We start from the raw sequence: 115,343 nt of genomic DNA, 5'->3' as shown, positions 1-115,343 counted from the left end.
GTAAACCGCAGTGGCGTGGCCGAGGCAATCGCGTCGAGACTGACCTGGTAACTCTGCCCGGTACCCAGCCCGGCATGCTCTTCGAACCACAGCGTTCGATTGCCGCTGTAGATCAAGCTGTTGGCCAGGTCCACCCGGCCCCAGCCCTGATTGTTGTCCGGGCGCTGGGTCACATCCTGCGTTGCCCCGGCACCGTACTGTCCTGGAGTCATGTCGTAGGCGCCGTTGACCAGCAGACCCTTGACCAGTGCGGCCGTGGGGTCCGTGCCATGGACGGTCTGGAAGTACTCGCGCACGATGGCACTGGCGCCGGCGACCAGCGGTGTGGACATGCTGGTTCCGCCCATGTACAGGTAATAGGTGTCGTAGACGCCCCAGCCGCTGCCGGTGCTCTCGTTTCGGGTTGAAACGATATTGGTTCCGGGGCCAACCACATCAGGCTTGATGCGCCCGCTCAGGGTGGGCCCGCGACTCGAAAAGGCCGCCATGCCGCTGGCGTTATTGGCCACGGCATCCGAATTGATCGGGTTGGCGGGAAAATCACTGGGCCAGGCCGCACCCCAGGTAAACGAGTTGGTGGCCCGGACGTTTTCCGACGCGCCAACGGTAATCACGTTCTTGGCCGTTCCGGGCATCCCGATCGAACCGGGATCGACGACGCCGTTGGAATTGGCGTCCGTGCCGCTGTTGCCGGCCGAATACAGAATGACCATGTCTTCATTGTTACGAACGAAACGGTCGGTCTCGCGGGTGAAGGTGTTGTACTGCCCGAAGCCGCTCGTGTATCCCCAGGAATTGGTGTTGGTGCGCAGTGTCGTATCGACCGCACGCAGAACGCCGTAGTAGTCGTTGTAGGGTGCGCCCGGCAGCCCGCTGAAGTCGTTGCAGAAACTCCAGACGTACAGACCGGCTTCCGGCGCGATACCGGCATTGGAGCCACTGTAGTCCTGGTTGGGGATATCGGCACCGCTGCGAAAGCCGCTGCCGAGCACCGATCCGGCCACGTGCGTGCCGTGCGAGTGGTTATCGGCCCAGGTGCCGCAGCCACCCGGCCCCCAGGTGCCGCCGACCACTCGTCCGGAAAAATCGCTGTGCACGGTCGCGGCGTTGCCGGTGCTCAAGCCGGTATCGCCGACCGCCACGATCTGATTACCACCAAAAAGCCCGAGGTCGGTCTCGACCTGGTCCTTGGCCATGATCGCGTTGCTGCGCGCCACTTCATTGTGATAGGCGGGCTCACGCTCGGGCTCGATCCAGGCCACGCCCCGGATCCGGCCGAGATCGACAACGGCGGTTTGCGGCACGCTCAGGCGAAAGATGACCCCGCCGCCGGTATCGGCATGCCGACGGGCAATCTGCGCGCCCTGCGAGACAAGTTCTCCGGTCAGCTGCTCCACGGGTTCGCCGGGGAACAGGCGCACGACCAGTGCCTCACGGAATCCCGCGCGCGCATCCGGCAGTGCATCGATCAGTTCATTGCTCAGCCGAAACGCCGGCTCGTAGCGACCCACCCAGCGCACTGGCGCCAGCTGGCGAGCCGCGGTGACGGCATTCGGCGCCATGCGCACCAGATAGGCAAAATCCGGGACGTAGTCCATGACCTCGGCACCGATCTGCTCCAGACGCTTGCGCCAGTCCGATCGAATCGGGCCCTCGAACTGCACGATAAAGTAGTCGACGTCCCCGGACGACGGCCCGGTCCAGGTCAGCTGCGGGGGAAGGGCGGGCACTTCGAGCAGGGGATCGAATTCGGCCTGCTGCAGGCGGATCCGGAGCGACTGCCCGGATACCGGTGCATCACGCCCGGCCATCGACCCATCCGGCGTTTGCGCCGACGATTCCCAGGCCGCGCCAAGAGCCAGTGCCGCCAGCGCGGCGGACAGGACGACTGATCGAAATAATTTCATGATCTGGATCCTTCTCGATAAAGTAGATCGAACTCTGCACGGCACGGCGGCAACCTGTGTCGAAACCGGCGGCACTGAGGCTCGCCAAACATAGCCTTTTGGCGCGTCAATGGCAATCTCCGCCCCGAACGCGCCAGGCCCTGGCGGGCCACGCGGTTCATGATAGGCTGAGCGTCGATTGGCGCGACCGACGACCAGAACAGATTAAAGAACCCTGCCTCATGATCCGGCTCCTACCCTTCGCTGCGACTCTGTTCTGCGCCGTATCGGGCCTTGTCGATGCAGCGCCCGGTTCGTTTGCCGGCGATGAATTCCGGATCAACACGCACGAAGCCAACGACCAGCGGGTACCCCTGCTGGCGAGCCATCAGAGCGGCAACACGCTGGTGGTCTGGCAGTCGCGCAACCAGGCCGCAGCTGGCTGGGATATCTTCGCCCGGGCACTGAGCGCGAGCGGGCAGGCCCAGGGTGACGAGTTTCAGGTCAACGTGTTCACCGGCGGGCGCCAGGACGGACAGCATCTTGCGGCCCTGCCCGAGGGTGATTTCGTCGTCGCATGGAACGGTGGCGATCGCAGCGGCGCCAGCCACGGCATTCACGCGCGCCGTTTTACCAGCAGCGGCATGCCGATCAGCGCCGATTTGCCGATTGGCGGTATGTCCGAGGACCTTCAGATTCTGCCGCGCATCGCCGGCGCACCCAACGGAGGCTTTCTCGTCGTCTGGGAGGGGCGCGGTATCTTCGACGACACGCTGAGCATCCACGGCCGGTTCATGTCTTCCGACGGCACGCCCAGCGGCGCGATCGAGCGGATCAGCCAGTACCAGAACACCAACCAGCGCCGCGTCGATCTCGCCCGCAACGCCGACGGGCGCTACATGATCGTCTGGCAAAGCAGCGAGCAGGACGGTGAGAGCTGGGGCATTTTCGGGCGCTGCCTGACGGCCGACGGTGATGGTGGCGGCGAGTTTCAGATTAATCAGTCAATCGACGGTGCGCAGAGCCAGCCGCGCGTGGTCGGCTTGGGCGATCGCGGCTTCGCCGTCGCCTGGCACGACAATGCCGGGCGCAGCTCGTTTGAATACCGCCGGATCATGCTGCGTCATTTCGACCGCCATTGCGATCCTCTCGGTGACGAACTTCAGGTCAACCAGTTCGACGAAGGCATCCAGGATCTGCCCGCCATCGGTGCCGGCCCGGACGGCAGCCATATCGTAGTCTGGCAAAGTCTGCCCGAAGACTTCAAGCTACAGGGCATCTACGCGCGACGGCTCGATGCCAGCGGTGCGTTTCATGGCGACCCATTCCGCGTCAGCCAGGAAGCGGAAGCCTTTCAGGATTTCCCCGACGTCGACATGCTGCCGGACGGAGGATTTTACGTCGTCTGGGAGTCGATCGGCCAGGATGAGTCCGGCTTCGGAATCTACGGGCGGCGGTTTGACGGACCCACTGCCGCAATACTGACGGCGGTCTCAGGCGGCAACCAGGTCACCGAAGTGGGCCGGGCATTCCCCGAACCGCTTGTGGTCCGGGTCAGCGATCAGTGGGGGCAGCCGCTGGGCGGTCAATGGGTGCAGTTCGTCAGCCAGGAAGCCGGTGCTGGCGGTCTGTTTGCCAACGGCCAGCCCGCCGAGTCGGCAACGACCGATGCCGACGGGCTGGCGGTGGTCGAAGTGCAGGCCAATGACGTCGCCGGACAGCACGAAGTGCTCGCCCGGACCGGTGAAGGCGGGATCGAAGTGCGGTTTCAGCTGGAAAACCGCGGCATACCGGCCCTGGCCCCGATCGCCGTTCCGGCCGCGTCGGGCCCGGCCTGGCTGGTGCTTGTGGCCGGTTTGCTGCTGATTGGCCTGATCTGGACAAAGGCTGCTACCGCAGCCGGTAATCGTCCTTTCTGAGCATCAGAACCGTTCCAATGTGAAATCCGCGCCAGTGATTGTCGGGGATATTGGCTTGGCGCAGAACCTCCATACCGAACTGCTCAACCGGATCGAACCTGGCCGGGACGTTTACGATCTTGCCCAGGTGAGATGCAATATCGTCGTTCCCGAATCTGCGAACGTGATCAAACTGCCCAAACCGGACGTGACGCTCTTCGTCGCTCAAGTCCTGGAAGCTTTCGTCGTATTTGCCGCGCATGAAAGGAACGACAAAGACGTGCAGACCATCGTCCTTGAGCATTCGGTGCAAATGAAACAGCGTATAGGCAATATTGCAGGGTGAATGCTCGAGCACATGCGAATGAACAATCAGATCGAACTCGCAGGATGGCCAGTCATCCAGATCGCACAAATCGATGCGCCGGCAGGTTCTGGCGAAGGCGTAGCGCTCCGGATCAATGTCGGCGACCACGTAATTCTCCGCTTTCAACCGCCTGGACAGCGCATCGAATAACCCTCGTTCAGGCGCCAGGTGCAGGACCCTGCTCTCAGCGTCAAGCCGGATATTCTGGAGGTAGAGCCACAGCAGCCGCGTCCGTTCCAGGGAGCCACACTTGCTGCAGCGGACATTCGGTCTCGATTTCATGTCGACAAACTTCTTGCTGCCACAAAGATTGCAGTTCATCCTTCCTCCTGGCTTGGTTTCTGCAGTTTCGTGCGATCTGCGATCCGGATGACCGGGTTACGGATAGCTCTAGGAAGCGCTGATGGTAGCCTGATTTGCAGGCCGAGTCTCGCCCTGGAGCCCGGTTCAGTGGCCCCGGCGGCCCAGCGCTTCGGCCCGCCTGAGCCATTTCCGGTGATGGCCCGCTGCTGCACTGGCTACGCGACCCACGAAACAGGCGCGAACCGGTCGTATTCCGCAGAAATGCAGGATATTGCGCTTGAGATTGCGGTAACCATGCGCCCCGAAATAGCAGCGGTAGACCATGCCCGGCATGCCCATGGTAATGATGACTCGCGCCGACTTCCCCTTGAGAAGACGCTGCCCTATGCCGCTGCGGGCATCGGCGGCAAACGCAAATCCAGGCCGAAGGATCTGTTCCAGGAAGCCCTTGACCCGGGCTGGCGCCGTGCCCAGCCACAATGGAAAGATGATCACCAGATGATCGGCCCGTGTGATCTTCTCCTGAACCGGCCGCAGCACTGACGGCAGCGCTCCCCCGGTCCAGTCCTTTTCACTGGCCAGGAGCGGGAAGTCCAGGCCGGCCAGACGCACATCGTCGATTTGATGCCCGCCCGCCGATGCGCCCCGGCGGTAGGCCTCGGCCAGGGCATGACCGAAATGCCCGCCGGCCGGATCGGGATGACCCTGAATGATCAAAATTCGTCGCTGACGAAGCGCCATTGGTCAAGGATAGCTGACCTCATGAAGGCGGCGATTGACGGGTATCAGTCCGCACCACAACGACACCGGGCCGCCAGCCCGGTGATACGTCGGTGTACCATACGGGACTCTCGATTGAAGACCCGCGCGAAAGGATTGCCATGGTTGCCAAACGCCTGCAGGGAGAGCTCAAGCCCGCCTGTCAACAGGAAGAGTACGAGGTCCGCTGGGAGGATCTGCCGCTGTCGTGCCCGACCCCGGCCATGAAGGTCTGGAACGCCCACCCGCGCGTCTACGTGCCGGTGCATCGTTCGGGCCGCGAAATGTGCGAGTACTGCGGCGCCGTCTACGTGCTCGCCGATCCCGAGCCGGATCAGCCGATGCCGATGTTCGACAACGCCGAGATCGAGGATCGCTTTCGTCGCGCCCAGCAGCGCGTGCGCGACGAACGCAGCCGCGACGTTTGAGTCCACAGCAGCGCTGATCGATCGCGTTTCGGCGCCGGGCTGCCTGCCGAAGCGGGCTTGCAATTGATTCATCATGCCCGAATGTTATGCTGGAATTGACCGTCATCAAGGACGGTCGTCGTTTCAACATGAGGAGAGCCATGATGAGGAACTGGAGCATTGTCGTTCTGCTGGCCGGCCTGCTGGCCGTCGGGACACTGGCGGCCGAAGAGCCGGCAGATCCACCCGCCGACGAACGTGAGAATCAGCTCAGCCTGCTCACCGGCACGCCCGCCGAGGGTTTCGACCTGGCTGTAGAGCTGGCGCGCCGCGCGGTCGTCGCCACTCAGCCGGACAAGGACGTGCTGTTCGAACAGCGGCCCGAGTACTCCGAGGATGCCGGCGACCTGATCGCGGCGTCCCACGTCGTGGCGGTGCATTTCCAGACCATCGCGGCGGCGAACGATTACTGGCGCGATTACGTGACCGAGTGACCGGCCCGCGACGGGCCACGCGCGGCGCGGCCCGTCACGATGATCGCTCGCACAGTTCCTCGATGACCTCGCGCAGCACGACCGCCTGGTTGTGCTCGTCGTCCCTGGCCCCGTAAAGCAGCACCAGCCCGTCCGAGCGGGCCATCTCGGCCAGCTCCCCGAGCTTTTCGCGCTTGTCGTCGTCTTTCAGTTCCTTGCGGTACTTCTGCTTGAACGCGGCCCACAGCTTCGGGTCGTGGCCGAACCATTTGCGCAGCTCGGTCGACGGCGCGATCTCCTTGTACCAGTGGTCGAGATCGGCCTCGTCCTTCGAAATGCCACGCGGCCAGACGCGGTCGACCAGTACGCGGGTGGCGGAGACTTGACCCTTGTCGTCATAGATGCGCTGGATTCCAATCTCTGGTTTGCTCATGCCTGACCTCTCGTGATTTTGTCAGAATGCTTGCCGGAACAGCGCCAGCTTGTATCCGGCGATCGCCGCGCCGGGTTCCAGGGCCCCTGGCGTCGGTGCGGGCCGACGGCCGCAAAACCCGCCAGTCACATGGCTTCGCGAACCGCCAGTCCATCGCGCTCGAGCGCGTCGAGCAGACGACGCTGGTGAGCGCGATCGCGGGTCTCGAGCTCCAGGGTGATCTCGGTCAGCCCGACCTGGACGTGAACCTCACCGCGACGGTGACGAACTTCGCGCACGTTCATGCCCAGCTCAGCCACCCGGTTGATCAGTCCGGCCAGGCTGCCCGGGCGGTCCGGCAGGGTCACGGCGATACTCAGCAGCCGCCCGCTGGCGCTCAGGCCGAAATCGATTGATCGACCGACCAGGGACATGTCGATGTTCCCGCCCGAGATTACGCAGGCAACCCGTTCGTCGCGCCCAATCGCGATCCGGCCTTCGAGCAACGCCGCCAGGGCAACGGCGCCGCCGCCCTCGGCGATGGTGCGGGTGGTCTCGAGCAGCGTGACGATGGCGCGCGCGATGGCGTTGTCGTCGACGGTCACGATCTCGTCGACATATTCGGCAATGACCTGCCGGGTCAGCTGGCCAGGCGCCTTGACGCTGATGCCGTCGGCGATCGTGCGGGCCTGCGGGTCGATCGGCTCGAAGCCGCCATCGTCCAGGAAATGCCGCCAGGGTGCGACGGCCTCGGCCTGCACGCCGATCACGCGCACATCCGGGCGCTGCAGCTTAAGCGCCAGGGCAATGCCCGACAACAACCCGCCGCCGCCCAGTGGCACGACCGCGACGGTCATGTCGGGCATGGCCTCGAGCATTTCCAGGCCGCAGCTGGCCTGGCCGGCGATGATGTTCCAGTCGTCATAGGGCGAAACGAAGACCAGCCGCTCGCGGTCGGCCAGTTGGCGAGCGCGCACGGTGGCTTCTTCCAGGCTGGTGCCAACCTGCTCGATGCGCGCACCCAGCGCCTGACAGGCATCAACCTTGGTCATCGGCGCAGTCTCGGGCATGACCACCACGGCAGGCAGGCCGAAACGCCGGGCCGCAAAAGCCAGTGCCTGGGCGTGGTTGCCGGCCGACGCGGCCACCACGCCCGCCGGTCTTTGGTCCTGCGCATCCAGCAGCGCCAGCTTGTGACTGGCGCCGCGAATCTTGAACGAGCCGGTCAGCTGCAGATTCTCGTGTTTGAGGGCAAGCGATGCGCCGATGCGCTCGGCCAGGCGCTGGCTCTCTGACAACGGCGTGTCGATGATGCGGTCGCGAATACGCTCGCGCGCGGCTTGCAGTACACCGAGATCCAGGGGTATTTCACGATCGTTCATGGGCCATCTCCCCGACTGGCATCCGCCAGACCGGTGCCGTGCTCAGATCGCCAGTCGCTGGCGTCGTTCAAGCCGTTCCAGCAGTTCGGCCGCGCGCTCCTGCAGGGCGCGGTAACCGGCTTCCCACTGCCCGTTGCGTGGCGTCGTTCCCGCCAGGCGCAAGAGTACATCGCGCATGGCGCTGTTGTCCTCGACGACGCGGTCACGCTCTGCAGCCAGTGCCTCGATCTGATCGACTCGCACCAGCTCCACCGGCTGATCCTCGCACACGCCGATGCATGGTTGTGGCGCTTCAATCTTGCCACAGCCGATGCATTCCCAGGCCTGGATTTTCTTGAGCGGCAGAGGCTTCATAGTGGCAGCCCGTTAAAAAAGTATCTAATATCCATATTATGGCAGATTCCCCGTCTACAAGCGATTCGCAAGCCCCCGCGGGGCGGAGGCGACCGACTCGGTACGTCACTGAAACCGTTTTTTTCCCGGCGGCCGCCGCCTACGGAGCCGTGGCCGTGCCGCTGTCCGTGCACGGCATGCTGGGCGGGTCCTGGGCTCCGCCGGGACTGAGCAATCCGTCGGCTCACGCCCACGAGCTGTTGTTTGGCTATGCGCTGGCGGTGGTGACCGGCTTTCTGGTCAATCGTCTGTCGATGCGACGCATGCTGCTGCTCGCCTTGCTGTGGGTCGCTGGCCGTGTGACCTTCCTGGCGCTGCCGGGCAACAGCCTGGCGCTAGCGGCCAATCTCGGCTTTGCGCTGGCGGTCGCGGGCACCGCAGCGCCGCGCTTCATGAAGGCCGCCAAGAAATGGCGCAATCGAGTTATCGCGCCCCTGATTCTCGCCATCTGCGCAACCGCAGCCGTTTCGCAGACCGCCATCTTCGGCGGCGCTGCCATCCTGACCTGGCTGGCGCTGTCCGAGGCAGTGCTGCTGTTCGCGCTGCTGATGCTGTTTTTCGGCGGCCGGCTGATCGCGCCGGCCGCTGCCGGTGCCATCGAGGCCGTCGGTGGTCGTCTGACGGCACGCGTTCAGCCGCGTGTCGAAGGTGCATTGCTAATCCTGATGGGCGCTGCACTGCTGTGCAATCCGTTTCCAGGGCTCCGCGTCCCAACCGGCGCCATCCTGATTGCGGCCGGCGCGCTGGCGTTGGTCCGACTGCTGCGCTGGCGGCTTTGGGCATGCCGCGCGAGGCCGGACCTGCTGTGTCTCGGCGTCGGCTATGCCTGGCTCAGCCTGGGCCTCATTCTGCTGGGCCTGGATCGCACCGTCGGGATCGGCACCGTCGGGGCCGGGACGACGCATGCCATCACGGTCGGCGCCCTGGGGACGCTGACCACCAACGTCATGCTGCGAACCCGTCTGCTGAGGCTGCGCAAACCACCGGTCGCGATCGCAGGGTGGCTGATCGCCATCACGACACTTCTGGCCCTGGCCACGATCGCCCGCATACTGGCTGGCGGCGAAGCAATCGTGCTGGCAATGGCCGCCGGACTTTGGTGTACGGCGCTGACCCTGTGCCTGGCGCTGCTATCGCGCCATCGCTGACCTCCGGCGCCAGAGTCGCACCCGAGACGCGGCGACCTGCATGCACCAAGGCCGCACAGGCCGTCTGCCACAGACCAATGGGTATCCCGGTGCCAGCTTACGCGCCCCAGCCGGGGTGGTCGAAATACTCCGGATAGATATCGATGGCCTGGTGCAGGCGGTGCAGGCCGTCATGCACATCGTCGCTTTCACGCAAAGCAACGGCGGCGCCCATGATGGCGGCCAGCAGCTTGTGCAGCTCGGCGTCGGCGTCGGGCGGCAGCTTGCAGTTGGCGAACATGAACTGGACTCGATCATCGATGGTGTCGGCCAGCTGTTCGGCCTGCTCCCGATCCAGCGCATCACGCTCGAACGCTGAATGGGCCGTCTCGAAAGCGGTCCGCAAGTCGCTCATCCCCTGGCGCAGGGAGGCGTCGGTGGCCCATCGCTGGCCCTCGTCGAGTGTCAGTTCGGGCATACCCGCATCACCATGCTTGCCGGCATGATGCTGCGCATGTCGATCGTGACCGTGCTCCTGGTGGTCATCCAGGGCCCAAAGCGGCGACACCAGCAGCAGGGCAACAACGGCCAGCGCGCAATGGATCTTCCTTGTCATCAAGACTCTTCCTTGGCGTGAGGGGGATTGCATTGTAGCGAAAACCGCGCGCGCTCAGCGCCACTCTGACCGCCCCCGCCGGCCGGCTGCGCTGCATCGAACAACACGGTTGACGTGCGGCCCGAAGGATCATTAGAATCAACCGAACGAACGTTCGATCCAGTATTGGTCGAGCGGCTCAACTGACCACAGGAAACCGGCAAACGATGCAAGCGATTCAAGCCTGGGGCATGTTCGTTACCGCGGCCCAGCAGCCACTGCAGCGGCGGGCGTTCGAGATCGCGCCCCCGGCCCGTGACGAGATTGTGGTGGAGGTGGCCGGCTGCGGGCTTTGCCATACCGACCTGGGCTTTCTTTCCGGAGCAGTTCAGACTCGTCATCAGCTGCCCCTCGTTCTTGGTCACGAGATCAGCGGCCGGGTCATCGCCGCTGGCGAGATGCATCACGATCTGATCGACCGCGCGGTCGTGATCCCCGCCGTGCTGCCCTGCGGCGACTGCGAACTGTGCCGGGCGGGGCGAGACAACATCTGCCAGCGCCAGAGAATGCCCGGCAACGACTTCAACGGCGGTTTCGCCAGCCACGTCAAGGTGCCGGCGCGCTTCGTCTGCCCGCTGCCCGATGATCTGGGCGGTTTTCCGCTGGCCGAGCTGTCTGTGGTCGCCGACGCCATTACCACGCCCTACGAGTCCGTGCTGCGAAGCGGCCTGGCCGAAGGCGAGCTGGCGGTGGTCATCGGCGTCGGCGGGGTCGGGCTCTACCTGGTCCAGCACGCCCGCAACCGCGGCGCCCATGTGGTCGCCATCGACATCGATTCCGACCGTCTGGCCGCAGCCGAGCAGGCCGGCGCCGAGCTGACCGTCAATGCCGCCAACTACGATCCACGCGAGCTGCGCAAGCACCTGCGCCAGTTCGCCAGCGAACACGACTATCCGGACAACCGCTGGCGCGTGTTCGAAACCAGCGGTACGGCCGCCGGGCAAAAAACCGCCTATGGTCTGCTGAGCTTTGCCGGCAGCCTCGGGGTGGTCGGCTTCACCATGGACAAGATCGAGCTCAGACTGTCGAACATCATGGCCTTCGACGCCACCGTGTTCGGCAACTGGGGCTGTTCGCCGCGCCACTACCCGGCGGTGGTCGAGCAGGTGCTCGACGGCCGCATCGAGGTGCGCGCCAATGTCTCGCAGTTCCCGCTGGCCGATATCAACGAGGTCATCGACAAGGCCAATACCCACCAGCTTGACGCCCGCGCGGTGCTGGTGCCCTGAAACGGAATTCACATCAACCCGACAGTCACGCCCTTATGCGAAACCATCATCTGATCGACAGCCAGGAATACCGCGACATCCAGTTCGAAAAGCGCCCGCTCAAAGACGCCGACGGCAACGAAGTGCCCGGCCTCTACAACGCCTGGATCCTGCTCGACAACCCGTCCCAGCTCAACTCCTACACCACCCAGGCCGTCAAGGAACTGATCCTGGCTTTTCGCCAGGCTTCCTGTGACCGCTCAGTGGTGGCGGTGGTCTTTTCGGCCGTCGGCGACCGTGCCTTCTGCACCGGGGGCAACACCAAGGAGTATGCCGAGTACTACGCCGGCAACCCGCAGGAATACAAGCAGTACATGCGGCTGTTCATCGATATGGTCACGGCCATCATGCTGTGCGACAAGCCGGTCATCAACCGCGTCAACGGCATGCGCATCGCCGGCGGCCAGGAAATCGGCATGGCCTGCGATTTCACCATCGCCGCCGACACCGCCCGCTTCGGCCAGGCCGGCCCCAAGCACGGCTCGGCGCCCGACGGCGGCTCGACCGATTTTCTTCACCTGTATGTCGGCATGACCCGGGCAATGGAGTCCTGCACCCTGTGCGAACACTGGTCGGCGCATGCGGCGGTCAATATCGGCCTGATCAACCGCATCGTGCCGGTGCTTAAAGGTCGCGACGGCCAGTTCATTTCCAACCCGATGGTCTCCACCGAACCCTTCGACGCATGGGGCAACCCGGCCTACGGCGCGTTCAAGACCGGCGAGGCCCGCGAGCAGGCCAAGGCCGTGATGGCCGACTGCGAGGTCGACTTCACTCTGCTCGACGCCGAGGTCGAGAAGATGGCCTGCAAGCTGTCGATGACCATGCCCGATTGCCTGGCCAAGACCATGGAGTCGGTGCGCAAGAAGAAGCTCGAGCACTGGCAGCAGAACTGCGAGACCAACCGTTCCTGGCTGGCGTTGAACATGATGACCGAGGCACGGGCGGGCTTTCGTGCCTTCAACGAGGGGCCGAAGCACAACCGCGAGGTCAACTTCCACGAGCTGCGCCGGGCCCTGGCCGAGGCCCATCCCTGGGACGAGGAACTGTTCAAGCGCATCATGCCGGGTCATGACTGATGGCTGATTCACTGCTCAGGATCCGAGAGCGCTTCGACGGCCAGGTGCTGGAGCTCACACTGGCCGATCCACCGGCCAACGTGCTCTCCCGGGCCATGATGGTCGAGCTGCGCGAGCTGTTTGCCGCCGAGCGCAAGCCGTCCGCCCGCAAGGCCGTCGTCATTGGCGGCGAAGGCAAGCATTTCAGCTTTGGCGCCAGCGTGCCCGAACACCAGGCCGATCAGGTCGGCGACATGCTGCCGGTCTTTCACGCCATGGTCGGCGAAATCCTCGACCACCCCGTGCCGGTCATCGCAAAGATCTCCGGGCAATGCCTGGGCGGCGGCTTCGAGCTGGCCCTGGCTGCAAGCCTGATCTTTGCCGACGACAGTGCACGTTGCGCGGTCCCGGAAATCCAGCTGGGCGTGTTCCCGCCGGTCGCAGCCGTGCTCCTGCCGCACATGGCGCCGGCTGCGCTCACATCGCGCATGGTGATCGGCGCCGAGGCGCTGGGCGCGGTCGAGCTCGAGCGTTTCGGTCTTCTGGCTGGTCGCTGCGTGCCGGGCGAGCTGGACAACCTTGTAGCCCGCTGGATCGAGGAAAACCTGCTGCCGCTGTCGGCCGCCAGCCTGCGCATCGCGCATCGCGCATCGCGTGCGGCCACGGTGGCGCACTACCGCGGCCACATCGATGCAGCCGAACGACTGTATCTTGGTGAACTGATGCAATCCCACGACGCCGGCGAGGGCATCACCGCCTTTATCGAGCGCCGAGCGCCGGACTGGAAAGACAGGTAGCCCGCATGAACCAACAAGCCAGACAAATCGACAGCTGCCCCGACGATATTCTTTCGCAATGCGCCGCGCTGATGGCCCGACAGGGCTATAACGGCACCAGCATGCGCGACCTTGCGCGCACCACGGGGCGCAGCCTGTCGGGTCTGTACCACTACTTCAGCAACAAAGAAGAGCTGCTGTTTCTGATCAATCAGCGCGGCTTTTCCTCACTGCTCAACAACGCCGAGCGTCTGCGGGCCGATCATCGCTCCCGCACTCTGGACGCCGCGGATCCGGACTCCAGCGCTGCCCTGCTGCGCGACCTGATCGACGCCCACCTGGACTACTTCGGCTCGCACCTGAACGAAATGCGGGTGCTGATGTTCGGCACCGCGCCCATGAGCTCATCGCACGGCCAGGTGATCCGGCAGCTCAAGCAGCGCTACGGCGAAATCATGGAGTTCGCCGTCTCTCAGTACGTGAAATCGCGCGGACGGGAAATCCGGCAGGTGGAGCTGGAACGCAAGACCTACCTGCTGTTCGGGATGATGAACTGGATTTTCGGCTGGTATTCCTACGACGAGCACGGCTCGGTGAGCGCGCTGGCCGAGGAGGTATTCGCCACCTTTACCCGCGGCTGCCTGGCGCGCGTCGAAGAGGAAAAGCAGCATGAGTGAAAGCCGGCGACAAGCCATCATCGAGCAATGCGACACGCTCTATCGCGACCTGGCGCTGGGCTACGTGCGCGACTGGAAACAGCGCACCGGCGGCAAGGCCGTCGGCCATATGCCGGTCTACGTACCGCGCGAGATCCTGCATGCCGCCGGCGTGCTGCCGGTCGGCATCATGGGTGGTGGCGACAACATCGAGATCATCCGCGGCGACGCCTATTTCCAGTCCTATATCTGTCATCTGCCACGCTCGACCGTGGAAATGGGACTGGCCGGCAAGATCGACTGTCTCGACGGCATGTTATTCCCGGCCATCTGCGACGTGATCCGGAACCTGAGCGGCATGTGGCAGATCCTGTTTCCCGATACCTACGTCCGCTACATGGACTTTCCGCAGACCTTCGGCGACGCCGGTCATCGCTTCTACCGCTTCGAGCTCGAGGATCTGCTCGGCGACCTGCAGAAGCTGTCGGGGATCGAAGCCACGCCAGAGCGTCTCAACCACGCCATCGAGCTCTACAACGACAACCGCCGGGCGCTGGCCGAACTCTACGACCTCAGAGCCGCCGAACCGCACAAGGTTCCCACCGCCGATGTCTACCTGCTGATGCGCGCCGGCAATATCATCGAGGTCGAAGAGCACACCACCATGCTGCGCGAGTACATGGAGGCGGTTCGCGACAGCGAATCCCCGATGCTCGACAACATCCGGGTGGTCATCACCGGCATGTTTTGCGAGCAGCCGCCGCTGACGATGGTCAAGGCGATGGAGAACTCCGGCTGCTACATCGTCGACGACGACTGGATGCTGGGCGCGCGCTATCAGATGGGTCAGACCCCGATCAGCGATGACCCCATGGGCTCAATCGTCGACGCCTATTTCAACGACACGGTCTGCACCGCTACCCGCTACGACGCCGACGGCGGCAACGGCCGCTTTCTGGTCGAACGGGTCAGGGAGCGGGACGCCGAGGGCGTCATTTTCGCCGCCGCCAGTTTCTGCGATCCGGCCCTGCTCGATCGCCCGATGGGCCAGTCGGCGCTGAACCAAGCCGATATTCCCTACACCGCATTCACTTACTCGGAAAACACCGGCCAGGTCCAGGTCATCAAGGAACAGGCCGGAACGTTTGCCGACTCGATCAAACTCTGGGGAGGTGCCTGATGAACGAACAGGTCGCACAGATTCAGAAAGAACAGAGCATGGTCATCCAGAAGAAGATGATCGGCGAACACTTCGAAAAACTGGCCCACGCGGAGGAAAACGGCCAGAAGGTGGTCTATACCTTCGTGCCGGGCAACTTGAACGAGTTGATCCTGGCCTTCGACATGCTGCCGGTGCATCCGGAAGTCAACGCCCTGCAGTCGGGCATGCGCAAGCAATCCGGCGACTATATCCAGGAGGCCGAGAAACAGGGCCATTCCGAGGATGTCTGCACCTACGTCAAGTGCGACATCGGGATGCTCAAGAAGGGCAATATCGGGCCCACCGGCCACAAGATGCCCGAGCCCGACCTGTTGCTGCTGAGCTATACCGGCTGCTTTACCTTCATGAAATGGTTCGAGCTGCTGCGCGAGGAGTACGACTGCCCGATCGTGATGCTGCAGGTGCCCTATCAGGCCAACGGCGAGATCACGCCGAACATGCGCGACTTCGTCGCCCACCAGCTCAAGGATGTGCTGGTGCCCAAGCTCGAAGAGATCTCCGGCAAGAAGCTCGACGAAGACCGGCTCAGTGAGCTGCTGGCCAGCTCCGCGCGGGCCGAAGATGATCTGGTGTGGGTGTGGGAGTCAGCGAAACACAAACCCTCGCCCATCGACGCCTATTTCGGAGGGGTCTACTACATCGGGCCGATCTTCACCGCCTTCCGCGGTGTGCCCGAGTGCGAGGATTACTACAGCTCGCTGAAAGCAGAAGTCGGCCGGCGAATCGCCGAGGGCCTCGGCCCGGTCACGCCCGAGGGCGTGCTGACCGACCAGAAATATCGCGTGGTGGTCGAAGGTCCGCCCAACTGGACCAGCTTCCGGGACTTCTGGAAGATCTTCTACGACGAGGGCGTGGTCATGGTCGCCTCCACCTACACCAAGGTTGGTGGACTCTACGAACAAGGCTTCCGCCACGACCCCGGCAAGCCGTTCGAGACGCTGGCCGAGTACTGCCTGGGCTGCTACACCAACCGCAACCTGCCCTCGCGCATCGACCTGCTGGCCGACTACGTCAATGAATACGAGGCCGACGGCGTGCTGTTCAACTCGATCAAGAGCTGCAACTCGTTCTCGGCCGGACAGCTGATGATGCTGCGCGAACTGGAGCGGCGCACCGGCAGGGCCGGCGCCTTTATCGAAAGCGACCTGGTCGACCCGCGCTATTTCTCCGCGGCCAACATCAAGAACCGGCTCGAATCCTACTTCCAGATGCTGGAAGCCAGGCGGCCGGCCGCCTGAACCATCGGGAGCACACCATGGACTGTTGCTACATTGGAATCGATCTGGGCTCGACCACCACCAAGGCGGTGTTTCTCGACGAGAACGAGCGCATCATGGGCCGCGGCATCACCAACTCGCGCAGCAACTACGAGCTGGCCTGCCAGGTGGCGCGCGAACAGGCCGAGGTCAGCACGCGCTTCGGCCTGCTTCGCCAGCGACTCGAAGGCAGTACCAGCATCGGTGACCGGGCCGCCGACCTGATGGCACTACTGTCGTGCAACTACGCGCTGGCCGAACACCTCAAGCAGCTCGACGAACTCGAGCAACAATGTCTGGGCCTGGTCGATGAGCAGGCGCTCGAACCGGCCGAAGCCAAAGCCTGCCGGAGCGCACTGCCTGAGATCTTCCGGGCCCTGGAGACACGCGCCGGCAAGGATTTCTACCCCGGCAGCGCCGCGGCCAGCGACTTTTTCCGCGACCTGGCCACCAGTCAGTACCTCAAGGAAGCAGAGCGCGTGACGATGGAGCAGAGCATCTCCTTCGACCGATTGGTCGGCCTGTTCGACGCCGCCATCATCCGGGTCGAGAACCAGAGCTTCTCCGGCTACTACCGCGACTATCTGGCGTTCGCGACCGAAAGGGTCAGCGCCGACGAGCGCTTTGCCGAATTCGCCGATGAGATCGAGGCGGCGGTGACCGAAACAGCTGAACGCGAGTTCAACGTGCTCAATACCGTGGGCACCGGCTACGGGCGCCTGACACTGCCGTTTGCGCGCGAGCAGATCCGCTCCGAGATCCTGTGTCATGGCCTGGGTGCACACTACATGTTCCCGAAAACACGAACCGTGCTCGATATCGGCGGCCAGGACACCAAGGCCATCCAGATCGATAAGGAGGGTATCGTCACGGCATTCCAGATGAACGACCGATGCGCGGCCGGCTGTGGCCGCTACCTCGGCTACATCGCCGACGAGATGAGCATCGGCGTGCACGAACTGGGGCCGCTGGCCATGCAGTCGACCAAGGAGCTCAAGATCAACTCTACCTGCACGGTGTTCGCCGGCGCCGAGCTGCGCGAGCTGCTGGCCCTGGGCGAGAAAAAGGAAGACATCCTCGCCGGCCTGCACCGCGCCATCGTGCTGCGCGCCATGTCGCTGCTGGCCCGTTCCGGCGGCGTCACTGAACAATTCACGTTTACCGGCGGTGTCGCGCGCAACGAAGCGGTGACCGAGTCGCTCAAGAAGCTCGTGTTCGAGAACTACGGCGAGATGACCATCAACATCAGCAGCGATTCGATCTATACCGGTGCAGTCGGTGCGGCACTGTTCGCCAAGCGCGACCCCAAGGGCGTGATGGCCGACCTGGAAGTCAGCAAGCTCAAGGTCAAGGTCAAGGCCGGCGACAAGGCTGCTATCGGCGGCGTGCCGGCCTGAAGATTCATTGAGGAGAACGACATGTTTTATACCGTAGGCATCGACGTCGGCTGTGATTCGATCAAGACCGCGCTGTTTTCCTTCGACGATGACGGCAGCAACGAAAAGCTGGTGTTCAAGGATCTCGACAAGATCCGCAAGCGCAACGTCAAGGACGTGGTCCGGACCGCTTTCGAGCGGGTACTGGCGCGCAACGACCTGGGCGAGGATGATATCGCCTATATCGCCACCACCGGCGAGGGCGAAATGGTCGATTTCCGTCGCGGTCACTTCTTTTCCATGACCGCGCACGCGCGCGGCGCGATCTTTCTCGACCCCGAGGTGCGCGCCGTGGTCGACTGCGGGGCCCTGCACGGCAAGGCCATGCTGGTCGACGCAAACTCCAAGGTCATCTCCTACCGCATGACCTCACAATGCGCCTCGGGCTCCGGCCAGTTCCTGGAGAACATCGCCCGCTACCTCGGCGTGGCGCTCGATGATATCGGCAAGATCTCGCTGACCGGCGACACGCCCGAGCAGGTCTCGGGCATCTGCGCGGTGCTGGCCGAAACCGACGTGATCAACATGGTCAGCCGCGGCATCACCACCGCCAACATCCTGCGCGGTGTGCACCTGTCGATGGCCAAACGCCTGGTCAGCCTGATGCGCATGGCCAAGGCCGGCGGCGAGGTGCTGATCACCGGCGGACTGGCCCGCAACCCGGGTTTTATCGCGGCCATGCAGGAGATGGCCGACAAGGACCGGCGCCTCAACGCCACCATCCGCACCCACCCCGACTCGGTGCTGGCCGGCGCCATCGGCGCGGCGCTTTGGGCCGGGTTCCGCCATGTGCAGCTGGAAAATGAGGAACACACGGCCGCCGCCTGAAGCCGGCGGGAGCCAGCCAGACCATGAAGACACTCAAAAGCGACACAGAACTCGGAACGCCGGTGGCCAACATCGGCACGCTGGTGCTCGACAATGCCGCACGCTTTGCCGATATGCCGGCCTTTGCCGAGCGCATCGACGGACCGTACCGCCACTACGCCTGGGCGCGACTGGGGCAGGATGTGCTGGCCTTCGCCGCGGCCCTGGAGGCACTGGAAACGGACAACCCGCGCATTGCCTTCATCGCCGGCAACAGCTATCTGCGTCACGTCTGCGAGCTGGCCGTGATGGCATCCGGCCGGATCAGCGTGCCGATCTTTGCCGGCTATCCGCCCGAGCGCATGGTTCAGCTGCTCGACTTCTCCGATGTTGATGTGCTTATTACCGACCAGCCCGCCAAGGTGCTGGCGCTGGATCCTCGGCACCTGCCCGATCATCTGCTGTTGCTGACCACAGCTGATGACGCGGCGCTGACCGGCTATCGTCATGGCGGCGGTCTCGCCCGGCCGGTGTCCGACATTCTGGATACAGCGGCCCGCTCATCAATCGCTGCCGCCGAGCAGCGGATGCGCGCCGTGGGTGCCGATACGATCTGCCTGATCATGTACACCTCCGGCACCAGCGGCTTTCCCAAGGGCGTGCAGCTGACCCACGGCAACCTGATGAGCCAGCAGAAGGCGCTCGAGATTTGCTGGCAGCCCGAGCCGGGCATGCGCATGCTCTGCTACCTGCCCTGGCACCACAGCTTTGGCGGCCTGTTCGAGCGCTTCTTTGCCGTGTCGTCCGGCGCCTGCCTGGCCCTCGACGACGGCTGCGGAAAGGACGTCGACCGACTGCTGGCCAACTTCGCCGAGATCCGCCCGCAGCTGTTTTTCAGCGTACCCAAGATCTACCAGGAAATCACCGCCCGCGTCCAGGCCGAGGGACAGGTCGAACGCGCTTTTTTCCATCCGGAGCTGAAGTTCGTGTTCACGGCGGCCGCTCCGCTGCCGCTGAGCAGCTCCGAGGTGTTTCGCGCCCACGGGATCCCGGTCATCGAAGGTTGGGGTCTGACCGAGACTTCGCCGTGTTGCACGCTCACCCCTTTCAGCCTTGACCGTACGCCCGGCATCGTCGGCTTCCCGATTCCCGGCGTCGAGGTCGCGCTGGACGATGACGGCGAAATCCTGGTGCGCGGAGCCAACGTCATGCGCGGCTACTTCCGCAATGACCAAGAAACCGACAGAGTCTTTACCCGAGATGGCTGGTTTCGCACCGGCGACATCGGCGAGTTCGGCCCCGAAGGCGTGCGCATCGTCTCGCGCAAAGAGCGCATGTTCAAGCTCAGCAACGGCGAGAAGGTGTTTCCCTCACAGCTGGAATCACGCGTGCATGCCCGCTGCCAGTTCATCAAGTACGCCTACGTATTCGGCTCCGGCCAGCACCAGCCGCACATGCTGGTCTTTCCCAATCGCCAGTCCTTCGAAGGTTGCGGCCGAATCGCCAATTGCGTCAATCCCGACAACCCCGAGCAGCTGGCACGCTGCCTGTCGAGCTGCGTGGCCGAGATCAACCACCAGGAAGCAGCGGGATTCCGCGCCATTCGCAGGGCGCTGGTCATCGGGCGCGAACTTTCGATCGAGGACAATGAACTGACGCCGTCGTTCAAGCTCGTGCCATCCCAGGTTGAGCAACGCTACGCCGACTGCATCCGCGCCATGGAAGACGAGCGCTACGACGAATTGCCCGATGACGTGTTCGTACTGAACCTGGAGGAACCCGAATGAGTTTTCACTACGGCGTCGTCGGCACTGGTCCGGTCGGTCGCATCTTTGCCGGACTGCTGTCCCAGGCGGGTCACCGAGTAACCGTGCTGTGCCATCGCGCCCAGACACGACATTTACTCAGCCATCGCCCGGTGGTCATCAAGGGCAAACTCGAAGCCTATGCCGAACTCGATGATGTGGTGCTGGAAGCAGCGGACTTCGTGCGCGCCGCGCCGGACGTGGTCCTGATCTGCACCAAGAGCGTGGATACCGAGCACGTGCTCAATACGCTGCTCGAGCATGACGCCATGGACAAGACGGTTTTCGTATCCTGTCAGAACGGCATCGGTACCGAGGAGGTGATCGCGGGTATTGCCGGGCCTCAACGCGCCTTGCGCATCGTGCTCAACATGGGCTGCGATGTGTCGTGTGGCAACGAAGTCATCGTCACCTTTCAGACCGAACACGTTCTGTCCAGCCCGGCTGCCGTGGATCCCGCGCGCATCGGGCAGATCGCCTCAGATCTCAAGGAATCGGGCTTTCCACTGCGGGTTAGCCCGCACTGGCGCAATGATGTGTTCATGAAGGCGCTGCTCAATGCCTCGCTCGGCAGCCTGTGCGCCATCACGCGTCACTGCATGGGCTGCGTGATGGACCAGCCCGAATCGCGCAGCATGGTCGAGGACATGGTTCGCGAGGGCATCGCGATATGCCAAGCCGAAGGCATCGAACTGCCTGATGGCTTTCTCGACCAGGCGATGCACTATCTCGACCAGGGCGGTGAGCACCGTCCCTCCATCCTGGTCGATGTCGACAAGGGCAAGGTGACCGAAAACGAGTTTCATGCCGCCGAACTCGCCCGGCTGGCACGCAGGCACCAGGTGGCGGCCCCAACCCTGGAATTCGTTGACAAGGTGCTGCGCTGCACGGAGAACTTCTGATGACCGAGTTTCGCACGGTTGCTGTGATCGGTGCCGGCACCATGGGCTCGGCCATTGCCCAGCACTTCCTGATGAAGGGGCTGGAAGTCCGGCTGGTCGACAACACCGAGGCCGGGCTGGAGCGCGGCCGGGCGCTGATCCGCGACTCGCTCAACGAGGCGATGCAACGCCGTCTGCTCGATCAGGACGGCTTAGACGCCACACTCGAACGGCTCAAGCCGACCCTGGAGATGCGTGACGTCGCCGACTGCGATCTCGTGGTCGAGGCGGTGTTCGAAGATCTCGACCTCAAACGTCGCCTGCTGGCCGGGCTGGAGACGGTGGTGAGTCCCGACTGCATCCTGGCAACCAACACGTCCTCCTATCTCATCGGCGACGTTGCCGCCGGCCTGTCGCGGCCTGAGCGCGTGATTGGCGCCCACTACTTCTACCACGCCGCCAAGAACAAGCTCATCGAGATCGTCGCCGGCGAGCACAGCGACCCGGCCCTGGTTGACGAACTCGAGGGCTTCTACGCCGAGCTGGGCAAGACTCCGATTCGCACGGCCGATGCGCCAGGTTTTGCGGTCAACCGCTTTTTCGTGCCCTGGCTCAACGAGGCCGTCCGCGCGTGGGCAGAAGGCCTGGGTTCGATCGCTGGCATCGACGCGGTCGCCCGCGAGACCTTCGGCGTCGGTATGGGTCCGTTTGCGCTGATGAACGCCACCGGCGTGCCGATCGCCCGGCATTCGGCGCAGGGTCTGGCCGACAAGCTCGGCGAATTCTATGCCCCGGCCGACACTCTGGTCGACCAGGTCGAGGCCGGCAGGGACTGGGACTGCGAAGACCGCAGCATTCCGGGCGGCGGCAGCGAGCAGCCCGGGGCGGTGCGACGGCGCCTGCTCGGGGCCGCCCTGGGCTGCGCCGCCGAGCTGGTCAGCGAAGGCGTATGCGATGCCACCGCCACCGACCTGGGCGCGCGCTCGGGCCTGCGCTGGCCGCGCGGGCCCTTCGAAATGATGCTCGAGCTGGGGCTCGATGAGGCGCACGCGAGCGTGGCCGGGCTGTTCGGCCGCTGGAACCGGCCAGTTCCCAGCGTCCCCTTCAAGACCCGCCCCGAGCCGCTGCTTCAATGGGTGCAGCGCGAGGTCCACGACCACACCGGCGTACTGATCTTCAACCTGCCCGATCGCATGAACGCCCTGGGCGAGACCGTGATCGAGCAGCTCGAGGCCGCCTGGAATGCGCTCGAGCAGGACGAACGGGTCGAGCGTATCTTTATCGTCGGCCGCGGCAAGGCCTTCGTGGCCGGCGCCGACATCAAATTCTTTCTCGACAACATGGCCGCCGGCACCCTCGATCGGATCCAGTCCTTCACCGAGCGCGGCCAGCGCTTGTTGCGCGCGTTCGAAACCTCGCACAAGCCCACGGTGGCCTTTGTCGACGGGCTGGCCCTGGGTGGTGGGCTGGAACTGGCCCTGGCCTGCCGGTATCGCCTGGGCACGCGCGACACCCGGCTTGGTTTTCCCGAAACCGGCATCGGCATCTATCCCGGTCTGGGCGGCACCCAGCGCGCGCCGCGCCTGATCGGCCGCGGGCTGGCCAAGTACCTGGTCGCCAGCGGCGCGCAGCTCGGCGCGCAGCAGGCCCTGGAGCTGGGCCTGATCGATGCCATCGTCGATCCGGTGCGCCATTACGCCGAACTCGCTGGCGTGGACCTGCCCGAAAAACAGTCCGGTCGCCAGCCTCAGGATGAACTCGAGTCGGCCTTTGCCGACTACGACGGCAGCCTCGATCGCGCCACGCTGGAAAGCGGGCCTTTGGCCGCTCATGCCAAGGCGCTCTCGCGCAAGGCACCGATCGCGCTGGCCAGGGCCATGGCGCTGATCGATCGCGGCCATGAACTCGCGCTGGATGAAGCCCTGCATCTCGAGATCCAGGGCCTGCAAGAGATCTTCGCGACCGCCGATGCCGAGGCCGGCCTGAGCGCCGTCATCAGAGGCCTCCGGCCGGAATTCAAGGGAGCCTGAAACCATGTCGGCGAACGTCACCGGATTTAATCAGGACAGGGCCGTCGGCGCCCTGTTCGAGGATGTCTACCTGATCGACGGCCGGCGCACGCCGTTTGGCGCCTACTGCGGCAGCCTGTCGAGCGTCTCGCCCACCGACCTGGCCATCCACGCCGCGCGCGCGGCCATCGAGGCGGCCGGAGTCGAGGCCAGCTCCATCGACCAGACCGTGGTGGCCAATATCGGCCAGGCCAGCGCGGATTCGTTTTTCCTGCCGCGCCATGTCGCGCTCTATGCCGGGGCGCCCGAGACGAGCGCGGCGCTGATGGTCCAGCGCATCTGCGGTTCCGGCCTGGACGTGCTGGGCACGGCCGCCGAGCAGATCGCGCTGGGCAAGGCTTCCCTGGTGCTGGGTGCCGGCACCGACACCATGAGCCGCTTCCCGCTGGTCTCCTATTCCGCCCGCCAGGGCTTTGGGCTCGGCCGGCCCGAGTACGTCGATTTGCTGTGGGAGGCGCTCAACGACACCGCCGCCGTGCCGATGGGCCGCACGGCCGACAACCTGGCCGAGCGCTATGGGCTGTCGCGCGACGACGTCGACGCCTTCGCTCTGGCCAGCCAGGCGCGCTGCGCGGCGGCGCGAGAGGCCGGCTTTTTCGATGCGGAGCTGGCCGCCGTGCCCGACCAGGGCGAGTTTGCCCTCGACGGTCTCGAACCGCGTCGCTTCCGCTGCAAGAGCCGTGACGGGCTGGGCCGGGATGAACACCCGCGCCAGACCACGCTCGAAAAGCTCGCCCAGCTCAAGCCAGTGTTCTCGAAAGAAGGCCCAACCACCGCCGGTTCGGCCTCGGGCATCGTCGACGGCGCAGCTGCCATGATGGTGGCCTCCGGCGAGTTCGTTCGCGCCCACGGCCTTAAGCCCCTGGCGCGCCTGCGCGGGCACTGCTCGGTCGGCGTCGAGCCGGCGTATATGGGCATCGGCCCGGCGCCGGCGATTCGCGCCCTGCTCGACCGGGCCGGGGCCGGGATCGCCGATATCGAGCGCTTCGAGATCAACGAGGCCTTCGGCGCCCAGTGCCTGGCGGTGCAGCGCGAGCTCGGCATCGACCCTGACCGGCTCAACGTCAACGGCGGCGCGATCGCCATCGGCCATCCGCTCGGCGCCACCGGCGTTCGCCTGGCGCTGACGCTTTCGCGCACGCTCGTGCGCGACGACGCCACCCTCGGGATCGCCTCGGCCTGTGTCGGCGGCGGCCAGGGTGTCGCCCTGCTGGTGGAACGATGCTGAGGCGGCTCGACAAGCGCACCGCGCTGGTCACCGGCGCCGGCCGCGGCATCGGCGCGGCCATCGCCGCGCGACTGGCCGAAGAAGGCGCGCGCATCGTCGTGGCCGATCGCGACGGCGAGGCAGCCGCCGCGCTGGCAACAGAGATCCGGAACAAGGGCGCCGAAGCGCTGGCGGTCACGGTGGACGTCGCCGACAGCGGCGAAGTCCGACAGATGATGAATCGCATCCAGGAGCGCTTCGGCGGTCTGGACGTGCTGGTCAACAACGCCGGCATCATCCGCGACGGCTGGCTGGGCAAGCTCAGCGACGAGGACTTCGACCAGGTCATCGCGGTCAACCTCAAGGGCGCTTTTCTTTGCTGTCGCGCCGCGCTGGGGCTGCTCAAGCAAAGCCAATCTGCGCGCATCGTCAACATCGCCTCGCGTTCCTGGCTGGGCAACCCCGGCCAGGCCAACTACGCCGCCAGCAAGGGCGGGGTGGTCAGCCTCACCCGCACCCTGGCGCTGGAGCTGGCGCGCTTTTCCATCAACGTCAACGCCGTCGCGCCGGGCCTGATCGACACGCCGATGGTGCGCTCCATGCCCGAGCAGGCGCGCGAGAAGCTGATCGCCCGGCAGCCGACCGGGCAGATGGGCCGGGTCGAAGACATTGCCGCCGCGGTGGCCTTCCTGGCCGGGCCGGACGCCGACTTCATCAGCGGCCAGGTGCTGCATGTCGACGGCGGCAAGAGCTGCGGGATTCTGGGGCTGTGACCGTGAAGCTGCGCCCAAGCGCCGCCGGCCAGCAGGTCTTGCTGGCCGCGGCGCGGCGCACGCCGTTCGGTCGCGCCCACGCCGACAAGGGCTGGCTGAAAGCCATCCGCGCCGACGAACTGCTGGCCGGACTGATTCGTGAAATGGCGGCTGATCTGCCTGACCCGACCGCCATCGACGATGTGCTGATCGGCTGCGTCGGCCAGCACCTGGAGCAGGGCAAGAACGTTGCCCGACTGGCCGTGCTCCTTGCCGGCCTGCCCGAGAGCGTGCCCGGTGTCACCTTCAACCGCCTGTGCGCCTCCAGCCTCGAGGCCTTCAACACCGCCGCCGTGCGCATCGCCGCCGGCGCCGATGAACTGCTGCTGGCCGGCGGCGTCGAGCACATGCACCATGTGCCGATGGGCGCTGCCATTGACCACCATCCTCAACTGGGTTCGCGCGGCGAGTTCCCGTTCATGAACATGGGCCTGGCCGCCGAGTGGCTGGCCCGGCGCGACGGCATTGATCGGGCCGAGCAGGACACCTGGGCGCTGGAAAGCCATCGCCGCGCGGTCGCCGCGACCGAGCGGGGCGATTACGCCGCCGAACTGGCGCCGGTCGTGGTCGACGAACGCACGATCGAGCGCGACCAGGGCCCGCGTGCCAGCGCCAGCCTCGACGTCCTGGGCGAGCTCAAGCCGGCCTTCGACGACAACGGCACGGTCACCGCCGGCAACGCCTCGCCCTTGAGCGACGGGGCCAGCCTGACGATGCTGGCCTCGGCCGCGGCCTGTGATCGCCACGGTCTCGAGCCCATCGCCGAGGTGCTCGCTCACGCCACTATAGGCCTGGAGCCGCAGGCCATGGCGCGCGGGCCGGTACCGGCGATCGAACGGCTGCTCGAGCGCAGCGGCCTGGCGCTGGCCGATATCGACCGCTTCGAAATCAACGAAGCCTTTGCCGCCCAGATCGTGTCCAATGTTCGAGAGCTCGGCCTCGATCCGGCGCGGGTCAACCCGTCCGGCGGGGCAATCGCCCTGGGCCATCCGCTGGGCGCGACCGGCACCCGGCTGATCACCACCCTGGCCCACGGCCTGGCGCGCGATGGGGGCGAGTTCGGCATCGCCGCCCTGTGCGTCGGCCACGGCCAGGGCGTGGCCACCCTGATTCGGAGAATCGAACCATGACCGAAACGAGCGCCCCGAACATCAAGCAGGTCATGCGTGACTATTTCCTAGACCTCGACGCCGCGGCCAGGGACCCCGGCCGGCGCGTGGCCTGGTGCACCTCGGTCGGACCGGCCGAGGTCCTGCGCGCGATGGGCTTCGAGGTCTACTTCCCGGAAAACCACGGCGCCATGCTCGGCGCTACAAGAGTCGCCGGCGACACCATTCCGGTGGCCAACGCGCGCGGCTACTCGCCTGAGATCTGCAGCTACCTGACCTCGGATGTCGGCGCCTGCATCAAGGGCATCACCCCGCTGACCAAGGCCTACGGCATCGAGTCGGTGCCGAAACCCGACGTGCTGGTCTACTGCACCAACCAGTGCAAGGACGTGATGCACTGGTTCAACTGGTACGCGCGCGAGTGGAAGGTGCCGGTCATCGGCATCCACCCGCCCAACCACCTGCCCGAGGTCGAGCGCGAGCATATCGACGACGTGGTCATCCAGTACCGCAAGATGATCGAGCAACTCGAGGCCATCACCGGCGAGCCGCTCGATGAGCAGGCGCTGAAGGCTGCCGTGGCCGAATCACGCACCGCCACCGACCTGTGGTCGGATGCGCTGAACATGGCGCGGGCCAAGCCGGCGCCGATGAGCTTTTTCGACTCGACCATCTACATGGGCCCGATCGTGGTGCTGCGCGGCGACCGCCGGGCCACCGACTACTACCGCGGCCTGGTCGCCGAACTGAAAGCGAAGGTTGCCGCCGGCGAAGGCGCCGTGGCCGGCGAGCGCCTGCGCGTGTACTGGGAGGGCATGCCGATCTGGGGCCGCCTGCGCCATCTCTCGGAACTGTTTGCCAGCCAGCACGCAGCGGTTGTCGCCTCGACCTACTGCAACAGCTGGATTTTTTCCGACTTCGACGGCGATCGCCCGCTCGAGAGCATGGCCGAGGCCTACCTGAAGATCTTCATCAACCGCGACGACGGCTACAAGGAAAGCTACATCGAGCGCGTGGTCGGGGACTTCGACATCGACGGGGTCGTCTATCACGCCGCGCGCACCTGCCCGAACAACACCAACAGTCACTACAACCTGCCGCAGCGACTGAAGAACAAGGGCATCCCCGGCATCGTCGTCGACGGCGACCTCAACGACCTGCGCTGCTTCTCCGACGAGCAGAGCACGACGCTGGTCGAGGCTTTCCTGGAAACGCTATGACCCGTCATACCGTGCAGGTCCGACCCACCCCGGAACCCGGCACCGAACCGGTATTCTGGGGCGTGGACTGCGGCAGCGCCGAGATCAAGATCGCGGCCATCGATTCGACCGGCCGGATTCTCGAACTGCGCAAGGGTCGCACCCTGTTCCCGCTCGTCGAGCACGTGCACCGGGCGCTGTCGGGCAGCGCCGAGGCGCTTTCCCCGCTGGCCGAAGAGCAGCGCGCGGTCACGCCCGATGAAGGCACGGAGTTGGCCGCACGCGCCGGCCACGTCATCTACGCCACCGGCTACGGGCGCAACCACATCAAGGGCGTGCACGGCAGCCTGACCGAGATCAAGGCGCATTTTCTCGGCGTGCAGCACCAGCTTGAGCTCGATCGCGACTACACGATCATCGATATCGGCGGGCAGGACTCCAAGGTCATCCGCTCCACCCCCGAACGGGTTGACCAGTTCGCCATCAACCGCAAGTGCGCGGCCGGCACCGGCGCCTACATCGAGGAACTGGCCCATCGCCTGGAAGTGCCGATGGACCGGTTGCCCGGGCTGGCACGAAAGCACGACAGCGACCTGACCCTCAACAGCTACTGCACGGTGTTCTCCGGCCAGGAAGTGATCAAGCTGCTGATGCACGGCGAGCGCGTCGAGAACCTGATCCAGGCGCTCTACCGCTCGGTGGTCAAGCGCGTGCTCGAGATGACCGCCATCGACACCGACACGCTGGTCTTTTCCGGCGGCGTGCTCGAGCACCACGAGATTCTCGTCCCGCTGTTTGCCGAGCGTTTCGACCAGATCGAAACGATCATGGCCCCCAACGCCCAGTTTTGCGGCGCGCTCGGGGCGGCCGTCCACGCAATGAAGGAGACGCAAGACCATGGCCTATCACATCACCACTGACTGCAACCTGTGCGACGCCTGCGTCATGGAATGCCCCAACGAGGCGATCAGCGCCGGCGCGCAGGTCTACGTCATCGACCCCGAGCTTTGCACCGAGTGCGTCGGCTTTTTCGACGAGCCGCAGTGCGCCGAGGTCTGCCCGATGGAGTGCTGCGAGACCAACCCCGACCGGGTCGAGAGCGAACAGACCCTGCTCGAGCGCGCCAGGCGCCTCAACCCGGATGAAGACTTCTCCGGCGACGTGCCGTCGCATTTCTCGGCGCACTGACGGCAGGCCGCCCCATGGACCCGAGCGCACCGGCCGTCAAGTTGCCCGATCCGGAGCAGACCCGGCCCCAGGTCTTCAACGACATCACCATCAAGTTCGCCGGTGATTCCGGCGACGGCATCCAGCTGGCCGGTGTTCAGTTCGCCCGCCTGTCGGGCGAGGCCGGCGAGGCGGTGCGCACTCTGGCCGATTTCCCGCCCGAGATCCGCTCGCCAGCCGGCAGTCTGGGCGGGGTATCGGGCTTCCAGCTCCGAACCGGCGGCGAGCACGTGCGCACCGCCGGTGACGTCGTCGACCTGCTGGTGGCGATGAACCCGGCCGCCCTGAAGATCAACCTCGACCAGGTCCGGCCCAACGGCATCATCATCGTCAACGAGACCGCCTTCAGAGGCGCCGCACTCAAGCGCGCCGGCTACGGGCGCAGTCCGCTCGACGACGGCAGCCTCAATCAGTGGCGCGTCTTTCCGGTGCCGATTGCCAAGCTCACGCGCACGGCACTCAAGGACCTGAAGCTCGGCAACAAGGAAAAGGACCGATCCAAGAACTTCTTTGCCCTGGGCCTGATCTGCTGGCTGTTTCCGCGCCCGACCGGGCCTGTCGAGGACTGGATCGAACAACGGTTCGGCCAGCAGCCGGAGCTGGCCGCGGCCAACCTTCGCGCGTTCCGGGCCGGCTGGAACTACGGCGAGACCACCGAGCATTTCGTCAGTCCGCTGAAGGTTCGTGAGGATCGGCGCCTGGCGCGGAGCGGCGTCTACCGCTTCGTCAACGGCAATACCGCTCTGTCGCGCGGGCTGATCCAGGCGGCCCGCCGAGCCGGCGTCTCGCTGTTTCTCGGCGGCTACCCGATCACCCCGGCGACCGAGATCATGCAGACCCTGAGCCTCGAGCGCAGCAGCGACGTGCGCGTCTTCCAGGCCGAAGACGAGATTGCGGCGATCGGTGCGGCCATCGGCGCGAGTTTCGCCGGCGCGCTGGGCGTGACCAGCACCTCCGGGCCCGGTCTGGCGCTGATGGCCGAATTCATCGACCTGGCCGTGATTGCCGAGCTGCCGCTGGTGGTCATCAACGTCCAGCGCGCCGGCCCGTCAACCGGCATTCCGACCAAGACCGAGCAGGCCGATCTGTGGCAGGCGCTCTATGGCCGCCACGGCGAATCCCCGCTGCCGGTGCTGGCGGCAGCATCGCCGCAGGACTGTTTCGATACTGCCGTTGAAGCCGCGCGCATTGCGCTTGCGTACATGACGCCGGTGATCGTGCTCTCCGACCTGTCGCTGGCCAGCGGCGCCGAGCTGTGGTGCGAGCCCGGGCTCGAGGAGCTGCCGGAAATGACCGTAACGCGCCCGCAGTCGGCCGAAGGCTTCAAGCCCTACCAGCGCGACCCCGAAACCCTGACCCGCCCCTGGGCGGTGCCGGGCATGGCCGGTTTCGAGCACGTCACCGGCGGGCTGGAAAAGGGCGGCGAGTCCGGGGCGGTCAGCTACGAGGCGGCCAACCACGAGGCCATGGTGCGGCTGCGCGCCGACAAGATCGCCCGCGTCGCCCGCGGCTACCCTGAGCTCGAGCCTTACGGCGACCCCGCTGCCGGCCTGCTGCTGGTCGGCTGGGGCTCGACCGGTGGCGCCATCTACGAGGCGGTCGACCGCCTGACCCGGGACGGCCATGCCGTCGCCGGGCTGTGCCTGCGCCAGCTCAACCCGTTGCCCGAGGATCTCGGTGAACTGTTGCGTCAGCATGGCCAGATCGTGGTGGTCGAAAACAACCTGGGGCAGCTCCGGCAGCGTTTGCGCAGCGAGTACCTGATCGACGTCAAGCCGCTCAACAAGATCCAAGGCACGACGTTCCGGGTGTCCGAAATAACGGCCTATGCCGAATCCCTTCTCAAGGGAGGTCCCATCGCATGAATACGATCGATACGGCGCCAGAGCGTCCGGCTTCAGAACAGCGCGCCGACCGCCTGCATTTCCTGAGCGAAGTCCAGCCACGCTGGTGCCCCGGCTGCGGCTGCTTTGCCGTGCTCAAGGCGCTGACCGCGGCCTACGCCGAGCAGGGTCTGCCGCGCGAAAACCTGGTGACCGTCTCGGGCATCGGCTGCTCATCGCGCCTGCCCTACTACACCAGCAACTTCGGCTTTCACACCATTCACGGCCGCGCGCCGACTGTCGGCATGGGCATCAAGCTGGCCAATCCGGAGCTGTCGGTGTGGCTGATCTGCGGCGACGGCGATGCGCTGGCCATCGGCGGTAACCACACCCTGCATCTGCTTCGGCGCAACCCGGATATCAACTTGCTGTTGCTCAACAACCAGATCTACGGCCTGACCAAGGGGCAGGCCTCGCCGACCAGTCCGCTCGGGCAGAAGACGCGCTCCACGCCCTACGGCGTGCGGGACACGCCGGTCAACCCGGTCAACCTGGCGCTGGCCGCCGGCGCGACCTTCGTCGCGCGCGTACCCGACACCGATCCGGCCATGATGCAGCAGGTCTTTGCCGCGGCCAATGCACATCGCGGCGTGTCCTTCGTCGAGGTGATGTTCAACTGCGTGACCTTCAATGACGGCGCCTATGACGGCATCGTCGGCAAGCACAGCCGCAACGAGCATTCGGTGCGGCTGGCCGCAGGCCAGCCCATGGTCTACGGCGACCAGACGCGCAGGGTGCTGACCACCGACAGCGGGCGCATCGTCTCCAGGGCCCTGGCCGCAGACGACCCGCTGCCGGGCAGCGCCCTCATCCACGACCCCGCCTCGACCGATCCGGGCCTGGCCCAGCAGCTGGCCCTGATGAGCCCGCCCGAACTGCCTTGCGCGCTGGGCATCTTCCGCCAGGTGCAGGCGCCGGTCTACGGCGAGACAACTGCGCAATGACCGACCGCGTCTATGTCCATCGCAGCCCGGTGCGCTTCACCCATACCGACCCGGCCGGCTACGTGTTCTTCCCGCGTTTTTTCGAGATGTTCCAGGCCGCCGTTGAGGAATGGTTCAACCGCTGCCTGCAGATGAACTACGCCGAACTCATTCTCGAGCAGGGCATCGGTTTTCCCACCGCGCATACCGAGTGCGATTTCCTGCGTCCCTGCCGCCTCGGCGAAGTGCTGGAACTGGATCTGGTGCTCGAACGGATTGGCCGGACTTCGTTCACACTGCGTTTCGACGGCCATATCGGCGACAAGCCGAGACTGCGGGCCCGCTCCGTGCTGGTCGCCATCGAGCTTGGGCTGGGCCGGCCGCAGCCGCTCACGCCACTCCTGCAAAGGCGGCTGGACTCCTATCTCGCGACCTGTCGCCGGCACGACGCTCAAAACCCGTGATGGATCTGGGCCTGGGCGAGCTGCAGCGGACATTCGAGCGCCTGGCGCCGGCAGATCAGATCGTGCTTGCCAGCGTTGTCGAAACGCGCGGCTCGACCTATCGCAAGCCGGGGGCGATGATGCTGATCGAATCCTCCGGCCTCACGCATGGCCTGCTCAGCGGCGGCTGCCTGGAAGGTGACCTGGCCGAGCATGCCACCAGCGTACTGGCCACCGGACAACCGAGCCTGATCACCTACGACATGCTGTCGGGCGAAGAGCCGCCCTGGGGGCTCGGGCTGGGCTGTCAGGGCCTGGTGCGCGTGCTGCTGACCCGCATTGACGCCAACGACCCGGTATTCACCCGCCTGTGCCATGTGCACGCCCGGCGTCAGCGCGCCATGCTCTTGCAGGTGTTTCAGTCCGACCTCGCCGACTGGCAGGCCGGCAGCCTGATGCTGGCCGATGGATCGGGTCAATGGTTCGGCGTGCCGCAGTCTTTGGAAGCCAAGCGACTTTCGGCTGCCCTGCCGACAAACCGGCCGGATCGGGCTGTCGAGATCGAACTGGATACGCCGCAGGGCAGAGCCAGACTGCTGCTGGTGCCGATCGATCCGCCGCGGCGGCTGCTGGTGCTGGGTGCAGGTCCTGACGCCGTGCCACTGGTCCGGCTGGCTCAAGCCATTGGCTGGGATGTTGACGTGGCCGATCATCGACCCGCCTATATCGAGCAGCTGCTCAACAAGACGGCTTGCCGGGCGAATCGGTTGCGACCGGACCAGATCGATGATTCCGGCCTGCTTGCCCGTGCCGATGCCGTCGTCATCATGAGCCATCATCTGGAGCACGACCGCGCCTGGATCGCCCGCGTGGCCGAACACCCGGTCGCCTACATCGGCCTGCTCGGGCCGGCGGCCCGACGCGAACGCGTGCTCGAGGACATCCCTGAAACGCATCACCGGCGCATTCATGGTCCGGCGGGCCTGGATCTCGGCGCTGAACTGCCGGAAACCATCGCCCTGTCGATCCTGGCCGAAGCCCATGCCATGCTCAATGACCGCGATGGCCGGCCATTGTCTTCCTAGTGGGCCATGCGGCTAATGAGGTAACACTCAGCCGTCGCACAAGCGTTGTGGGCAAGGCGCGCGAGCGCAGGACTGGCCATCGCCAATTCAAGCGAGCGGAACGCAGCCCACAGCGCTTGTGCGGCGGCCCTTCGGGAGCCACTGTGCTGGCGCGACTCGGCGTTGCGTTTCTTGGAAAGGGAACAACCATTCCCTGCGAAACGCGCCTTGATTCGCACACAGCACAGTGGCTCTGAGTGTTACCTCATTAGCCGCATGGCCCACTAGCCCGCATTACTCATGAATTCACTCGCGCCCTTGCTTGCGCCTTGTCCGCACAGCGGATTTTCCTCCTTCGGAAATACAGCCTGGTATTCTGCTCGGTCGGAAAATCCGCTGTGCGAACAATCCCCTGCGCAATCATCGCGGCGATTCATGAATAATGCGGGCTAGGAACGCCGTCAGGCGCGATATGTCCCGGAACACAGCATCGAATCTCCCGAATCTCGACGTCCTGATTCCGGCCGCGGGTGCCTCGAGCCGTCTCGGCCACCCCAAGCAACTGGTTACCCTGGGCGGCGAACCGCTGCTGCGGCGGGCTGTGCGAATTGCCCTCACCCTCGGGCCTGATCGGGTTCATGTGGTGCTGGGCGCCCAACGAGAGCGAATTCGACCGGTACTGGATGGCATCACCGGGGTGCAGGTGCATGAACATGAAAACTGGGCCACGGGAATGAGTGGCTCACTGATTGCCGGCATGGAGCAGTTGGCCGGCGACTGCCCGGCGGTCCTGATCCTGCTGCCGGATCAGTTTCGCATCACGGCGCTTGATCTGGCGCGACTGCGCGATGCCTGGCGCCGGCAACCCGGCCGGCCGGTTGCCGCCGCCTATGACGAGACCTTTGGTGTGCCCGCGATCCTGCCACGGGCGCTTTTTGACGAAGTCAAGCGAATCCGCGGCGATTGCGGCGCGCGCTCGGTGCTGATCGCGCACCACCGCCGCCTGATCCGGGTCACGATGCCCACTGCCGCCTTCGATCTGGACAGCCCCGAGGACTGGGCTTTCGATCTCGATCCCGATCCATCACTCCAGCGGTAAGGGTGCGCCGGGCGTCCACGGCGCGCCGGCCTGCGAAAGGGACCGCTCCAGTTCGGGAATTCGCTGCCCTATCAACTCTTCGATTTCCCCACCGACCGACACGAACTCCCGCTCGGCGATGTCCAGGCTCATCTCGTGGGTCGGCGTCGGACCATAGGTCGAACGACCGGTTCCGATCATCGCCACAAACAATCGCTGGCCAATCGTCGGCCCCCTGGGGACATTGAGCGCTTGCAGCGATGGCTTGCCACGAAGCTGTTCGGCAATCTGATGCAGGCGCTGCGAGACAGCATGCAGCTCAGCGTCCAGGGTTCCGGCCTCGGCCGTGCTGCGTTCCAGGGCCTCGGCCATCGCGTCCAGCCGGCCTCGCGCCTGGTCAATGACCTGGTTGGCGGCCGACACCTTCCGCTGCATGTCCGACAGCCGCTTCCAGAATGCGACCGTCTCGGCCGGTTCGGCGCCCGGCAGCGCGCCCTCGCGCATGCGTACAACCTGGAATGCGCGCGGGCCGGCCAGCGCAGTCACGTCGCCGTCGATGCGCTTGGCCAGCTCCACCGTGTAGGTGCCGGGGGCGACCATGAAGCCCTTGGGCTCGCCAAATCCGCCGGAATCACCGATGGCGTTCGGTGCCGGCATCTTCAGATCCCAGGCCACCCGATGCATGCCTCTGGCGGCTGGGCCTTTCAGGCGACGCACGACCTGGCCTGAGCCGTCGCGCACCGTCAGGATCACTGCCGGATCGGGCTGGCGGCGCTCGGCCTCGATCCGCTCCCAATTCGGGAACGGCACGTTATCGCGCGCCTCGACCAGCGGCTTTTCCCGCTCCTGGCGCTGCTCTTTGAGGCTTTTGTACCCTTCGGCCAGGTGGTAGGTGAACACCGCACCGAATGGCGGGTTCTCGGCCAGGTACAAGGCATGACCTTGCGAACCGCGCGCGTTATTGCCCAGCGGCGTGCGCGGCATGTACCACCAGGCATCGCGGATCGCGAACAGTTTGGCCTCGGCCTGCAAGGTATCGGTCTCGATCTCGCGCAGCACGCTGTAATCGTCAAGGATCCAGAAGCCGCGGCCGAAAGTGGCGCCGACCAGATCATTCTCGCGGCGCTGGATAACCACATCACGGAAGGAGATGGTCGGTGCGTTGCCAGTCAGCTTGTGCCAGTCGCCGCCACCGTTCAGAGTCACGAACAGACCGAACTCCGTGCCGGCGAACATCAGGCCCCGTCTGACGTGATCCTGCACCACACGCCAGACCAGGTGGCGGTCCGGAAGACCGCCGGTGATCGAGGTCCAGCGCCGTCCCCGATTGGTGCTCTTGAGCAAATACGGCTTGTAGTCGCCGTACTTGTGGTTGTCGAGCGCGATATACACGGTGTCGGCGTCGAACAGGTCGGCCTTGATGTCGTTGACGAACGCGGTGTCTGGCACGCCCGGCAGGTCGCCGACCTCGATCCGACGCCAGCTTTCGCCACCGTTTTCCGACACCTGGATCAACCCGTCATCGGTACCGGCGTAGAGCAGCCCCTCGACGATGGGCGATTCGGCCAGCGAGGTGACGGTGTTGAAATTCGACATGGCGAAGGTGTCCCAGGGCGTATCCCAGCCCCAGGTTCTGCCCATGTGCTCGATTTCGAAGCGGTTCTGGTCGCGCGTCAGATCACCCGAAATCCTGGTCCAGGAATCACCCCGGTCATCGGACCGCCAGACCCGCTGCGAGGCGTGATAGAGACGCTTCGGGTCGTGCGGACTGACAAGAATCGGCGCGTCCCAGTTGAAGCGGTTGGGCGCTTCGCCCTGGCCGACCTGCGGCTGGATATAGACGATTTCGCCGGTGGTCCGGTCATGCCGCACCAGATTGCCCTGCTGCCAGTGGGCGTAGACGATGTCCGGGTTGCCCGGCTCGGTCGCCGGCTGGTGACCGTCACCGAACAGCACGACGAACCAGTCCGAATTGCGAATGCCCGAGACGTTGTCGGTGCGTGACGGACCACCCTGGGTATTGTTGTCCTGGGTGCCGCCGTAGATGGTGTAGAACGGCTCGGCATCGTCGACGGCAACCTTGTAGTACTGGGTCACCGGCAGATTGGCGATGTAGCGCCAGGTGTTGGCGTGATCGAATGTTTCATACAACCCACCATCAGTGCCGATCAGCAGGTAGTGCGGGTCGTCTGGGCGAAAGGCCAGCGCATGATTGTCGACATGCTTGGCCTCCGAGGCGATCGAGGTCCAGTTCTTTCCGCCGTCGTCGGAAACCGCCGCGCGCACGTCCATGAAGTAGATGCGGTCGAACTGGTGCGGGCTGGCGTAGAGTTCCTGGTAGTAGTGCGGGCCGGTACCACCGGCGATCTTGTCCGACATCTTTTTCCATGATGCGCCGCGGTCGGACGAGCGCCAAACGCCGCCTTCGCGCTGATTCAGTTCGATGGCCGCGTACAGCACGTCCGGATCCTGCGGCGAGATGGCCAGGCCGATCTTGCCGAGGTTGCTGTTCGGGCTGGCGCTGGGCAGGCCTTGGGTCAGCTCGGTCCAGGTCTCGCCGCCGTCGGTGGAGCGGTGAATGCCAGAGTTCGGGCCGCCGCCGACGTAGGCCGCCACGGTGCGATGGCGTTGCCAGGTCGCCGCATAGAGCAGATCGGGGTCGCGCGGATCGATCTCGATGTCGGTCACGCCGGTCCAGACATCGTCACCCTCATCACCGACCAGCGTGCGCGTCCAGGTCTTGCCACCATCGGTGGTCTTGTACAGACCACGTTCGCCCCCGGAACGCCACAGCGGACCCTCGGCGGCGACCCAGACGGTGTCGGGATCCTGCGGATGAATGACGATCTTGCCAATATGCTCGGACGCCTTGAGCCCGACATTCTTCCAGCTCGCGCCGCTGTCACGGCTGACGTAGACGCCGTCCCCATAGCCAACGTGCCGGCCACCGACGTTCTCCCCGGTGCCGACCCAGACTGTGTTCGGATTGGATTGATCCTGCGCCAGCGCGCCGATCGAATACGAGCCCTGCCCGTCGAAGATCGGCTGCCAGGTCGTGCCGGAGTTGACCGTCTTCCAGACGCCGCCGGAACCGACGCCCACATACCAGATGTTGTGATTCTCCGGATGGATCACGATATCAGCGATCCGGCCGGACATAAACGCCGGACCAATGCTGCGCAACTCCAGGCCTTTGAGCGCCGTTTCCAGCGGATCTTTGCTGTTGTCGTCTTGTGCCGGGGCAGGGACACCGATCAGCAGCATGAGTCCGACCAGCACGGCCGGCAGATTGGGGGGGCAGCATCGAATCATTGCCAGATCTCCAGTCGGAAGGGGGCAGCCGCGAACAAGCCGGTTGGCAACAGCTGCGGCTCGCGTCGCACGCAACTGTAGCAGAAACCGCTGCCCGGCCAACAGGGCCAGACGTCGCGACACGGGCGCGTTAGGGAACCGCTTAATAACCCTACGCGGGCCTCTGCGGGAGGCGCCGGTTCGTTATTGTCTCACAGCAGTCCGGTCGATCAGCACGCCGGGATTCAGTACCGAGGCGGGGTCAAGCGTTTGCTTGACCGCTCGTAGCGCATCGGCAAACAGTGGCGGACGCTGGCGGTCGTAGCCGGGGCGGTGATCGCGCCCGACGGCGTGGTGGTGAGTGACGGTGGCGCCGCTGCGGTCGATGGCCGCCATCGTGGCCTGCTTGATCTCGTCCCACTGTTCGACCATGGCGCCGTCGCGGCCCGGCGCGACCACCGTGTAGTAGGGCGCCGGTCCGTCCGGGTAGACGTGGGTAAAGCGACAGCCCACGGCCGCGCCGCCGCACAGGCGGCGGGCGTTCGACTGCACCGCCTCGACGATGGCGGCGTGGGTGGCCTCGAACCGGTCCCAGGTCACGGCCGTCTCGAAGGTCTCGACGATCATGCCCAGCCGCACCAGCCCATCGCGCATGTAGGGAGCGCGCAGAAAAGTCGAACGCCAGTCCGATGCCGGATCCTTCTCGCGATCCTTGTTCGCCATCACTTGCCCACCGCTGCCGCGGCAGATCTCGACCGCCCGCGCCAGCCAGGGATCGATCGGATGATCGGCCGATTCGAAACCCAGGATCAGCAGGTGTCGGCTGCCGTCACCGATACCGGCCAGCACGGCCTCGGTGGCATCGATCAGGCGGCAGTTGCTCGGATCCAGGCCGGACTGGGACAACTGTCGCACCGCCTCGGTACCCGCGGCAAAGGTCTCGAAAGCCGCCGTACACCCGGCCCGATACTCGGGGCGGGCCTGCAGCCGCATCCAGGCCGACAGGAAAAAGCCCAGCGTGCCCTCGGAACCGAGCAGGAAGCGGTCGGGCGAAGGTCCGGCACCGGAGCCGGGCAGGCGCCGGGTCTCGATCAGCCCGCTCGGGGTCAGCACCCGCACCGACTCGACCAGATCTTCGATATGCGTATAGCGCGTGGCGAAATGCCCGGCGGCGCGCGTGGCCAGCCAGCCGCCGAGCGTCGAGAACTCGAACGACTGCGGGTAATGCCTGAGCGTCAAGCCGTGGGGTTTGAGCGCCGCTTCCAGCGCCGGACCGTAGAGACCGGCCTGCAGATGGGCCGCGCGTGAAGTCGGGTCGATCTCGACAAGCGCATCGAAGCGGGCCATATCAACGCTGACCGCCCCGGCCCAGTCACTGTCCAGGCGCGCCTCGACCCCGCCAACGACGCTCGAGCCGCCGCCGTAGGGAATCACGGCAACTCGTGCCGACCCCGCCCAGTCGAGCAGATCGACCAGATCCTGCTCGCTGCCCGGCCGGGCCACCCAGTCCGGCGCAGCGTTAAAATCACCGGCCAGGCCGCGCACGATGTCGCGAAAGGCCTTGCCGTAAGTGTGCCCGGCGCGATCGCGCGCATCAGCGGACAACAGATGCGCCAGGCCGGCCGGCGGCCCGAGCCTGGGGGCGGACAGCTCGAGCGCATCGGCACGCGGAATCGGGGCCGCTGCGCGCACCGGCAGTCCGAACCGCTCGCGCAGCCGCCGGGCCAGTGCGCCGATCTCATCGGAATCGAGCGCCTCTTGTTCCAGCCCCCAGCCCCAGAAGCTGCGTTTTGTGTTTGCCTGCATCGGGTTTTCCCCGGTCATCCTGAACGATCACGACCGACACTTCAGCCGATCAGTTTGCCCGCTATTACTTGTTGGAAAGCCGTCTTTGCTCGCGCCGGAGCGCCGAGCCCACGAATCGCACGAAAATGAAGCCGGCCTGACAGAGATTCGCGATCAGTGCCGTCACGTAGAGCGCCGAGCCGCTGACAAAGGTCACACCCAGAACCACGGCAACAAGGCTTATCTGCTCAACCAGTTCCAGGAGCGTCACGAGAAACACGGCCAGGCGGTCCGGGGGGAAGCTCCCCCGCACCGGCCTGTAGGAACGTATGAAGGACGCGATGATCCCGTTGTCCATGATCAGGAATATCACTGCCGACATTCGCCAGACAATGTCGGAATCAAGACCATACCCGGCGATACCGATGGGAATCAGGGCGCCGGCTACTCCCGCAATGCTGCTGGCGATGACGAGCCGAAGCCTCAGCAGGTCGTGAACGATATCGGCCGGTTTGCCGTAGCCCGCCCGCACCACGGTGACCAGGGCGGCGAACCCCGCGAACACGGCGGTGACCTCCGCCATGGACAGGAGCGTGTCGATGTTATCGAGCATTGATCCCTCATTCAGGTGCGCCGAAACGTGGCACGAGTTGCTGCGGTATCAATCCCGCGAGGCTGCCGCGCTTTTTCGTGGGGCCCGTGGCGAACAGAGAGTATACGGTGTGCAACGAAGCTCGCGCCAGCACACGGCCAGCAGGAACAGGCGCCCGGACGGCCCCCGAAACCGGTCTGCGGCATTGTCTCCGGCCGGCCCGGGGACGTATACTCGACCACAAATCGAACGTTCGATCGGTTACATGGACACATCCAATGACCTCGTGACCCTGAAGGTCAATGACCGTGAGTACTCCCGCGCAGTGGCAGGCTCGATCACGCTGCTCGATTTCCTGCGCGAGGAGCTCAATCTGACCGGCACCAAGCGCGGCTGCGATCTGGGCGAGTGCGGCTGCTGCACGGTGCTGATCGACGGCCGACCGATGCTGGCCTGCCTGATGCTGGCCGCCGATGTCCAGGACCGCGTGATTACCACGATCGAGGGTCTGGCCGATGGTCCGGCGCTGCACCCGGTCCAGCAGGCAATGGTCGAGGAAGGCGCGATTCAATGCGGCTTCTGTACGCCGGCCATGGCGCTCAGCGCCGCCGCCCTGCTCTGGGACAATCCCGACCCGGACCCTGCGGCCATCAAGCGCTGCATCTCGGGCACGATCTGCCGCTGCACCGGCTACACCAAGATCGAGGCCGCGGTGCGACGCGCAGCACGCAGCGTGCAGGAGGCCGGCGATGACTGATCCGCGCCAGGTACCCGCCATACCGCAAGGCACCGACGAGCAGCGCGCCGCGGAAGGCAATCGCCTGATCGGCCAGCGCATTCCGCAGATCGATGCGCACGACAAGGTCACCGGCCGGGCCCGCTACACTGACGATCTGCGCCTGCACAACCCGCTGTGGGTAAAGATTCTGCGATCCCCCTGCGCCAGTGCCCGCATCCGGCGCCTGGATGACACCCGGGCGCGGTCGATGGCCGGCGTACGCGCGGTGCTGACCGGCGCTGATTTCGAGCGGCGATTCGGCGTCCTGCCGATCAGTCGCGACGAGCCGGTCATTGCCCGGCAGTGGGTCAATTACGTCGGCGAGCCGGTCGCCGCGGTTGCGGCCGAAACCCTGGCCGAGGCCGAAGCGGCGCTGGATTCGATTGAGATCGAGTACGTTCCGGACACGCCCTGTCTGGACCCGCGCAAGGGCCTGAAGCCGGTGACCCGGCCGATTCATCCGGAACTCAAGCGCGACAACAACCTGCACAAGAAAGTCGAGCAGTGCTTCGGCGACCCGGAGTCCGGCTTCGAACAAGCCGAAGTGATAGTGAACAAACGCTTCAGTTTCGCCCCGGTTACCCACGCCTTTACCGAACCGCACGCCACCCAGGTCGAACTCAGCCGCGACGGCGAGCTGACCGTGTACTCGGCCACCCAGGTGCCACATTACCTGCACCGGGCACTGGCCGAGGTGCTCGATCTGCCGGCCCACCGCATCCGCGTCATCAAACCGCATCTGGGCGGCGGCTTCGGCGGCAAGAGCGACCCGTTCAGCCATGAAATCATCGCCGCGCGCATGGCGCTGGAGACCGGGCGCAACGTGCGTCTGCGCTTCAATCGCGAGGAGGTGTTTTTCTCGAACCACGGTCGCCACCCCACCGAGATCGCCATGAAGCTTGGCTATCACCCGGAAAGGGGCATAACCGGGCTGACCAACAGCGCCACCATCGATGGCGGCGCCTACGGCAGTTTCGGCGTGGTGACCACCTACTACAACGGCGTCTTGCTGCAGGGCCCGTACAAGCTGCCCAATTATCGTTTCGAGTGCCGCCGGGTCTATACCAACAAGCCGATGTGCGGCGCCATGCGCGGTCATGGCGGGGTCAATCCGCGCTTTGCCAGCGAGGTGCTGGTCGACATGGCGCTGACCGAGGCCGGGCTGGATCCGGCCGCCGGCCGCTTGACCATGCTACTCGACGAGAACACCCTCACCCCCAACGAGTTTCGCATCACATCCGTCGGACTCCGGCGCGGCCTGGAAAACGCCATGGCCCACTCGGGCTGGCGCGACAAGTACGGCAAGCTGCCGTTTGGCCGCGGCATCGGCGTGGCCTGCGGCTTTTTCATCAGCGGCTCGGCGCTGCCGATTCATCGCAACGAGATGCCGGGCGCGACGGTGCGACTGACCATCGATCTCGACGGCGGCGTGACGGTCTATTCCGGCGCTGCCGACATCGGCCAGGGCTCGGATACCATCCTGGCGATGATGGCCGCCGAGGTGCTCGGCCTGCCGCTCGACTGGGTCAAGGTGGTCAGCGCCGACACCCGCCTGACGCCGATCGACCTGGGCAGCTACAGCTCGCGCGTGACCTTCATGTGCGGCAACGCCGCGCGCAACGCCGCCATCCGCATGCGGCGGCGCCTGGTCGAAGCGGCCTGCGAACTGCTCGGGATCGAGCCGCCGCCGCTGCCCGGGCCGGGCGAGCCGGAGAGCTTTTTCCGCCAGGGCGGACGCAAGCCCGACTTCGCCAACGAGGACCTGGGTGCCAATCCCGACTACAGCGACGGCTTCGTGTTCGCGGACGGCCGGATCGGCCCGGCCGGCGACGAGTGCGGCGTCGACTACATGGCGGTGGTGGCCCGGGCGCTTGATCGCGATGGCATCCTGCAGACCCGCGGTACCTACCGCCCGCCCAAGCTGGGCGGATCGTTCAAGGGCGCCGGCGCGGGCCTGAGTCCCAGCTACAGCTTTACCGCCCATATCGCCGAGGTCGAGGTCGACCCGGACACCGGACTGGTCAGGGTCGAACGCATCACCACCGCCCACGACTGCGGCCGGGCGCTCAACCGGCTGGCGGTTGAAGGCCAGATCGAGGGCTCGATTCACATGGGCCTGGGCCAGGCGCTGATGGAGCGCATCGACTACGACCAGGGGGCAGTGCAGAACCCTTCGCTGCTCGAGTACAAGATGCTGTCGGCTTTTGAACAGCCCGAGATCGAGATTGTTGACTGCGACAGCGACGAAAGCGAAGGCCCGTTCGGCGGCAAGGAGGCCGGCGAAGGCGTGCTTGCCCCGGTCGCCCCGGCGGTGGCCAATGCCCTCTTCGATGCCGTCGGCATTCGCCTGACCCGCCTGCCGATGACGCCCGATCTGGTCTTGAAGGCCATTGCCAGGAACAAGCAGGCGGAGACATCGTGACCGGACCCGAACAACTGTCCCATCATCGTCCCGGCAGCCTTGACGAAGCTGCAGCACTGGCTGCCGATCTGGCCGCCATGGGCCGACCGTTTGTCTATCTCGGCGGGGGCAGCGACCTGATACCGGCACTCAAGCTGCACCGCGACCAGCGTCCGGCCCTGATTTCGCTCAGCCGGATCGAGCCACTGCGGGGCATTGAGCGCATGCCGGACGGTGGCACAAGGATCGGGGCTCTGACCAGCCTGGCCCGGATTGCCGAAGACGCAACGCTCCGGCGCCTGGTTCCTGCGCTGTCGGCGGCGGCCGCCAGCGTCGCCAGTCCGCAGATTCGCAACCAGGCCACACTCGGCGGCAACCTGCTGGTCGACCGACGCTGCGTTTACTACAACCAAAGCGAGGTCAACCGCACAGCCCACGGCCCCTGTTTCAAGGCCGGCGGCGAGCACTGCCCGCTGATCAAGAGCGTACAGGCCGGCGACTGGCCCCAGTGCCACGCGCGCTTTGTTTCCGACACCGCCCCGGTGCTGCTGTTAATGAACGCTGTCGTGCATTTGGCCGGGCCCCATGGCGAGCGATCACTGGCCCTGACCGAGCTCTATCGGCCCGACGGCATCGAAGGGCTGGCGATTGCAGCCGATGAAATCCTGACCCGAATCGAGATTCCACCCCAGCCCGGCGGCAAGGTCCATTATCAGAAACTGGCCGTTCGCAAGACGCTGGATTTTCCGTCCGTGGGCGTGGCGGTCAGTCTTTCCAGGGCCGGCAACACATCGCGCCTGGGTGTCGCCGTGACCGGGGTCAACACCCACCCGGGCCGTTTCGGGTTCGACCGCGATGATCACGACGACTTCGATGCGATGGTCGATAGCGCGTGCGAGACCGCCTCGGGTTTCGCCGAAATCTACCGTCAGGATTTCTTCCCGCTGGGCTGGCGCAGGGACATGATCGCGGTACTGATCCGGCGCGGTGTCGCCGCGCTGCGGGCGGGTCAGTCGCAAACAGGGCCATCGCCCAGCTGATCGATTCGGCGCGACTGCTTGATATAGCAGCGCATCGCGCCGGCCAGATTACCGGCCAGCAGCACGAGTCCGGCCAGCCAGAGCGCTGCACTGATGCGCACCAGCAAAGGCAGCCACAGCGACCCCAGCAACAACGCCACTGCGGCCAGATGAAGCGCCAGGTGCCGGCGAACCGGAGCGTCGGAAAGGACCGCGCGCATCGCCGGAGCGCGGTAGCCGCGAACGGCGACAGATCGCGCGGCCAGGCGCTGCTGAAGATGCAGCCAGACCAGAAACGGCACGATCTTGTAGAGCATGGCGAACACAATCGACAGCCCGAAGCCGGCCACGAACAGCACGGCAAGGGCCAGCGGCAGCCGCGAATCAGGGCGGGTCGGGAACAGCTGCAGCAGGCCGAACAACAGTGTCGACAGGCTCAGCGAGAGCATGCCGAAACGCCAGAAATACAGGCTGGTGTCGCGCACCCTGCGGCGGCGGCGCGCCAGCAGCAGCAGTGTCTGAAGCGCGAACGCGGCCAGCAGCGTCGCCAGAGCCAGTGTGGCGGCCGCACTGCCGGGGACCAGCCCGGACACTGCCAGGCTCAGCCAGGTCAGAAGGACAAACAGTGACGGGGCCAGCCAGCGACGAAGCCGGTGCGGATAAGGCTCGGTCATCTGGAACATCGGCACGACCTGAAACGCGACCACGACAATCAGCGCTGCCACCCAGCCGACCAGCCCCCAGGCCAGATGCAGATCGGTCAGCGGATGCCGCAGCAGCGTCATTCCTGGCAGGCCGTAGCCCAGTGCCAGGGTGATCCCGGCGATGGCCGTCACGACCAGGCCAAGCAGGGCCCAGCGCATCCCGCGCACGCTGGCTGCCGGCTGCGGGGCGCGCAGCAGGCCGTTGCCAATTACCCCGGCAAACACCGCCACTGCCAGGCCAAGCATGGCGGCGGCGACCACGAACAGGGCGGTTGCGCCGCTGAGAAACGCGATCGCCAGCAACAGGGTGCCGCCGGTCAGGAGAACATGGCAGCTGCCGCCGGTCAGGCGTGGCCAGGGTGCCCGCACGCCGGCGAGCACCGGCAGCATCTGAAACATCGCGCCGAACATGACCATGCAAAACATACCCAGCATGACCAGATGGCTGATCGCAAGAGTCGCGGGATGCCAGCGCGAAGCCAGTGCATCGGCACCGGCCCACAGCAGGATGAAAGCCGCCAGAGCGCCGAATGCCGGAAGCGTCAGGAAAAAGCGCAGCGGCACCGATATCGGCGGCGCCTGTTCCAGCGACAGGGCGCCGTTCACGTGCCGCCCGACCGGCCCTGAGGACGCGGCCAAATCAGCAGCTCACAGCCGTCGTCGTCCATCGCCAGTACTTTCCAGCCGAAGCCGCGCTGCTCGAGCATCGGATACAGCGGCAGGGGCTCGCGGTCGATCAGCGCGCGCAGTTGCTGGTCAGCGCCAAGGGTGTCGAGACGCGTCAGAATCCGCTCCATCGGCTCACACGGCTCCAGGCCGCGCACGTCAATGGCAATCTCCCCGGCCAAGACAGCGGCGTCGACTAGGGCTGCATGCGGGCAATCAGCTCGTCGGCCTGGTCGCCCAACGCTTGCTCGCACATCGGATAGAGCATGTTTTCCTCTTTCATGTTGTGCTGCTGGACAAGCACGTTGAGCGTCTCGCCGCCATCCAGGTAACCATCCAGATCACCCCCGTCGAGCGCCTCGCTCATCTGGGCCAGCAGCGAACGCATCTGATCATGCTCCATTCGCATCACCGCGGTTGGTCCGTCCTCCATCCCGGTCATTTCCTCGAATGCCGGAAACAGGACCTCTTCCTCTGCGCTCATGTGACGTTCCAGTGCAGCGGCGAACGCGGCGTGCGCCTGGCGTGCCTGTTCAGCATCGCCCTGGCCGGCGGCCGACTCGGCACGGGCGTAATGGGCATCGCAGTCGCGATGGTCCCTGATCAGGGTGTCGGCAATCATGGCGTTCTCCGAATGGTGTTCATGGCTGATTCGCTGCAATCTCCTCGCGCACCAGGCGCGCGAGATACCGGCAGTAGCGGTCAAGGTAGTTCATTCCCTGATGCGATCCCGACAACCACGGATTCATCAGGGTATGGCGCAGCAAGAATACGCTGTCGGCCTGCTCGCCGCTGTCGTCGGGATTCTGGACGAAGGTGGCCGGATCGAGGTCGAGCTCGCCGATTAGGCGATCGGACGCTTCCTGGCTCAGATCGCTCAAGTGCACCAGCGTGCGCGAACCGAAAAATTCCCGCGCGTGCATGTCCACGCGTTCGGCCACGCTGAGTCGATCGTAAAGGCGCCGGCCGAAACGATTCATCCGCCCGACGCTGTGATTCCCGTCCGGATTGATCGCCAGACAGACCAGGTTCGTATCCGGCTCGAACGGCATGATGACCCGGGCAATACCGGACAGTTCGCTGCGCAGATCGTCGATATGATCAAAAAAGTACTCGCTGTGGCGCACCGTCTCGGCGCACAGTCGGCCGAAATGCTGGTGGTCGAGCGGGAGCACGCGATGGGTGACCCAGACGCCGGCGGCGACGGCTCCGGGCTTGGAGCCTTCCAGGATGTACTGACCAAGATTGCGAAACCGGTCACGGTAGTTGACCCAGGCGCCGTCCTCGTCGGGCTCGAACACATAGGCCGCGCGCTGGCTGATGAAGTCGGTCATGGCGCGATTGCGCGCCACGTAGGCACCGCATCCAAACGGCACATAACCGAGTTTGTGCGGATCGACCGTGATTGAATCGGTGTGGCGCAGTGCTGCGAAGGAGCGATAGACCGGCTCGGACGGAAAATACCGGAAATCGCGGCGCAGGCGGGCATGGTCAACGAGAGAACCGTCACGGTCGCGAAAAATGCTGGCCAGATAACCACCCCAGGCCGCGTCGACGTGGATGGCGAACTCGAGTCCGCGCTTGCGCCAGCGCTGGCGCAGCGAGACGATCCGGTCAATCGGGTCGATCGAACCGTACTCGGTCGAGCCGAGCACGCCGACCACCGCCAAAACCGGCTTGTTCTGCGCAGCGGCACGGCCGAGCTGGTCGTCGAGCGACCGCGCGCTCATGCGCATGCGTTCATTGACCTCGACCGGCACCAGCTGGGCGCTGCCCAGGCCCAGCAATTTGAGCGCCTTTTCCCAGGAGTAGTGCGCAGTCACCGGCACCATCACGCACGGCGTCGGAAAGTCCGGATGGGCGGCATGAAAACCGGCCATGCCCAGGGTTTCGACGCGGGCCGCTTCGATAGCGGCAGCCAGCTGCCGCGCCTCGGACCGCTCGAGCCGGCTGCGAATCACGCCCTGGAGCTCACGCCGCAACTCGATGATGCGATCGATCGGCAGGCCGAACAAGGCCTGGTCGTCACTGTCGCTCAGCCGCCCGCCCAGGGCGGCCAGCTCACCGGCATCGAAACCGGCATCGGCCAGGGCACGGCGCGCGGCCAGTGGCCAGTAACGGACCGCGCGGAAATACCACAAGCCCTCGTCGTTGGCCAGGGTCCCGCCAGAGGTAATGTGCCCCCAGGCACACGGGCGCACCCGCTCGTCAACGTTGAACCCGAACATGGTGGCAAGCTGGCGACCGACTTCCAGTTCAAGCGTCAGCGTGACCGGCGCCGCTTCCTCGGTGACGTGATTGGGGTTGTAGAGGGTCGTGACCAGCTGCCCGATCAGTCCCGGAAGCAGGAGATCGGAGGTCATGTGGCCGATATAGCGGGGGTTGAAAAACGGCGCCGAGTTCTTGAGCCGAGCCGTCAACCCGTGAAGTTCGTATTTCATGCGCGAAACAAACTGCCGATAGTCATCGGAATGCCGGTCCATTTCGCTAATCAGCGGCGGATCTTCCGGATGAACATTGCGGCGCCAGTAGACATGGTCGCGCAGGAACTCCACCAGTATCTGCTCGAACAGCCGGTCATTCTCGGCGTAGGTGCCGAGAAACAGCGGACTGAGCCAGGTCAGCATCTGTTGATCGAGTTCAGGCTTCACGAGCGGGACCGTTTATTGATTCTGATCAACTTGCACTTCCCATAGACCGTTTCTAATGACAGGATACCCGTCTTACGGGTTGTCCCATTGTAAAACATGCATGGCGGATACCATGAAAGCAAACGGCCAACCGACGCTGGACGATCTGCAGCAGTTTCCGATTCTCGCCAGTCTGGGTCAGGCACAGGCTGAGCGCGTGATTTCGCGCGCACGCCTTATCAGCGTCAAGCGCGGTGATCACCTGTTTCACCAGGGCGACCCGGCGCGCCGCATCTGGCTGTGCCGAACGGGTCAGCTCAAGCTGTTTCGCCTGGCCAACACCGGTCAGGAGAAGATCATTGCCATCGTCCAACCGGGCCGAAGCTTCGCCGAGGCGACGTTGTTCATGCCGAAACGGGTCTACCCGGTCCACTGTGCCGCACTCAAGCCCAGCGAACTGATCGGTTTCGACGCCGATGACCTCGTCGAGATGCTGCGCAACGATATCGATGCCTGCTTCAAACTGATGGGCACACTCAGTCGTCGCGTCCACGAAAAGGTCAACCAGATCGAGTCACTGGCGCTGCAAAACGCGCATCTTCGGGTCGCGCACTACCTGCTCGACGAATTCCGCCGTCAGGAGGGCGACCGTGAGTTTCGCCTCCAGGCCAGCAAAAAGCATATCGCCGGCCTGTTGGCGATCCAGCCGGAAACGCTGTCGCGCAGCCTGGCCATTCTGCAGCGGGACGGCGTGCTCGAGATGGACGCGCGCCGCATTACCATCGTGGCGCCCGACCGGCTCGAGCGAATCGCCCGCGGCGCCGACGGGCCCAGACACTAAAGCAGGGCCGGATCCGGCCCCCGGCTCGCGCGGTAGTGGGCAGCCAGCGCAGCGGCCAGCACGACCACGGCGCCACCCTGGTGCAGAGTACCCAGCGCAACCGGCACATAAAGCATCAGCGTGGCGATGCCCAGCACAACTTGGGCGAAACCGGCGGCCAGCAGCAGGTGAAACACGCGGCGCTGGCCCGCTGCGGCTTGATGCCCGACAATAGCCCGATACCAGGCCAGCGCGATGACGGCCAGAGTGGACAGGCCCAGTAACCGGTGGAGAAACTGGACCGTTGCCGGGTTCTCGAACAGATTGCGCCACAGCGGTTCAAGCCCGAGAATGCCCTCAGGGATCCAGCGTCCGGCCATCAGCGGAAAATCGTTGTAGATATGTCCGGCCCGCAGACCGGCCACGAACGCGCCAACAAACACCGTCAGGGCAACCAGAATCAAGACCGTCCGCGTCCAGAGCCGCAGCGGCGGGCGACGACGCGCCGGCTCGGCCGGCCACAGCAACCCCAGCGCCAGCCGGAACATGATCGCGAAGATGATCAGCGCCAGACTCAGGTGCGCCGCGAGCCGGTAAGGGCTGACGCGCGGAATGTCGACCAGACCACTCTGGACCATGTACCAGCCCATCCAGCCCTGCAGCGCGCCCAAACCCAGCAGGCCGAGCAACGGCCACCGGAGCCGGCGCGAAATCCAGCCGCGCCACCAGAACCAGGCCAGCGGAACAGCGAACACCAGGCCAAGTGAGCGCGCCAGCAGGCGGTGGCCGAACTCGAACCAGTAGATCACCTTGAACTCGTCGAGCGACATGCCCCGATTGACTTTCTGATACTCCGGGCTCTGTCGATAGGCGTTGAATTCCCGCATCCATGTCTCTTCGCTGGTTGGCGGAATCACGCCGGTGACCGGCTGCCACTCGACCATCGACAACCCGGACCCCGTCAGGCGCGTCGCACCGCCCAGCATCACCAGGACAAACAGCACCAGACAGCACACCATCAGCCACTGGCCCATTCGGCGCTGGTGGTGACGCTCAATGCGGTTCATGGCTCGTCTCCCTGCGCGGGCAGGTGCCGGCGCACCAGCCGAACCGGCTTGGGCTCGCGCTTGAGGTCGGCCCGGTCGAGGCCGTGGCGCGCGCTGACCGCCCAGGCGCTTTGCGGATAAAGCCGGAAGGTCTCGATGGTCCAGTACTCATCGACAACCAGCTGCGGAAAGAACGCCGGGTCGATGACCTGCCCGGTCTGGCGCAGCGACAAATCACCGAGCGTCAGGAGCTCGGCGCGCGTGGGCACACGCCAGTCGCGATACCCGCACAGGCCGGCCGCGTTGACGGCCGCAGCCAGGCCTTCAGTATCGCAGCGGGCCACGCTGCAGTCACCGCCGTCGGGCAGCCCCGGATCGCTCATGTGCAGCTGCTCGTCGCTGCTGTGCCAGGTGAAGGTGTGCGCCGGATGGTGAAGCGCGGAGTCGTGCCGCTTGACTTCCCACATCAGGCCGGTGCGCTGGTCGAACACGCAGTGATGGCGCTGCATGTCGACCAGGGCCGGCGTGCCGTCAGCGTCGATCTTGACCCATTGCGCAGAGACGGGCGCTGGATCGGCGGCCGGCCGGCAGGCACCGAGCACAGCGACCAGCATCGCCATTCCCAGCCACGCGAAAGCGGACGGGCATTTAATCATCTTTTCAAATCCCTTGTTGACAGCAGACAATCCTGCAGGCAGCGCCAGCACAAGCCCGGCGGTTCGCGCGGCACAGGGCGACCGACGCGCCGGGATTATCGCCTAGTCTGCCCGCGGTCTTTCGCCGGCAAGATGACTCAGGTCAAACAGCCGTTGTGCCGCGACCGGGATCAATCTTGATTCGCATCAATGCCGCCGCTGCGACCCGATGATAGATTCTCGCGACGGCTACATGCGACCCTAAACATGCATGTAATGTACATGTTAATTCCGTTGCCCGGGAGAGCAGACCATGAATGAAACGCATCATAACGAGTCCGGAGACGAATCCGGTGAAGACCGGCAGGAACGCCTGCCGACCATGCAGCGGATTCTGGACAACCCGTTTCTGCTGCTGTTTCTGGGAGTCACGATTCCGACCGTGACCTACATTATCTGGGGCGTGATGAACATCGTCACCGTGCCCATCGGCAACTGACTCGAGTATCAGGGAGAGCCTATCAATGAGTGCCATTCAACCGCCGGCACAACGAGTATGGTGGAAGCAACCGGTCGATCGGGTCGAGATCGTCTGGATCGCCATTGCGCTCGTCTGGTGCCTGATCATGTTCTTTTTCATGCCTTACTGGCACGTCTACGGCGAGCAGAACTACTCTGGTGAAGCCTACCGGGTCAATCCGCAGGACTACGTCGCCAAGGTCAACGAGTTCGTCGAGGCGCACACCGTTCGCCACGAGACCGACCGCCAAATTCCGGTCGTGCGACCGCCGGCCGGTGGGGATGTCTACCTGCTCGCCCGACTGTGGGAGTGGTATCCGATCCTGGAGCTGCAGAAAGGCGAGACCTATCGCTTTCACGTTTCCTCGGCCGACTGGCAGCACGGTCTGTCGATTCAGCCGATCAACATCAATTTCCAGGTTCTGCCCGGCTACGACATGGTGCTCAACATCACGCCCACCGAGGCCGGCGAGTATGCGGTCGTGTGCAACGAGTACTGCGGGATCATGCACCACACAATGCTGAGTCGCATCTACGTCGTCGACAACTGATCAACCGAGGGAACCCATCATGAAACCACAATTCCGCACCTGCCCCGAGACCGGGCTCGTGTTTCACCGGCCGGCCGAGAACCTGATCAAGGCCAATGCCGTTGCGGCGGTGATCTTTCTCGCCGTCGGCGGTCTGCTCGGTCTGCTGGTCGCGCTGACCCGCTGGCCGGCCGTGCAGATTCTCAACGCCCAGGACTTCTACACCGTTCTGACCGGCCACGGCGTCGTCATGCTGCTGGTCTGGATCCTGTATTTCGAGATCGCGCTGCTGTATTTCTGTTCGGCGGTGCTGTTGCGAAGCCGGATCGCCACGCCAAGGCTCGGCTGGGTCGCCTTCGGCCTGATGCTCGTCGGTGCCGCGATCACTTCCTGGGCCATCATCGCGGGATCGTCGAGCGTGATGATGACCTCGTATGTGCCGATGCCGGCCGATCCGAAGTTCTACTTCGGCCTGATCCTGTTTGCCGTCGGCGCCCTGATCGGGGTGTTCATCTTCTTTGGCACACTGGCCATCGCGCGCGACGAAAAGACCTATGAAGGGTCGGTGCCGCTGGTCACTTTCGGTGCACTGACCGCCGCCATCCTGGCGGTATTCACCATCGCCTGCGGCGCCATCATCCTGATCCCGACCTGGCTGTGGTCGATCGGCTACATCTCCGAGATCGATCCGCTGATGTACCGCCTGGTCTGGTGGGGCCTGGGCCATACCTCGCAGCAGATCAACGTAGCCGCCCACGTGTCGATCTGGTACGCCATCGCCGCCATTGTCTTTGGTGCCAAACCGCTGTCGGAAAAGGTCAGCCGCGGCGCGTTCTTCCTTTACATCCTGTTCATCTCGGTGGCCTCGGCCCACCACCTGCTGGGTGACCCCGGCCTGAGCACCGAGTGGAAGATCTTCAACACCAGCTACGTGATGTACCTGGCGGTGCTGGCCAGCCTCGTCCACGGCCTGACCGTGCCCGGCTCGATCGAGGTCGCCCAGCGCGAGAAGGGACACAACAAGGGCCTGTTCGAGTGGCTCAGGAAGGCGCCCTGGGGCAATCCGGTCTTTTCGGGCATGTTCCTGTCGCTGGTGGGCTTCGGCTTTATCGGTGGCATCTCGGGGGTGGTCATGGGCAGTGAGCAGGTCAACTTTCTGATTCACAACACCATCTACGTGCCCGGCCATTTCCATGCCACCGTCGTGCTCGGCACCACCCTGGCCTTTATGGCAATGACCTTGTGGCTGGTGCCCGTGCTGTTCCGCCGCAAGACCTTCATGCCCGGTCTGGCCAAGTGGGTGCCGTGGCTGTTCGGTATCGGCACCGGTCTGCAGACCCTGTTCATGATGGGCGCCGGCACCCTCGGGGTATCGCGCCGCCACTGGGACATGGCCTTCACCGGCTCGGCCTTCGAGTGGGCCTACCCGGGCATGGCTCATACCCTGATGGCACTCAACGGGGTCAGCGCCATCATCGCCGTGCTCGGCGGCATGTGCTTTGTCGTGGTGGTTGTCGGCACGATCCTGTTCGGCCAGCGGACCAATCCGGCCGAATACAGCGAGACGCGCCCTGCCGTGCTGCGCGGTCCGTCCGAGTCGCTGGTCGGGCATGGCCAGATCGGCTTCAAGGGCTTCCCGGCCCCAGGTACGTTCGTCCTGGCGATGTTCCTGCTGCTGATCTTCGTCGTCTACTTCTTCGTCAACTACGGCTACCTCGCTTCGGTCTGGAGATTCAGCTAGACCATGTCCGTGTCCCGGCAACAAGCAGCCCAGGGGCAGGTGCTGCCGGCGCTCGCGCCGGCAGCCTCGCAGCGCCGCACGAACCTGCTCGCGGTGTGCGCCACCCTGTTCAAGGTGCGGATTGGCGTGGCGATCATGCTTTCGGCGCTCGGCGGTGCGGTTCTGGCCGCTGAGGCCTGGCCGGCCCCGCTTGATTCGCTGCTGCTGGCCCTGGCCGTGCTGATCGCGGCATCCGGGGCCGGTGCCTTCAATCACTACTGGGACCGCGATATCGATGCCGTCATGGGCCGCACCCGGCAGCGTCCGTTCGTCAACGGCACGCTTCAGGCGCGGCCGGCCTGGGCACTGCTGTTTCTGTCCATGATCGCAGCGGGCTCGCTCCTGGCGGGCTTTTGCTTCGGATTCGCCAGCGGCCTGCTGGTGGCCGCCGGCGCCCTGACCTACGCGCTGGTCTACACCATCTGGCTCAAGCGTCGAAGCGACTGGAATATCGTCATCGGCGGGGCCGCCGGCAGCTGGGCCGTACTGGCCGGCGCGGCAGCCTTCGGTGACGTGGGCAACCCGGCGGTGGTGCTTCTTGCCGTTGTCCTGTTTCTGTGGACGCCATCGCATTTCTGGTCGCTGGCCATCGCCATTGCTGACGACTACGCCCGCGCTGGCGTCCCGATGCTGCCGGTGACCCGGGGCGTGGCAACCGCGGTGCGCTGGAACCTGATCAACACAGGGGCACTGGTTGTCGCAACGCTGCTGCTGATCGCCTGCACCGGCTCGCCCATCGTCTGGCTCGCCGGCGGCGGTGGCGCCCTGTGGCTGGCCTGGACGACTCTCGCCATGGCACGCAATACCACGCGCGCGACGACCATGGCCGCGTTCAAGGCTTCACTCATTCAGCTCGGCCTGCTGCTGGCCGGGCTGTTTGCCATGCATGCGGTGCCCTAAGTGCCTCAGCCGGTTCGACGTTCCGGCGCTGCCTTGGCATCGGCGCTGTTGGTTATCGGCCTGTTCAATCCATCGGCCAGCGAAGCCGCGCCCGGCGACCGGGCGCTTGAAGTCAGCCAGAACGCGATCGGCAACCGCATCAGCGATCTCACCCTGATCGACACGACCGGCCGCAGGCACAGCCTGGCAGAGCTGCTCGAGCGCCCGCTGGGCATCAGCCTGATCTTTACCGCCTGCGCCCATTCCTGCAGCGTCACGACGCGCTATCTCGGCCAGGTTGTTCGCACCGCCCGCGATGCATTGGGAGAAGACAGTTTCACGATGCTGACGATCGGATTCGACTTTCCCGTCGACACGCCTGAAGCCATGGCCGAGTATGCCCGGCGACACGGCGTCAAGGACGACAACTGGCTGTTTGCCGTGGCCGACAAGCGCTCCGAACTCGACCGTTTGATCGAAGAGGTCGGTTTTGTCTACCAAACCAGTCCCCGCGGTTTTGATCACACCGTGCAGGTCAGCCTGATCGATCGAGACCGGTCGCTTTACCGCCAGGTCTACGGCGAAATCTTCGATGCACCGATGCTGGTCGAACCGCTCAAGGACCTGGTCTGGCGCCGCCCCGCGAGCGAGCGGTCGCTGCTGGCACAGATCGGCGACCGGATACGCCTGTTCTGTACCGTCTACGACGCCCGCGGCGATCGCTACTACTTCGACTATTCACTATTCATGGGGATTCTTGTCGGCGGCGTCTTTCTGCTGCTGATCGGAAGCTGGACCGTGCGTGAAGCGCTGCGGCGGCGGAGGTCGGCGTGAAGTCCGCTTCAGACCGGACCGGGCCGGCCGCGCCCGCGCGCCTGCTCGCGCGAATCGAGGCGCTGATCACGCGCGCCTTCGGCGCCGCCAACCCGTTTCACCATCTTGGGGCGTTGACCATCTACGCTTTCTACATTGCGCTGGTCACCGGCATCTACCTGTTCATTTTCTACCGCATCAACCTGGAGGGGGCCTGGGCATCGGTCCAGTCGATCACCCACGAACAGTGGTACATCGGCGGCATCATGCGCAGCCTGCACCGCTACAGCTCCGATGCGGCCATGCTGCTGATCGGTCTGCATCTGCTGCGCGAGCTGCTGCGCGTGCGCCTGACCGGACCACGATGGTTTTCCTGGGTCACCGGTATGCCGCTGATCTGGATTACCGTGGTCTTCGGCATCTCCGGCTACTGGATGGTGTGGGACGAGCTGGCGGCCTGGGTGGCGGTAGCCAGCGCCGAACTGCTCGACGTGCTGCCGATCTTCACCGATCCGATGAGCCGGAATTTCGTCAGCAACGAATCCGTCAGCGGGCGCCTCTTCACGCTCATCGGCTTCATTCATCTCGTGGGCCTGCCGGTCATCCTCGTGCTGGCCATCTGGTTTCATCTGCTGCGAATCCGTTATCCGCGGATCCACCCGCCGCGCCAGCTGATGTTCGGCTGCCTCGCGGCATTGCTGGTTCTGTCGGTGATCATGCCGGTCACCAGTCACCCGCCCGCCGACCTCGACATGATGCCGGGCTCAATGACGATCGACTGGTTCTACCTGCTGATCTTTCCGCTGCAGTCGGCCACCTCTCCAGGCACAGTCTGGGCCTTGTGTACCGGCGCGACCCTGCTGCTGGCTGCCCTGCCCTGGGTGCTGCCACGCAGGGCCCAGCCGATCGCCGAGGTCTACCTGCCCGACTGTACCGGCTGCGGCTTCTGCGCCGAGGACTGCCCTTACGGTGCCATCGACATGGTGCCGCGCACCGATGGACGCAACTTCGCGCTCGAAGCGCGTGTCAATCCTGCGCTATGCGTCTCCTGCGGTATCTGCACCGGATCGTGCCCCTCGTCCTCACCGTACCGCAAGCGTGACCCGCTGACGACCGGCATCGAAATGGAACACGTGCCTCTCGATGACTTTCGCAGGGCCATTGACCAGGCCAGCCAGGAAGGTCCCGCCGATGCCGTGCTGGTCATTGGCTGCGATCACGCCGTCGACGTCAGCCGGCTGCCCGGTCGCGCGCTGCATTCGCTCAGCCTGCCCTGCATCGGCATGGTGCCACCCGCCGGGATCGGCTATGCCATTCGCCAGGCGGGCTATCCCGGAGTGGTCATCACCGGCTGCGACAGCTGCGACTGCCACCACCGCCTCGGCGATCGCTGGATCCGGGCCCGCATAGAGCGTGAGCGACAACCGATGCTGCGTCGACGCGTGCCGCGCGAGCGCGTGCTGCTGACCGGTTACAAGGCGGGCCAACAGGTCCGGCTGCAGGCCGAAATCGATGCCTTTCGCCTGTCACTGGAAGGGGCCGAGCAGCTACAGGGAACCTCACAGCGCCGGAGAGAGGCCTCATGAAGCCATTGGCGCTGATTGGTCAGATCATGACATGGGCAGCGATTGCCGCGCTCATTGGCCTGCTCGGTCAGGGATTGGCCTACAGCCCCTACGATGCCAGTCAGGCGCTGATCAAGTTCAGCCTCGCCCACCTGTCAGAGCGCCTGGTGCCCTGCCGTCAGCTCAGCGAAGCCGAGCGCGCCGAGCTGCCGCCTACCCGTCGGGTCAGCGAGGTGTGCGAGCGCGGCCGCGCGGCAACGGTCGTCGAGCTGCGGCTCAATGACGAAATCGTCCTTGATCGCATTATTGAGCCGGCCGGGCTAAGCGGCGACGGCCGATCTTATCTGTTCGAGCGCTTTCCCGTGCCGGCCGGACGTTACCTACTCGAGCTGAAGCTGCGCGACACGCCGCGAGAGTCCGGATTCGATCTAGAGCACCGCGTGCAGCTGGAGCTGAATGCGGGTCAGGCGGCGCTGATCGAGGTCGGCGACGATGGCGTGTCAGTCGATGCCCGCAGCGTTTCAGGAGAATCATCATGACGCAATCACCGTGGTCACTCACCGTACCGGCCGACTTCCGCCGCTCACTGGCGCGCGCCTGGCTGCTGATGGCGGTTCTGGCCCTGCTGCTGTCTGGCGTGTTCGTTCTGCTTATCCTGGCCTCCCGAACGCCGGGCGTGAGCCAGCTGTTCCCGCTGGAGAATTTCTTCCACCTGGCCATCGTGGTGCACGTCGACTTCTCGGTGCTGGTGTGGTTTGCCGCGTTCAGCGCCGTGCTCTGGACGCTGACCAGCCGCCCGGTCGGCGCCGTGACCGGCTGGGCGGGGCTGGCGATTGTGGCGGTTGGGGTGCTCCTGCTATCGCTGTCACCGTTTCGGCCCGGACAGGCCATCATGAGTAACTACGTGCCGGTTCTCGACAATCGGCTGTTTATGTGGGGATTGACCATCTTCGCTTTCGGCACGCTCATCAGCGCGCTGCGCTCGATGCTCTACCCCCTGCCCGGTAGCGCCCGCCCGCCCGAGACCGGCGTCCTGCGTTTCGGTGTCCACACCGGCGTGATTGCGCTGGTGCTCGCCGCAGGCATGGTCCTCTGGTCACTGCTGACCCTGCCGGCCTGGGCCGAGGGTGTGCAGTACTACGAAGTCCTGTTCTGGGGCGGCGGACACGTCCTGCAGTTTGCCTGGGTTCAGTTCATGCTGGTTGCCTGGCTTTGGCTGGCAGGAGCCGCGCGCCTGCGTGTTCCGCTCAGTCCGCGCCTGGCCATGGTATTGCTGCTGGCCGGCGTCGCGCCGGCATTCCTGGCCGTTTGGGGCTATCTGTATTACGACGTCGGCAGCCCGGGTCATCGCCAGTTTTTCATCTGGCTGATGGCCGCGGCCGGGGGGCTGGCCGCCGGACCACTGGGACTGGCGCTGATTATCGGCTGGCGGCACAGCCCGGCGAGCGGTGACACCGCCACGCGTGGCCTGCGCGCCGCGTTGCTGTTCTCGATCGGCCTGTTCGGCCTGGGCGGCATGCTGGGCTTCATGATCGAGGAGTCCAACACCATGATCCCGGCGCACTACCACGGCTGCATCGTCGCCATCACCCTGGCGTTCATGGCGCTGGCTCTGCACTGGCTGCCGCAGTTCGGATTTGCCCCTGCACGCAAGCGTCTGGTGCTGGCGCTGCCGTGGGTCTACGGCAGCGGTCAAATCCTGCATATCGTGGGACTGGCCTTCTCCGGCGGCCACGGCGTTCAGCGCAAGACCGCCGGCGCGGCGCAGGGTCTTGAGGGACTGGCGCAAATCGGCGGCATGGTCGTCATGGGTATCGGCGGCCTGATTGCGATCACCGGCGGGGTCCTGTTTCTCGTTGCCTTCTTGCAGTCACTGCTGACCCGCCCGCGGTCCCCGGCTGCCGTGCTGCACAAGGAATCCGGGCATGTATGAGGTGCTGCTGTTCGGGCTGCTGATCGTCGTGGCCTACGCGATTGCCCATCATGCCGTCATGGCGATCGAACGGCAGCACAGCGAGCCGCTTGGTGCCTGGCGTATGCTAATCTTTTTTATCGTTTTCCTGGTGTTGCTGCTGACTGCACAATGGCTGATGTCGGCGCTGTTCAGTGGCGGGGCAACCGCTCATGATTGATCAAATCGGACTGTTCTTGCGCTGTGCGGCGATGCTTGAGGCCGATGCGGCCACCGGCTACGATCGCCTGGCCGAACAAATGCGCGAGGCCGGCAATCCGGAGGTGGCCGAGCTGTTCACCCGGTTCGGCGAATTCTCCCGCCTGCATCTGGCCGAGGTGCACAAGATCCAGCAGCGCGAGCTGGGCCAGGTATTCGACGAGACAGTCGATGACCTGACCTGGCCGGAGGAACACAGCCCGGAAAACCCGCTGGCACACGCCAGGCTGGACGGTATCACGCCGCGCGGCGCCATTGAGACCGCGCTGGAAACGGAACGCCGCGCCTGTGATTTCTATTCGGCGGTCGCCGGCCAGACCCGATCCGAACACGTACAGGAACTGGCCCAGGAGTTCGCGGAGGAGGAAGGCGAACACGTCGAGCATCTCCAGCGCTGGCTGCGGAAGCTGGACAAATCCGAATAAGTGTATAATCGAGTCATCTTTAGCGGCGGGCCATTCAGGCACAGTTCATGGCGTCCGGCCGGCGCACCGCTACGATAGAGCAACCTCACTTCCAGGAGCAAAAAGGAGAGTCAAGATGCGAGTTTTCATGATCGCTGTTGTTATAAGCGCCGGCAACCTGCTGGCCGGCTCGGCACTGGCCGCGGATGCCGCTGCCGGCGAGGCCAAGTTCAAGCAGCTCTGCGCCACCTGCCATGGCCCGACCGGCCAGGGTGATGGTCCGGCATCTGCCGCCCTCAACCCCTCGCCACGCGACATGAGCGATGCCGAATGGCAGGCCTCGGTGGACGATGAGCATCTCAAGACGGTGATCACCCAGGGCGGAGCCGCAGTCGGCCTGGCACCGACCATGACCGCGTTCGGCCACGCGCTCAAGGGTGACGACCTCGACAACGTCATTGCCTACATCCGCAGCCTCGACGACTGACCGCGATGAATCTCCGGCGCGCGCTGCTGGCCACCGCGCTGATCATGGTCATGGCGGCCAGCCTGACCGGCGGGATGCTGATCGGCCGCGACTTGCCGCACGACGCCACCGGCTGGGGCCAGGCCCCGGCCGAGGTTCGGGCAGTGATGTGGCCGGAACCGCGGGCGCTGGCCAAGGTCGTGCTGACCACCCAGCACGGCGAACGCTTTACCAATGACGATCTGCGGGGGCACTGGAGCCTGGTGTTTTTCGGTTACATGAGCTGCCCGGACGTCTGTCCGACCAGCCTGCAGGCCATGCGCGAAATGCGCAAGCTGCTCGACACGCAAGACGCCTTGCACAATGTACAGACCGTTTTCGTGACGGTCGACCCGCAGCACGACCGACCCGACGAGATGGCCGACTATCTGGCCTGGTACGATCCGGCGCTGATTGGCCTGCACGGCACCGAGGACGAGATTGCGCGACTGGCCGACTCGCTGGCGGTCAAATACCTCGAATTCAATGACGAAACCGGTTATCGGAGCATCGATCACACCGCCTCACTGATGGTCATCGCACCGGACGGTCGCATGGTCGGGGCACTGCCGCCACCGCTGGAACCACAGCGCATGACCGAGCAGTTTCTGCGTCTGGTGGAGTATCTGGGGCATGGCTGACATCATGTTACGACCAGACCTGTCCCGTCCGCTTGACCTGGTGGCCCGATGGATGCCACCGCCGCGCCTGGTCGCTCTGCCGGTCCGCTGCTGTCCGCAGCCTTTGCAGCGTCAGTTGCTCGAGCAGCTGCTCAATCACCTGCTCGGCGACATGGTCGCCGGGGGCGATTTCGCCTACCTGTCGGGACACCGGCTGGCCATCGAGGTCAGCGACATGGACTTGCGCTGGGTCATCACCAGCGCCGGGCACCGCCTGGAAACCGTTGGCGAAGACGAGCCGGCCGACAGCACCATTCGCGGCCGGGCCGTCGAGTTCATTCTGCTCGCCTCACGTCTTGAAGATCCCGACACACTGTTCTTCCAGCGCCGCCTGGAGGTCATCGGCAACACCACCATCGGGCTCACCACCCGCAACCTGCTCGACCGCCTGCCGCTCGACGAACTGCCGCTGGCCCTGCGCATCGTCCTCAACCGCGCCGGGCGCTTTGCCCGCCGCATCCGGGCACAGAAGGAACTGACAGTCACCCCCGGGCTTCCGCAGGCCCGGGAGTAGGCGCCATTCCCTGTCCAACGACCAGTCGCCCGGCACGGTAGTCTGCAATCGCCTGTTCGACTTCCGCTCGCGTGTTCATCACGAACGGTCCGTACTGCGCCACCGGCTCACCGATCGGCCGGCCCGCGATCAGCAGCAGACCGGCACCCGCTGGGCCGGCGTTGATCCGCAGGATCCCGCCCGGACCAAGAACCGCCGCCGCGCGCCGAACCAGCGGCCGTTGACCGATGGCGGCCTCGCCATCGTAGAGGTAGACAAAGGCGTTGCAGCGCTCACTGACGGGGAGTTCGACGTCGCCAGAGGCTTCGATCCGGACGTCGAGGTACATCGGATCGGTTGAGCGCCTGCCGTCGGGATTGATCGGCCCGGCGATCGCTCGCCCGTCCACGTTCAGGCAGCCGGCAATCAGCCGGATGCGGGCAGCGCTCAGAACCAGCTCGGGGATATCGTCGGACGGGATATCCCGATAGTCGGGCGGCTTCCTCTTTTCGGCCGCCGGCAGGTTGATCCACAGCTGAAAGCCCCGCATACGACCTTTGGCCTGCTGCGGCATCTCGGAATGGATCACCCCGCTTCCGGCGGTCATCCACTGCACGCCACCGGGGCCGATAATGCCGGTATTGCCAAGATGGTCCTGGTGGCGCATATGCCCGTCGAGCATGTAGGTCACCGTCTCGAAACCGCGATGCGGATGCGGCGGAAATCCGGCGATGTAGTCCTCGGGATTGTCCGAGTAGAACTCGTCGAGCATCAGGAACGGATCCACTCGCGCCCAGTCGCGGGCGTGCTGGCCCAGGCTGCGGCGCAGCTTGACGCCGGCCCCGTCGGTGGCCGGCAGGGATTCGATGATGCGTTCGACAGCGCGCGTGCTGTTCATGGGCTTGCTCCCTGAAGGCTGCCTCAGGCAGCCAGCCGTTCGATGGATTCGGCGGCCCGGGTTCGGGCGCGTTCGGCCTGCTCGTCGCCCAGGGCCAGCCCCTCGGCGTAGGTGAAATGCACGTCCCGGATGCCGAGCATGCCGAAGAACTGCCGGATCAGCGGCGTCTGCGTATCCATCCCGGTGCCGGCATACTGGCCACCGCGTGAAGCGAAAACGTACAGCGGCTTGTTGCCGACCAGACCTTCCGGTCCGCGTTCGGTATAGCGGAAAGTCACCCCGGCGCGCGCCACATGGTCCATCCAGGCCTTGAAGGTCGACGGTACGGTGAAGTTGTACATCGGCAGGCCCAGGGCGATTTCGTCGGCTGCCTGCAGTTCGGCCACCAGGGTATCGGAGATCGCTGCGGCCGCATGCTGCGCCGGTGAGCGCTCAGCCGCTTCGCGGCCGAAGCCTGCAAATGCATCAGCCGTCAGATGGGGGACCGGGTCGAGTGCGAGGTCGCGGCACAGCACGCGACCGTTCGGATGCCGGGTTCGCCAGCGCGCAGCAAAGGCGTCGACGAGCTGGCTGGACTGGCCCTCGCGGTTGAACAGGCTGGACTTGATGACGAGCAGGGTTTTCATTCGTTTGCCTCCTGGTGTCTGGGTGTCTGGGTTCCGAATGACTATATGTTTGATCAATTCGGATAAAAAGCGCATTATTTGGCAATATTCATTCGATTTAATCGAATATGGAGCATTCAAGAGTCTCGCTGGAGCAGTGGCGTGCGCTGGTCGCCGTGGTGGAGGCCGGCAGCTACGCGGCCGCAGCCGCAGCGGTGCACAAGTCGCAGTCGACGCTCAACCACGCGGTCGGCCGCATCGAGGCGCTGCTGGACGTGGAGCTGTTCGAGCGCCGGGGCCGGAAGGCCGTGGTCACCGATGTCGGCCGCACGCTCTATCGCCGCGCCCGCGCGCTGCTAGAGGAGTCTGGCCAGCTCGAGCGCCTGGCAACTCGCCTGGCGGCCGGAGAGGAAGCCGAGCTGCGCCTGGCCGCCGAGATCATCTTCCCGACCTGGCTGCTGCTCGAATGCCTGGATCGATTGTCCCTTGACTATCCCGATATGCGGGTGCAGCTGCACGAGTCGGTTCTGGGCGGGACCACCGAACTGCTCACCCGGGGCGCCGTGGACCTGGCCATCGCGTCGTCGATCCCTCCCGGCTTCGTCGGTGATCCGCTCATGCGCGTGCGGTTTATCGCCGCAGCCGCGCCTGATCACCCCTTGCACCGACTCGGCCGGGCGCTGACCCGGCAGGACCTGAGACCCTATCGACACCTGGTCGTGCGCGACAGCGGCAGTCAGCCGGCCTCGAGCGCGGCCTGGCGCGTGAGCGAGCGGCGCTGGACAGTCAGCAGCAAGGCCACATCCATTCGCGCAGCCTGTATGGGCCTGGGTTTTGCCTGGTATGCCGAGGACACGATTCGGCGGGAAATCGAGCGTGGCCAGCTCCAGCCCCTGCCGCTTGAGCGCGGACGGGTGCGCTGGGCCACGCTGTACCTGGTCCTGGCGGACGCCGAAGCCACCGGCCCCGCTGCCCGGCGACTGGCGGCATTGCTTCAGCGCACCGCCTCCGGCAATGTAAACTGATCACCCCGCATTCTCGCCAGAACCGGACGTTACACAAGGAGTCGTCATGGCAAAAACCAAGTCGAGCATGATGCCGCTGGGCACGATCGCGCCTGATTTCGAGCTGCCGGAGCCCGCCACCGGAAAAACCGTGGCGCTGGACGAGACGGCCGGTCGAACGGGCACGCTGGTCATGTTTATCTGTAACCACTGCCCGTTCGTCAGACACGTGCTCGATGAGCTGGTACGGCTTGGCGCTGACTACGCCGACCGCGGCATCGGTAGCGTGGCCATCAGCAGCAATGACGTCACCGGTTATCCTCAGGATCGCCCGGAGCGCATGGCCGAGCTGGCCCGCAGCAAGGCTTTTCCATTCCCCTATCTGCATGACGCTGGCCAGGATGTCGCACGCGCCTACGGCGCCACCTGCACACCGGATTTCTTCCTGTTCGACGGTCAGCGGCAGCTGGTCTATCGTGGCCAGCTCGATGACTCGCGGCCCGGCAACGGTATTCCGGTCACCGGCGGCGACATCCGTGCCGCACTTGACGCCCTGATCAAGGGCCAGCCGGTGCCGCAGGAGCAAAAACCGTCAATCGGCTGCAACATCAAGTGGCGGGAATGAGCCGTAAACCGAACCTCGCCCATGCTCCCCGTCGACACCGTTCTCCCGGAGCTGCTCGACGCTCTGGCGGACCGCACCACGGTCCTGCTGCAGGCGCCGACCGGCAGCGGCAAGACCACCCGGGTGCCAATCGCGTTGCTTGCTGCGCCATGGCGGCAGGAGCGTCGCATTCTGATGCTCGAGCCGCGCAGGCTGGCGGCACGCTCGGCGGCGCGATTCATGGCTGCCCGGCTCGGCGAACGCACCGGCCAGACGATCGGCTATCGAACCCGGCTGGATTCCCGGATCTCGAAGACCACGCAGGTCGAAGTGGTGACCGAAGGCATTCTGACCCGCCTGATCCAGTCCGACCCCGAACTGCCGAACTATGCCGCCGTGATCTTCGACGAATTCCACGAACGCTCCCTGCAGGCCGATCTGGGCCTGGCGCTGGTGCGCGAGACCCAGCAGGCGCTGCGTGAGAATCTGCGCCTTGTCGTGATGTCGGCCACGCTGGATACGGCAGCGCTGGCGACCGTGCTGGGACCCTGTCCGGTTGTCCATGCCGAGGGCCGCAGCCATCCGGTCGCCGTGCACTACCGCCCGGCAAGTCCGCGCCAGCGCGACCGCCCGGAGACGCACATGGCCGCGTGCCTGCTTGAGGCGCTGGACCGGGAGACCGGTTCGGCCCTGGTCTTCCTGCCCGGGATGAGGGAAATGCGCCGCCTCGCCGCACGACTTAACGGGCGCCTGCCGGACAGCGTCAGGCTGTGCCTGCTGCACGGCCAGATCGATGCCGCCGAGCAGGATGCGGCCATCCAGCCACCACCACCAGGGCAACGCAAGGTCGTTCTCGCCAGCGCGATTGCCGAATCCAGCCTGACCATCGAAGGCATTCGCATCGTCATCGACGCCGGCCTGCAGCGCCGGGCCCGGTTCGACCCCAACAGCGGCATGGCCCGCCTGGTCACCGAGCGGGTTTCGAAAGCCTCGGCCGAGCAGCGCCGTGGCCGCGCCGGTCGGCTGGAGGCGGGCGTGTGCTACCGACTCTGGAGCGAGGCCGAACAGACCAGACTGCAGGCACACACACCACCGGAAATCCTATCGGCCGACCTTGCCCCGGTCGTCCTCGAGCTGGCGCAGTGGGGCGTGAGCGACCCCGCCAGGATGACCTGGCTGGATCCGCCACCCCGGGCGCCGTGGCAGCAGGCCGCCGAACTGCTGCGGCAGCTCGGCGCGCTGGATGCGCACCGACGCATCACGCCACACGGTCGAGCCATGCTCTCGCTGGGCCTGCATCCGCGCCTGGCGCATATGGTTCTGGTCGGTCGCGAGATCGGCCTGGCAAGGACCGCGGCCGAGCTGGCCGGCTTGCTGCAGGAGCGCGGCGGGCTGCACGACAGCGCCGACATCCAGCTCAGGCTGTCGCGGATGCGCCAGGCCAAGCGTCCCACCGGTGCCCTGCTGCGGGCCCGGAAAGCCGCCGACAAGCTGACCGGGCGCGAATCGGACACGGCGACGTGCCGGCAGGCTAGCGGGCGGTTGCTGGCGCATGCCTGGCCCGATCGCATCGCCCGTTCGCGCGGCAAGCGCGGGCGTTTTCTGCTGGCCAATGGCCGCGGCGCCTTGCTCGACGAGGCCGACCCGCTGGCCGGCGAGGAGTGGCTGGTTGCCTGCGAGCTGGACGGCCGTGCCCGCGAGGCGCGCATCTTCCTGGCCGCCGCTGTCGACCGGACCGACCTGGAGAATGATTTCGCCGAGCGCATCGAGACTCTCGAATCGGCCGACTGGGACGAACGGCGCGGCACGGTCGTCGCCCGCCGGCAACGCCGGCTCGGAGCGCTGGTGTTCGAACAGACCGAGCTGCAGCAGCCCGACCCGGAAATCCTGCAGGCCGGCCTGCTGGCCGCCGTCCGGCGCAAGGGCCTCGACACCCTGCCGTGGACCGAGGCGGCCCGGCAATGGCAGGCCCGCGCACAATTGCTGCACCGCCTCGAACCCCGGCACTGGCCGGCTTTCGACGGTGCCAGCCTGGCCGAGAGCCTGGACGACTGGCTGCTGCCCTGGCTGGCCGGCACGAGCCGCTGGAGCGATTTGCAGTCCCTGGATCTGGTCGCGATGCTGCAGTCCCGGCTCGGGCACCGGCACCTGCCGGAATTCGACCGGCTGGTACCGGCCACCCTGGCCCTGCCCACCGGCCGCGCGGCGCGCCTGGACTACCGCGCTGACGGCGGCCCGGTGCTGGCCGTCAAGCTGCAGGCGATGTTCGGCTGTGCCGACACACCCAAAGTCGCCGGCGGCCGGGTTCCGGTTACCCTGCACCTGCTCTCCCCGGCGGGCCGGCCGCTGGCCGTCACCGCCGACCTGGCCAGCTTCTGGCAGAACGCCTACGGGCAGGTCCGCAAGGACATGCGCGGCCGCTACCCCAAGCATCCCTGGCCGGAGGATCCGTTGGCAGCAGACGCCACCGAGCGCGCGCGGCCGACCAGGCGCGGCATTGACAGCGACGAGTCGACGCGCTAGATTCGATGATCAAGTACGATCGATTTCGTCGCCGCCCGCCCGGCGCATACTGACGGAGCCCGTCATGACCCAGACACTCACACCGACACCCTCGGAACTGAAGATTCTGCAGTTCTTGTGGCATCACGGCCCGGCGACCGTGCGCACCGTCCATGAACATGTCGCCGAGCAGGCCGGTCACAGCTACACGACCACCCTCAAGCAGATGCAGATCATGCACGCCAAGGGCCTGGTCGCACGCGATGATTCCCAGCGTGCGCACGTATTCCAGGCTGCAGTCGAGGAGGAGCGCACGCAGCGCGCCATGCTCGATGACTTCATGGATCGCGTCTACGAAGGTTCGGCCTCGCAGCTGGTCTTGCAGGCCCTGGGCATATCGCGACCGGCCAGTGCCGAGGAGCTGACCCAGATCGAGGCGCTGATCGAGCGCCTGCGGAATGAATCAAGCGGAGGGGCGGCGGCATGAACGGCTTGAATCAGGCACTGGTCGAAGCGCTTGGACTGGCGCTGCTGCACTTCCTGTGGCAGGGGGCGCTGATCGGTCTGGCCTTCGCCGCCATCTCGCGACTGGCCTGCACGGCCAGCGCCCGCACCCGCTACGCGACGGCCGTGCTCGCCCTTGCCGCGCTTGCGGTCGCGCCGGCACTGACCCTCGGCGTACTGCTGATGCAGCCTTCCGTGCCGGTGGCCGAACCGGGGGCAGCGCAAGATCTTGCACCGTCGCTGCTGGTTCTGACAGCGAGCGCCGAGGCCGGCTCGAGCGGCCACGCCTTGTTGCGCTGGATCGTGCTGGGCTGGCTGGCCGGCGTCATCATCATGAGCCTGCGCCTGCTGTTCGGCTGGCAATACCTGCAGCGGCTGCGGCGCAGCGCGGATTTCGCGGCCGTCCGGCCACTCGCACCCGCTCTGGATGCGCTGCTTGCCCGTCTGAACATTCGTCGACCGGTCAAACTGGCGGTCTCGCGCGGGATCGGGTCGCCGGTGGTCATCGGCTGGCTCAAGCCGCTGGTGCTGCTGCCGCCGGCCGTTGTCGCCGGATTGCCGATAAGACAGATCGAAATGGTCCTGGCCCACGAGCTGGCGCATATCCGGCGCTTCGATCATATCGTCAACCTGTTCCAGACGATCATCGAGACCGTGCTGTTCTATCACCCGGTCGTGCGCTGGATTTCGCGCCGCATTCGTATCGAGCGGGAAAACGCCTGCGACGATCTTGCCGTGGCCGTGACCGAGGACCGCTTGTCCTACGTGGAGATGCTGGCGGCCCTGGAACGGATGCGCTACCGCGGTACGCGTCTCGCCCTGGCCGTGCATGACGGTCAGGTTCTCGGCCGTATCCGGCGCCTGGTTGAACGCAGCGGAAGTGATCGTCAGCTTGGACTGACGGTGCCGGTCGCCCTGCTCGGTCTGATCGCGCTGCTGGCGACCGGGGTTGGCCTGCTTTCGCCGCCACCGCAGCAGCAGGCGACCAGCCTGCGCCCGGACGATCGCGCAGCGGTCGTGCCGACTGCAACCGAACGGCCCGCGCCACCTTCAACGGTCGTGCCTGAACCGCACGAGCGGCGGCAAACCGAGGCTCGATCAGAGACAGCGGCGACCGAGGCTCCGACGGGTTCCGCGCCGGTCAGTCCGCGGCTCGACCCGCCGCCGCGCGAGCTGACGCCAGCAACGCCGCAGAATCATCCGCTGCCGGAGCCAGACCCGAGCCCGTCGGCGCCAAGCGAATCGGGCCCGGATGCGGACCTCGGGCGGTCTGCGTCTCCGGTCGACGCGGCCTCGTCACCGGTCGTCGACCCGGCCGCGGTTCCCAGCCGCGAGCCAGCCGCGAGCGCGAGCGACCAACCCGCACCGACGGTGCCGACCGAACCGGCCACGACCCAGGAGCCGGCCACCGCGGACAGCGCGGCCATGGCGTGGTCTGCGTCCGAGCCGCCGGCAACCGTCATGGAACCGGCCGAAGCGCTGGCCATGGTCAGCCTGCCAACGCTTCCGTCTGCCGCGAGCGCAGCCGCCCCGTCTCAGTCACACCCGCCACTGACCGGTGGTGAGGTCATTGAGCGAATCGAGCCGGACTACCCCGCGCGCGCCCGGCGCCGCAGCACCAACGGAACCGCCGAAGTGATGTTCAGCGTCACCCCGCAGGGGCGGGTCGAGGCGATCGAGCTGATCCGTGAACAGCCGCGGGGATTCGACTTTGGCCAGGCGGCCATCGAGGCCATCGGGCAGTGGCAGTTCGAACCGTTTCGCCGGGGCAGCGAACCGGTCAGCCACCGCGTCCGCCTGACCTTCGAATTCGAACTGGATGACGAGGCGGGCTGCATCGACCTGCTCGGATCACGCATCCCGCGCTGCTGAGCGGACAACAGGGGCGCGCCGGTTTCGCGCCCGCACGGAGTCCCTCGCCGCCTGCCTGCCTCAAAGCCGCGGTACAATGCCCGGCACATCGGGCGGCAGGGTTGCCACCGTAGATTGCACGGCCAGCGATTGCGCCGTCACCATTCACACCACACGGGCCGGCGGGCCCGCCGTCGACATCCAAGGAGAAGCACAATGATTGCACGCACGTTTACCGCCGCGCTGTTACTCGGCCTGGCCAGCACCGCAGTTGCTGACGAAACCCCGAACATCGAGCCCGGAATGTGGCAGTACAACAACAAGGTTACCTTTGGTCCCGAGTTTCCGCTGCCGGACCAGGAACAGTCCAACGAGGAGTGCGTCACAGCCGAGGAGATCGAGCAGGGTCAGGCCTTCCTTGATGATGTCGACGAATGCGACATCACGCACAAGAACGTGCGCCGGGACGGCATGGACTACGCCATGACCTGCACCCAGCCGGATGGATCTGAAATGACCATGGAGGCCTCCATGCAGTTCAACGGCGACAGCGCCACGGGCACCGTCAACGGCAGCATGCAGACGCCGATGGGCGAAATGACCATGAACATCACCATGGACGGACGCCGCATCGGCGACTGCTGAACGCCCAATGATTCCTGGCCCCGTCCGAGACGGCGGGGTCAGGGCATGATGGTCGCCAGCGCGCCGACGTGCACGCCGGCATTGAAGTAGCGGGTCTTCAGGCCGCTGGCGGCAAATCGCTTTTCGCTGACCGGCTCGATCGGGCCGCCCTTCCTGGCCTGGGTCACCGACCACCAGCCCGAAGGGTAACAGGGCTGCGGAAAGCCCAGGGTCCTGATGGTGGTAAAACCGGCACTCGCCATGTTGGTGCGGATGCCGGCAATCAGCCTGCCGTGCAGCAGCGGCGATTCGCTCTGCTGCACCAGCAGGCCGCCATCGGCCAGGGCCGCGAAACAGTCTGCGACGAACTCCGGGCCGAACAGGCCTTCAGCCGGACCGATCGGATCGGTCGAATCAACGATGATCACGTCCATGCTGCCGCACTCAAGGCCCTTGACGTGCGCCAGACCGTCGTCGAAGCGCAGTTCGGCGCGTACATCGTCGTTTCGCTCACAGAGTTCCGGAAAGTGCTTTTCTGCCAGGCGGGTGACCTGCTCGTCGATCTCGACCTGGACGCAACCTTCAACGTTCTCATGGCTCAGCACTTCCCTGAGCGTGCCGCAGTCACCGCCACCGATGATCAGGACCCGTTTTGGCTCCGGGTGCGAAAACAACGCCGGATGACTCATCATCTCGTGATAGAGAAAATTATCGCGCGTGGTCAGCATGACAAAGCCGTCGATAACCATCAGGTTGCCCCAGTGGGTGGTGCGATAGACATCGATCGTCTGGTAGTCGGTCACCTCATGGGCGAGATGGGCCTCGATCGCCCAGGAACCGGCGCTGCCGGCTTCGGCACAGGTTTCGGTAAACCACTTGCGGTCGCTTGAAAGCATGGGAGCACAGCTGAGGGAACCGGGACACGATGTTAGCGCGAATTGCCCGTTACAATCACGCCCATGGATCAAGATACCATCGCGCGCGCCAGACGTCGCTATGCGGTCGACCGCTGGTCGGAGGGCTATTTCGACCTGGACAACCACGGACGCGTCCTGGCCCGCCCTGATCTCGAGCATGGCCTGGCGCTGAGCGAGGTCGTCGAACAGGCCCGGCGCGAAGGCCTGCGACTGCCACTGCTGCTGCGGTTTCCCGATATTCTGCGCGCGCGGGCAGCTCAGCTGGGTCAGGCGTTTGAAACCGCCATGGCCGATCACGACTATGGCGCCCGCTACACGCCGGTCTACCCGATCAAGGTCAATCAGCAATCCAGCGTGGTGCGCACCCTGGCCACGGTCGAGGGCCTTGGGCTGGAAGTGGGCAGCAAGCCTGAGCTGATCACGGCCCTGGCGGTCAGCCGGCCTGGTGCGGTGATCGTCTGCAATGGCTATAAGGACGCCGCCTACATCCGCCTGGCCCTGAGCGGTGCCAGGCTGGGCCTGGAGCCGATCATCGTGATCGAAAAGCCCGGCGAGTGGCCGCTGATCCGGCGCGAAGCCGAACGGCTTGGCCTCACCCCGGAGCTGGGCGTGCGCCTGCGCCTGTCATCGCTGGGCACCGGCAACTGGCAGAACACCGGCGGCGAGCGGGCCAAGTTCGGGCTGGCCGCCAGCCAGGTGCTGGCCCTGACTGCGCAGATGCAACAGGACGGCTGCCTGGACTGGCTGGGAATGCTGCACTTCCACATGGGCTCCCAGATTTCCAACCTGCGCGACATTCAGCGCGGCGTTCGGGAGGCCGGGCGCTACTTTGCCGAACTCGTTGCCAGCGGCATCGGCATCCGCAGGCTGGATATCGGCGGCGGACTGGGCGTCGATTACGAGGGCGGCGGCACGCGCAGCTTCTGCTCGATGAACTACTCGCTGGCGCAATACGCCCAGGCCATCGTCTCCGGCATTGCCGAACTGTGCCGCGAACACGGCCTGAACACACCGGAGCTGCTGTCCGAATCCGGCCGCGCCCTGACCGCCCATCACGCCGTACTGGTCACCAATGTCACGGCCACCGAGGCCCTGCCGCGCGACGCCGGCGATGCCCAGCCCGATGAACCCGCTGTCATTCGGGGCCTGGCCGACGTGCTCGAGCAGATCGACGAGCGCGAGCCCGAGGAGAGTTTTCTCGAAGCCGAGCATCTGCTCGAGGAAGGCCGCAACCTGTTCCTGTACGGCGACCTGCCGCTGACCGAGCGCGCCCGGCTCGAGCCGATGTACAACGTCATTCTCGAGCGCGTTTCCGCACGGCTCGACCCCGAACACCGCCGCCACCGCGAGCTGGGCGAACGCATCCGCTATCAGCTCTCTGCCAAGTACTTCATCAACCTGTCGATCTTTCAGTCGCTGCCCGATATCTGGGCGATCGATCAGGTTTTCCCGATTCTGCCGCTGAGCCGCCTCGACGAGGAACCAACCGAGCGCGCCGTGCTGGAGGATCTGACCTGTGACTCGGATGGTCGGATCGACCACTACGTCGATCGCGGCCTGCTCGAGCCGACCCTGCCGGTCCACCGCATCGAGTCGAACGAAACCTACCTGCTGGGGATTTTTATGGCCGGCGCCTACCAGGAAACGCTTGGCGACATTCATAACCTGTTCGGCGACACCGATAGCGTCGATGTGCGGCTCGACGACTCCGGTTTCCACCTGGCCAACCCGCGCGCCGGAGACACCGCCGATACGCTGCTTGAGCTGGTCGGCTACAACCCGCGGGAGCTGATGACCGCCTGTCGTGCCCGGGTGGCCGCAGCAGGCCTGGCGCGCGAACAGGCCGAACAGCTCGAACGCCTGCTGGCCGAAGGGCTGTCGGCCTATACCTATCTGGAAACCTGAAGTCTTCCGTCGGGGACGCGGCCCCGACCTACGGGTGGGCGCAGTCGCTCGTCGGGGACGCGGCCCCGACCTACGGGTGGGCGCAGTCGCTCGTCGGGGACGCGGCCCCGACCTACGGGTGGGCGCAGTCGTTCGTCGGGGACGCGGCCCCGACCTACGGGTGGGCGCAGTCGTTCGTCGGGGACGCGGCGCCGATCTACCCGATGGCGGGTGCCGGGTTCGCAGCTCACGGTCGCATCCGCGACGTTCAGACACACCCGCAGGATGCCACCACTGATGAAATCATGTACCATCTGTGCACCAATCCAGGGGTGGGCATGGTGTCGTGGCCGCGAAACTCGGCCGCGAGTTCGGGCTGATCGTGCCGACCCCGGCACCGGTCCGATCTGCCATTCCACCTAGTGTTGAAACCACCAAGCAACGAGGGAACTCATGCTGAAATCACTGTTTCTTGCCGTGTGTCTTGCATGGCTTGCGATCCCGGCCGTGGCGGCCGAACCGCTGAGTCTTCAGGGAGGTCTCGGCGAGCTGACGGCCGTGCCGGTCACGCAGCTGGCGGCGCTTGATCGCCAGGCGCTGCTGGCCGAGGATGCCGAGCGCGAAATGCAGCCGGGCGTCGCCCCCCGCTTTGCCGTGCCGCACGCCGTGACCATCACGCCGCAGAGCAACGGCCTGTGGGAGACGGCGCGCGACGGCCGGAACGTGTGGCGGCTTCGCATCCACGCCGCCAAGGCCCGTTCGATCAACCTCGCCTTCAGTCGCTACCGCCTGCCCCAGGGCGCGGAACTGCACCTGTTCAGCGAGGACGGCGACTACCGCGTTCGCCCGTTCACCGCGGCCGACAACAAGCCGCACGGCGAGCTGTGGACGCCGGTCATCCAGGGCGACACCCTCGTGCTGGAACTGCAGGTGCCGGCCGCAGCCCGCAATCAGGTGGAGCTCGAGATCGGCTCGATCAATTACGGCTACCGCGGTTTCTTCGAGCCGGCGAGCGCGCGCTCGGGTTCCTGCAACGTCGACGTGGTCTGCCCGGAAGGCAATGACTGGCAGTACCCCATCTCGACCGTGGCCGTGATCTCGACCGGGGGCAGCACCTTCTGCACCGGCTTCATGGTCAACAACGTCGAGTACGACGGCACGCCGTATTTCATGACCGCCAATCACTGCAGCATCAACGCCGGCAACGCCGCCTCACTGGTCACCTACTGGAACTACGAGAACTCGACCTGTCGCACGCCCGGTTCACCGGAATCCGGCGGCCCCGGCGACGGCACGCTCGACCAGTTCAACACCGGCTCGACCTTCCGGGCGGCCCTGGCCGACTCCGACTTCACGCTGGTCGAGCTCGACAGTCAGCCGGCACCGGCCTGGGAAGTCGGCTACGCCGGCTGGGACGCGCGCGATCAGGCCACCGGCTCGGCGGTCGCCATTCACCACCCCAGCACCGACGAGAAGCGCATCAGCTTCGAAAATGACCCGACCTCGATCACCGACTACCTCAGCGCAACGCCGGATCCCAACCAGACCCATATCCGGGTCGAGGACTGGGACGTCGGCACGACCGAGCCGGGCTCGTCGGGCTCGCCGCTGTTCAGCCCCGAGGGCCGCGTGATCGGCCAGCTGCACGGCGGCTACGCCGCCTGCGGCAACGACGACGCGGACTGGTATGGCCGCATCGCCCATTCCTGGGATACCGGCGGCTCGGCCAGCGCCCGACTCAAGGACTGGCTTGACCCCAACGACACCGGCACCCTGGTCGTCGACGGCCTGGGTGAAGAGGGCTTCGAGCTGCAGCCGGCAACCGAGGCGCTCAGCCAGTGCGGTTTCGCCGACATCGATCTGGCCATCGATGTTGCGCAGTTCGGCGAATTCACCAATCCGGTCACCCTGTCGACGACCGGCACGCCCACCGGTGTGACCACCGCCTTCTCGGTCAATCCGGTCACGCCCCCGGGCAGCACGCTGCTGACTTTGAGCGATCTGAGCCTGGCCGGCACCGGCAGCTTTCAGTTCAGTGTCGACGGCTCGGACGGCGGCGACTTCAGTGACACGGTTCAGATCAGCGTGTCGCTCAACGACGCCGCGCCCGGTGTGGCCGGCATCACCAGCCCGGCCGACGGCGCCATCGGCGTGTCGACCACTCCGACCATCGAGTGGAGCACCGCCGCCCAGGGCTTCGACTACACCCTGGAAATTGCCGCGGACAGCGCCTTTACGCAGATCGTCCATACCGCGACGCTGCAGGGTACCACGCATGAAATCGCCACCCCGCTCGATACCAGCACCACCTATTACGCGCGCGTCGGCAGCAGCAACGACTGCGGGACCGGCAGCTGGTCATCGACGGTTTCGTTCACCACCGAAGCCCTGCCGGGCGACTGTCCGGTCGGCTCAATCGCGCAGGACCTGCTGGCCGAGGACTTCGCCGGTGGCGCACTGCCGGCCGGCTGGAGCACGGCCGGATCGAGCGGCACAGTGACCTGGGTGGCCTCGACCGCTGAAGCCTACAACGACAGCCATTCGATGTTTGCCCAGAATATTGCCGGGGTGACCGACCAGCGACTGGCCACGCCGCAAGTCAGCCTGCCGGGCGACGCGCTGGCCCTGTTTCTCAACTTCCAGAACTGGCAGAGCGTCGAGTCGTCCAGCGGCGGCTGTTACGACGGCGGCCTGCTGGAGATCTCGACCGACGGCGGCGCGAGCTGGGCGCAGGTACCGCAATCGGAAATCCTGGTGCGCGACTATGACGGCACGATTTCCACGAGCTATTCGAATCCGCTCGGCGGCAGCAGCGGCTGGTGCGGTGACCCGCGCGATTTCTGGGAGCGCTACAGCGTCGACCTGTCGAGCTGGGCCGGTCAGAACGTGCAGTTCCGCTTCCGTTTTGGCACCGATTCCTCGGTCTCGCGTGTCGGCTGGCACATTGACGAAGTGCGCGTGCGCAGCTGCACTGCCGGCGAACCGGAATACAGCATCGGCGGTACCGTGACCGGACTGGAAGGCAGCGGCCTGGTGTTGCAGAACAATTCGGGCGATGATCTTCCCATCACAAGCGACGGGCCGTTCGTCTTTGCCACCCTGATGAACGGAGGCAGCAGCTACTCGGTTACCGTCGCCAGCAACCCGACCTGGCCGACCCAGGACTGCGTGGTGCTCAACGGCAGCGGCACCGTCGGCAGCAGCGATGTGGATAACGTCGAGGTCAGCTGCGAAACCGCGCCGCCGGACATCTTCGAAGACCGCTTCGAGGCGCCGCCGGCGCCCTGAACGGACGCCGACAGGCAAAAAACGAAAAGGCCGGGGACACCCCGGCCTTTGTCTTTTGCCACTGCTGAAAATCCGGGGTTCAGTCCTCGCGATCCACCCGGTCCCTGAGCTGATTGAAGTAATCCAGCTTCTCCTTCGCCATCACGCCGCCGAGCAGAATCAGCGCGATCAGGTTGGGTGCGGCCATCAGACCGTTGAAGGTGTCGGCGATGTCCCAGACCAGTTCGAGACCCCCGACCGCGCCGACGAACAGGAACAGGAGGAACAGCAACCGGTAGGGTAGCACCACCCGCCGCCCGAACAGATACTGCCAGCTCTGCTCGCCGTAGAAGTTCCAGGTCAGCATGGTGGTGTAGGCGAAAAACGCGATAGCAATGATGATCACGTAGCCACCGGGACCCGGCAGGCCGGTCGAGAAGGCCGTGCTGGTCAGGTCGGCGCCGTTCTGGCCGGTCTCGATCGCGCCGGTGACCAGGATGACCAGCGCGGTCATGGTGCACACCACCAGAGTATCGATGAACACTTCCCATACGCCCCAGAAACCCTGCCGGAAGGGCTGGTTGCGCGCCTGAGCGTGCACGATCGAGGCCGACCCGAGCCCGGCCTCGTTGGAGAAGATGCCGCGGGCGATGCCGTAGCGCACCGAGGCAGCCACGGTGGCGCCGGCGAAACCGCCAATGGCCGGGGCCGGCTCGAAGGCGTAGGTGAAGATCATGGCAAATGCCGCCGGAATCGCGCTGGCGTGGATGGCCAGGATGCCCAGCGCCCCGGCCACGTAGGCCACGGCCATGATCGGCACGATTTTCTCGGCGGTCACGGCGATGCGACGGATGCCACCGAGGGTGACGATGCCGACCAGCACGACCAGGCCAGCGCCGGTCAGCCAGTCAGGCAGGCCAAAACCTGTGGTCAGCGACTGCGCCACGGTGTTGGACTGCACCATATTGCCGATGCCGAAGGCGGCCACGCCGGCGAAAAAGGCGTACAGCATGCCCAGCCACTTCCACTGCGGGCCCAAGCCCTTCTCGATGTACCAGAACACGCCGCCGGAGACCTGTCCGTCGGCGTCGACGTGGCGATACTTCACGCCCAGCGTGGCTTCGGCCATCTTGGTGGCCATCCCGACCAGGGCCACGACCCACATCCAGAAAATGGCGCCTGGCCCGCCGAGCGCGATGGCGGTGGCCACGCCGGCAATATTGCCCACGCCAATGGTGGCCGCCATGGCCGAGGCGACCGCCTGGAACGGCGAGATGGCGCCGTCCTCGGTATCGATTTCCCGGCGAAACAGGCGTCCGAAACTGTGCTTCCAGGCGTGCCCGAGATGAAGAAACTGGAAAAAACCCAGGCGGATGGTCAGGTAGATGCCGGTACCGACCAGCAGCATCATGAACGGCGGCCCCCAGACGATGCCGTTGACAAAGCGGTTGGCGGCGGTGATCAGTTCAAGCATGGCGAATCCCTCGGCAGTGCCTTGGCGCCGCGTCCCGGCGGCGGTGGAAAAACCGCTCAAGATTAGCGCATCTGGTCCACTCTGTCGCGTTCGGTTACCATAGCTCGCGCAAGGGGGATTGGCCGGACCCAACAACGAGTTGACCCATGACCCCGAGACCCCTGATCCTGTTCGCCACCCTGGCCCTGAGCCCCTTCAGCCCAGCCCAGATCCCGGCCGACATCACGCTCGAACCCGCATTTGGCGGGGCGGGCTTCAACTTCCCGGTCGGTGTCAGGCACGCCGGCGACGGCAGCGACCGCAAGTTCGTCGTCGAACGTACCGGCACGATTCAGATCGTGGATGCCGGCGGCAGCGTGCTGGCCGAACCCTTTCTCGATATCGGCTCGATGACCAGCACCACCGGTGAGCGCGGCCTGCTGGGTCTGGCCTTTCATCCAGGCTTTGCCAGCAACGGCCGCGTCTACATCAACCACACAGCCAGCAATATCGGCGGTGTCACCACCGGCGACACCATGATCGTCGAATACGAGGTCGACCCGCTCGACGCCGACAAGCTCGACCCGACCAGCCGACGGGTCGTGATGGTGATTCCGCAGGACTTCAGCAACCACAACGGCGGTGATCTGCATTTCGGCCCCGATGGCTATCTTTATATCGGCATGGGCGACGGCGGCGACGGCAACGATCCGTGCAATCGCGGCCAGACGCTCGATCCGTCCACGGCACCGGCAAGCGGCTGCCGCAGCGGCAAGGCGGCCTGGCTGCTCGGCAAAATGCTGCGCATCGACATCGACGGCAGCACCCCGGCGGGCAGCAACAACTTGTGCGCGGCCAGCCCCGACGGTTCGGCTGGCTACGCGGTGCCTGCGACCAATCCGTTTTCCGGCGACAGCGATCGCTGCGGTGAAGTCTGGGCCTACGGACTGCGCAATCCGTTTCGCTTCAGCTTCGACCGCGACACCGGCGACCTGTGGATCGGTGACGTCGGACAGAACACCTGGGAGGAGGTCAGTTTCCAAGCAGCGGGTTCGTCCGGCGGGCTCAATTTCGGCTGGAAGGTGTGCGAAGGCAACTGGTTGCGCGGCAGCACCACCAACTTGTGCAATCTGGCCGGTCATACCGGGCCGGTGATCGAGTTCCCCAGCACGTTCAGCTTCGACGAGTGCTCGGTCACCGGTGGCTACCGCTATCGCGGGCCGGTCTTGTCCTTGCAGGGCTACTACGTCTACGGTGATTACTGCAGCGGCCGCATCTGGTTCGCCGAGGAAACCACGCCGGGCAGCTGGTCGTCCGATGAGTTCGGGCAGCTGCCGGGCGGTTTCGGCAACCTGGTGGGGTTCGGCGAGGATCAGGCGGGCAATCTCTACCTCACCCGCGGCTCCGGTGAAGTGCTGGTGTTCGGGGGTGATACCGCCGACGCCGTATTCGCCGACCGCTTCGAGCAATAGCGCGTCCCGACAACCGGAACCCGGGCTTACCGTTCCATCAACGCCCGCACTTCATCGGCTGCAGCCAGGCCGTCGGCATAACCCAGCTCAATGAGCTCGCGGCAGAACTCGGCCTCGAACAGCAGGTAGCTGGGCAGGCGCCCCGGACCCCAGGCACCGACACCCTGGAGCAGGGCGCGTACGCTAGCCGGAACGCGGTGGCGGTGCCGATCGGAAATCTCGCGCAGGTCCGTCGACGGCTGAATCAGCAGCGTGTCGATATGACGCAGCCCGGTCGCCGCACGGCGCTCGGGCGGAACGTGCTCTAGGGTACGATTGATCCGCTCGAGCCGGGCCAAATCGTTGGCCAGGTAGTCCATGAAGATGACGTCGAGCAGATAGCCGCCGATCTCGCCCAACGACGGGTAGCCGGCGTCGCTGTCGGGTTCGGGGTCGGGGCGCTGATCCCGGGTCCCGATGATCAGCAGGCGATCGGCCCCAAGGCGGATCGGCGGACTGAGTGGCGTGGTATGCCGCATGCCGCCGTCGCCATAGTATTCGTGGCCGATCAGGCAGGCCGGAAACAGCAGCGGCAATGCTGCACTGGCCATCAGATGGCAGGCCTCGATGTGTGCCGGCCGGCCAACGCGCTTGGGCGCCGCCCAGCCCGCCGTGTTTTCGCGCGCCTGGAAGAACGTCACGGCCCGCGAAGTCGAGTAGCCCGACGCCGTGATCATCAGGGCATCGAGCTGGCCGGCATCAATCCCGGCCTGAATGCGATCGAATCGCACCTCGCGCTCAAGCAACTCGCACAGTGGACGGTTGTCGAGCAGCGAGCGCGGATTGGCGATACCCAGGCCGCCCAGGGTCATCGACGCCAGCCAGTGCAGGCCCGTGCGCAGATTGTGGCCCCAGCCGGTCCGGTAGACGTGGTGGCAGCGCAACCGGCTCCAGAAATGTTCGAGCCGGCTCGCCCCCTCAACCAGACTGTCGGCATGGCTGGCCAGAACGGTGGCATTGATCGCTCCGGCCGAGGTGCCGGCAATGAGCGGAAACAGACCCGGCCGATCAGGCAGTATTTCGGCCATCGCCTTGAGCACCCCGACCTGGTAGGCCCCCCGGGCGCCGCCACCGGGCAGCATCAGGGCTGTTCGGGGAACCGCTTCAGCCACCGCTGAGTACCATGGCCTCGAACCCGTTCTCCTGCAGTCGGCGGCGCGCCCCGTCCGCCTCGCGTGCACTGTCGAACGGACCCACGCGGACCCGATGCCAGGTTGCGTCGTTGACGGTAACGGTCTGGACCGAGGCCTCAAGCCCCAGCAGGGTCACGCGGGCACGCAGCGCATCGGCATCATCGCTGGACCGGAAAGAGCCGACCTGCAGCACATAGGGGCCGCGCGCGTCGGCCGCCTCGGCCCGCTCGCGCGCCCGCTGCTCGATTTCTCCCTGTGGGACGACCACCTCGATTTCCGGCAGCACCGTGAAGAAATCGTAGCGTCGACTGCGCTCGCCGTCCGGATCATCGGCAATTGCCGGTTCGTCATGGCCCAGCGGCGGCGCGGAGCCGGAAGCTTCGTGGCCAGACGGCAAATAGCCGCCGAGCCAGGCAATGGTGGCCAGCCCCAGGCCGCACACGACGCCAACGCCAAACAGCATCAGGCCATTGAGGGCCGACCCGCCGCCGCGCCTGGCCTGTTTGCGCGCCATTACATCGACTCCGGCGCACTGACGCCGATCAGCTTCAGGCCGTTGCGCAGAACCTGTCCGACCGCAGCGACCAGGTTGAGCCGCGCGTTGCGCAGATCCTCGTCGTCAACCAGGAACGGCGTGGCGTTGTAGTAAGCGTGGAATAAGGCGGCCAGCTCGTGTAGATGGTGAGCCAGCACATGGGGTGCGCGCTGCCGGGCGGCGCCTTCGATGACTTCGGGGAAGCGCCCGACCGCGCGCAGCAGCTCCTGCTCGTGCTCGCTGTCGAGCTGGTCGACCGCAGCCTCGCCGATCGCCTGATTGTGACGCAAGGCGCGTCCTTCGAGCTCGCGGAACACGCTGCTGATCCGGGCATGGGCGTACTGGATGTAGTAGACGGGATTCTCGTTGGCTCGCGACTTGGCCAAGTCCAGATCGAAATCCAGGTGCTGGTCGTGCGAGCGCATCACATAGAAGTAGCGGGCCGCATCGTTGCCGACTTCCTCTCGCAGTTCGCGCAGCGTGACAAAGCTGCCCGACCGGGTCGACATCTGCACCTTCTTGCCGCCACGAAACAGCACCGCGAACTGGACCAGCCGGAACTCCAGCCGCTCCGGATCCTCGCCGAGACCGCGCGCGGCGGCCTGCAGCCGCGGAATGTAGCCGTGGTGGTCGGCGCCGAAGACATACAGCGAGACGCCGGCACAGCGCTCGAGCTTGTCGAGCAGATAGGCGACATCCGAGGCGAAATAGGTCGTGCGACCATTCTCGCGTACGACCACGCGATCCTTGTCGTCTCCGAGTTCGGTGGCCCGGAACCAGGTCGCACCGTCCTTGCGGTAGAGCCAGCCCTGCTTGTCGAGCCGTTCCAGCGCGCGTGTCAGGGCGCCCGATCGTTCAAGCTCACGCTCGGAGAACCAGCGCTCGAAGCTCACCCCGAACGCCTCCAGATCATCACGAATGTCCGCGACCATGTTCTCGAGCGCGGCGTTGAAACAGGCCTGATAGCCTGCATTTCCGAGCAGCTCGCGTGCACGTGCAATCAGGGCATCGATATGTCGTTCCGGATCGCCGCCCTGATCCGCGTCTGCGGTAAGGCCCTCAGTCACGCTGTGCGCAGAGTGCCGCAGATCATCACCTTGACGGGCGCGGACGTCACGCGCGATGTCGTAGATGTAATCACCGCGATAGCCGTTGGCCGGGAAGGTGACCGGCTCGCCGCTCAGCTCCAGGTAGCGCAGCCAGACCGATACAGCCAGGATGTCCATTTGCCGACCGTGATCATTGACGTAGTACTCGCGGTGTACCCGGTGACCCGCCGCCCCGAGGATGGCTGACAGGCTGGCGCCATAAGCGGCACCACGGCCGTGGCCAACGTGCAGCGGACCGGTCGGATTGGCGCTGACGAATTCGATCAGCATGTCGCGCCGACTGCCCTCCGGCTGCCGGCCATAGGCATCGCCTTGCGACAGTGCGTCGCGCAGGACGACCTTGAGATGATGTGCGCTGGCAAAGAAGTTGAGAAAACCCGGTCCGGCAACCTCGACGCGCTCGATGCGTTTCGATGGCGGCAGGCGATCGCGAATGAGTGTAGCTAGGTCGCGGGGTGATTGACCGGCTGCCCTGGCCAGCACCAGCGCGGCATTGCTGGCATAGTCACCGTGCTGACGGTCACGGGTCGGCTCGACCTCGCCGGTGCTGTCGATCGTGTCGGGCAGACGCCCGTCGCGCTTGAGATAGCCCAGCGACTGGTTGATCAGTTCCTCGATATGGGCGCGCATGTTTTGCCAGGGGGTGGAAACAGCGGCTATTGTAACGGTCGCCGGCCGTCGTGTAATACGGGTTATCCACAACACCTGTGGATAAGGTTGTGTACAAGCACGGAACAGGGCTGCTTTCGGCCTGACCGGCCAGTTGTCCCAGCGGCTTGGGTCATTTTTGTTCATTGACCATAATTTGTTTTAAAACATAAATGTACAATCGTTTTCAAGGACTCATGTGATTAGGCGTGGGCTAACCCGCTGTTTTCTTTTCAGCCGGGTGACACTGTGCATAAACACCAAGGAAAGGAGTACATGAACAGCATATTGAAAGCCTTCAGGGGCGAACACCCATCGCTGGGTGAACGGGTCTGGATTGCACCGGGTGCGTCGGTCATCGGCCAGGTCAAGCTCGCCGACGATGTCTCGGTTTGGCCCGGGGCTGTGCTGCGCGGCGACGTCAACACAATCACGATCGGGGCGCGCACCAACCTCCAGGATGGCGTGATCGGTCACGTCACTCACGACGGTCCGTATACGCCGGGTGGCATGCCGCTGATACTCGGTGCCGACATCACCGTCGGTCACGGGGCCATCCTTCACGCCTGCACGATTGGCGACTGTTGTCTGATCGGCATGGGCGCGCTGATCCTGGACGGCGCCGTGATCGAACCGCAGGTGATGCTGGCAGCCGGCAGCCTGGTCAGCCCGGGCAAGCGCCTCGAGTCCGGATGGCTCTACCGCGGCCAGCCGGCACGCCGCGTCCGGCGCCTGGACGATGAGGAGGTCGAGATGATGCGCTACTCGGCGGCCAACTATGTGGCGCTGAAAACACACTACCTCACGCAGGCAGGGGAATAGCCGTGAAGGCCATATTGCCTTACACTTCGCTCTTGAAACAACGGCTTTGCCTATTCAGGGAGCACCCACCATGACCGACGTGCCGGTGATCGCGGCCAACGGCGTCAACATGCCCGCGCTCGGCTTCGGAACTTTCGAGCTCGATGAGGATACTGTCGAACGGATGGTGCCCAGGGCGATCGAGCTGGGCTATCGACATATCGATACGGCCCAGATCTACCGTAACGAGGCGGCCGTCGGCCGCGCCATCCGGGCCAGTGGCATCGATCGCTCCGAGCTGTTTCTCACCACCAAGATCTGGGTCGACAATTTTGCCCCGGACGACCTGGCGCGCTCGCTGCAAGGCAGCCTGGAACGACTGCAGACCGATTACGTCGATCTTTTGCTGCTGCATTGGCCCTTGTTCGGTGGCCGCGGGATGAACGCGACCCTGGACGCGCTCATGCGGGCGCGTCGGCAGAGCCTGGCGCGCCATATCGGGCTGAGCAACTTCACCATCGCCCAGATCCAGCAGGCAGTTGCCTTCTGCGGTGAGGGTCGCCTGGCGACCAACCAGGTCGAGTATCACGTCTATCTGGGCCAGGACCGTTTACGCCGGGTGCTGGCCCGACACAACCTGATTCTGACCGCATACATGCCGCTGGCCAAGGCGCGCACGGTCAACGATCCGGTGCTCTGGTCCATTGGGGAGCAGTACGGCAAGACGGCCGCCCAGGTGGCTCTGCGCTGGCTGGTCGAGCAGGACCGGGTGGCGGCCATACCGGCGACTTCCAACCCTCATCACGCGGCAGCCAACATCGACATCTTCGACTTCAACCTCAGTGAGGCCGACCAGCAGGAGATCGCGAGGCTCGACAAGAAACGCCGCATCTGCAAACCCGAAGGCCTTTCGCCCGAATGGGATGACTGACGGTCAGTCGACCGCCGGCGGCCCGGCGTGAGTCAGTCCGATGCTTCCCGGTCCAGCTTGACGCCGCCGGCGATCAGACGGTATTCAACCGGGTCGTCGAGCAGGGCCGGGTCGGCGCCGTCTTCGTCAACCAGATGCCGGGCTGCGTCGTCCGACAGGGCCTTGCGCTCGACCACACCGTAGGCGATCGCCGGCCCGCGCACGTCGGCGGGGATCACGAAGCCGTGGTCCCTGGCGACGATACGCAGCGTTTCGCCTCCGCTTTCAAACACCGCCCAGCAGCCGCGATTGGTGCACACATCAGTGATGCGGCCCGACACGGTCACCGGCTGGTCGAGCCAGCGCTCGGGGTTGGCCGCAACGACGGCGACATCAACCGGAGCGTCAGTCGCCTCGGGCGGCTGGCCCAGCCAGGCAGCCGCTGAGACGGTGGCGGCTGAGCACATGGCCAGGACTGCAGCGACAATAAATCGAGCTGGATAGATCACAGAATCTCCTTGGTCGACCGGGCCACGCGGACCCGGGGTGGTTGGTTGCTGACGACCGCGGGCGCCACGAAGGGCTCGCCCCGGCCCGGGTTACGAGGTCGGCCCATCCGGCCGCTTCTTGCCGAGACCGTTCATGAACGGCTGGATGAAATCCATCGGCAGCGGGAAAACCACGGTCGTGTTCTGCTCGCCGCCAATTTCGACCAGCGTCTGCAGGTAACGCAACTGCAGGGCGCCTGAGGCTTCGGACAGCTTGGCGGCGGCCTCGACCAGCTTTTCGGAAGCCTGCTGTTCGCCATCGGCGTGGATCACCTTGGCGCGCCGCTGCCGCTCGGCCTCGGCCTGCTTGGCAATGGCCCGAATCATCGACTCGTCGAGATCGACATGCTTGATCTCGACGTTGGAAACCTTCACGCCCCAGCCGTCGGTCTGGCGATCGAGGATTTGCTGAATATCCTCGTTGAGCTTGTCTCGCTCGGCCAGCATTTCGTCAAGCTCGTGCTTGCCCAGCACCGACCTCAGCGTCGTCTGGGCCAGCTGGCTGGTGGCATCCATGAAGCGTTCAACGTTGATGATCGCTTTCTGCGGATCGACGACCCGATAGTAGACTACCGCATTGACCTTGACCGACACGTTGTCGAAAGAAATCACGTCCTGGGTTGGTACATCCATCACGATGGTGCGCAGATCCACGCGCACCATCTGCTGAATGAAGGGAATGACGATGATCAGCCCCGGTCCCTTGACCTTGTAGAAGCGGCCCAGCGTGAAGATCACGCCGCGCTCGTACTCGCGCAGGATCTTGATGGTGTTGGCCACCAGCAGCACCAGCAGGACCAGGATGGTGGCGGCAAACGACAGAAAATCGAGGTTCATCATGCCTTTTCTCCTTGTGCGTCAATCAGTCGAACCCGTAGCGTCAGGCCATCGATGGCGACCACCTCGACACGTTGACCACGCTCAAGCCCTGCCGGACCGGTCGCGATCCAGTCCTCGCCTTCGAGGTGAACCCGGCCGCGGCCGTCTTCGAAACCGCCGATGACCTCGGCGTGCTGTCCCATCAGAGCCTCGGTACCGCTAACCCGGGGTTTTCGATGCGACCGCGCAGCCAGGTAGACAATGGCCAGAAAGACCAGCGCCGAGGCCAGGCCCATGGCCGCAATCAGGCCGGTGTTGATTGCCAGACCCGGAATGTCATTGTCCATCAATATAATTGATCCGATGACCACCGCAACCACCCCACCGATTCCAAGGATGCCCAGCGAGGGCACGAACAGCTCGACGGCGATCAGCGCGAAACCGAGCAGCATCAGCGCAAGACCGGCGTAGTTGACCGGCAGGATCTGGAAGGCATAGAGCGCCATGAGCAGGCAGATGCCGCCAATCACCCCGGGCACCAGGGCGCCGGGGTTGTAACCCTCCAGAATCAGACCGTAGATGCCGATCATGAGCAGGATATAGGCCAGGGTGGGATTGGTCAGCACGGCCAGGAAACGGTTTCGCCAGTCCGGCTCCTTGTCGACAATCCGCGCGCCGGAGACCGCCAGAACCAGCGGTCCGGAGGCCATGCGCACCTCGCGCCCGTCAATCGACTCGAGCAGGGACGGAATGTCGGGGCTGATCCGATCGATCACGTTCATCTCGAGCGCTTCGCTTGCGGTCAGGCTGACCGCTTCGCGCACCGCGCGCTCGGCCCAGTCGGCGTTGCGGTCGTGTCGCTCGGCCAGCCCGCGAATATAGGCGACCGCATCTTCGATCGCCTTGCGGCTTGCCGCATCCGCGGGCGCCGGCTCACTGCCCTGCGGTTGTTCACCGCCATCCTGCGCCCCGTTCTGCGCATGACCATCCCCCTCGGCAGCCGCGTCCTCTGCGGCTTCATCGCCGTCGAGAAACTCGCGGGCTCGCTCGGCGGGCGTGCCCGGCCCCTCGTCCTGCTCGCCGCCTCCGCCAATCTGCACCGGCGTGGCTGCACCCAGATTGGTCGACGGCGCCATGGCGGCCACGTGGCTGGCGTAGAGCATGTAGGTGCCGGCGCTGGCCGCTCGGGCACCCGGCGGACCCACCCAGGTGGCAACCGGCACCTCGGCATTGAGCATCCGCTTGATCATGTCGCGCATCGACGCATCCAGTCCACCGGGCGTGTCCATGCGCAGCACGACCAGCCTGGCCTGTTGCGCCTCGGCCTGGTCGATGCCGCGAATGACGTAATCGCGCGTGGCCGGCCCGATGGCGCCGTTGACGTCGAGTACATGCACCTGCCCGGGCGAGTCGTCCGATGTCTGTGCAAGCGCGCCGGCCAGCGACAGCAAGGCGGCCAGCGTCATCAGCACGGTCACGGTCCTCATCGTGCGGGTTCGTCGGTCTGTGTCGGTTGTTGGTTTCATCATTGCCTACATTAGACGCTGAGCGCGGTCTTCGCAACGTGATCGGCACTTTGAATCGGACCGCCGCTGCCCCAACCATCGGAGACTGGACCATTGAACCTGCGGAGACCGAAATGAACGAGCACAGCATGCGCGAGCAGCTGAGCATGAACGCCGATGCCCTGTATCGCGAGGAAACCTTTACCGACCGTCGCGTCGGCACCCTGCAGCGGCTAACGCCGGTCGACGCCAGCGGCCAGGATGATCCCGCGCGCCCCGTGCGCTACGTGGGTCAGACCCAGGTGATGAGTCCGGCCGGCGCTCTGCCGATCAGCTTCGAGCTCGAGGCCGGCTCTCTGGCCGAGGCCGTGGCCGGGTTCCCGGAGGCGGCCGAGAAGGCGGTTGAAGACACGATCGAGGAGCTCAAGCGCCTGCAGCGCGAGGCCCAGTCTTCGATCATGGTACCCGGTCAGGGTGGCTCCGGTGGCGGTCTGGGGGGCGCCGGGGGAATCGGTGGTGCCGGGGGAATCAGCAGCGGCGGCATCAAGCTCTAGTGGGCCATGCGGCTAATTAGGTAACGCTCAGAGCCGCTGTGCTGGTGCGAATCAAGGCGCGTTTCGCAGGGAATGGTTGTTCCCTTTCCAAGAAACGCAACGCCGAGTCGCGCCAGCACAGCGGCTCCCGAAGGGCCGCCGCACAAGCGCCGTGGGCGGCGTTGCACTCGCTTGAATTGGCGATGGCCAGTCCTGCGCTCGCGCGCCTTGCCCACAACGCTTGTGCGACGGCTGAGTGTTACCCAATTAGCCGCATGGCCCACTAGGCCATGCGGCTGGCAGGCTTCGCTGCGCCGATTCGGCGCTTCGTGCACCCCATCTAAGGAAAAACCCCGGCCGGTGTCCGGCCGGGGTTTGTGATTGCCCCGTACTAACGGCAATAGGCCGTCAGTCCGGTATCTTCCGGTTGATGTCACCGCGCTCGCCGGCAGTCGTGACCCCTTCGAAGCGATCCTCGAAGACCTCGTCGGAATCGACCCGCAGCGAGACCGGCACGATGATCAGATCAGCGTTACCGTCGCTGGTGCTCAGGCACAGGCTGGCCTCGTAGAGGGCCGGTGCCAGACCGGTGCTGTCGTAGTCAACGCTGACGCTGTCGCTCGACTCGGCGCTGACCGTTCCGGAGGCCTGGTCAACCGAAACCCAGCCCACGGCCTGCGGATCCGAGCAGTCACCCGGGCCACCGGGCACGACCAGCAGACTGACGTCATCGACGAAGAAGTTGGTCGTGGCACCGGAATCGATGGTGCTGTCGAACCGCAGCTCGTAGGTGCCGCCATCGGCATAGCTGCTGACGTCCAGCACGACCTGATCGTAGGTGGCATAAGTTCCGGCATCGGCCTCGGTGACCGTGAACAGCAGATCCCCGCCGAGCGAGACCTCCAGGAAGCCCGGCGTATCCGCGGCCGGGATCTCCAGGAAGAAGCTCAGCGAGGCGCTGGAACCGGACGGAATGGTGATCTCCTGCGCAACCGAACCGGTTTCGCCCGTACTGATACCACCAAACCAGGCCCACCAGTCGCCGCTGTTCGGGCCGGTGCCACCACCGGTTCCGCAGCCGGCAACGTCGCACAGCGGCGTACCGAAGCTGGTCGATGCCTCGTCCCAATCAGCGTTCGGGGTACCGCCTTCGAAGCCGCCATCGGCGACGACCTCGACCGGCGTGCCGAGTATATTACCGGCAATCTCGTCGAAGTCGATCGACCAGGTGTAGTCCGCGGCACCATCGTTGATCAGGCTGAGCGATTCGCTGGCCGTGCTGTCGGGCTCCAGAACCGCGCCCAGCACATCCGGGTTGGCCCTGGCGCAAGGCGCGTCCAGCTTGAGGTCGAAGTCGACCACGGTCGTATTACCTGCCGTCAGTCCCACGCCCGAGGCCACGCCATCGAGGTGGCTCGGCGCCGACGCTGTAATCGTCAGCGGCGCCTCGGCGGCATCCAGCGAGAGGCTGTAGTCACCGTTGGCATCGGCCGTCAGGTTATAGGTATTGGCCTGGCTGACGATCTCGATCGCCGCACCAGCCGCCGGATTGGGATCCTCCGAGCAGTAGCCCAGACCCATCACGTTGCCTTCGACCGTGCCGAAGGAGCCCGGCACGTCGACGGTCAGGCTGACCGGGACAAACAGCAGCGGGGTTTGCGCATCATCGGTCAATACGCAGACCTCGGCCTCGTAGACACCCGGTGCCAGTCCAGTCGAGTCGATATCCACCGTCAGGCTCGAGCTGCCGCCGGCCGGGGTCATGCCCGACGCCGGCGAGACCGACAACCAGGGCACCGTCTCCGGACTCGCGCAGCCCGATGCCAGCGGCAGCTGCGGCCGCACGAACATGGCGCGATAGTCAGGGAAGGAGTCCTGAATCGCGCCCCAGGCACCGCCGTCGGTCTGGAAGAAGCCGGTCTGCAGTGGCGTGGTCGGCGACTGATCGGAGGCCAGGAACACGCCCGGATCCAGCGGCGCATAGCGCACGCCGAAGTACAGGCCACCGGACTCCAGGGTCAGGCCTTCCGCGCTGAGATCGACCGAGTACCACGGCACCGTGGCCGGGATACCGCCGCCCGGGATACCGGTGGCGGTGGCCGGAACCGCTGCCAGCTCGGTCCCCGGACCGCCGCCGACACCGTCGGCCGCGAACACGACCAGCTCGTAGTTGAGCGTGTCGGGACCGAGGCTGACGAAGGCAACACAGACATGGTCAACCAGGGCCGGATACAAGTCGGGCTCGAAGTACTCGACGATGGCCACTTCACTGACCACCGAGGCATTGCCGGAATAGCCGTTCTCGATCGACCCGTCATCGTGGACCACCAGGGCGTCGGCGGTATCGCAGTCGATCGCCCGGATCCGGTTGAGACCGTCGATGATCGGCAGCTCGTCGAAGCGCGAGCGCACATCCAGGGCACCGGCATTGCCGTTGCCGCCTGCAATGGCACCAGACTCGGGCGTGCCGCCGGCAACCGCGTTGGGCAGGGCCGTGTCGGTGGTCCAGTTCACATCGGCCGCACCGGTATTGTCCAGCGTCAGCGTCAGGCTGTCGGTCTCATCCGGCAACAGCGTGCTGGAGAGTTCCTCGGGCGTGGTGTCCGGACAGGCCGCATCCAGGCGCAGGTCGAAATCGCGCGTGGTCGTTTCCGTCCCGGTCAGCGGCACGCCGCTGATGATCTGGCTGACGTGATCGGCGGCACTGACGGCAATCGACAGCGGCGCTTCCGATGTATCCAGCCACAGCTCGTACTCGCCGTTGGCGTCCGTGGTCAGGCTGTAGGTCGCGCCGTTGACATCGACCGTCGCGCCCTCGACCAGCTGCGGGTTGGCATCGCAGTAGCCCAGGCTGGTGACCGTACCGGCAATGCGCGCCTGGCTGGCGGCCGGTTCGACCACCATTTCGACCGGCACCACGATGTCGCCATACGGCGTGTCCGTGGTCACCAGGATGCTGGCGTTGTAGACGCCCGGCTCGGTCACCGAGGGCGCAGCCGCGTTGTAGTTGACGGTCACGTTGAGCGTGTCGAAGAAGGTCACGGCGCCTTCCGAGAAGGTACCGTTGTCCGGCGTGACGCTCAGCCAGTCGACCGCACCGGCGATCTCGATCTGGTCGACCTGGGCCCACCAGTTCCAGCCGCCGGAGATGTAGCGGAAGCGCACCTGGATGTTGCTGCCGGCATAGGCCGACAGATCGATGCTCTGTGGTGCGCCGGGGCCGCTGGCGTCGATGTCGGTGTTGTAGGTGGTCACCGTTGTCCAGCTGGCGCCCGCGTCATCGCTGACGTCGACATCAAGCTGGTCACTACCGCCCAGATCGTTGTAGGACAGCACGAAGTCCAGGCTCGATGCCGCGTTGGCGGTAAAGGCCGGCGAGACCAGGGCCGTATCCATGGTCGTGCCGGAACCGCAGGCATCGCTGTCTGCAGCAGCCGAGAAACCGTCGCCGCCGGCGAAGTTCGCACGAGGCCAGGCATCATTGCGCTGCCAGACGCAGTCGCCACCGAGATCATCGACGGTCCAGCCGGACGGCGGGAACGCGCTTTCGAAGTTCTCGTTGATGAGATCGAGCGGTGTCGCCGTGACGGTTGCCTGCGCCGTGCCGTCGTTGACCAGCACCAGGAAGCCGCTGTCGGTGTCACCGAACGTGACCGTCTGAGACAGTGACGATGGCGTGGCCGATACGCGACCGGCATTGAGCGCGAAGTCGGCGCGACGGGCGTTGCCGTCGACGAAGGTATCGGCCAGGCTGCCGTCCTCATAGCCGGTTTCGCTGGCGATCACGGTCTGTGTGCCTTGCGGCACGAACAGGGTATAGGCGCCGTCGCCAAGCGCAGGATCGGGCGAGGTGCCGGTGGTGGTGCTCTGGGCCGCCCCGTCTACCTCGACGGTGGCGCCGATCAGGGCATCACCGTTGTTGGCGTCGGTGACGCGGCCGACCACGATCTCGCCCTGCTGGGCGTTGCAAGTGCCGCCGCTGATGACCTCGACGTTGTCCACCTGCGCCCAGTAGTTCCAGCCGGGTGAGATATAGCGGAAGCGCACTTGCACATTCGGTTGACCGGCAAAGGCGCTGAGGTCCAGCGATTGAGGAGCGCCGGGACCCGTCGCGTCGATACTGGCGGTATAGCTGGTGACAGTGCTCCAGCTGCTGCCGCCGTCGGTCGAGACATCAACATCGAGCTGGCTGCTGCCCAGATGTCGATACGACAGGATGAACTCCAGGTCGGCAGACGCCCCGAGCGCGAACGAGGGCGAGACCAGCTCGGTGTCCATCGTGGTGCCGGAACCGCAGGCATCGCTGTCGCCGTTGGCTGAGAAACCGTTGCCGCCGGCATAATTGGGCCGTCCAGCAGCATCGTTGCGGGCCCAGTCACAATCGCCGCCCAGGTTATTAACCGTCCAGCCGGCAGGCGGGAAGGTGCTTTCGAAGTCCTCGAACAGCACGGTCGACGCACCGGCCGAATAGCCCGGCGCCTCGCAGCTGTTCAAATCGGCATCCAGACCGAAGTTCTCGACCTGCGCGCCGGTCAGCGGACCGACGGTGCGGGTTTCGAAATCGTAGCCGCCGCTCAGGGCGGTGACGGTGAAGTCAAAGGCCATGCCTTCGGGCAGCGTAACCGAATAGGTGCCGTCGGCCGGATCGGTATAGATCGGGCTGCCGGGGAATCCGTCGATTCCGATTTCTGCGTGCAGCGGCCAGCCGGTGGTGCTGTCGGTGACGGTGCCGGATACCACATGATCGGCCGCAGCCAGCAGCTGTGCATCGACCGTTGTGGTCTGGTCCTCGATCACGTCGACAGCGGTCGCCGAGTCGGCCTGGTAACCGAACGCGGCGAAATTGACCGTGTAGCCCGTGGCTTCGGGCACATCCTGGCTGTAGCTGCCGTCTTCGGCGGTGGTGGTCTGCCAGCTGTCGACGCCGTCGGTGATTTCCACGTCGGCGCCGCTGATCGGCAGCCCGGTGCCGTCTTCTGTGACGGTGCCGGCAATGGTGCCCAGCGGGCCCGCTGCCGCTATGGCGCCCTGCACCGCGGCCAGGGCATTGATTTCACCCCAGCCGGTGGCGTAGTTGGGCACGTTGCCCGGGCCTTCGCCGCCGACACCCGTGGCGTAGGGGATCGGGGTGGCCGTCTGCATGATGATGGTGCCGAGCGTGGCGTAGTCGCCCATCAGGCTTGGCGCCGCGCTGAGCATCAGCGCCACCAGTCCGGTCGCGGCCGGCGAAGACATCGAGGTGCCGGTAAAGCCGCAAGTGTAGTTGCTGTCACCGGTCGAATAGGCCGAGCAGATGCTGACACCCGGCGCGATCACGTTCGGCTTGAGGTCGAAAAAGCCCATCGGATCCGGCAGCGCGGGATTGGTGCCGTCGTTGGGGTTGTCGGTCGGCCCCCAGTTGGAATGATTGGCGTACTGCCCGTTGCTGTTGCCCGACGAACCGATGCCCATCACCGAACCATAGCGGGCCGGATTGCCGACCGTGTTCGGCCCTGGCGGACTGGAATAGCCGCAGTTGCTGGCATTGCCGTTGGAGACCATCGGCACGATTCCGGCGGCCACCCAGGCGTCTACAGAGCCCTGGTACCAGTTGTCGTAGGTCGTGCCGCAATCGCCCCAGGAGTTATTGACCACCTGCGGGCGCAGGCTCGGGTTGGGGTTGCTGCCGGCCAGGTCGGTCGGTGCGGCCATGAACTGGGCGCAGGCCAGCAGGTTGGCGCCCGGGCAACTTGAACTGGTACAGCCCAGGCAGGAGATCCATTCCGCGCCCGGCGCGACGCCGACCTGGTTGGCGCCGCCGTCGTCGCCGACCGCCGTGCCGGTCACGTGCGTGCCGTGCGGGTTGGGCCACTGGGGCGAGGTCGAGCCGCCGACGTCGAACCAGTTGTAGTTGTGATCAAAAGAACCGCCGCCGAGATTGCCGCGGTACTGATTGACCAGGGCGTCATGCGTGTAGCGCGTGCCGGAATCGATGATACCAACGGTCACGCCCTGACCGGTGTAGCCCAGCGCCCAGACGTCCGGCGCGTTGATCTGGACCAGGCTGGACACCGGCGCGTTGATCGAGCTGTCATCGCTGCTGGTGCCAGAATCGCTGTTGGGCATGCGCTCGGGATCGGGAACGAAAGCCACCGGCTCCTGGATGATCGCCTGAACATCATTGCGCTGGGCCAATGCGTTGAGCATGGGCGCGGTCGCGTTGTCGACCGAGATCACGTTGTCGATCCAGAATGCCTGGTAATCGGCGCCCAGGGCATCGAGTTCCGCGCGCAGGTCCGCCTGGGATTCGCGCGCCATCTGCGAGAGCGTCTCGTAGACGAACTGACCGCGTTCCTGCCAGCCCATGCCCAGCGCGGGCGACAGGTCGGCGCGCGCCTTGAGATAGATGAACATGTCGGCGCTGCCCCGCGCCTCGATGTTCTGCCTCAGGACCGGGTCGACGAACGGTCGCTGCTTGCCAAGCGACCGATCGGCGACCGGCTCACTGGTGGCCTGCACCGGCCCGGCGATGGCCACCACGGCCAGCGCCAGCCCGGTCAGCACGGCGAGGATCAGATGTCTGGTTTTCATGCGAACTCCCTGAAATAAGGTATTGATTGTTTTGATGCTCACCGCATGCGGGAGGCGACGATTGCCGCCGCCAAACCGCCTCCGGTGCGGTAAAAAGCGCATTTTTGATGCTGCTTTCGCTGATCAAGTCAAACCGGCCAGCCGGAACCTCCGGTGTTCCAGCAGACCGCAGCGAGCGCTCAACTTAGCCGATCTGTGTGCCGGCGTCAAATCAGCACGCGTTTTAGCGTACCGGTCGGCACTCCGGCGACCGTTTCATGATCAGCTGCGCAGCCCCGTGCCGCGCGACAGCAGCGTCAGCGCCCAGGCCGCCAGCGCGGCACCGAAGCCCAGCACCATGGCATAGGCCAGCCACAGGGAGACGTCGGAAATGCCCAGCATGCCGTAGCGCAGCGCGTTGACCATGTAGAGGATGGGGTTGGCCAGGGCGGCCTGCTGCCAGAGGCCGGGCAGCAGGGTGACCGAGAAGAACACGCCGCCGAGGTAGGTCATCGGCTGGAGCACGAAGGTCGGAACAATGGTGATGTCATCGAATTTCTGGGCGTAGACCGCGTTGATGAGTCCGGCGAGCGCAAACACGACCGCCGTCAGCACCAGGATGGAGAGCGTGATGGGAACACTGTGCATGTGAAACCCGGAAAACAATCCGGCCACGACCCAGACCAGCACGCCGACGGCAAGGGCCCTGAACAGCGCACCGGAAACATAGCCGGCCAGGATGATCCACGGCGGCAGCGGCGAGACCAGCAGTTCCTCGACGTGGCGGCCGAACTTGGCGCCGAAAAACGAGCTGGTGATGTTGCCGTAGGCGTTGGTGATCACCGACAGCATGATCAGCCCCGGCACGATGAATTCCATGTAGTCGATGCCGCTCATTTCGCCGACGCGCCGGCCGATGATCGAGCCGAATATGACGAAATACAGACTCATGGTGATGACCGGCGGAATCAGGGTCTGCGGCCAGATTCTCAGGATCCGCTTGACCTCCTTGATCACGATCGTCAGGTAGCCAATCCAGAAGCTTCCGGGGGAGACCTGCACGCTCACGCCGCCACCTCCGACTCGATGCCGACCAGGCGCATGAACAGTTCCTCGAGCCGGTTGGCCTTGTTGCGCATCGATACCACCTCGACACCGTCGTCCTCGAGTGCACGAAAAAGCCGGTTGAGGCTGCGCGACTTGGGCACGCTGACTTCCAGGGTTGTGGCATCTCGCAGCACCACCTGAATGCCGTCGATACGCGGCGGCTGCTCCAGCGGCATGCGCAGGTCCAGCACGAAGGTTTCGACATCGAGCCTGGACAGCAGGTCCTTGATCGTGGTGTGCTCGATAATTTCGCCGTGGTCGATGATGGCGATGTTGCGGCACAGATTCTCGGCTTCCTCGAGATAGTGCGTGGTCAGTATGACCGTGGTGCCGGACGCATTGATCTTGGAAATGAAACGCCACATGGAACGACGGATCTCGATATCGACTCCGGCCGTTGGTTCGTCGAGAATGAGCAGCCGCGGCTGGTGGACCATGGCCCGGGCGATCAGCAGACGCCGCTTCATGCCGCCCGAGAGCTGCCGCGACACCTCGAAGGCCTTGTCCCACAGGCTCAGCTGCCTGAGGTAGTACTCGGCCCGCTCGCGCGCAACCCGGCGCGGCACCCCGTAGTAGCCACCCTGGTTGACGACTATCTCGAACGGCGTCTCGAACTGGTTGAAGTTGACCTCCTGGGGCACCAGGCCGATCTCGGCCATGGCCCGCGATCGATGCCGGCGCACGCTGATGCCGAACACGCTGGCCTCACCCGAGGTCGCGTTGACCAGGGAGCTGACGATGCCGATCAGCGTCGACTTGCCGGCGCCGTTCGGGCCGAGCAGGGCGAAGAAGTCACCCTCGGCCACCGCCAGATCGATATCGCGCAGCGCCACGACGCCGTTGCGATACACCTTTCTGAGGTTGCGTACTTCAAGCGCGTTCATGACGGTTCAACCATGACAAAAGACCTATTGGTTTCCCGGCTCGGGGCAGGTACAGTAGCAGCCTGCCGTTCATACGGCTCCGAATTTCCGTGATCTAGGGCTGATTGCATTGAACATCAATCTGCATCTTGCCGCACCGCTGCTGATGCTGCCGATGGTGTTGTCCGGCGCTGCGGCCAGTGAGCCGGGCACACGCTGGGACGCGCTCGAGTCCTGCGAGCTGTCGACCCCCGGAGGCCAGGCCACCGCCTCGGCACGCTGCGGCACGCTGAGCGTCCCGGAAAATCCCGACAGCCCCGACGGTCGACGCATCGAGCTGGCTTTTGCCGTTTCGCCGGCGCGCGTTGGCACGCCACAACCCGACCCGGTGGCGTTCCTGGCCGGCGGTCCCGGGCAGTCGGCGCGCGACACGCTGCCCATCATGCAGCGCGCCCTGCGGGATATCAATCGGACGCGCGATCTGATTTTTCTCGACCAGCGCGGCACTGGTGGATCGAACCCGCTCGACTGCGAGCTGGACGAGACCGGCGAGGTCTGGCTGGAGCCGGACTGGGACGAAGCCATTGCCGCACTGCGCGAGTGCCTGGACCAGTGGGACGCCGACGTCCGCTACTACACCACCCGTCACGGCGCCGACGATCTCGACAGGCTGCGGGAAGCCTTCGGCATCGAACAGCTCAACCTGATTGGCGGTTCATACGGCACGCGCATGGCCCAGGTCTATCTCCGGCGCTATCCCGAGCGGGTACGCAGCGTCGTGCTCGACGGTATTGTGCCGATGCGCCTGCACCTGGGCGCCGAACACGGCCCCATGCTCGACCGGGCGCTGGAGCGCCTGTTCGAAGCCTGCCGGCAGCAGCCCGAGTGTAGCGAAACCTTTCCGGGACTGGGCGAGGCCTTCGCGGCGCTCAAGTCCCGCTATCGCGGTGACGGTGGCCCGCAGCTGGTCGTCACCCACCCGCGCACCGGCAAGGGCATGGACATGACGTTTACCCGCGACGTGCTGGCCGCTGCGCTGCGTTTTCTGGCCTACAGCCCGGAAACCCAGATGATGATTCCCTACCTGGTACACGAGGCGGCGACAACGGGCAGCCCTGAGCGCCTGGCCAGCCAGGCACTGATCGTCAGCGACCAGATGAGCGACATGATCGCCATCGGGCTGAATTTCGCCGTCGGCTGCAGCGAGGACTGGCCGGGCTGGCCCGACAGCGACCAGTCGCAAACCCTGCTGGGCAACAGCATGCGCGAGCTCTACGCGCGAGTCTGTCCCTGGTGGCCGGCCGGCGAGGTGGACCCCGGTTTCCATCAGCCGGTCTCCCCGGACGTTCCGGTGCTGCTGCTGTCGGGTGAATTCGACCCGGTGACCCCGCCGTCCTACGGCGAGGAAGTCGCAGCGCAGTTCGACAATGCGCGCCACCTGATCGCGCCCGGCCGCGGCCATATCGTGCTGACGCTGCCTTGCCTGAGCGGGGTCGTCGCCGAATTCGTCGACTCGGCCGCCGTCGACGGGCTCGATGCTGAATGCCTCGACAGCGTCGGGCCCGAGCCGTTTTTCCTCGATCTGCTGGGGCCGGCACCATGATCGAGGTTCGCAATCTGCGCAAGACCTTCGACAAGGGCCGGGTCGTGGCCGTCGACGAGGTCAGCTTCACTGCCCGCGACGGCGAAATCACCGGCCTGCTCGGACCGAACGGCGCCGGCAAGACCACCACCCTGCGCATGCTCTACACGCTGCTTCGGCCCGATGCCGGCAGCATGCGCATCGACGGCATTGATCCGGCCATCGAGCCGCTGGCGATCAAGCGCGCCCTGGGGGTGGTACCGGACTCGCGCGGCCTTTACGATCGCCTGACTGCACGCGAGAACATCGCCTACTACGGCCGCCTGCAGGGCATGGCGAAAACCGATATCGATGCCCGCATCAAGGAGCTGGCCGGCATTCTCGACATGGACGAGTTCATTGATCGGAAAACAGCCGGGTTCTCGCAGGGCCAGCGGGTCAAGGTCGCCATTGCGCGGGCGCTGATTCATGAACCGCGAACGGTGCTGCTCGACGAGCCGTCCAACGGCCTGGACGTGATGACCACCCGTGCACTGCGTGAGTTCCTGCGCCGCCTGCGCTCGGAGGGGCGCTGCGTGGTGCTGTCGACCCACATCATGCAGGAGGTCGCCGCCCTGTGCGACCGCATCATTATCATCGCCGACGGTCGTATCGCCGCCGAGGGCAGCGCCGATCAGCTGCTGGCGCGCTCCGGTGAGAACAATCTGGAGGATGCCTTCGTCAATCTGATCGGATCAGCCGAGGGGCTGCTGGCATGAACACCGTCTTTTTCAAGGAACTGCTCGACAATTTCCGTGACCGGCGGGTGATTCTCAATACGCTGGTCATCGGGCCGCTGATCGGTCCGTTCATTTTCGTCATCCTGATCTCGTTCATCGCCAGGCAGGCAACCGAGCGCATGGAATCGGCGCTCGAACTGCCGGTGGTCGGTGCCGAACAGGCGCCCAACCTGATCGCCTTTCTGGAGCGCCAGGGCGTGGTCATCAAGGCGCCGCCGGATGAACCGGAAGCCGCCATTCGCAGCGAGGCCGAAGAAGTCATCCTGCGCATCGGCCCGGATTTTCCCGAAGCCTGGGAGGCTGGCAGACCCGCTCCGGTCGAGATCATCGCCGACCAGTCGCGTCGCTATGCCGGCACCTCCATCAGCCGGGTGCGCGCCTACCTCAATGGCTACAGCCGGCAGATCAGCCAGCTTCGCCTGCAGCTGCGCGGGGTGCATCCGGAAATCACCCGCCCGATCAACGCCGTCGTGACCGACCTGTCCACGCCCGAATCGCGCGGCGGCACGCTGCTGGCCTTTCTGCCCTACTTCATTCTCATCACCGTGTTCATGGGCTCCATGCACATGGCCATCGACACGACCGCCGGTGAGCGCGAGCGCAAGTCCCTCGAGCCGCTGCTGATCAGCCCGCTGCCGCGCTGGCAGATCATGGCCGGCAAACTCATGGCGACCACCTTCTTCGCCCTGACCACCCTGGCGCTTGGCCTGATCGCCTTCGTGTTTGCCATGGACTTCATGCCGGTGGCCGACATGGACATGGCGCTCAATCTCGACCTGCGCGTGGCCGCGCTGGCCTTCTTGCTGGTCGCTCCGGCGGCCCTGCTGGCGGCCGCCCTGCTGACCATCCTGGCCTCGTTCGCCAAGAGCTTTCGCGAGGCACAGAGCTACATGGGCCTGGTGGTGATCATCCCGATGATTCCCAGCTTCTGGATCATGATCGACCCGAGCCGTGCCGAGACCTGGATGACGATGATCCCGCTGCTCAGCCAGAGCGTGCTGATCCTCGAGCTGGTGCGCGGTGAGCCGGTCAACCTCGCCTGGTTCGGGCTGTCAATCGGAACCACTGCACTGCTGGCCGGCCTGCTGGCGGCACTGGCAGGAACACTGTACAACCGGCCGCGGTTGATCTTCACCTCCGCGTAGGCCGGGGCCGCGCCCCCGACGGACGAGGTGCTCGACCGTCGCGGATGCGACCGCGACCTACCCATCCGGCGCCACCACCACGGGCGATGCCCGCCCGCAGGTCGGGGCCGCGTCCCCGACGGACAAGGTGCGGAACCGGCGCGCGCGACGGGACTCCCTCCGAACCGTCGCGGGTGCGACCGCGACCTGCCCATCCGGCGCCTACCACGACACCGTATGGCCGCGCTAAAATGGGATTCTCGTCGACAACCGAGGCACACCATGCGAAGCATCATGACCGCACTGGCCGGCCTGCTGGCCGTCTTTCCTGCTCTGGCCCGGGACCCGCAGCTCTCCGCAACCGAAATCGAAATCCGCGAATGGCAGGTTCCCTGGGAGAAGAGCCGGCCGCGCGATCCGGCGGTGGCCGCTGACGGCCGGGTCTGGTTCGTCGGCCAGGCCGCCGACTACGTCGCCGTGTTCGATCCCGACGAGGAATCCTTCACCCGCTTCGATTTGCCCGAGGGCGCGGGCCCGCACACGGTCATCGTCACCGCGGACCAGCAGATCTGGTATGCCGGCAACCGCGACAGCCACCTCGGCCACCTGGACCCGGACAGCGGCGAGATCGAGCGTGTGGAAACCCCGGAAGACGGCGCCCAGGATCCGCACACCTTTGTCGAAGATTCGACCGGTCGCATCTGGTTTACTGCGCAATGGGGCAATCACGTCGGTCGCTACGACCGTAAGACCGGCGACATCGAGCTGGTTGCTGTACCCACCGAGCGGGCCAGGCCCTACGGGATCGTCGTCGACAATGCCGACAACGCCTGGGTCGCCCTGTTCGGAACGAACAAGATTGCTCGCGTCGACGCCGAGACCTTCGAGCTGACCGAAATCGATCTGCCGCGCGAACAGGCGCGACCGCGGCGCATCGCCTGGACCGAAGACGGCGTATGGTACGGCGACTACAACCAGGGTTACCTTGGCCGCTATGTGCCCGGCAACGGCAGCATCGACGAGTGGCGGCTGCCCGGTGGCGATCAATCCGGACCCTATGCGCTCATGGCCGACGACCAGGGCCGTGTCTGGGCCTTCGAGACCTGGCAGGACCCCAATCGTCTGGTCGGCTTCGACCCCGGCAGCGAGTCGTTTTTCGCGGCCGGCACCGTACCCAGCGGCGGTGGCACGGTGCGTCATATGTGGTTCGATGACTCGTCGTCCAGCCTGTGGTTCGGCACCGACACCAACTATCTCGGGCAGGCCGTTCTGCCCCGGGGACCCTCTGAATAACCCTGCGCGGAGCGCGTTTCAGTCGGACAGGCCTTGAGAACGTGTGGTGCGAGCCGAGCGGCCATGGCCGCAGCGCCGTTGTGCAGGCGGGTACGGTATGCCCGCAGGGCAAGAAGTGCCTGCCGGAAGAACGATCAGCGCGTTATGTCCGAGGATCGCACCGTGCGAGATGGATACATTGACCCGGCGGCACTGCAGATTGCTGTCAGCTCAACCGTTTCGTGGCGGCCAGGGAATGAACGGGGAGGTGGTCCGCTGGTATTCACGATAGGCCTCACCGCGCGATTTCAGGGACTGCCTTTCGGTATAGGGAATCCCGCTGACGCGATACAGGAACAGCAGCATGACCACCGGCCCCAGCCAGGCCAGCCACTGGCCCGGAGCACCGAGGGCGACCAGCGGGTAGCTGAACCAGTGCAGCCACTCGAAGAAGTAGTTGGGATGGCGTGAATAGCGCCACAGCCCGATATTGCAGACCCGGCCGCGGTTGGCCGGGTCGGCACGGAAGGCGGCCAGCTGGCGATCGGCCACGGACTCTCCGACCAGGCTGACGAACCATACCGCAACGCCGAGCACCACCCAGATATCGAGCGCTGCCGATGCATCATTGGCGACCACCCAGGCCGGCAGCGCGAACAGCCAGGCGACCAGCGCCTGGGCCATGAAGAATACGAAGAACCACAGGTGCTGACGCCGCCCGAAGTGCTCGCGCATCGCACGGTAGCGGCCATCCTCCTTCGCTTCACCGGCCAGGCGCACCGCCAGGTGCCGGGTCAGGCGCAGCGACCAGGTACCCGCCAGCAACACCGCCAGTAAGCGCTTTTCCAGACTACCGTCACCGGTAACAGCAAATGCCAGCGCCTGGACACCGATCAGCGCGGCCCAGGCCACATCGACCCAGTCGGCCCGGGCCGAGCGCCGCTGCCAGGCCCACAGCGCCATCATGAACGCCGCACAGCCGGCCAGTGCGATCCAGAGTTCCATGGCGTGAGATTAGCAAAAAGACAAACGCCCGCCGTGAAGGCGGGCGCCGCTTGCCGGCTTCGGACTAGAGCCGGTCAGTTGAGTGCGCGCGAAGCGCACCCTGGGTTCCCCTTCCCAGATTCCTTGCTCAAGCCATTCAGCCGACGGCGGCTGCGTGCGCGTTCTGTTCGCGCTCGAGCTGCATCAGCCAGTCCATGATCACGTCGTCGGCCAGCAGGTTGTCAAATTGCAGCGTGTCTGCGTTGGCGGCCAGTTGAACGTCCGGTTCCAGATCGATTGCCAGGTTGTCGTGGGCCATGGTCAGGCTCCTCAGTTGATCGGTCACGCCACCATTCATGCAGATCCCGTGCCAGCCTCGCAAAAACCGCGCAATTGCTGAACCATGCGGTCACAATTCGCGAAAGATGTGACAGTTTTCGTCACCAAGTGGACGGCCTGCGTCCACTTTCGGGCGGCTTTCGGGCACAATAGCCTGCCCGGACGACCCGTCACGCCCCATGCCGTTTGCCCACGCTGTCCTGCTGGCGCTGATCTGTCTGGTCTGGGCCGGCAACTTCATCGCCGCGGCCTGGGCGGTCCGGGTGCTAGATCCCGTCGTCTTCACGGTAGTGCGATTCGCGCTGGTGCTGGTCTTGCTGCTGCCGATGCTGCGCCTGCCGGCCCGCGACCAGTGGCTTCGGCTGCTGGCCTGCTGCTGGTGCATGGGCGCGATTCACTTCGGACTGGTGTTCCTCGCGCTCGGACGCTCCCACGACGTGTCGTCGATCGCTTTGCTGATGCAGGTCTACGTGCCCCTGGCAACGCTGCTGGCGGTGCTGCTGCTCGGCGAGCGGATCGGCTGGCGCACGGCCTGCGGCATCGCCATCGCATTTGCCGGCGTGTTGGTCATGGGGCTTGACCCGCTGCTGCTCGACCAACTCGATGTGATGGCACTGGTGCTGGTCTCCGCGTTCTTCCTGGCCCTGGGCACCATCCTGATGCGACGGCTGACCGGGATCGGGGTGTTCAGCTTTCAAGCCTGGAACGCCCTGCTGTCGATCATCCCGCTGGCAGCCCTGGCGGTCGCACTCGAGGACTCGTTCGATCTTGCAGCCGCAACCCGGCAGGTGCCCGCGGTGTGGCTGGCGGTGGGCTATTCGGCGATCGGCGCATCGATCATCGGGCACGGCGGCTTTTACTGGCTGATCCAGCGTCACGAGGTCAACAAGGTCACGCCATTCCTGCTGCTGGTGCCAGTGCTGGCTGTCGCGCTGGGCGTTGTGTTCTGGGGCGACCGCCCCGGGCCACGCCTGCTCGGGGGTGGCGCCCTGGTCCTGCTGGGCGTATTGTGGATCACCCTGCGCGCCCGGCAGCGGCCGCGCGTGCGACCAGCCGCCTCACCGCCAGCGGCCTAGCCCGCATTATTCATGAATCGCCGCGATGATTGCGCAGGGGATTGTTCGCACAGCGGATTTTCCGACCGAGCGGAATACCAGGCTGTATTTCCGAGGGAGGAAAATCCGCTGTGCGGGCAAGGCGCAAGCAAGGGGGCGAGTGAATTCATGAATAATGCGGGCTAGCCCACATTATTCATGAGCGATTCAGGGCCCGGGAGGATAATCAGCGCTACCATGAAGTTCTGGCACTGCCTGCTCTTGCTGACCGTGCTCGCGCCGCTTGCCGCCACGGCGCAGTGGCGTGACGACAACGAGCGCTTTCCCCCACCGGGCTATCGCGGCGAGCATCCGCAAGCCCGGCTGGCCTACTGGTATGCCGACGAATCCCTGCGTCAGGTCCGCCAGGCCCGCGACATGGTTTGCGGCTTTGCCGGCCAGCACTGGACGCTGGATTGGGAGGTCCACTACCGCTGGGCATTGCGCACCAATCCACGCCGGATCTATGCGCGGGTCGAACAGCGCGACCAGCACCTGACGCGCTGCCGCCGCAGCAAGCTGCGCGGCTACCGCGACACGCCCGACCGACCTCGTCGCTGAGGATCCGGCTCGCAACGAACCAAACGGAATCGGCACCCACTCTCGGACGACTTGCGCCAGCCTGCTGTTTGTGTTAACGTGTTAACACGCTATTACATTACTACGCCATGAAAGCGCTCGAACCGAAACAAATCGAAGCCAACCGGGCGGCGCGCTCCAGCCTGGCCGAGGCGTTGCTGTCCATGCGCAGCCCGGACGAGATGCGCGCCTTGCTCAAGGACCTGACCACGCCGGCCGAACTCGAGGCCCTGGTCGACCGCTGGCGCGTGGTGCGCTATCTCGACCAGGACAAACCCTACCGCGAGATTCATGACCTGACCGGGGTCAGTGTAACGACCATCGGCCGCGTGGCGCGCTACCTGGAACATGGCAACGGCGGCTACCGCCTGGCGCTGGAAAGGCTAAAAGAGACCAGCGCCAGGTAGATGACAGCCCAGCCGGCCACCTGCCTGAACCCTGCAACCTGAGTCCTGATGAGCACCGAAATGAACCGAATCCAGATCGCCATCCAGAAGTCCGGCCGGCTGGCCGACCGCTCCCTGAGCCTGCTCGAACGCTCCGGCCTGCAGTTCGCGCGCAGCAAGGACAAGCTGTTCTGGTACGGTCGCAACCTGCCCGTCGACCTGCTGCTGGTGCGCGACGACGACATCCCCCGACTGCTGGCCGAGGGCGTGTGCCAGCTCGGCATCGTTGGCGAAAACGTGGCTGAGGAGAAGCTGCTCGAGATCCGCCAGCGGCGGCCGGAAACCCGGCTCGAGTGCCTGCTGCCGCTGGATTTCGGTCACTGCCAGCTCAAACTGGCAGTGCCCGAGGATTCGACGGCGAGCAGCATCGCCGATCTGGCCGGTGCACGTCTGGCGACCAGCTATCCGCAGCTGACGCGAAGGTTTCTCGACGACAACGCAGTCAAGGCCGAGGTCGTCACGCTCAATGGTGCGGTCGAGATCGCGCCCAGCCTGGGCACGGCCGACGGCATCGTCGATCTGGTCTCTACCGGCACCACCCTCAGGGCCAACCATCTCAAGGCGATCGAGCCGGTCATGACCAGCCAGGCCGCCCTCTTCCGCTGCCCACAGCGCCTCGACAACGAGCGCGAAACCCTGCTGGCCAAGCTGTTGACCCGCATCCAGGGCGTGCGGCAGGCCGCCGAGACCAAATACGTCATGCTGCACGCGCCGCGCTCGCGCCTGACCGAGATCGCCTCGATTCTGCCCGGCGCCGAATCGCCTACCGTTCTGCCGCTGGAAGGTCAGACCGACCGGGTGGCCGTGCATGCCGTGTGCACCGAGCAGGTCTTCTGGGAACACCTCGAGGAGCTCAAGTCCGCCGGCGCCTCGGCGGTGCTGGTGCTGCCGGTAGAGAAGATGCTGGCATGAAAACCGTCGCCTGGAATAGGCTGCAGGCAGACGCCCGTGCTAGCCTGCTCGCCCGGCCCGCCCTGGAGGCCAATGAAGCGCTGCGCGCGGCCGTGGCCGAAATCATCGCAACGGTCCGTTGCGGCGGTGATCAGGCCGTCATCGAATGCAGCCGGCGATTTGACGGCCGCGCCCCGGACTCGCTGCTGGCCGGTCCGGACGAACTGGCCGCGGCGGCCGGCGAGCTCGACGAATCGCTCCGGCGCGCCATTGACAGGGCGATCGAGACCGTGACCCGTTTTCACGAGGCTGCCCGTCCGCAAGACCTGCGGGTCGAAACCGCTCCTGGGATGATCTGCGAGGCGCGCTGGCGCGCGCTCGATCCCGTCGGCCTGTACGTGCCGGCCGGCACCGCACCGCTGCCATCGACGGCAGTGATGCTGGGCGTTCCGGCTCGACTGGCCGGCTGCCGCCGGGTCGTGATGGCCACGCCGCCGGGCACCGACGGGCGCGCCGACGCGGCCGTTCGCTACATTGCCAGCCGCCTGGACATCACCACTGTGCTGGTCGCCGGCGGCGCCCAGGCCGTTGCGGCGATGGCCTACGGCACCGAATCGGTCCCGAAGGTGGTTCGCGTGTTCGGACCCGGCAACCGCTTTGTCGCCGAGGCCAAGCGCCAGGTCGCCCAGGACCCCTGCGGCGCGGCCATGGACCTGCCGGCCGGCCCCTCCGAGGTCCTGGTCATCGCCGATGATTCTGCCGACCCGGCGTTTGTCGCCATCGACCTGCTCAGTCAGGCCGAGCATGGACCGGACTCGCAGGTCTTCCTGGTCACTGATTCCGAGCGGCTGGCCGGCCTGGTCGTTGCCGCGCTCGGACGTCTCACCCCGACCCTGCCGCGCAGCGACACGGCGGCCCGGGCGCTTGAGCACGGTGCCATCATCACCGTCGACTCGCTCAATCAGGCACTCGCGGTGGCCAACGACTACGCACCCGAGCACCTGATCATTGCCACGGAAAACGCGCGCGAGCTGTGTGCTGCCATCACCAGCGCCGGCTCGGTGTTTCTCGGCCACTACACGCCCGAGGCCCTGGGCGACTATATCTCCGGCACCAACCACGTGCTGCCGACCGGTGGCTGGGCGCGCTCGCATGCCGGTTTGTCGCTGACCGACTTCATGCGGCGCATGACCGTTCAGGAAGCCACCCCTATCGGTCTGAAAACGCTCGGACCCGACGGCGCGCGACTGGCTGCTCACGAGGGTCTGGATGCCCACCGCATCGCCATCGAGCTTCGGCTGGACCGCCTCGACGGGGCATCGAGATGAGCATCATCGACCTGGCAAGGCCGGAGATCCGCGCCCTGGCGCCCTACGCTTCAGCACGGGCCCTGGCCGACAGCACCGGCATCCTGCTCAACGCCAACGAAAACCCGTGGCCACCGGCAGGCGACAACGGCCTGAATCTCAATCGCTACCCCGAGCCGCAGCCGTCCGGGCTGAGGCGGAAACTCGCGGCACACTACGGCATCGACGAAGCCAACCTTCTGCTCACCCGGGGCAGCGACGAAGGCATTGACCTGCTCGAGCGCGCGTTTGTCCGACCCGGCGCCGACCGCGTGATCACCTGCCCGCCGTGCTTCGGCATGTACGCCCTGTCGGCACGCATCCAGGGAGCGGAGCTGGTCGAAGTGCCGCTGCAAGAGACCGACGAGGGTTTCGTCCTGGATCGGGATGGGCTATCAACCGCCGGCCCGGCAAAACTGTTGTTCCTGTGCTCGCCCAACAACCCGACAGGGAACGGCCTGGCAGCCGAACCCGTGCTCGACCTGGCGCGCCAGCGCGAGCAGACCGGCCTGGTCGTGCTCGACGAGGCCTATATCGAATTCTGCGAGCGGCCCTCGCTGGCCTCACGCGTGGTCGGCCAGTCCAACCTGGTGGTACTGCGCACCCTGTCCAAAGCCTTTGGCCTGGCCGGTTGTCGCCTTGGCGCGCTGATTGCCGCCGCCGAGGTGATCGGGCTGCTCAGACGCATCATTCCGCCCTATCCGCTGCCGACCCCGGCCGTGGCCGCCGCCGAGGCGGCACTGGAACCGGCGGCGATTGCCGGGCGGCGTGAACAGCTCGACCTGCTGATGGACGGCAAGCGTCATCTGGTCGAGACGCTGGCGTCGCACCCCTCGATTCGCCGCGTCTGGCCGGGCGAGGCCAATTTCGTGCTGGTGCGTGCCGTCGACGGCCCGGGGCTGGTGCGTGACGCGGCTGCGGCCGGCATCCGCCTGCGTAACCAGTCCGCCCAGCCGGGCCTGGCCGACTGCGTGCGCATCACGCTCGGCACGCCCGAGGAAAACAGCGCATTGATCGGATTTCTCAAGGGCTGGAGCACATGAAAAAGATCCTGTTCATCGACCGCGACGGCTGCCTGATCGAGGAGCCCGATGACAAGCAGGTCGACTCCTTCGACAAGTTCCGGCTGATGCCGGGCACGATTCCGGCTCTGCTTCAGCTGCAGGCCGCGGGTTTCCGATTCATCATGGTCAGCAATCAGGACGGGCTGGGCAGCGAGTCGTTTCCGGAGCGAGACTTTGTCGGGCCGCAGAACCTGCTGCTGCAGATTCTCGAAAGCCAGGGCATTCGCTTCGACGCCGTGCATATCGATCCGACCCGGCCCGAAGACAACGCGCCGACGCGCAAGCCGGGCATCGGCATGCTGCTCGACTACCTGCGTGACCCCGAGCTCGACCGGCGGCAGTCGGCGGTTATCGGCGATCGTCAGACCGACCTCGAGCTGGCCGACAACATGGGGCTCAGGGGCTATCGCATCGGCACCGACCTCGACTGGCCGGGTATCGCGCGCGCCATCCTCGGTACCACCCGCACCGGCGAAGTCTGCCGTCAGACGCGCGAAACCGACATTTCGGTGCGCGTCGACCTGGATGCCACCGCGCCGGTCCGCATCGACACCGGCATCGGCTTTTTCGACCACATGCTCGAACAGGTCGCCGCGCACGGCGGCTTTGCGCTGGCGCTGGAGTGCAGGGGCGACCTGGAAGTCGACGAGCACCACACCGTCGAAGACTGCGCGCTGGCGCTGGGTTCAGCGCTCGACCAGGCCCTGGGCGACCGCAGCGGTATTGGCCGCTACGGCTTCCTGCTGCCCATGGACGAGTCGCTGGCCCAGGTCGCCGTTGACCTGTCCGGCCGCCCGGCCATCGTTTTCAGCGCCGACTTTCCGCGCGAGTCGGTCGGCGGCCTGCACACCGAAATGGTTGAACACTTCTTCGCCTCCCTTGCCCAGACCCTGCGGGCGGCCATCCACATCAAGGTCGAGGGCGAGAACACCCACCACATGGTCGAGGCCTGCTTCAAGGGGGTGGGGCGTGCCCTGCGGCCGGCGCTGGCGCGCAGCGGCTACGGCACCCCTTCGACCAAGGGGGTGCTGTGACCATCGCGGTGATCAACTCCGGCGGCGCCAACCTCAGCTCCGTTCAGCATGCCCTGCACCGGCTCGGCGTCGATTCGGTGCTGACCAAAAATGCCGCGATCATCCGCGCGGCCGACAGGGTAATCCTGCCCGGCGTCGGCGCGGCGGCCCGGGCGATGAACGCGCTGCGCGAGGCGATGCTGGTCGAGGTCGTCCAGGGCCTGACCCAGCCGGTGCTGGGCATCTGCCTGGGCCTGCAGCTGCTGTTCGAGTCCTCCGAAGAAGGCCAGGTTGACTGCCTGGGCCTGATTCCGGGACGCGTGCGAAAGCTCAAGGCCGGTACAGGGCTTCGGCTGCCGCACATGGGCTGGAACCGGCTTGAATGGGTCAGCGACGATCCCCTGACCCGCGGTCTTGGCGGCGAGGAGTGGTTCTACTTCGTGCACGGTTTCGCCGCGCCGGTCAAGCATGCCGTGGCGGTCAGCGAACACGGCCAGCGCTTCGCCGCGATCGTGCGCCGCGGCAACTTTGTCGCCTGCCAGTTTCACCCGGAGAAATCCGCCGGCGCCGGCGCGCGGATCCTGCGCAACTTTCTCGATTCCTGAACACCTTGGGGCCACCGAGGACACCGAAGATGAAAAGACCTGCAGCCCGCTTATCCCACCCTGGAGCAAACAGACGATGTCCGCTCAGCCTGGTTCCCGGTGTTCCTTGGCCGCATGCGGTGACTTCGGCGGTTCCGGACCACATCCACTCGGGAGCAGTTTCATGCAGCTGATTCCGGCCATCGACCTCAGGGGCGGGCGCGTGGTGCGCCTGCAACAGGGCGACTACGCGCGTGAGACCCGCTATGACGACGACCCGCTGGTCGTTGCCGAGCGCTATCGCGACGCCGGCGCGACCCTGCTGCACGTCGTCGATCTCGACAGTGCGCGAGACGGTGGCGCGGCCAATCTCGATACCATCGAGATGCTGTGCAGCCGGGTCAATCTGCGGGTCCAAACCGGCGGCGGCGTGCGTGATGCCGCCGACCTGCGAAGACGGCTCGATGCCGGCGCCATGCGCGTGGTACTTGGCAGCCTGTGCGTGCGCGAGCCCCAGCGCGTGGCCGGCTGGCTGGACCGGGTCGACGCCGACACCATCGTCGCCGGTCTGGACGTCACCGCCGATGAGCAGGGTCGATGGATCCCGCGCGCGACAGGCTGGACCGAGGCCGGCGAACGGGACCTGGTCGACCTGCTCGACCAGCTCACCGGCAGTGGCCTGAGGCATCTGCTGTGCACCGACATCCAGCGCGATGGCGTTTACGCCGGGCCCAGCCTGGCCCTGTATGCACAGCTCGCCGAGCGCTACCCCGAGCTCGCCATTCAGGCTTCCGGCGGCATCAGTTCGGCCGGCGACATCGAAGAGGTGGCACGCACGGGCGTCTCAGCCTGCATCGTCGGCCGGGCGCTTCTGGAGGGCCGGGTCGGGCTCGAGGAGATCCGGCGATGGTCGCGGTAAGAATCATCCCCTGCCTGGACGTGCGCCAGGGCCGCGTGGTCAAGGGGGTGCGCTTTCGCAATCACCGCGACATGGGCGATATCGTGGCCCTGGCCGAGCGCTATCGCGACGCCGGCGCCGACGAGCTGGTGTTCTATGACATCACTGCCAGTCCCGAGCGCCGCAGCGTCGACCGGGTCTGGATCGAACGAGTGGCCGCTGCAATCGACATTCCCTTCACGGTGGCCGGGGGCATTCGGAATGCCGAAACCGCGCGGCTCGTGCTAAACGCTGGCGCCGACAAGATCTCGGTCAATTCACCGGCGCTCGAGCGCCCGGTCCTGATTGCCGAGCTTGCCGACAGCTTCGGCTCGCAATGCGTCGTTGTCGGCATCGACTCGATCCGCGAGCGCGGGCAATGGCGGGTGCGCCAGTACACGGGCGATCCCGACAACATGATCGACCCACGGCGCGATACCCTGAGCTGGGTCAGCGAGGTCCAGCGCCTGGGTGCTGGCGAAATCGTCATGAACTGCATGGACGCCGACGGCGTGCGCGCCGGTTACGATATCGCACAGCTTGAAGCGGTGCGAGCGGCCTGCCATGTGCCGCTGATCGCTTCCGGCGGCGCCGGTGCGCCCGAACATTTTTACTCGGTCTTCGATCAGGCCGACGTCGACGGCGCGCTGGCGGCCACGGTCTTCCACTCCGGGCAGATCGCAATTCCCGAACTCAAGGCCTGGCTGGGCAAGCGCGGCGTAGTGGTGCGGGGATGAAAAAACCCTTCCTGAATCCTGAATCTGCCAAAGAACAGCGGAGCCCGAGAGATATGACACAGCGACGCGAACCCGAAGATCTCGATTGGACCAAGGGCAACGGCCTCCTGCCGGCCATCGTCCAGGACGTCGATGATGGGCGGGTGCTGATGCTCGGCTACATGAACGCCGAGGCACTGGAAAAGACCCACTCAAGCAGGCGCGTGACGTTCTTTTCAAGAAGCCGGCAACGGCTCTGGACCAAGGGTGAAACATCCGGCAACCACCTCGAGCTTGTGGACCTGGTCGCCGACTGCGACCGTGACACCCTGCTGGTGCTGGCCCGTCCGCACGGACCGGTGTGCCACACCGGCACCGAAACCTGCTTCGGCAACACCGGCCGCCCGGCGGCGAGCATACTCACACAGCTCGACCGTCTGGTCGCCCGGCGCGGCGATGCCGACGGGTCGGAGAGCTACACCGCAAACCTGCTCAAGGCGGGCGTGGCGCGCTGCGCCCAAAAGGTCGGTGAAGAAGGGGTGGAGGTTGCGCTGGCTGCGGTCGCCGGCGAAGTTGATTCGCTCAACGCCGAGGCGGCCGATCTGATCTACCACCTGATCGTCTGCCTGCATGCGGCAGGCAGCGATCTCGACGGTGCGCTGGCCGAACTGATCAGGCGGCGCAAGCGCTAAGCGCCTCATGCGCGAGCAGTTCCGGCGCCACCTGCGGCTGCTCGCTGCGCTTTGGCCGGGCAAAGAAGTAACCCTGAAAGCGTTCCACACCCGCCTGGCGCAGCCAGCTGACTTCTTCTTCCTGTTCGACGCCAGTGGCAATCGGGGTAATCCCCAGCACGCGACAGGTCGCCAGAATACCCAGCACCATGGCCTGGCGGCGCGGGCTCTGATGCACGTTGCTGACGACTTCCCGGTCGAGTTTGAGCATCTCGGGCCGGAACACGGCCAGGCGCTTGAGACCGGCCTCGCCGGTGCCGTAGTTGTCGGCCAGCACCCGGAAACCGTGACGATTGGACTGGGCACGCACCGCCGCCAGCTGACGCGGATCGCCAAGCCGCTGCAGGGAGCTGAACTCGAGCACGATCTGATGGGGCGACAGGCCGCTGGCCGCCACCGCCTCGGCGGTGGAAGCCAGCGCCAGTTCGATCGTATCAGGGTCGACTTCCGTGCAGTTGAGATGCAGATCCCCCTCCAGGCCGGCCCGATCGGCGTCACGGATGGCGCCCAGCCGGCAGGCCTGGTCGAAGTAGAACAGGTTTTCTGGCAACACGCCGGCAATAATCTGCAAGGCTGACTCACCGGAACAACCGCGCACCAGCGCTTCATGCCCGGTGACCTGTCCGGTTTCCGCATCCACAAGGGGCTGAAAAGCGAAGCAGATGCCAACATCGATGACCGAAGCATAATCGCTCAGTCGGCTGGGGCAGTGGCGGGTGGCAGCATGACGGTTCATCTTCTAACTCCCGAAATTTGGTTTGGCGAAAAAACTTGTTTGTGCATTCTTCCTGAGGAGATAAGGTTCAATAACCGTGCCAACCCGCCCGGGCGTCGGGCGCTGGTCGAAGATTCAGCGGGGGTTTTCGGAACAACATCACACATTAGCGGTGGCGTTGCCGCACAGCGGTGACCCGCTGAAACCAGCAGCTTGTCGGTTGTCGCCGTAACCTGCCGGGGCAGCCATTCATGCGGCCAGCCGGTGCGTGACGCGGTTCACTCTCGCCGGATGACTTCATCTCCGCAGACCGCAAACGTCGAATCGGCGCCGTACTGGCGATATAATCGCGTCAAGGGGATACGCCCCGGGCGGCGCGTTCCGCCCTTCGGGGTCTGTCCCGACGCTCAAGGGGACGTGGACACGCATGTCGATTGCCGCCTCGCTCGCTCGCTGTCTTCTGGCCCTTGCGCTGCTGCTCGGGGCATGTTCACTGCACGCGCAGTCCGATGTCCTGGTGCTGGGGCGGGTCAGCAACAACCCGGCGGCCCACTACGACCGGCTCAAACCCCTGCTTGACTACGTGGTCACACGCATGGGCGACCTGGGAATTCGCGAAGGCCGGGTGCTGATGGCTCCCGACACGGCGGCCATGGCCAGCTACCTGCGCCAGGGCCAGGTCGACTGGGTCACAGAGACCGCCGGTGCGGCCATGGACCTGATCGATCTCGGCAGCGCGCAACCCCTGGCGCTGAGCTGGCGCGGGGGCGAGCAACGCTACTACAGCGTATTCCTCGCCCGGCGCGACAGCGGCATCGGCTCACTGGACGAGCTGAAGGGTCATGCCATTGCGTTCCAGCACCCCAATTCGACCAGCGCCTACCTGGTGCCGGCCGGCGTGCTGCTCGAACGCGGCTTGTCTTTTGCCGGTCTGCTCTCACCGCTGGACCCGGCGCCGACCGATCGGGTCGGCTATGCCTTCACCGGCGACGAGGCCAACTCGGTGGCCTGGGTGCACCAGCGCCTCGTCGACGTCGCCTCGATCAGCAATCAGGATTTTTCCGACCTGATCGAGCCGGTGCCCGACTACCGCGCTGACCTGCACATCATCGGGCGGAGCCCGGACTATCCGCGCGCCCTGGAACTGGCCCGCCAGGATCTGCCGGAACCGATCCGTCGGCGCCTGCTTGAGGTGCTGCTGAATGCCGGGAAGGACCCCCAAGCCAGACCGGTCCTCGACAGCTTCTTCCGAACCGATCGCTTCACGCCCTACACGCCCGAGATCGAGCGCCAGCTTGAAATGCTCAGGCCAATGGTCCGGCGCGTGCGTCGGGAGCTGCAGTGAAAGCGTTCGCGCCGGGGCTCGGCACCAAGCTCGGCATCTCCGTTGTGATCGCTGCCGTGACCCTGGTCGTTGCGCTGGCCCTGCTTTGGGTCACCGGGACGCGTAACAACGAGGCTCTGGTCGAGCAGAGCAGTCAGGCGATCCTGGACAACGCCCTGTCGGATCTGCGCCTGCGCGGAGAGGTCACGCTCGAACACCTGGCCGAAGATCTGCCCAACCTGGTCTATTTCTACGATTTTTCCGGCCTGCGCTCTGCGCTGGCGCCGGTGCTGGCGCGCGGCGACGTCGAGTATGTGCAGGTGTTTGACCTCGAGGGCCGCCTGATCCACGACGGCACCCGCGTGCTCGAACGCTTTGGCGAGCCGATGGACGATGAGCTCGCCGGGCCGGTGATTGCCGCGATCGGTCAGGCTGCCGATCAGCCGAAGGTGCTATGGAACGCCGACCGGCTTGATCTCAGCCGCACGCTGATGCTCGGCAGCGTCCCCCTTGGCGGCGTTCGCATAGGCCTGTCGCGCGCAACCGCCGACCAGACCGTGGCGCGGGAGCAGGCCGAACTGACCGACCGACTGCGAGCCCGATTCGAGTCCCAGATGCATTGGTTGCTGATCGCCTTCAGCCTGCTGGTGCTGGGTGCGGCGGCGGCTGCCTGGCTAATCGCACGCGGACTGCTGCGCCCGATCCGCGCGCTGGCGGCGGCGGCCGATCGCATCGAGCGGGGGCAGTTCGAGCCGGTCGAGAGTCGGGTCAGACGCAGAGACGAGCTCGGGCGACTGGTGCAGTCATTCAATCGCATGGCCGTGGCGTTGCGTGACCACGACCGCGAGATCCGGCACCTGGCCTACCAGGACCCACTGACCGGTCTACCCAATCGGCTGATGTTTCGCGAGCTGCTCGACCAGGCCGTAGCCGAGCAGGAGCAGGAGCTCACCGGCCTGGGCCTGCTGTTCATCGACCTCGACAATTTCAAGCGCATCAACGACACGCTCGGCCACGATGCCGGTGACGGCGTGCTGGTCGAATTTGCTCGTCGCCTGCAGTCACAGGCAGCCATCTTTGCCGGTGAATCGGAGATTGAATCCCCCCTGATCGCACGTCTGGGCGGCGACGAATTCGTAGCCCTGCTCAGCGGCACGGCGGTCAAGGAACGCTGCGGCGACCTAGCGCGCGTCATCCTGACGGGCCTGCGCGAGCCGTTCCAGGCCGGCGAGCGCCAGCTGTTCTTGAGCGCCAGCATCGGGGTGTCGGGGTTTCCGGAAGACGCCCGTTCGGCCCGGCAACTGCTCAAATGCGGCGACCTGGCCATGTACCAGGCCAAGCTGGAGGGCAAGAACGGCCTGTTCTACTACCGCGATCACCTCAGGGCCGCGGCAGAGGAAAACCTGCGTCTCGAACAATTGTTGCGCGAGGCGCTCGAACGCGGCGAAGTGGCCCTCCACTACCAGCCGATCGTGGAGCTGGCCAGCGGGCAGGTCATCGGGGCCGAGGCACTGCTGCGCTGGCGCCATTCCGAGCTGGGTCAGGTTGATCCGGAGCGGTTCATCACGGTGGCCGAATCAAGCACCCTGATCGACGAGCTGGGTCGCTTCGTCCTCGACCAGGCCTGTCGCGATGCCGCTGGCTGGCAGGACAGGCGACCGGGTCTTCGGGTGGGCATCAACATCTCCGGGCGTCAGCTGCTGCGCCGCAATCTGGTCGACCTGGTCGAACGCGCCATGGCCAGCACTGGCCTGCCGGCAGACTGCCTGAGCCTGGAGCTGACCGAGTCGACCCTGCTGCACGACCGCGATCTGGCGGGCGAGACCCTGCTCGGGCTGCGCGGGCGCGGCATCAACGTCTGGCTGGATGATTTCGGCACCGGCTTTTCGGGCCTGAACCACCTGCGGCAGCTGCGCGTGACCGGGGTCAAAATCGACCGCAGCTTTATTGCCGACATCCTGACCGACGCGGACGACCTGGCGTTGAGCTCGGCGATCATCGCCATGGCCCATTCGGTGGGCATGCGGGTGATCGCCGAGGGCGTGGAATCGCCTGAACAGCTCGAGCTCCTCCGCGACAACGGCTGCGACCTGGTCCAGGGCTTCCTGCTGGCCAGGCCGATGCCGGCCGCCGAGGTCGCGGACTTCCGGCCAGCGACGACGTGGTTTGGCGGCCGGTCCTAGCCGGAAAGCT

At 65.5% G+C, this 115,343-nt stretch carries 104 protein-coding genes (1 of these 104 running past the window's edge); 72 read left to right on the top strand and 32 right to left on the bottom strand.

Features of this window, described 5'->3' with window-relative positions; genetic code table 11:
* On the bottom strand, positions 1-1,907 hold the beginning of the coding sequence (locus HND55_01685; protein QKK01471.1) for a S8 family serine peptidase. The gene continues 1,951 nt to the left of window position 1, outside the view; 1,907 of the gene's 3,858 nt are visible here — the first part of the coding sequence; the start codon lies at positions 1,905-1,907; its stop codon lies beyond the left edge, outside the window.
* 221 nt (positions 1,908-2,128) lie between these two features.
* Between HND55_01685 and HND55_01680 the strand changes: the two genes are divergently transcribed.
* Complete coding sequence (locus HND55_01680; GenBank protein QKK01470.1) at positions 2,129-3,805, top strand: hypothetical protein; 1,677 nt, start codon at positions 2,129-2,131, stop codon at positions 3,803-3,805.
* On the opposite strand, the gene HND55_01675 is transcribed toward HND55_01680, so the two are convergent.
* Entirely contained in the window at positions 3,777-4,472 is a 696-nt protein-coding gene (locus HND55_01675) for a methyltransferase domain-containing protein (protein ID QKK01469.1), read from the bottom strand. The two genes, HND55_01680 and HND55_01675, sit on opposite strands and share 29 nt — an antisense overlap.
* Before the next feature lie 126 nt (positions 4,473-4,598).
* Positions 4,599-5,195, bottom strand: coding sequence for an NAD(P)H-dependent oxidoreductase (locus HND55_01670; protein ID QKK01468.1), 597 nt, complete (start codon positions 5,193-5,195; stop codon positions 4,599-4,601).
* Between the two features lie 140 nt (positions 5,196-5,335).
* Here HND55_01670 and HND55_01665 point away from each other — a divergent pair, with 140 nt between their 5' ends.
* Positions 5,336-5,641 (top strand): zinc-finger domain-containing protein, encoded by a 306-nt coding sequence (locus HND55_01665; GenBank protein QKK01467.1) that lies wholly within the window; start codon positions 5,336-5,338, stop codon positions 5,639-5,641.
* 143 nt (positions 5,642-5,784) lie between these two features.
* Entirely contained in the window at positions 5,785-6,114 is a 330-nt protein-coding gene (locus tag HND55_01660; protein QKK03947.1) for a hypothetical protein, read from the top strand.
* Between the two features lie 34 nt (positions 6,115-6,148).
* Here the strand turns inward: HND55_01660 and HND55_01655 are convergent, their stop codons facing one another.
* From HND55_01655 to HND55_01645, 3 genes are all read right to left on the bottom strand, one after another.
* The gene (locus HND55_01655; GenBank protein QKK01466.1) at positions 6,149-6,526 is read right to left on the bottom strand and encodes a DUF488 family protein; all 378 of its coding nucleotides are present in this window, start codon (positions 6,524-6,526) and stop codon (positions 6,149-6,151) included.
* Positions 6,527-6,651: 125 nt separating this feature from the next.
* Positions 6,652-7,887: a threonine ammonia-lyase gene (locus HND55_01650; GenBank protein QKK01465.1), complete on the bottom strand. Its 1,236-nt coding sequence runs from the start codon at positions 7,885-7,887 to the stop codon at positions 6,652-6,654.
* A gap of 42 nt (positions 7,888-7,929) precedes the next feature.
* Entirely contained in the window at positions 7,930-8,241 is a 312-nt protein-coding gene (locus HND55_01645; protein ID QKK01464.1) for a hypothetical protein, read from the bottom strand.
* 38 nt (positions 8,242-8,279) lie between these two features.
* On the opposite strand from HND55_01645, the gene HND55_01640 reads away from it, so the two are divergent.
* Entirely contained in the window at positions 8,280-9,428 is a 1,149-nt protein-coding gene (locus HND55_01640) for an NnrS family protein (GenBank protein ID QKK01463.1), read from the top strand.
* Between the two features lie 97 nt (positions 9,429-9,525).
* On the opposite strand, the gene HND55_01635 is transcribed toward HND55_01640, so the two are convergent.
* Positions 9,526-10,023 (bottom strand): hypothetical protein, encoded by a 498-nt coding sequence (locus tag HND55_01635; protein QKK01462.1) that lies wholly within the window; start codon positions 10,021-10,023, stop codon positions 9,526-9,528.
* Positions 10,024-10,253: 230 nt separating this feature from the next.
* On the opposite strand from HND55_01635, the gene had reads away from it, so the two are divergent.
* The 22 genes from had (at position 10,254) to HND55_01525 (ending at position 34,262) form a co-directional block, all read left to right on the top strand.
* The gene (gene had / locus HND55_01630; GenBank protein QKK03946.1) at positions 10,254-11,291 is read left to right on the top strand and encodes a 6-hydroxycyclohex-1-ene-1-carbonyl-CoA dehydrogenase; all 1,038 of its coding nucleotides are present in this window, start codon (positions 10,254-10,256) and stop codon (positions 11,289-11,291) included.
* 35 nt (positions 11,292-11,326) lie between these two features.
* Entirely contained in the window at positions 11,327-12,409 is a 1,083-nt protein-coding gene (gene oah / locus HND55_01625) for a 6-oxocyclohex-1-ene-1-carbonyl-CoA hydratase (protein ID QKK01461.1), read from the top strand.
* A complete protein-coding gene (locus HND55_01620; GenBank protein ID QKK01460.1) occupies positions 12,409-13,185 on the top strand; it encodes a cyclohexa-1,5-dienecarbonyl-CoA hydratase in 777 nt (258 codons plus the stop codon). The genes oah and HND55_01620 overlap by 1 nt, the downstream gene beginning before the upstream one ends.
* Positions 13,186-13,190: 5 nt before the next feature.
* Positions 13,191-13,841, top strand: coding sequence for a TetR/AcrR family transcriptional regulator (locus tag HND55_01615; GenBank protein QKK01459.1), 651 nt, complete (start codon positions 13,191-13,193; stop codon positions 13,839-13,841).
* Positions 13,834-15,000 carry a benzoyl-CoA reductase subunit C gene (bcrC, locus tag HND55_01610; protein QKK01458.1) on the top strand — a complete coding sequence of 389 codons (1,167 nt, stop codon included), beginning with the start codon at positions 13,834-13,836 and terminating at the stop codon, positions 14,998-15,000. Before HND55_01615 ends, bcrC begins: the two co-directional genes overlap by 8 nt.
* Positions 15,000-16,280 (top strand): benzoyl-CoA reductase subunit B, encoded by a 1,281-nt coding sequence (gene bcrB, locus HND55_01605; GenBank protein ID QKK01457.1) that lies wholly within the window; start codon positions 15,000-15,002, stop codon positions 16,278-16,280. Before bcrC ends, bcrB begins: the two co-directional genes overlap by 1 nt.
* A gap of 17 nt (positions 16,281-16,297) precedes the next feature.
* A complete protein-coding gene (locus tag HND55_01600; GenBank protein ID QKK01456.1) occupies positions 16,298-17,695 on the top strand; it encodes a benzoyl-CoA reductase subunit A in 1,398 nt (465 codons plus the stop codon).
* A 21-nt stretch (positions 17,696-17,716) separates the two neighbouring features.
* The gene (gene bcrD, locus HND55_01595; GenBank protein ID QKK01455.1) at positions 17,717-18,562 is read left to right on the top strand and encodes a benzoyl-CoA reductase subunit D; all 846 of its coding nucleotides are present in this window, start codon (positions 17,717-17,719) and stop codon (positions 18,560-18,562) included.
* A 23-nt stretch (positions 18,563-18,585) separates the two neighbouring features.
* Positions 18,586-20,328, top strand: coding sequence for an AMP-binding protein (locus HND55_01590; GenBank protein ID QKK01454.1), 1,743 nt, complete (start codon positions 18,586-18,588; stop codon positions 20,326-20,328).
* Positions 20,325-21,248, top strand: a complete 924-nt coding sequence (locus HND55_01585) for a ketopantoate reductase family protein (GenBank protein QKK01453.1) — start codon at positions 20,325-20,327, stop codon at positions 21,246-21,248. The genes HND55_01590 and HND55_01585 overlap by 4 nt, the downstream gene beginning before the upstream one ends.
* On the top strand, positions 21,248-23,257 hold the full coding sequence (locus HND55_01580; GenBank protein ID QKK01452.1) for a 3-hydroxyacyl-CoA dehydrogenase/enoyl-CoA hydratase family protein: 2,010 nt from the start codon (positions 21,248-21,250) through the stop codon (positions 23,255-23,257). Before HND55_01585 ends, HND55_01580 begins: the two co-directional genes overlap by 1 nt.
* A 4-nt stretch (positions 23,258-23,261) precedes the next feature.
* Positions 23,262-24,524: a thiolase family protein gene (locus HND55_01575; GenBank protein ID QKK01451.1), complete on the top strand. Its 1,263-nt coding sequence runs from the start codon at positions 23,262-23,264 to the stop codon at positions 24,522-24,524.
* Positions 24,518-25,276, top strand: coding sequence for an SDR family oxidoreductase (locus HND55_01570; protein ID QKK01450.1), 759 nt, complete (start codon positions 24,518-24,520; stop codon positions 25,274-25,276). The genes HND55_01575 and HND55_01570 overlap by 7 nt, the downstream gene beginning before the upstream one ends.
* A 38-nt stretch (positions 25,277-25,314) precedes the next feature.
* Complete coding sequence (locus tag HND55_01565; protein ID QKK03945.1) at positions 25,315-26,445, top strand: thiolase family protein; 1,131 nt, start codon at positions 25,315-25,317, stop codon at positions 26,443-26,445.
* Positions 26,442-27,644 carry a 2-hydroxyacyl-CoA dehydratase gene (locus HND55_01560; GenBank protein ID QKK01449.1) on the top strand — a complete coding sequence of 401 codons (1,203 nt, stop codon included), beginning with the start codon at positions 26,442-26,444 and terminating at the stop codon, positions 27,642-27,644. The genes HND55_01565 and HND55_01560 overlap by 4 nt, the downstream gene beginning before the upstream one ends.
* Entirely contained in the window at positions 27,641-28,543 is a 903-nt protein-coding gene (locus HND55_01555; GenBank protein ID QKK01448.1) for a hypothetical protein, read from the top strand. Before HND55_01560 ends, HND55_01555 begins: the two co-directional genes overlap by 4 nt.
* Positions 28,521-28,811 carry a YfhL family 4Fe-4S dicluster ferredoxin gene (locus tag HND55_01550; protein ID QKK01447.1) on the top strand — a complete coding sequence of 97 codons (291 nt, stop codon included), beginning with the start codon at positions 28,521-28,523 and terminating at the stop codon, positions 28,809-28,811. The genes HND55_01555 and HND55_01550 overlap by 23 nt, the downstream gene beginning before the upstream one ends.
* 14 nt (positions 28,812-28,825) lie before the next feature.
* The gene (locus tag HND55_01545) at positions 28,826-30,715 is read left to right on the top strand and encodes a 2-oxoacid:acceptor oxidoreductase subunit alpha (GenBank protein QKK01446.1); all 1,890 of its coding nucleotides are present in this window, start codon (positions 28,826-28,828) and stop codon (positions 30,713-30,715) included.
* Positions 30,712-31,677: a 2-oxoacid:ferredoxin oxidoreductase subunit beta gene (locus tag HND55_01540; GenBank protein ID QKK01445.1), complete on the top strand. Its 966-nt coding sequence runs from the start codon at positions 30,712-30,714 to the stop codon at positions 31,675-31,677. Before HND55_01545 ends, HND55_01540 begins: the two co-directional genes overlap by 4 nt.
* A complete protein-coding gene (locus tag HND55_01535) occupies positions 31,674-32,120 on the top strand; it encodes an acyl-CoA thioesterase (GenBank protein ID QKK01444.1) in 447 nt (148 codons plus the stop codon). The genes HND55_01540 and HND55_01535 overlap by 4 nt, the downstream gene beginning before the upstream one ends.
* Complete coding sequence (locus tag HND55_01530) at positions 32,120-33,184, top strand: XdhC family protein (protein QKK01443.1); 1,065 nt, start codon at positions 32,120-32,122, stop codon at positions 33,182-33,184. Before HND55_01535 ends, HND55_01530 begins: the two co-directional genes overlap by 1 nt.
* A 451-nt stretch (positions 33,185-33,635) precedes the next feature.
* Positions 33,636-34,262: a nucleotidyltransferase family protein gene (locus tag HND55_01525; GenBank protein QKK01442.1), complete on the top strand. Its 627-nt coding sequence runs from the start codon at positions 33,636-33,638 to the stop codon at positions 34,260-34,262.
* Here HND55_01525 and HND55_01520 read toward each other — a convergent pair.
* The 3 genes from HND55_01520 to HND55_01510 form a co-directional block, all read right to left on the bottom strand.
* Positions 34,248-37,505, bottom strand: coding sequence for a glycosyl hydrolase (locus HND55_01520; GenBank protein ID QKK03944.1), 3,258 nt, complete (start codon positions 37,503-37,505; stop codon positions 34,248-34,250). The genes HND55_01525 and HND55_01520 overlap by 15 nt on opposite strands.
* A 231-nt stretch (positions 37,506-37,736) precedes the next feature.
* A complete protein-coding gene (locus HND55_01515; GenBank protein QKK01441.1) occupies positions 37,737-39,338 on the bottom strand; it encodes an FAD-binding oxidoreductase in 1,602 nt (533 codons plus the stop codon).
* 64 nt (positions 39,339-39,402) lie between these two features.
* Complete coding sequence (locus HND55_01510) at positions 39,403-39,930, bottom strand: hypothetical protein (protein ID QKK01440.1); 528 nt, start codon at positions 39,928-39,930, stop codon at positions 39,403-39,405.
* A 244-nt stretch (positions 39,931-40,174) separates the two neighbouring features.
* On the opposite strand from HND55_01510, the gene HND55_01505 reads away from it, so the two are divergent.
* Genes HND55_01505 through HND55_01495 form a run of 3 tightly spaced genes read left to right on the top strand, consistent with a single transcriptional unit; the run spans position 40,175 to position 44,128 of the window.
* On the top strand, positions 40,175-40,666 hold the full coding sequence (locus tag HND55_01505; GenBank protein QKK01439.1) for a (2Fe-2S)-binding protein: 492 nt from the start codon (positions 40,175-40,177) through the stop codon (positions 40,664-40,666).
* A complete protein-coding gene (locus HND55_01500) occupies positions 40,659-43,109 on the top strand; it encodes a molybdopterin-dependent oxidoreductase (GenBank protein ID QKK01438.1) in 2,451 nt (816 codons plus the stop codon). Before HND55_01505 ends, HND55_01500 begins: the two co-directional genes overlap by 8 nt.
* A complete protein-coding gene (locus tag HND55_01495; GenBank protein QKK01437.1) occupies positions 43,106-44,128 on the top strand; it encodes a 4-hydroxybenzoyl-CoA reductase subunit beta in 1,023 nt (340 codons plus the stop codon). The genes HND55_01500 and HND55_01495 overlap by 4 nt, the downstream gene beginning before the upstream one ends.
* On the opposite strand, the gene HND55_01490 is transcribed toward HND55_01495, so the two are convergent.
* From HND55_01490 to HND55_01475, 4 genes are read right to left on the bottom strand one after another with little or no spacing between them, the layout of a single operon-like run.
* The gene (locus HND55_01490) at positions 44,098-45,417 is read right to left on the bottom strand and encodes a hypothetical protein (GenBank protein ID QKK01436.1); all 1,320 of its coding nucleotides are present in this window, start codon (positions 45,415-45,417) and stop codon (positions 44,098-44,100) included. The two genes, HND55_01495 and HND55_01490, sit on opposite strands and share 31 nt — an antisense overlap.
* Positions 45,414-45,659, bottom strand: a complete 246-nt coding sequence (locus HND55_01485) for a DUF2249 domain-containing protein (GenBank protein QKK01435.1) — start codon at positions 45,657-45,659, stop codon at positions 45,414-45,416. The genes HND55_01490 and HND55_01485 overlap by 4 nt, the downstream gene beginning before the upstream one ends.
* Positions 45,660-45,673: 14 nt before the next feature.
* The gene (locus tag HND55_01480; protein QKK01434.1) at positions 45,674-46,099 is read right to left on the bottom strand and encodes a hemerythrin domain-containing protein; all 426 of its coding nucleotides are present in this window, start codon (positions 46,097-46,099) and stop codon (positions 45,674-45,676) included.
* Between the two features lie 19 nt (positions 46,100-46,118).
* Positions 46,119-48,104, bottom strand: coding sequence for a pyridoxal-dependent decarboxylase (locus HND55_01475; GenBank protein ID QKK03943.1), 1,986 nt, complete (start codon positions 48,102-48,104; stop codon positions 46,119-46,121).
* Between the two features lie 136 nt (positions 48,105-48,240).
* On the opposite strand from HND55_01475, the gene HND55_01470 reads away from it, so the two are divergent.
* Positions 48,241-48,948 carry a Crp/Fnr family transcriptional regulator gene (locus HND55_01470; protein ID QKK01433.1) on the top strand — a complete coding sequence of 236 codons (708 nt, stop codon included), beginning with the start codon at positions 48,241-48,243 and terminating at the stop codon, positions 48,946-48,948.
* Here the strand turns inward: HND55_01470 and HND55_01465 are convergent.
* Complete coding sequence (locus HND55_01465; protein QKK01432.1) at positions 48,945-49,994, bottom strand: heme A synthase; 1,050 nt, start codon at positions 49,992-49,994, stop codon at positions 48,945-48,947. The two genes, HND55_01470 and HND55_01465, sit on opposite strands and share 4 nt — an antisense overlap.
* Complete coding sequence (locus HND55_01460) at positions 49,991-50,629, bottom strand: DUF1566 domain-containing protein (GenBank protein ID QKK01431.1); 639 nt, start codon at positions 50,627-50,629, stop codon at positions 49,991-49,993. The genes HND55_01465 and HND55_01460 overlap by 4 nt, the downstream gene beginning before the upstream one ends.
* 292 nt (positions 50,630-50,921) lie before the next feature.
* On the opposite strand from HND55_01460, the gene HND55_01455 reads away from it, so the two are divergent.
* The 13 genes from HND55_01455 to HND55_01395 all read left to right on the top strand — a co-directional run bounded on the left by HND55_01455 (position 50,922) and on the right by HND55_01395 (position 60,967).
* Positions 50,922-51,107: a hypothetical protein gene (locus HND55_01455; protein QKK01430.1), complete on the top strand. Its 186-nt coding sequence runs from the start codon at positions 50,922-50,924 to the stop codon at positions 51,105-51,107.
* Between the two features lie 25 nt (positions 51,108-51,132).
* Positions 51,133-51,678 (top strand): cytochrome C oxidase subunit II, encoded by a 546-nt coding sequence (locus HND55_01450; GenBank protein ID QKK01429.1) that lies wholly within the window; start codon positions 51,133-51,135, stop codon positions 51,676-51,678.
* Between the two features lie 19 nt (positions 51,679-51,697).
* Positions 51,698-53,398 carry a cytochrome C oxidase subunit I gene (locus HND55_01445; GenBank protein QKK01428.1) on the top strand — a complete coding sequence of 567 codons (1,701 nt, stop codon included), beginning with the start codon at positions 51,698-51,700 and terminating at the stop codon, positions 53,396-53,398.
* 3 nt (positions 53,399-53,401) lie between these two features.
* Positions 53,402-54,337, top strand: a complete 936-nt coding sequence (gene cyoE / locus HND55_01440; protein ID QKK01427.1) for a protoheme IX farnesyltransferase — start codon at positions 53,402-53,404, stop codon at positions 54,335-54,337.
* A gap of 33 nt (positions 54,338-54,370) precedes the next feature.
* Complete coding sequence (locus HND55_01435) at positions 54,371-55,150, top strand: SCO family protein (GenBank protein QKK01426.1); 780 nt, start codon at positions 54,371-54,373, stop codon at positions 55,148-55,150.
* Entirely contained in the window at positions 55,147-56,715 is a 1,569-nt protein-coding gene (locus HND55_01430; GenBank protein QKK01425.1) for a hydrogenase iron-sulfur subunit, read from the top strand. The genes HND55_01435 and HND55_01430 overlap by 4 nt, the downstream gene beginning before the upstream one ends.
* On the top strand, positions 56,712-57,233 hold the full coding sequence (locus tag HND55_01425; protein QKK01424.1) for a hypothetical protein: 522 nt from the start codon (positions 56,712-56,714) through the stop codon (positions 57,231-57,233). Before HND55_01430 ends, HND55_01425 begins: the two co-directional genes overlap by 4 nt.
* Positions 57,230-58,627 carry a cytochrome C oxidase subunit I gene (locus tag HND55_01420; protein ID QKK01423.1) on the top strand — a complete coding sequence of 466 codons (1,398 nt, stop codon included), beginning with the start codon at positions 57,230-57,232 and terminating at the stop codon, positions 58,625-58,627. The genes HND55_01425 and HND55_01420 overlap by 4 nt, the downstream gene beginning before the upstream one ends.
* The gene (locus HND55_01415) at positions 58,620-58,826 is read left to right on the top strand and encodes a hypothetical protein (protein QKK01422.1); all 207 of its coding nucleotides are present in this window, start codon (positions 58,620-58,622) and stop codon (positions 58,824-58,826) included. The genes HND55_01420 and HND55_01415 overlap by 8 nt, the downstream gene beginning before the upstream one ends.
* Complete coding sequence (locus tag HND55_01410; GenBank protein QKK01421.1) at positions 58,819-59,289, top strand: ferritin family protein; 471 nt, start codon at positions 58,819-58,821, stop codon at positions 59,287-59,289. Before HND55_01415 ends, HND55_01410 begins: the two co-directional genes overlap by 8 nt.
* A gap of 115 nt (positions 59,290-59,404) precedes the next feature.
* Positions 59,405-59,755, top strand: a complete 351-nt coding sequence (locus tag HND55_01405; protein ID QKK01420.1) for a cytochrome c — start codon at positions 59,405-59,407, stop codon at positions 59,753-59,755.
* A 5-nt stretch (positions 59,756-59,760) separates the two neighbouring features.
* Complete coding sequence (locus HND55_01400) at positions 59,761-60,414, top strand: SCO family protein (GenBank protein ID QKK01419.1); 654 nt, start codon at positions 59,761-59,763, stop codon at positions 60,412-60,414.
* A complete protein-coding gene (locus HND55_01395; GenBank protein ID QKK01418.1) occupies positions 60,407-60,967 on the top strand; it encodes an SCP2 domain-containing protein in 561 nt (186 codons plus the stop codon). Before HND55_01400 ends, HND55_01395 begins: the two co-directional genes overlap by 8 nt.
* On the opposite strand, the gene HND55_01390 is transcribed toward HND55_01395, so the two are convergent.
* Both HND55_01390 and HND55_01385 read right to left on the bottom strand, forming a co-directional pair.
* Positions 60,936-61,844: a pirin family protein gene (locus HND55_01390; GenBank protein QKK01417.1), complete on the bottom strand. Its 909-nt coding sequence runs from the start codon at positions 61,842-61,844 to the stop codon at positions 60,936-60,938. The genes HND55_01395 and HND55_01390 overlap by 32 nt on opposite strands.
* A gap of 23 nt (positions 61,845-61,867) precedes the next feature.
* Positions 61,868-62,470 carry an FMN-dependent NADH-azoreductase gene (locus tag HND55_01385; protein QKK01416.1) on the bottom strand — a complete coding sequence of 201 codons (603 nt, stop codon included), beginning with the start codon at positions 62,468-62,470 and terminating at the stop codon, positions 61,868-61,870.
* A 107-nt stretch (positions 62,471-62,577) separates the two neighbouring features.
* On the opposite strand from HND55_01385, the gene HND55_01380 reads away from it, so the two are divergent.
* From HND55_01380 to HND55_01355, 6 genes are all read left to right on the top strand, one after another.
* Positions 62,578-63,474, top strand: a complete 897-nt coding sequence (locus tag HND55_01380) for a LysR family transcriptional regulator (protein QKK01415.1) — start codon at positions 62,578-62,580, stop codon at positions 63,472-63,474.
* A gap of 46 nt (positions 63,475-63,520) precedes the next feature.
* A complete protein-coding gene (locus HND55_01375) occupies positions 63,521-64,078 on the top strand; it encodes a thioredoxin family protein (GenBank protein QKK01414.1) in 558 nt (185 codons plus the stop codon).
* Between the two features lie 21 nt (positions 64,079-64,099).
* Positions 64,100-66,580 carry an ATP-dependent helicase HrpB gene (gene hrpB, locus HND55_01370; protein ID QKK01413.1) on the top strand — a complete coding sequence of 827 codons (2,481 nt, stop codon included), beginning with the start codon at positions 64,100-64,102 and terminating at the stop codon, positions 66,578-66,580.
* Positions 66,581-66,644: 64 nt separating this feature from the next.
* Complete coding sequence (locus tag HND55_01365; protein QKK01412.1) at positions 66,645-67,046, top strand: BlaI/MecI/CopY family transcriptional regulator; 402 nt, start codon at positions 66,645-66,647, stop codon at positions 67,044-67,046.
* A complete protein-coding gene (locus tag HND55_01360) occupies positions 67,043-68,935 on the top strand; it encodes a TonB family protein (protein QKK01411.1) in 1,893 nt (630 codons plus the stop codon). The genes HND55_01365 and HND55_01360 overlap by 4 nt, the downstream gene beginning before the upstream one ends.
* A 195-nt stretch (positions 68,936-69,130) precedes the next feature.
* Positions 69,131-69,559 (top strand): DUF3617 family protein, encoded by a 429-nt coding sequence (locus tag HND55_01355; GenBank protein QKK01410.1) that lies wholly within the window; start codon positions 69,131-69,133, stop codon positions 69,557-69,559.
* Positions 69,560-69,597: 38 nt separating this feature from the next.
* Here the strand turns inward: HND55_01355 and speE are convergent, their stop codons facing one another.
* Entirely contained in the window at positions 69,598-70,434 is an 837-nt protein-coding gene (speE, locus tag HND55_01350) for a polyamine aminopropyltransferase (protein QKK01409.1), read from the bottom strand.
* Between the two features lie 63 nt (positions 70,435-70,497).
* Here speE and speA point away from each other — a divergent pair, with 63 nt between their 5' ends.
* On the top strand, positions 70,498-72,360 hold the full coding sequence (speA, locus tag HND55_01345; GenBank protein ID QKK01408.1) for a biosynthetic arginine decarboxylase: 1,863 nt from the start codon (positions 70,498-70,500) through the stop codon (positions 72,358-72,360).
* A gap of 432 nt (positions 72,361-72,792) precedes the next feature.
* Complete coding sequence (locus HND55_01340) at positions 72,793-75,627, top strand: trypsin-like serine protease (GenBank protein QKK01407.1); 2,835 nt, start codon at positions 72,793-72,795, stop codon at positions 75,625-75,627.
* 79 nt (positions 75,628-75,706) lie between these two features.
* Here the strand turns inward: HND55_01340 and HND55_01335 are convergent, their stop codons facing one another.
* Positions 75,707-77,080 carry a sodium:alanine symporter family protein gene (locus HND55_01335; GenBank protein ID QKK01406.1) on the bottom strand — a complete coding sequence of 458 codons (1,374 nt, stop codon included), beginning with the start codon at positions 77,078-77,080 and terminating at the stop codon, positions 75,707-75,709.
* Between the two features lie 146 nt (positions 77,081-77,226).
* Here HND55_01335 and HND55_01330 point away from each other — a divergent pair, with 146 nt between their 5' ends.
* Entirely contained in the window at positions 77,227-78,531 is a 1,305-nt protein-coding gene (locus HND55_01330; protein QKK01405.1) for a glucose dehydrogenase, read from the top strand.
* 26 nt (positions 78,532-78,557) lie between these two features.
* On the opposite strand, the gene HND55_01325 is transcribed toward HND55_01330, so the two are convergent.
* The 3 genes from HND55_01325 to HND55_01315 are packed head-to-tail and all read right to left on the bottom strand — an operon-like array spanning position 78,558 to position 81,977.
* Positions 78,558-79,682 (bottom strand): patatin-like phospholipase family protein, encoded by a 1,125-nt coding sequence (locus HND55_01325; GenBank protein ID QKK01404.1) that lies wholly within the window; start codon positions 79,680-79,682, stop codon positions 78,558-78,560.
* A complete protein-coding gene (locus HND55_01320; protein ID QKK01403.1) occupies positions 79,675-80,217 on the bottom strand; it encodes a hypothetical protein in 543 nt (180 codons plus the stop codon). The genes HND55_01325 and HND55_01320 overlap by 8 nt, the downstream gene beginning before the upstream one ends.
* Positions 80,217-81,977 (bottom strand): arginine--tRNA ligase, encoded by a 1,761-nt coding sequence (locus tag HND55_01315; GenBank protein QKK01402.1) that lies wholly within the window; start codon positions 81,975-81,977, stop codon positions 80,217-80,219. Before HND55_01315 ends, HND55_01320 begins: the two co-directional genes overlap by 1 nt.
* A 294-nt stretch (positions 81,978-82,271) precedes the next feature.
* On the opposite strand from HND55_01315, the gene HND55_01310 reads away from it, so the two are divergent.
* Complete coding sequence (locus HND55_01310; GenBank protein ID QKK01401.1) at positions 82,272-82,817, top strand: gamma carbonic anhydrase family protein; 546 nt, start codon at positions 82,272-82,274, stop codon at positions 82,815-82,817.
* A gap of 70 nt (positions 82,818-82,887) precedes the next feature.
* Positions 82,888-83,727 (top strand): aldo/keto reductase, encoded by an 840-nt coding sequence (locus HND55_01305; protein QKK01400.1) that lies wholly within the window; start codon positions 82,888-82,890, stop codon positions 83,725-83,727.
* 32 nt (positions 83,728-83,759) lie between these two features.
* Here HND55_01305 and HND55_01300 read toward each other — a convergent pair whose 3' ends face one another.
* The 3 genes from HND55_01300 to HND55_01290 all read right to left on the bottom strand — a co-directional run bounded on the left by HND55_01300 (position 83,760) and on the right by HND55_01290 (position 86,560).
* Positions 83,760-84,173, bottom strand: coding sequence for a DUF4920 domain-containing protein (locus HND55_01300; protein QKK01399.1), 414 nt, complete (start codon positions 84,171-84,173; stop codon positions 83,760-83,762).
* 132 nt (positions 84,174-84,305) lie between these two features.
* Positions 84,306-85,091: a slipin family protein gene (locus HND55_01295; protein QKK03942.1), complete on the bottom strand. Its 786-nt coding sequence runs from the start codon at positions 85,089-85,091 to the stop codon at positions 84,306-84,308.
* Positions 85,091-86,560 (bottom strand): nodulation protein NfeD, encoded by a 1,470-nt coding sequence (locus tag HND55_01290; protein ID QKK01398.1) that lies wholly within the window; start codon positions 86,558-86,560, stop codon positions 85,091-85,093. Before HND55_01290 ends, HND55_01295 begins: the two co-directional genes overlap by 1 nt.
* Positions 86,561-86,712: 152 nt before the next feature.
* On the opposite strand from HND55_01290, the gene HND55_01285 reads away from it, so the two are divergent.
* Positions 86,713-87,132 (top strand): hypothetical protein, encoded by a 420-nt coding sequence (locus HND55_01285; GenBank protein QKK01397.1) that lies wholly within the window; start codon positions 86,713-86,715, stop codon positions 87,130-87,132.
* 387 nt (positions 87,133-87,519) lie between these two features.
* On the opposite strand, the gene HND55_01280 is transcribed toward HND55_01285, so the two are convergent.
* From HND55_01280 to HND55_01270, 3 genes are all read right to left on the bottom strand, one after another.
* Positions 87,520-93,681, bottom strand: a complete 6,162-nt coding sequence (locus HND55_01280; GenBank protein ID QKK01396.1) for a S8 family serine peptidase — start codon at positions 93,679-93,681, stop codon at positions 87,520-87,522.
* A gap of 261 nt (positions 93,682-93,942) precedes the next feature.
* Positions 93,943-94,728 carry an ABC transporter permease gene (locus HND55_01275; GenBank protein QKK01395.1) on the bottom strand — a complete coding sequence of 262 codons (786 nt, stop codon included), beginning with the start codon at positions 94,726-94,728 and terminating at the stop codon, positions 93,943-93,945.
* Positions 94,725-95,651: an ABC transporter ATP-binding protein gene (locus tag HND55_01270; GenBank protein QKK01394.1), complete on the bottom strand. Its 927-nt coding sequence runs from the start codon at positions 95,649-95,651 to the stop codon at positions 94,725-94,727. Before HND55_01270 ends, HND55_01275 begins: the two co-directional genes overlap by 4 nt.
* Before the next feature lie 109 nt (positions 95,652-95,760).
* Between HND55_01270 and HND55_01265 the strand changes: the two genes are divergently transcribed.
* The 4 genes from HND55_01265 (at position 95,761) to HND55_01250 (ending at position 100,408) form a co-directional block, all read left to right on the top strand.
* Positions 95,761-97,233: an alpha/beta fold hydrolase gene (locus tag HND55_01265; protein QKK01393.1), complete on the top strand. Its 1,473-nt coding sequence runs from the start codon at positions 95,761-95,763 to the stop codon at positions 97,231-97,233.
* A complete protein-coding gene (locus tag HND55_01260) occupies positions 97,230-97,970 on the top strand; it encodes an ATP-binding cassette domain-containing protein (GenBank protein ID QKK01392.1) in 741 nt (246 codons plus the stop codon). Before HND55_01265 ends, HND55_01260 begins: the two co-directional genes overlap by 4 nt.
* The gene (locus HND55_01255) at positions 97,967-99,136 is read left to right on the top strand and encodes an ABC transporter permease (protein ID QKK01391.1); all 1,170 of its coding nucleotides are present in this window, start codon (positions 97,967-97,969) and stop codon (positions 99,134-99,136) included. The genes HND55_01260 and HND55_01255 overlap by 4 nt, the downstream gene beginning before the upstream one ends.
* Before the next feature lie 261 nt (positions 99,137-99,397).
* Positions 99,398-100,408, top strand: a complete 1,011-nt coding sequence (locus HND55_01250) for a lyase (GenBank protein ID QKK01390.1) — start codon at positions 99,398-99,400, stop codon at positions 100,406-100,408.
* Positions 100,409-100,618: 210 nt separating this feature from the next.
* Here HND55_01250 and HND55_01245 read toward each other — a convergent pair whose 3' ends face one another.
* Positions 100,619-101,392: a DUF1295 domain-containing protein gene (locus tag HND55_01245; GenBank protein ID QKK01389.1), complete on the bottom strand. Its 774-nt coding sequence runs from the start codon at positions 101,390-101,392 to the stop codon at positions 100,619-100,621.
* A 136-nt stretch (positions 101,393-101,528) separates the two neighbouring features.
* Complete coding sequence (locus tag HND55_01240) at positions 101,529-101,717, bottom strand: hypothetical protein (protein QKK01388.1); 189 nt, start codon at positions 101,715-101,717, stop codon at positions 101,529-101,531.
* A 172-nt stretch (positions 101,718-101,889) separates the two neighbouring features.
* On the opposite strand from HND55_01240, the gene HND55_01235 reads away from it, so the two are divergent.
* From HND55_01235 to HND55_01185, 11 genes are all read left to right on the top strand, one after another.
* Positions 101,890-102,786, top strand: coding sequence for a DMT family transporter (locus HND55_01235; GenBank protein ID QKK01387.1), 897 nt, complete (start codon positions 101,890-101,892; stop codon positions 102,784-102,786).
* A gap of 216 nt (positions 102,787-103,002) precedes the next feature.
* Positions 103,003-103,365 (top strand): hypothetical protein, encoded by a 363-nt coding sequence (locus HND55_01230; protein QKK01386.1) that lies wholly within the window; start codon positions 103,003-103,005, stop codon positions 103,363-103,365.
* 107 nt (positions 103,366-103,472) lie between these two features.
* Positions 103,473-103,790: a DNA-binding transcriptional regulator gene (locus HND55_01225; protein ID QKK01385.1), complete on the top strand. Its 318-nt coding sequence runs from the start codon at positions 103,473-103,475 to the stop codon at positions 103,788-103,790.
* Between the two features lie 48 nt (positions 103,791-103,838).
* Positions 103,839-104,741: an ATP phosphoribosyltransferase gene (locus HND55_01220; protein QKK01384.1), complete on the top strand. Its 903-nt coding sequence runs from the start codon at positions 103,839-103,841 to the stop codon at positions 104,739-104,741.
* The gene (gene hisD, locus HND55_01215; protein ID QKK01383.1) at positions 104,738-106,048 is read left to right on the top strand and encodes a histidinol dehydrogenase; all 1,311 of its coding nucleotides are present in this window, start codon (positions 104,738-104,740) and stop codon (positions 106,046-106,048) included. The genes HND55_01220 and hisD overlap by 4 nt, the downstream gene beginning before the upstream one ends.
* Positions 106,045-107,109: a histidinol-phosphate transaminase gene (gene hisC, locus HND55_01210; protein QKK01382.1), complete on the top strand. Its 1,065-nt coding sequence runs from the start codon at positions 106,045-106,047 to the stop codon at positions 107,107-107,109. The genes hisD and hisC overlap by 4 nt, the downstream gene beginning before the upstream one ends.
* A complete protein-coding gene (hisB, locus tag HND55_01205) occupies positions 107,106-108,164 on the top strand; it encodes a bifunctional histidinol-phosphatase/imidazoleglycerol-phosphate dehydratase HisB (GenBank protein ID QKK01381.1) in 1,059 nt (352 codons plus the stop codon). Before hisC ends, hisB begins: the two co-directional genes overlap by 4 nt.
* On the top strand, positions 108,161-108,748 hold the full coding sequence (gene hisH, locus HND55_01200; GenBank protein ID QKK01380.1) for an imidazole glycerol phosphate synthase subunit HisH: 588 nt from the start codon (positions 108,161-108,163) through the stop codon (positions 108,746-108,748). Before hisB ends, hisH begins: the two co-directional genes overlap by 4 nt.
* Positions 108,749-108,911: 163 nt before the next feature.
* The gene (locus tag HND55_01195; protein QKK01379.1) at positions 108,912-109,646 is read left to right on the top strand and encodes a 1-(5-phosphoribosyl)-5-[(5-phosphoribosylamino)methylideneamino] imidazole-4-carboxamide isomerase; all 735 of its coding nucleotides are present in this window, start codon (positions 108,912-108,914) and stop codon (positions 109,644-109,646) included.
* Entirely contained in the window at positions 109,634-110,401 is a 768-nt protein-coding gene (gene hisF, locus HND55_01190; GenBank protein QKK01378.1) for an imidazole glycerol phosphate synthase subunit HisF, read from the top strand. Before HND55_01195 ends, hisF begins: the two co-directional genes overlap by 13 nt.
* 53 nt (positions 110,402-110,454) lie before the next feature.
* A complete protein-coding gene (locus HND55_01185) occupies positions 110,455-111,072 on the top strand; it encodes a bifunctional phosphoribosyl-AMP cyclohydrolase/phosphoribosyl-ATP diphosphatase HisIE (GenBank protein ID QKK01377.1) in 618 nt (205 codons plus the stop codon).
* Here HND55_01185 and HND55_01180 read toward each other — a convergent pair.
* Complete coding sequence (locus HND55_01180) at positions 111,053-111,847, bottom strand: EAL domain-containing protein (protein QKK01376.1); 795 nt, start codon at positions 111,845-111,847, stop codon at positions 111,053-111,055. The two genes, HND55_01185 and HND55_01180, sit on opposite strands and share 20 nt — an antisense overlap.
* Positions 111,848-112,253: 406 nt before the next feature.
* On the opposite strand from HND55_01180, the gene HND55_01175 reads away from it, so the two are divergent.
* Positions 112,254-113,171 carry a phosphate/phosphite/phosphonate ABC transporter substrate-binding protein gene (locus HND55_01175; protein QKK01375.1) on the top strand — a complete coding sequence of 306 codons (918 nt, stop codon included), beginning with the start codon at positions 112,254-112,256 and terminating at the stop codon, positions 113,169-113,171.
* The gene (locus tag HND55_01170) at positions 113,168-115,333 is read left to right on the top strand and encodes an EAL domain-containing protein (GenBank protein QKK01374.1); all 2,166 of its coding nucleotides are present in this window, start codon (positions 113,168-113,170) and stop codon (positions 115,331-115,333) included. The genes HND55_01175 and HND55_01170 overlap by 4 nt, the downstream gene beginning before the upstream one ends.
* The last annotated feature ends 10 nt before the right edge of the window (positions 115,334-115,343 follow it).

This window comes from Pseudomonadota bacterium (genome assembly GCA_013285445.1).
Classification (GTDB): domain Bacteria; phylum Pseudomonadota; class Gammaproteobacteria; order Xanthomonadales; family Wenzhouxiangellaceae; genus Wenzhouxiangella.
The sequence above is the reverse complement of the archived record's forward strand: the minus strand, read 5'-3'. Positions and strand labels throughout refer to the sequence as shown.

Excerpts from the sequence above, each read along its gene's own strand:
- HND55_01300 (QKK01399.1), bottom strand. The coding sequence starts at position 84,173 with ATGTGCTCAGCCGCCACCGTCTCAGCGGCTGCCTGGCTGGGCCAGCCG.
- HND55_01540 (QKK01445.1), top strand. The coding sequence starts at position 30,712 with ATGAATACGATCGATACGGCGCCAGAGCGTCCGGCTTCAGAACAGCGC.
- hisC (QKK01382.1), top strand. The coding sequence starts at position 106,045 with ATGAGCATCATCGACCTGGCAAGGCCGGAGATCCGCGCCCTGGCGCCC.
- HND55_01675 (QKK01469.1), bottom strand. The coding sequence starts at position 4,472 with ATGAACTGCAATCTTTGTGGCAGCAAGAAGTTTGTCGACATGAAATCG.
- HND55_01590 (QKK01454.1), top strand. The coding sequence starts at position 18,586 with ATGAAGACACTCAAAAGCGACACAGAACTCGGAACGCCGGTGGCCAAC.
- HND55_01560 (QKK01449.1), top strand. The coding sequence starts at position 26,442 with ATGACCGAAACGAGCGCCCCGAACATCAAGCAGGTCATGCGTGACTAT.
- HND55_01500 (QKK01438.1), top strand. The coding sequence starts at position 40,659 with ATGACTGATCCGCGCCAGGTACCCGCCATACCGCAAGGCACCGACGAG.
- had (QKK03946.1), top strand. The coding sequence starts at position 10,254 with ATGTTCGTTACCGCGGCCCAGCAGCCACTGCAGCGGCGGGCGTTCGAG.
- HND55_01570 (QKK01450.1), top strand. The coding sequence starts at position 24,518 with ATGCTGAGGCGGCTCGACAAGCGCACCGCGCTGGTCACCGGCGCCGGC.
- hisB (QKK01381.1), top strand. The coding sequence starts at position 107,106 with ATGAAAAAGATCCTGTTCATCGACCGCGACGGCTGCCTGATCGAGGAG.
- HND55_01355 (QKK01410.1), top strand. The coding sequence starts at position 69,131 with ATGATTGCACGCACGTTTACCGCCGCGCTGTTACTCGGCCTGGCCAGC.
- HND55_01410 (QKK01421.1), top strand. The coding sequence starts at position 58,819 with ATGATTGATCAAATCGGACTGTTCTTGCGCTGTGCGGCGATGCTTGAG.
- HND55_01620 (QKK01460.1), top strand. The coding sequence starts at position 12,409 with ATGGCTGATTCACTGCTCAGGATCCGAGAGCGCTTCGACGGCCAGGTG.
- HND55_01400 (QKK01419.1), top strand. The coding sequence starts at position 59,761 with ATGAATCTCCGGCGCGCGCTGCTGGCCACCGCGCTGATCATGGTCATG.
- HND55_01185 (QKK01377.1), top strand. The coding sequence starts at position 110,455 with ATGACACAGCGACGCGAACCCGAAGATCTCGATTGGACCAAGGGCAAC.
- HND55_01230 (QKK01386.1), top strand. The coding sequence starts at position 103,003 with ATGAAGTTCTGGCACTGCCTGCTCTTGCTGACCGTGCTCGCGCCGCTT.
- HND55_01575 (QKK01451.1), top strand. The coding sequence starts at position 23,262 with ATGTCGGCGAACGTCACCGGATTTAATCAGGACAGGGCCGTCGGCGCC.
- HND55_01680 (QKK01470.1), top strand. The coding sequence starts at position 2,129 with ATGATCCGGCTCCTACCCTTCGCTGCGACTCTGTTCTGCGCCGTATCG.
- HND55_01295 (QKK03942.1), bottom strand. The coding sequence starts at position 85,091 with ATGAACCTCGATTTTCTGTCGTTTGCCGCCACCATCCTGGTCCTGCTG.
- HND55_01480 (QKK01434.1), bottom strand. The coding sequence starts at position 46,099 with ATGATTGCCGACACCCTGATCAGGGACCATCGCGACTGCGATGCCCAT.
- bcrD (QKK01455.1), top strand. The coding sequence starts at position 17,717 with ATGTTTTATACCGTAGGCATCGACGTCGGCTGTGATTCGATCAAGACC.
- hrpB (QKK01413.1), top strand. The coding sequence starts at position 64,100 with ATGCTCCCCGTCGACACCGTTCTCCCGGAGCTGCTCGACGCTCTGGCG.
- oah (QKK01461.1), top strand. The coding sequence starts at position 11,327 with ATGCGAAACCATCATCTGATCGACAGCCAGGAATACCGCGACATCCAG.
- HND55_01585 (QKK01453.1), top strand. The coding sequence starts at position 20,325 with ATGAGTTTTCACTACGGCGTCGTCGGCACTGGTCCGGTCGGTCGCATC.
- HND55_01445 (QKK01428.1), top strand. The coding sequence starts at position 51,698 with ATGAAACCACAATTCCGCACCTGCCCCGAGACCGGGCTCGTGTTTCAC.
- HND55_01315 (QKK01402.1), bottom strand. The coding sequence starts at position 81,977 with ATGCGCGCCCATATCGAGGAACTGATCAACCAGTCGCTGGGCTATCTC.
- HND55_01385 (QKK01416.1), bottom strand. The coding sequence starts at position 62,470 with ATGAAAACCCTGCTCGTCATCAAGTCCAGCCTGTTCAACCGCGAGGGC.
- HND55_01515 (QKK01441.1), bottom strand. The coding sequence starts at position 39,338 with ATGCAGGCAAACACAAAACGCAGCTTCTGGGGCTGGGGGCTGGAACAA.
- HND55_01475 (QKK03943.1), bottom strand. The coding sequence starts at position 48,104 with ATGCTGACCTGGCTCAGTCCGCTGTTTCTCGGCACCTACGCCGAGAAT.
- HND55_01175 (QKK01375.1), top strand. The coding sequence starts at position 112,254 with ATGTCGATTGCCGCCTCGCTCGCTCGCTGTCTTCTGGCCCTTGCGCTG.
- HND55_01235 (QKK01387.1), top strand. The coding sequence starts at position 101,890 with ATGCCGTTTGCCCACGCTGTCCTGCTGGCGCTGATCTGTCTGGTCTGG.
- HND55_01195 (QKK01379.1), top strand. The coding sequence starts at position 108,912 with ATGCAGCTGATTCCGGCCATCGACCTCAGGGGCGGGCGCGTGGTGCGC.
- speA (QKK01408.1), top strand. The coding sequence starts at position 70,498 with ATGGATCAAGATACCATCGCGCGCGCCAGACGTCGCTATGCGGTCGAC.
- HND55_01510 (QKK01440.1), bottom strand. The coding sequence starts at position 39,930 with ATGCTCGATAACATCGACACGCTCCTGTCCATGGCGGAGGTCACCGCC.
- HND55_01555 (QKK01448.1), top strand. The coding sequence starts at position 27,641 with ATGACCCGTCATACCGTGCAGGTCCGACCCACCCCGGAACCCGGCACC.
- HND55_01280 (QKK01396.1), bottom strand. The coding sequence starts at position 93,681 with ATGAAAACCAGACATCTGATCCTCGCCGTGCTGACCGGGCTGGCGCTG.
- HND55_01655 (QKK01466.1), bottom strand. The coding sequence starts at position 6,526 with ATGAGCAAACCAGAGATTGGAATCCAGCGCATCTATGACGACAAGGGT.
- HND55_01225 (QKK01385.1), top strand. The coding sequence starts at position 103,473 with ATGAAAGCGCTCGAACCGAAACAAATCGAAGCCAACCGGGCGGCGCGC.
- HND55_01245 (QKK01389.1), bottom strand. The coding sequence starts at position 101,392 with ATGGAACTCTGGATCGCACTGGCCGGCTGTGCGGCGTTCATGATGGCG.
- HND55_01460 (QKK01431.1), bottom strand. The coding sequence starts at position 50,629 with ATGATTAAATGCCCGTCCGCTTTCGCGTGGCTGGGAATGGCGATGCTG.
- speE (QKK01409.1), bottom strand. The coding sequence starts at position 70,434 with ATGCTTTCAAGCGACCGCAAGTGGTTTACCGAAACCTGTGCCGAAGCC.
- bcrB (QKK01457.1), top strand. The coding sequence starts at position 15,000 with ATGAACGAACAGGTCGCACAGATTCAGAAAGAACAGAGCATGGTCATC.
- HND55_01260 (QKK01392.1), top strand. The coding sequence starts at position 97,230 with ATGATCGAGGTTCGCAATCTGCGCAAGACCTTCGACAAGGGCCGGGTC.
- HND55_01520 (QKK03944.1), bottom strand. The coding sequence starts at position 37,505 with ATGCTGCTGATCGGTGTCCCTGCCCCGGCACAAGACGACAACAGCAAA.
- HND55_01645 (QKK01464.1), bottom strand. The coding sequence starts at position 8,241 with ATGAAGCCTCTGCCGCTCAAGAAAATCCAGGCCTGGGAATGCATCGGC.
- HND55_01365 (QKK01412.1), top strand. The coding sequence starts at position 66,645 with ATGACCCAGACACTCACACCGACACCCTCGGAACTGAAGATTCTGCAG.
- HND55_01535 (QKK01444.1), top strand. The coding sequence starts at position 31,674 with ATGACCGACCGCGTCTATGTCCATCGCAGCCCGGTGCGCTTCACCCAT.
- HND55_01470 (QKK01433.1), top strand. The coding sequence starts at position 48,241 with ATGAAAGCAAACGGCCAACCGACGCTGGACGATCTGCAGCAGTTTCCG.
- HND55_01330 (QKK01405.1), top strand. The coding sequence starts at position 77,227 with ATGACCCCGAGACCCCTGATCCTGTTCGCCACCCTGGCCCTGAGCCCC.
- HND55_01360 (QKK01411.1), top strand. The coding sequence starts at position 67,043 with ATGAACGGCTTGAATCAGGCACTGGTCGAAGCGCTTGGACTGGCGCTG.
- HND55_01545 (QKK01446.1), top strand. The coding sequence starts at position 28,826 with ATGGACCCGAGCGCACCGGCCGTCAAGTTGCCCGATCCGGAGCAGACC.
- HND55_01665 (QKK01467.1), top strand. The coding sequence starts at position 5,336 with ATGGTTGCCAAACGCCTGCAGGGAGAGCTCAAGCCCGCCTGTCAACAG.
- HND55_01340 (QKK01407.1), top strand. The coding sequence starts at position 72,793 with ATGCTGAAATCACTGTTTCTTGCCGTGTGTCTTGCATGGCTTGCGATC.
- HND55_01320 (QKK01403.1), bottom strand. The coding sequence starts at position 80,217 with ATGGCGCGCAAACAGGCCAGGCGCGGCGGCGGGTCGGCCCTCAATGGC.
- HND55_01505 (QKK01439.1), top strand. The coding sequence starts at position 40,175 with ATGGACACATCCAATGACCTCGTGACCCTGAAGGTCAATGACCGTGAG.
- HND55_01270 (QKK01394.1), bottom strand. The coding sequence starts at position 95,651 with ATGAACGCGCTTGAAGTACGCAACCTCAGAAAGGTGTATCGCAACGGC.
- HND55_01375 (QKK01414.1), top strand. The coding sequence starts at position 63,521 with ATGGCAAAAACCAAGTCGAGCATGATGCCGCTGGGCACGATCGCGCCT.
- HND55_01465 (QKK01432.1), bottom strand. The coding sequence starts at position 49,994 with ATGAACCGCATTGAGCGTCACCACCAGCGCCGAATGGGCCAGTGGCTG.
- HND55_01635 (QKK01462.1), bottom strand. The coding sequence starts at position 10,023 with ATGACAAGGAAGATCCATTGCGCGCTGGCCGTTGTTGCCCTGCTGCTG.
- HND55_01305 (QKK01400.1), top strand. The coding sequence starts at position 82,888 with ATGACCGACGTGCCGGTGATCGCGGCCAACGGCGTCAACATGCCCGCG.
- HND55_01640 (QKK01463.1), top strand. The coding sequence starts at position 8,280 with ATGGCAGATTCCCCGTCTACAAGCGATTCGCAAGCCCCCGCGGGGCGG.
- HND55_01255 (QKK01391.1), top strand. The coding sequence starts at position 97,967 with ATGAACACCGTCTTTTTCAAGGAACTGCTCGACAATTTCCGTGACCGG.
- HND55_01525 (QKK01442.1), top strand. The coding sequence starts at position 33,636 with ATGTCCCGGAACACAGCATCGAATCTCCCGAATCTCGACGTCCTGATT.
- HND55_01285 (QKK01397.1), top strand. The coding sequence starts at position 86,713 with ATGAACGAGCACAGCATGCGCGAGCAGCTGAGCATGAACGCCGATGCC.
- HND55_01335 (QKK01406.1), bottom strand. The coding sequence starts at position 77,080 with ATGCTTGAACTGATCACCGCCGCCAACCGCTTTGTCAACGGCATCGTC.
- HND55_01180 (QKK01376.1), bottom strand. The coding sequence starts at position 111,847 with ATGAACCGTCATGCTGCCACCCGCCACTGCCCCAGCCGACTGAGCGAT.
- HND55_01670 (QKK01468.1), bottom strand. The coding sequence starts at position 5,195 with ATGGCGCTTCGTCAGCGACGAATTTTGATCATTCAGGGTCATCCCGAT.
- HND55_01650 (QKK01465.1), bottom strand. The coding sequence starts at position 7,887 with ATGAACGATCGTGAAATACCCCTGGATCTCGGTGTACTGCAAGCCGCG.
- HND55_01550 (QKK01447.1), top strand. The coding sequence starts at position 28,521 with ATGGCCTATCACATCACCACTGACTGCAACCTGTGCGACGCCTGCGTC.
- HND55_01290 (QKK01398.1), bottom strand. The coding sequence starts at position 86,560 with ATGAGGACCGTGACCGTGCTGATGACGCTGGCCGCCTTGCTGTCGCTG.
- hisF (QKK01378.1), top strand. The coding sequence starts at position 109,634 with ATGGTCGCGGTAAGAATCATCCCCTGCCTGGACGTGCGCCAGGGCCGC.
- HND55_01600 (QKK01456.1), top strand. The coding sequence starts at position 16,298 with ATGGACTGTTGCTACATTGGAATCGATCTGGGCTCGACCACCACCAAG.
- HND55_01390 (QKK01417.1), bottom strand. The coding sequence starts at position 61,844 with ATGAACAGCACGCGCGCTGTCGAACGCATCATCGAATCCCTGCCGGCC.
- HND55_01450 (QKK01429.1), top strand. The coding sequence starts at position 51,133 with ATGAGTGCCATTCAACCGCCGGCACAACGAGTATGGTGGAAGCAACCG.
- HND55_01310 (QKK01401.1), top strand. The coding sequence starts at position 82,272 with ATGAACAGCATATTGAAAGCCTTCAGGGGCGAACACCCATCGCTGGGT.
- HND55_01455 (QKK01430.1), top strand. The coding sequence starts at position 50,922 with ATGAATGAAACGCATCATAACGAGTCCGGAGACGAATCCGGTGAAGAC.
- HND55_01530 (QKK01443.1), top strand. The coding sequence starts at position 32,120 with ATGGATCTGGGCCTGGGCGAGCTGCAGCGGACATTCGAGCGCCTGGCG.
- HND55_01660 (QKK03947.1), top strand. The coding sequence starts at position 5,785 with ATGAGGAACTGGAGCATTGTCGTTCTGCTGGCCGGCCTGCTGGCCGTC.
- HND55_01615 (QKK01459.1), top strand. The coding sequence starts at position 13,191 with ATGAACCAACAAGCCAGACAAATCGACAGCTGCCCCGACGATATTCTT.
- hisD (QKK01383.1), top strand. The coding sequence starts at position 104,738 with ATGAAAACCGTCGCCTGGAATAGGCTGCAGGCAGACGCCCGTGCTAGC.
- HND55_01420 (QKK01423.1), top strand. The coding sequence starts at position 57,230 with ATGACGCAATCACCGTGGTCACTCACCGTACCGGCCGACTTCCGCCGC.
- HND55_01405 (QKK01420.1), top strand. The coding sequence starts at position 59,405 with ATGCGAGTTTTCATGATCGCTGTTGTTATAAGCGCCGGCAACCTGCTG.
- cyoE (QKK01427.1), top strand. The coding sequence starts at position 53,402 with ATGTCCGTGTCCCGGCAACAAGCAGCCCAGGGGCAGGTGCTGCCGGCG.
- HND55_01250 (QKK01390.1), top strand. The coding sequence starts at position 99,398 with ATGCGAAGCATCATGACCGCACTGGCCGGCCTGCTGGCCGTCTTTCCT.
- bcrC (QKK01458.1), top strand. The coding sequence starts at position 13,834 with ATGAGTGAAAGCCGGCGACAAGCCATCATCGAGCAATGCGACACGCTC.
- HND55_01395 (QKK01418.1), top strand. The coding sequence starts at position 60,407 with ATGGCTGACATCATGTTACGACCAGACCTGTCCCGTCCGCTTGACCTG.
- HND55_01220 (QKK01384.1), top strand. The coding sequence starts at position 103,839 with ATGAGCACCGAAATGAACCGAATCCAGATCGCCATCCAGAAGTCCGGC.
- HND55_01380 (QKK01415.1), top strand. The coding sequence starts at position 62,578 with ATGGAGCATTCAAGAGTCTCGCTGGAGCAGTGGCGTGCGCTGGTCGCC.
- HND55_01580 (QKK01452.1), top strand. The coding sequence starts at position 21,248 with ATGACCGAGTTTCGCACGGTTGCTGTGATCGGTGCCGGCACCATGGGC.
- HND55_01415 (QKK01422.1), top strand. The coding sequence starts at position 58,620 with ATGTATGAGGTGCTGCTGTTCGGGCTGCTGATCGTCGTGGCCTACGCG.
- HND55_01425 (QKK01424.1), top strand. The coding sequence starts at position 56,712 with ATGAAGCCATTGGCGCTGATTGGTCAGATCATGACATGGGCAGCGATT.